We start from the raw sequence: 115343 nt of genomic DNA, 5'->3' as shown, positions 1-115343 counted from the left end.
AGAGGGGAGGTGTATTCCAAAAATAAATGCAATAATGATGAGTGTTTTCATAATATTTTTTTTGAATTAAAATTATATCTGAAAATTTGGTTTCAAAACAAATAGTAAGGCTTCTTTAGTATTACTTCCCCTTTTTGTTTTTTAATTTGTTTCTAACGCTGACTTTAAAAGTAATTTAATTATAAAATACTGATTGTTAATCGATTGCTTTAAATTTGTTAATTTGTAAAGGCCTTTTATTCAGATTGATACTTCTAAATTTTAATGATAAAGCTATATATCCCAGTTTTTTGCATTATTTTATTAAAGTAAGATTATTTGGGATTAAAAAAGGGTACTGAAATTCGCGAGACAGATTTTGTTTGAATCTTTTTTTTGGATTTACTATCTAGTTTAAGTCTTTATTATATCCAGTAGTCCGATAGTATTTATTCAAGAGCAGATGTAAAAAGTAACGGCACAAAAGAAGCGGTAAGACTCAAAAGTTTAACTTTTAAATTTCACCGCTTCTTTTGTGCCGCTTTGGCAAAAAAATTAATCAATCAGAATTTCTAATATTTGTATGGCAGCTTCACTGATTTTGGTTCCAGGTCCAAAAACTGCAACAGCACCTGCGTCAAATAAAAACTGGTAATCCTGAGCTGGGATTACTCCGCCAACGATGACCATAATATCTTCTCTGCCGTATTTTTTTAATTCTTCGATTACCTGTGGTACTAATGTTTTATGTCCTGCCGCCAGTGAAGATACTCCAAGAATATGCACATCGTTTTCAACGGCTTGTTTGGCGGCTTCGGCAGGAGTTTGAAATAGTGGACCAATATCGACATCAAAACCTACATCGGCATAGCCAGTTGCAACTACTTTGGCACCTCGATCATGACCGTCCTGCCCCATTTTGGCAATCATTATTCTTGGGCGGCGGCCTTCCTGCTTGGCAAAGCTGTCTGCCAGCTGTTTTGCTTTTTCAAAGCTTTTATCGTCTTTCATTTCTTTGCTGTATACACCTCTAAAAGATTTAATCTGCGCTTTATATCTTCCGAAAACAGTTTCCAAAGCATCACTGATTTCTCCCAATGTACAGCGGTTTCTGGCAGCTTCAATTGCAATTTCCAATAAATTTCCCTGACCAGTTTGTGCACAGCTGGTTAATTTTTGTAGTGAAGCTTGAACTTTGCTAGAATCCCTGCATGCTTTTATTCTGCTTAATTGTTCTATTTGCTGCAGGCGTACCATTTGATTGTCTACATCTAGAATCTGTAATGGGTCTTCCTTTTCTAATCGGTATTTGTTAACACCTACAATTATATCCTGCCCGCTGTCTATTCGGGCCTGTTTACGGGCTGCTGCTGCTTCAATCCGGATTTTAGGGATTCCAGTTTCAATAGCTTTGGTCATTCCGCCTAATTCTTCCACTTCTTCAATGAGTTTCCAGGCTTTTTCTACAATTTCATTAGTTAAGCTTTCAATATAGTAGCTTCCTGCCCAAGGGTCTACTGTTTTGGTGATTTTAGTTTCTTCCTGCAGATAGATTTGGGTATTTCGGGCTATTCGGGCTGAGAAGTCTGTAGGTAAAGCTATTGCTTCGTCCAGAGCATTGGTATGTAAAGACTGTGTTCCTCCAAAAACTGCTGCCGTTGCTTCTATACAGGTACGGGCTACATTATTAAACGGATCTTGTTCTGTTAAACTCCAGCCGGATGTTTGGCAATGGGTTCTTAGTGCTAATGATTTTTCATCTTTTGGATTAAACTGTTTTAGAAGTTTTGCCCAAATCATCCTTCCTGCTCTCATCTTGGCAATTTCCATGAAATGGTTCATCCCGATCGCCCAGAAAAAGGACAAGCGTGGAGCAAAATCATCTATTTTCATTCCTGCTGCCAATCCTGTTCTAATGTATTCTAATCCATCGGCGAGTGTGTAAGCCAATTCAATATCAGCAGTAGCTCCAGCTTCCTGCATATGATACCCGGAGATGGAAATAGAATTGAATTTTGGCATTTTATCGCTTGCAAATTCAAATATATCAGCAATGATTTTCATTGAAGGTGCTGGCGGGTAGATGTAAGTATTACGTACCATAAATTCTTTCAGGATATCATTTTGAATAGTTCCCGAAAGCTGTTCTGGCTTTACTCCCTGTTCTTCTGCAGCAACAATATAAAAAGCCATAATTGGCAGTACAGCACCATTCATCGTCATAGAAACAGACATCTCATGAAGCGGAATCTGATCAAATAATATTTTCATGTCTTCAACAGAGTCAATAGCTACTCCGGCTTTTCCAACATCGCCCACTACACGCTCATGATCAGAATCATATCCTCTATGTGTCGGCAGATCAAAAGCGATGGAAAGTCCTTTTTGTCCTGCGGCAAGATTTCTTCTGTAAAATGCATTGCTTTCCTGTGCCGTAGAAAATCCTGCATACTGACGGATTGTCCAAGGTTTTCGAACATACATTGAAGTATAAGGACCGCGCAGATATGGTGCAAAGCCTGCAGCAAAATCAAGATGCTCGAGAGTTTCTATGTCTTTTTCAGAATAAGTCTTTTTAAGCTCAATTCCTTCGGCCGTAAGAAAGCTTTCAGCTGGCAGTTTGTTTTCTGCGGGCTGAAAATCGTTTTGGAGTGATATATGCTGTAAATCTTTTCTTTTCATTTGTCTGGTCATTAATCTTTTTAGTTAATACCAAATTGATTCTGTCGTTTACTAAAGACTGAGTTACTGCAGTCTGATTACTCTTCCGAAAGCCTTTCCTGTTCCATTTTTTCTGCCAATCGTTTTTCAATGATAGGTGTAATCAATGTTTTTCGGGGTTTGATTTTTACAAAAGGAAACAATTCTAAATCGTGTTTCATTTTGTCATTCTTGTTAGGATATTTATTGGTTCCCAATAATGTTTCTTTGCCGGAATCAAAGAGAGCTTGTTCTGCATCAGCACTTTCTTGTATTTTTCTTTTGATTACACCTTCGTTCAATAGCTTTAGGAAACCGCCTTTAGTTTCAATATCTTTAAATAATAATAATGCTTTTTCTGCTAATTGATTCGTTAAACTTTCGATATAATAACTGCCCTCCGCAGGATTATCTACTTTGTCAAAATAACTTTCATTTTTTAAAAGCAGCAGTTGATTTCTTGCAATTCTGCCGCCAAATTCATTGTCTTTGTGATATAATGAATCATACGGCAGATTGGCAACTGCATCGGCTCCGCCAAGAATTGCACTCATGCATTCCGTCGTTGTACGAAGCATATTGACATTATAATCGTAAATGGTTTTATTGCGCTTAGATGGAGTGACAAGAATATGACAGTTTAATTTGTGCTCATATTCTTGAGCTATTTTTTTAAACAGTATTCGGAATGCCCGAAGTTTTGCAATTTCAAAGAAATAATTGCTTCCTACTGAAATTTGAAAAACAATAGGTTTGTTAATGGTATCTATTCTGTTAAAATATTCATTAGCATGGGCAAGGCTGTATGCAATCTGCTGTACAATATTGGCTCCTGCATTCTGATACAAACCACTGTTGATGCTGATAAGTGAAAGAGATGCAGTTTCTTTGGCAATTATATTTAGTGTTTCAAAATTATTTTTTTCTTGCGTTGCGTACCAATTTCCGTCTTTGGCTAATTGGCCAATCGGGTCTAAAAGACAATAGACAGCTGCTTTTTTTTCTTTTACAAAAGCATCAATCCTTTTGACGAAATCGATTGAAATAAATCGGAAACGAAAGTAAACAGCAATTTTTTCTAAAGGAAGTCTTTCCAATAGTTTTATGATGTTTATGTTTGAATCTGGAATTGTAAAACGAAGGCTTTCAGCTCCGCGGCTGATGGAGTCCAAAGCTTTTTCAATTGATTTATCAAGATCAAAAACAAAGATATTTTGGCAGATTTTGAATTGAGAGGCTTTTGTTGAAACCGAATATTTTTTTGCAGTATCTTCTTTATCATAAAATGGCTTAACCTTGATGTCTTCAGTAGAATTCCAGATTAAGGTTTGATTATAATCGGCTCCGTTGAGTTCAAACTGAATTTTCTGTTTCCAAAGTTTTGCTGAAACCGGACTGAAATCATCGAATAAATTCTTTGCCATTTTTGCTTGTAATTAGATTTAATACGCGGTAGGGTTATTTTTTTTTAACAGTATCACTATCAAATTGAATGATATAAATGTCTTCACTATCTTTTTTCATATAGTATTTTTCACGGGCATATTTCTCTATCTGCAAAGGATTTTTTAACTGTTTGATTTTTTCTTCATCTTTCTTGATTTCTCCCTCATAATAAGTTGCATTATCTTCGAGTTCATCAATTTGTTTATTTAAAAATCGATGTTCAAAATAAGAGTAATTATCTAGAAAAACCATCCAGACTAAAAATGATAACGAGACCCAAACGTATTTGTTGCTTAAAATTTTAAACCAATAGCTGTTTTTAAAAGGGTTTTTCATCGGGTTGTTTGCCTAATTTTAATAGAAAATTGAGATTTTGTTTTGCATCGCTTTGTTTTACAGGAAAGCAAAGATCTGTTGCGTTTTATATGCCTATAAAATTACAATAAAATTATAAAATACGCTGATTAATTACTGCGCGGACTACGTCGATTGCTACAGTATTAAATCTGTCATTTGGAATAATTATGTCAGCAAAAGCTTTTGTCGGTTCTATGAATTGCTCATGCATTGGTTTTAAGGTATGCTGGTAGCGGTTTAGAACTTCATTCATGTCTCTTCCGCGCTCGGCAATATCTCTTTTTAAACGTCGGATTAAGCGTTCATCCGAATCGGCATGTACATATATCTTAATGTCAAAAAGCTTTCTCAATTCAGGGTTTGTCAGAATTAGAATTCCTTCTACAATCATTACTTTTCGTGGGTGAGTAATTACAACATCATCAGTTCTGTTGTGCTGTACAAAAGAATAGACCGGCTGGTTTATGATGTTTCCTGCTTTTAATTCTTTGAGATGGGCTACTAATAATTCAAAATCAATAGCTCTTGGGTGATCAAAATTGATGTTAGAACGATCCTCATAACTTAAATCATGTGTCTCTTTATAGTAGGAGTCCTGAGATATAATCCCCACTTCAGCTTCTGGCAGTTCATTCATGATTTGATGTACTACTGTTGTTTTTCCTGACCCCGTTCCTCCTGCGATTCCTATAATGAGCATATTAATTTTTGTTTGTTTAGAATGCAAAAATAGAAATAATTCTGTTGATAAAATATAATTTTAATGAAGCTGCACGGCATTCGCTTTTAAAAGTTTCTGACACGAATTACACTAATTTGCATGAATTAAGATTGCTGTTTAATTACACAAAATATTCGAAACTGTAAAAAGTTATAAAATTTGATTTCAATTTTGATAAGAATTAGTGTTAATTGGTGAAATTCGTGTTTATTTTTTTTTAAATGCGAATGCCGTGATGAAGCTGGATTTTGGTTTTATCAGTAGTTAATAAGTTGTGTCCTGTCGTCATTATTAAACAGCTTTTTGTTGGATTCAGAGGCTTATAAATTAAAGGATTTTTGATGTTGTAATTTATTTAATTCAACTGATAAATATCATATTTTAATGTTTTATTGTCTTTTAATTTTACATCAGCAAATAAAGGACTTATTTGTCTTATTTTTCGATAGATTAGTAATTACTGCTAAAGTTAAATTCTGAAATAAAAAATATAGTTATGAAAACGTGGTTAGACAAATGGGAACCAGAAAACGATGAATTCTGGAAAAATACAGGAAGCAAAATTGCATGGAAAACATTGACAATTACAACTTTGTCATTGATATTTTCTTTCGCCTCATGGTTTATGATGAGCGTAATAGCGGTGAAATTACCAGGGCTGGGTTTTCCTTTTTCTAAAGATCAGCTTTTTTGGCTGGTGGCTATACCAGGTTTGGCTGCAGGTTTCCTAAGGATTATCCACACATTTATCTTGCCAATTTATGGAACAAGACACGTTGTGACCGTAGCTACTTTATTGAAACTCATCCCGGTAGTCGGTATCGGATTTGCGGTGATGGATACCAATACTCCGTTTTGGGTATTTGTTCTTTTGGCTATTACCAGTGGTTTTGGCGGCGGTGATTTTTCATCCTTTATGCCTAGTACCAGTTTGTTTTTTCCAAAAAGATTAAAAGGGACGGCTTTGGGAATCCAAGCGGGAATTGGGAATTTTGGAGTTAGTTTAGCACAGTTTATTACACCGATTATTTTGAGTGTTAGTATTTACGGAACTACTTCGGTATTTACAAGCATCGATGTTAAGGAAACAAAGAATGTTTTAAAAGATTCAACAGTTGAAAAACAAAATGAAGTTTTTGCAGCCTTGGATGACAAATCACAAAATAAAATTCTGGCTGCTGTAAAGAAACCAGTATTAGATTCGGTTACTGCGGTAACGAAATCAAATGAAAATTTCAAGATTTTTTCTGCATTGCCACTCAATGAGAAATCTAAAGCGATTGCCAATGCAAACCCTAAATTGGCCGAAAAAATATTAAACAAAATTAGTCCCGAAAATGAGGCGGTTACGCATAAGGAAATCTACATTCAATCGGCTGCATTCTGGTACATTGGTTTTCTTTTGGTTTTGGGCGTAATCAGCTGGTTCTTTTTGAAAAGCATTCCAATGCAGGCTTCCATAAAAGAACAGATGGATATTTTCAAAAACAAACACACTTGGTTCTGCACCATAACTTATGTGATGACTTTTGGAACATTCGCTGGTCTGTCTGCAGCTTTTCCATTGATGATTAAATTCTTGTATGGTGATTTTCCAAATGCACCAGATCCTTTGGTATATGCTTTTTATGGTCCGCTGATTGGTTCTGCGAGCAGGGTTTGTTTTGGTTTTGTGGCCGATAAAGTAGGAGGGGCTATATTGACAACTATAACCGGAATCGGAATTTTGACTGGTGCAGTTATTTTGGTCACACAAGGATTGGTTTCTCCAACGAGTATGGATCAGTTTCCAATGTTTGTCGCAGTGATACTAGCTATGTTTTTCTTTACAGGAGTTGGAAATGCAGGTACTTTTAGACAGTTTCCTATCATATTTTCAGAGAATCAGCGTCAAGCTGCTGGAGTGATTGGATGGACTGCTGCAATTGCCGCTTTTGGACCTTTTATTTTTTCAAAACTAATTGGAAACAACATTACAGCAAACGGAACTGTAAATCAGTTCTTTATTGGTCTGATTCTTTTCACTATCTTAGCTACTTCTGTAAATTGGTGGTTTTATAACCGCAAAGGATGTGAGAAACCAAGCTAAGCTTTTAGGAATTTATTTTTAATGGTATAAATAAAAGTCAGCGTAATATTAATTAAAGAATACTGCGTTGACTTTAGATATTGTAACATATTTTAATTGATTTGTGTTTTCAAAACTACTTAAGTATTTTTACTTAGTAATTCTTTTGCTAATTTTACAACAAAAATAAAACGGTCTTTTTTAACTGATTTTACGAAGTTTAAAACCGTATTAAATTTTAGATTTATGAAAAACAAAACCTATAACACCAAAGCTTTACTGATTGCAACCGGGCTCTCGATCTTTATGATTGCCCTAGTGTTTTATGGGTCAAGAAAACTGCAGAATTTTGACGCAGCATTGGTAACTTATTTATTTGGGACGGTGTTTGCTTTCTTTGGGATTGTATATCGCTATACTGTTTGGCTACAACGGCCACCGACTTGGATTTACTTTAAAAGAGGAATTACATATTTGGTGACCGGAAAAGTGTTTTCGCATTTTTGGTTTGCCACCAAAGAATCGGTGGAGAATATTGCGTTTCAGAAGTTTATTTATCCAAGGGGAAAATACCGCTGGGTGGCGCATTTTATGATTGCTGTGGGCTGTACTTCGGCATTTTTGATTACGATACCGCTTACTTTTGGGTGGATTAATTTTGCGATGGCCCCGAATTCCATTTCGGTGTATGAAGCGTATTTTTTCGGGTTTAAGGTGATGGATTTCAATTTGGATTCGATTACCGCTTTTTTGACCTTTCATGCGTTGAACTGGTCTTCGTATTTGGTTATTTTTGGATCATTATATTATTTAAGAAGACGTTTGACAAACCCTGGATTGATTGCCACTCAGTCTTTTGAAGGAGATTTGTTACCGCTTATTTTATTGATAGCCATTTCGGTTACGGGATTGGGATTGACGTATTCGTATCAGTTCATGAAAGGTTTTGCTTTTGATTTCCTGGCGGTTTTGCATGCGGTTACGGTGATAATGTTCTTGATTTGGATTCCGTTCGGGAAGTTTTTCCATATCATTCAGCGTCCGGCTCAAATCGGGGCTCATATTTACAAGAAACAGGGAATGAAAATGGGTATGGCGGTTTGTCCGCATACGGGCGAGGAGTTTGCCACTAAACTGCACATTCAGGATTTGAAAACGGTTACGGAAGAATTGGGTTTTGATTTTACCCACGAAGACGGAACATCGCATTTGGATTTGAGCCCTGAAGGGAAAAGATCCCGACTGGCAATGGCGCATTTGAAAGCAAGACAGCAGGGGGGGAATTTGTTTGGATAATGTTTGAGGTTAGAAAAAAGAGGTTAGAGGATAGAAGTTAGAAAAAATAGAATAGATTTAAGTAGGCAGGTTGTGAGAGGGAGAATGTGTTAAAAGAACGAAATGTTTTTGATTGAAAACCTGATGTTGATTTGCGACCGCGTGAGGGATAGAAGCTGGCTACCGAAGTAGCGCGGATAGCCCGACCGCAATAGAAAAAGGGGCGAATAAAGACCCTGTTAAATCAGCCCCTTTTTCTATTGTGGTCACGCCCAAAGGATGATGATTTTAGATTGCAGATTGCTTCGCCTGTTCGCCTTTCAGGCTCGGGTAACTATTTTTGATTTAAGATTTTAGAAAAAGAGAACATACATTTATAAAAATATAAAATGGCAAAATTACCTGTAGCAGAGGAGAATATAGTAAAGCATTTTGGGCCGACCCTGAATTATGCGCCAAAGGACGGATATGTGGGAAGGGACGAGCCGGATGAGGCCGTGAAAACGCATTGTTGTTTTTGCGGGATGCAGTGCGGGATTCAATTGTTGGTGAAAGATAATACGGTGGTGGGGTTTGAGCCTTGGATGGAATTTCCTTTTAATGAGGGAAGGCTTTGTCCAAAAGGGGTTCAGCGTTATCTGCAGAATAACCACCCTGACCGATTGATGTCTCCTTTGAAAAACGTTCCGGGACAGGGATTTGCGCCTATTTCCTGGGATGATGCGATGGATAAAACGGTTTCGGAAATTAAAAGGATTCAGGAGAAATACGGGAATGATGCGTTCTCGATGTTGTCTGGGGTTTCATTGACGAATGAGAAAAGTTATTTGGTTGGGAAGTTTGCACGTGTGGCCTTGAAAACTAAAAACCTTGATTATAACGGACGTTTGTGCATGGTGAGTGCAGGTGCGGGAAACAAAAAAGCGTTTGGACTGGACAGGGGCTCAAATAATTATTCGGACTTGGAATATGCCGAAGTGATTATTGTGGCTGGAGCGAATATCAGCGAGACTTTTCCAACGTTGACGCACTGGATTTGGAAAGCCCGTGACCGCGGTGCCAAAATTATTGTGGTGGATCCAAGGATGATTCCGCTGGCGCGAACTGCCGATATTCATTTGGACGTACGTCCTGGGACTGATTCAGCTTTGTATGGCGCGATTTTGAAATACCTAGTGGATCACGATATGCTGGATCATGATTTTATAGATAATTATACTTCAGGATTTCAGGAAACGATTGATGCCGTTAAGGATTACACCTTGGAATGGGCAGAGGAAGTGACCGGAATTGACAAAAATAAAATACGCGAAACAGCCGAATTATGGGGCAGAGCCAAAACGAGTTTCTTGCTTCACGCCCGCGGAATTGAGCACCACTCAAAAGGAGTGGACAATGTTTTGGGTTGTATCAATTTGGTATTGGCAACCGGAAGAATAGGAAAGCCGTATTGCGGTTACGCAACGATTACCGGCCAGGGAAATGGTCAGGGCGGTAGGGAACACGGTCATAAATGTGATCAGTTACCCGGAAACAGGGATATTGAAAATCCTGAACACCGTAAGTATATTTCGGAAGTTTGGGGAATCAACGAGAAAGATTTGCCGGGGAAAGGGCTTTCGGCCTACGAAATAATCGAAGCTATTCACCGTGGGGAAATTAAGGGATTGATTTCTATTTGTTTCAATCCGTTAGTGTCTTTACCGAACAGTAATTATGTTCGTGAGGCTTTGGAAAAACTGGAATATTATGTATGTATAGACTTTTTCCTGAATGAAACCGCACGCCATGCCGATATTGTATTGGCTGGTTCTTTGCAGGAAGAAGAGGAAGGTACCACCACATCGGCAGAGGGTCGAGTGATTCGAATTCGTCAGGCGGTAACGCCTCCGGGAATGGCAAGAACCGATACTTCGATTATTTTGGAATTGGCCAAGCGTTTGGGTGTGAAGGATAAATTTACATATGAAAATAGTGAAGCTATTTTCAACGAATTGCGCGTGGCTTCTAAAGGCGGAACGGCAGATTACTACGGAATCACCTATAAGCGAATTGAGGATAATATGGGAATGTTTTGGCCATGTCCAAGTGAAGACCATCCGGGAACGCCAAGGTTATGGGAAGACAGAAAGTTTAAGACTCCTGACGGGAAAGCACATTTTAATCCTGCGCCTTACAAGCTTCCGGGCGAAGTGACCGATGCGGATTATCCCGTGATTTTGACAACGGGCCGTGTCGTATCACAATATTTGAGCGGTACACAAACACGAAGAATAGGCAAGCTGGTTGACCAATATCCTGAACCGTTATTGGAAATTCACCCTAAACTGGCACAGCAATACGGAATCAAACAAAGAGAATTAATAAAGGTTTCCACCCGAAGAGGAGAAGGGATTTTTCCCGCGAATATTGTGGAAACCATTCGGGAGGATACCGTTTTTATACCGTACCACTGGTCGGGTAAAAAATCGGCCAATCAGTTAACGCCGGGAACATTGGATCCTATTTCCAAAATACCGGAGTTTAAAGTATGTGCCTGTCACTTGGAACCGCTTAAGGAAATTGCGCCTCCGTCTAAAGAATCAACGGCGTATGCAAGTATTTAATCTATAAAAAGGAAAAATGAATTATACGAGTTTCAATAAAAACGAGGAATTTTTTGTAGATATGCAGCGCTGCATTGGCTGTAAAGCCTGTGAAATGGCTTGCGCCGAATGTGAGACTAACGGTCAGGAATCTTTAATCAGCGTCAATTATGTAGATAGGGCTTCAACGGTGCAGACGACCGTTCAGGTGTGTATGCACTGCGACGATCCCGTATGTGCGAATGTATGTCCCGCCGATGCGATTTCCAAAGACGAGCACGGAATCGTGCATACCGCAAATACTGAAAGATGTATTGGTTGTTCGAATTGTGTCTTGGCCTGTCCTTTTGGTGTGCCAAAAAAAGAAGAGTCCTATGATTTGATGATGAAGTGTACAATGTGTTACGACAGAACCAGCATTGGCAAAAAACCAATGTGTGCAACGGTTTGTCCAAGTGGTGCCTTGTTTTTTGGTACAAGAACCGAAATCGAGGAAATGCGTCCTAACAGTACACCGGTTAATACTTTTATTTTTGGAAAAGAAATTGTCAATACCAAAGTCAACATCATGATGCCGAAAGGAAGCAATGAGTTAATTATATACTAGGAATTAAGAATGTCAAACATTAAACTCTTAAACCTTTAAACTTTTCACACCATATAAAAATGTCAAAAGAAGATAATTTAAATAAAAACTGGAAGAAAGATTTTCCAGTACTCAAACAACAGGCGACTAATGTAAGCCGTCGTGATTTTGCCAAGTTCCTGACTCTGGTTTCGGGCGGACTGATGGTAGGCAGCGGACTCGTTGCCGCCAAAGCCTATCTGCTTCCGAAAGAAGAAGTCGAGGGCGAGCATTTTGTATGCAGGAAAGATGAAGTTCCAGTAGGCGGAACCCGCGGTTTTGTGATCGAGGGAAGCACTATTCCTTATATTCTGATTCATCTGGAAAATGGCGACTTCAAGGCCTATGAGCAAAAATGTACACACTTATCATGTTCCGTATTTTACAAACCAGGCACTGGAATTATTCATTGTCCTTGTCATGAAGGCTCATTTGATGCTAAAACAGGAGATGTTTTGGGCGGGCCGCCACCAAGAGCATTGCCAAGCCTGGAAGTTTTTTTTAAAGAAAATGATATTTATGTAAAAGCTTCCCATCAGGAAGAACACGAAGTTTAAAAATTATGAACCATTAAGAAATTAAGAATCATTAAGCTAAAACTTAACTTTGCTTAATTCTTTAATGGTAAAAAAATAAAATGTTTTGCCAAAACCCAATAGCCATGAGTACTTTTAGAACAAGTCAGAATCAAGCGAACCCAAATAAACTGAACAACATACTTTCAACTTTGATATTCATATTAATTTTGAATGTCACAATCCAGATTTGGCTGTTGTATGCCTCGCTGAACAATGCTTTGGAAAATAATAAAGAAATTTTAATTCCGGCATTTGTTGCTTCTTTGGTGCTGTTTTTAATAGGCTTCAGCTGGCTGTATTATCTGCCTTCAGGAAATAAGCCACAGCAAAAATAGAGGAGTTAAAAGCTTTTATTTTATAACAATCCCGGTTGAACAGCTGGGATTTTTTATTATTATTTGTCTTGTTTTTTTGGTAACTATCAGGTTTTAAATTTTTCCACAAAAAAAGCCGAACATTGCTGTTCGGCTTTTTGTCGGGGTGGCAGGATTCGAACCTGCGGCCTCCTGCTCCCAAAGCAGGCGCGATAACCGGGCTACGCTACACCCCGTATTGCGAGTGCAAATATAGTGTTTATTTCTGCTTTTCAAAGCAAAATAGTAAAATAAATTTAAAATTTATTTTTAATAAAAAAGCTGCGTATATAAAAATCTTCAATGTAGCTTTTAAGGAGTGATATTTCAATGATTTAATTATTTATTTGTAATTAAATAGTGTATGTATATACTATTTTGAATTGAAATAATAATTTTAATTCAAAAAATAGTATATTTGTATTCTATATTTAAAATGGAAGTATGATTTTTGACTTTTGTTATTAAAACAATTTACTCCTGTGTTTTAATTACAGCTAATGCCAAATAGGAGTTATTTTGCAATTTAATTACATTATTTTTTATGAATTATAATTTACTCAAGGATGTTGTAGGGCTGGTACAGGAGTTTGAAGAGGCAAGTATTTCCAGTAATCTATATACTGATGACCTAAAAGGGTTTAAGGATTGGATTTGTCGAAGATGCGAAAATGATATAAAGAACCAGGAACCATACTGGGAAGGAAAAGAAAACGGAAGAAGTCCGGAAAGTGTCATCAATACCTTGATTGTGCATATGAACAGGTATGCAAAATCATATTCCAAGTCAGCGATTTATGGTTCTGAATTTTCGACTCAAGAAGATTTCATTTATCTAATTAATCTAAAAGCTTTTGGTTCGATGTCGAAAATGGAATTGATTAAAAAGAATATTCAAGACAAACCCACAGGCATGAAAGTGATAGACCGATTGATTCAGAAAGACTGGGTTGATCAGGTTGATTCTGAATTTGATAAAAGAAGTAAAGTGATAACCATTACAGATAATGGCAGGATGGCTTTGGAAAAGCAAATGGATAAAATCAGGCAGGCTACTAATGTTGTAACTGGAGATCTGAGCAGTATTGAAAAGCTGCAGTTAATTAGTCTGCTCCAAAAATTGGATCATTTTCATAAGCCTTTGTATCATAATAATTCGGATTCCTCCCAGCTATTGAATATCGCATACGATGCCTATTTAAAAGCAATTTAGCGATAAAAAACAGGTTATTAAGAATTAGAAAAGAAACTATGGATAAATCAAATGCAAAAAAAACTATTGCAGTAATTGGTGCTGGTTTTTCGGGTCTTTCGGCAGCGGCATATCTTGCCAAAGCTGGTCATAATGTTCATATTTTCGAAAAACATGACCAACCTGGAGGCAGAGCCAGACAATTTACTACCGATAATGGTTTTACTTTTGATATGGGACCGAGCTGGTATTGGATGCCGGATATTATAGAAAGTTTTTTTAACGATTTTGATTGCAAGGCTTCTGATTTTTTTGAATTGGTAGCCCTGAATCCTCAATTCGAAATGATTTTTTCAGATATGAAAATGGCTGTTCCCGAATCTTTTCAGGAGATGAAAGCTTTGTTTGAAAGTTTAGAAAAAGGGGCTGGCGGAAAATTGGAACGTTTTATGAATGCCGCACAGTATAAATACGAGGTTGGCATGAAGGATTTTGTTCAAAAGCCCTGTCACAACTGGATGGAATTTATATCTCCTAAAATTGCTTCGAGTGCATTAAAATTGGATTTGCTCACTAATTTTAGGTCGTATGTAGCTAAGAATTTTAAAAATCAAAAGCTGAGAACATTAATGGAATTTCCCGTAATATTTCTTGGGGCTTCGCCAAAGGATATTCCAGCTTTGTACAGTTTGATGAATTATGGAGGCTATAAACTAGGGACATGGTATCCGATGGGAGGTTTTTACCAATTGGTTTTGGCAATGCAGAAAGTTGCTGAGTCACAAGGTGCTTTTATTCATTTTAATCGGACGGTAGATAAGATTATTACCGAGAAAGGTAAAGTCAGCTCGCTGCTTATCAATGGCAAAAATTATGAATTTGATGCGGTAGTGGCTTCATCAGATTACCATCACACCGAAACATTACTTGAGGAAGACGAACGAAATTATTCTGAATCGTATTGGAAGAAAAGAACTTTTGCTCCTTCATGCTTGATTTATTATTTAGGGTTCAAAGATAAAATACCGAATCTAAGACATCATACATTGTTTTTTGAAAATGATCTGGATATCCATATTGATGCTATTTATGGAGATAAAAGATGGCCTGAAAAACCATTGTTTTATGCCTGCTGTCCATCAAAAACTGATCCAGATGTGGCACCGGCGGAAGGAGAAAACCTTTTTTTACTGATGCCTTTGGCTATCGGAATAGATGACGCCGAATCCAAGAGAGAAGAATATTTGGCAGCAATGATTCAGCGTGTCGAAAGCCTTACAGGAACTCAAAATCTGCAGTCTAAAATAGTGTACAAAAAAAGCTATTGCGTGTCTGATTTTGCCAGTGATTATAATGCATATGGAGGCAATGCGTATGGATTAGCCAATACGCTTTCACAAACCGCAGTTTTGAAGCCAAAAATTAAGAACAAAAAAATACAGAATTTATTTTATACGGGACAATTAACGGTGCCAGGACCTGGTGTTCCACCTTCTATTATATCTGGAAAAATCGTAGCAACAGAAGTAAATCAATTAAAAAGGCATAAAGATGAAAAAGTTATTTGATGAATTGTCCTATGAGGTAAGCAAAAAGACAACTAAAAAGTACAGCACCAGTTTTTCTCTCGGGATTTTGGCACTGAAACCGTCAATCAGGCCTGCGATTTATGCCATTTATGGTTTTGTCAGATTGGCAGATGAGATAGTGGATAGTTTTCATGATTTTGATAAGAAAACACTTTTGATGAGGTTCAAGAAAGAAACTCAGGTTGCTTTATATGAAAAAATATCGCTCAACCCAATTCTGCAGTCATTCCAGGACACTGTGCATAAATATCAGATAGATTACAGCCTGATCAATCAATTTTTGCATAGTATGGAAATGGATTTGGAAAAGATGGATTACAATTCCGATTTGTATAAAGAATATATTTATGGTTCTGCAGAAGTAGTAGGTTTGATGTGTCTTCAGGTTTTTACCAATGGAAATAAAGAGAAATATGAAGAACTGAAGCCATCTGCAATGAAACTGGGTTCTGCTTTTCAAAAGGTGAATTTTTTACGTGATCTGAACGAAGATTATAGGACTTTGGGGCGAACCTATTTTCCTAATATTGACATGAATGTTTTTGATAATAAAGTAAAAAAAGCAATCGAAAGTGAAATTGAAATCGAGTTCAAAGAAGCTCTGACAGGTATTAAAATGCTGCCTGCTACTTCAAAATTTGGCGTTTATTTAGCCTATCGTTATTATTTGTCTTTGTTTAAAAAAATAAAAAGAACCGCTGCCGAGAATATTCTGCAGGAGCGCATCCGTATTCCAAATTTTCAAAAAATGAACGTAATGATGCGCAGTTATGTTCGTTATAAAATTGAGTTTTTAGGATGAAAACGATAATGCTGTATAGTGTTTTTTTAATTTTTGCCATCAATAGTTTTGCCTTTTCTATGGATTTGGATTACATTAGAAATCATTATGGGCAGGCGGCATCTGATAAAAAAATATGCAGAGAGATGATAACGGAGTTAGAGAAAACACCCCTTACTAGTGTACATTTAGCTTATTTGGGGGCATTACAGACAATTTGGGCAAATCATGTTGTCAATCCGTTTTCCAAATTGAGTACTTTCAGTAAAGGAAAAGCAGCAATTGTAGATGCAGTTAAAAAAGACAGCAATAATTTTGAAATCCGATTGGTCCGATTATCGGTACAAAAAAATTGTCCTGCTTTTTTAGGATACAATAAAAACATTCAGGAGGATGAAGAATTTTTGAAGAAAAATAAAGAGCAGATTAATTCAACAGCTGTTTTAAATCTGTTAGATTCTGTTTTAAAATAAATACAAATGATATATCAATTATATAGAGAACAACAGCTTTGCTGCGATTTGTCTGAAGCTTGGACTTTTTTTTCCAATCCGGACAATCTTTCGGAGATTACACCAAAGAATATGGGATTTGTTGTGCTTACCAAAAATGCTGGTGATATTATTTACGAAGGAATGGAAATTGATTATACGGTTTCGCCATTATTAGGAATTCCGATGAAATGGAAAACTCATATTCTGCAGGTAGATTTTCAAAAAAGCTTTACCGATTTTCAGGCAAAAGGACCTTACAAGCTTTGGAATCATCACCATGAATTTATTCTTAATGCTGATGGGGTCTTGATGAAAGATACTGTCGACTATGAATTGCCTTTTGGTATTTTGGGCCAGATTGCTCATTATTTATTTGTCAAAAAAAAGCTTAACGAAATCTTTGATTATCGGTTTCAATATTTAAATAAAAAATTTAATCAAAATCAGGTGAAATGATAAATTTTCTAATCGTACTAGCAGTATTTATTAGCATGGAAGGCGCAACTTGGCTTATCCATAAGTACGTTATGCATGGTTTTTTATGGATTTTGCACAAGGATCATCATGATCACAGCAGCGAAAGCGCATTCGAGAAAAACGATTATTTCTTTGTCATTTTTGCATTGCCGGCGATTGCATTAATGTATTTTGGTTCACTCGCAGATTTTAATTATTTGTTTTATATTGGTTTCTCAATAACTTTTTACGGGATGGCCTATTTTTTTGTGCATGATATTTTTATTCATCAAAGGATAAAAGTATTGCGAAATACTAAAAACATGTATTTTTTGGCACTTCGCAGGGCACACAAACAGCATCATAAACATTTAGGCAAAATGGATGGTGAGTGTTTTGGATTTTTATATGTTCCTAAAAAATATTTCAAAACAAAATAGCAATGAAGCCGTATACTTATTTACTAATTCTTTTTTTTACAGTTTTTGTATGTTTTATTGCTTCTTTTGATAAAAGATTAGGATTCAATAAACATTTTGGAGCATTTCTAAAATCAGCGGTTATAGTTGGGATCCCTTTTATTTTATGGGATGTTTGGTTTACGGCTCATGGTGTTTGGTGGTTCAATTTTGATTACACTTGCGGGATTGTCATTACAGGTTTACCTCTTGAAGAATGGTTGTTTTTTATCTGTATTCCGTTTTCGTGTCTATTTACTTATTTCTGCATAAACAAGTTTTTTAAATTGGATTGGTTGGTAGGTTTTAATAATATGATTGTCTTTGTAAGCATCATTGTTTGCAGTCTTATTGCTTTGTTGCATTCAGACAAAGCTTATACTTTTGTAACAGCTATTGTTACTGTTTTTACATTAGTTTATCTCCATTTTTTTGTTCGTGCTCCTTGGATTTCTCAAGCTTCTATGGTGTATTTGATTCTAATGCTCGGTTTTTTTCCTGTAAACGGAATATTGACAGGTACAGGATTGGAATCTCCAATTGTGAATTATAATCCTAATGAATTCTTAGGTATTCGAATGCTCACTATTCCCATTGAAGATGCGGTTTATGGCTATAGTCAGTTTTTATGGATTGTTTATTTCTTTAAATAATTATTTTCGGATTATTTTGTTTAAAACGGGTTGTAAATTCTTTAGTAGAATTATTTTAGTGAGATAAATAAACTATAATTTAGCATCAAATTAATGCTTTTAAAAGCTAAGTAAGTTTTTATATAAATTGGTATTGATTGAAAAATATAAAAACTAAAAAAAATCTAATGAAAAAAACCTTGTTTGTTTACTTAATAGTTTGGAGTATAAATGTTTCCGCACAAGAGATGACTTGTGAAGAAAAAGCAAATAAATTTTTAATTGAAAAGATTAAAGGATTTCAGTCGAATGATTTAATTCCTTATTATTCTAAAAAAGAAGGTAAATGGGGCTATTTTCATCGAGTGACTAAAAGGAAAATCACCGAACCTGTAATGAAGGATGCTTTCTTTTTTCATCCTTATATAAATCTATATTATAGTTTAGAAACTGATGGGAAAGAAAATGGTTGTAACGGTAAAATTTTGGGTAGTAAAGAGAACTATCGTGTTGAGAATTTAGAATCTAGCGGTTATCAGATATTTGAGAGTTCAGGTTCTTGGGATAAAGAAACTAAAAAATCATATAAAAGTATGATTAAAGATGATTTACCTGGTTTTGAGGTTGATGCTGGAGGAAATTTAACTTATTTTAATTCCAAATACTACAATAATAGTAAAGAGGAACCCAATATTCTTGATGTTATTACTTTAAAAAATAAATATTATGCTATTGTTGCGAACCGATCAGCAGATAACTCATCCTCTACATATAGTGTTATTGATCAAAATGGAAAACCTTTTTCCAACTTTGAAAACCTTCCAAAGTACCCACATAGAAAACAAATATATTCTAGCGACGAAGATGTGTGGTTTCTTATGGAGACTGGTAAAGACCAATATGTTTTTAAATCATTATTGAAAGGTGAATACATAGAAGAAACTTTTGTTAGTTCTTCAAACTGGGAAAATGACGCACAGTCAATTGGATATGCTATAATGGATTGTGAAGGAAAAAAATCTGGAGTTTTTGATTTGGTTACAATGAAGTGGAAAATAAAACCAGCTGTTAAAAATGATTTTCTGTATTTGAATTATTCATCTTTAGAGCCACTTTTGTACAATTATAATAAAGGTGAAAATTCATATAACCCAGCTATTGAAGTTCCAGTTGATATGATAAACAAAAACAGAGAAATTACGAATATTTATATTCAAACTTCAAAAGACACATTTTATGATTTGGATTTAAAGTTATATAAACTCGGGAAATGATATATTATGTTTTATTTATCTATTTTAAGATAATAAATAGTGATAATTCTTATCTAGTTTTCCAATAATAAAAACTTATTTTTGTGCTGTTTTAAAAAAAGAAATATACTATGTCAGATACAATCGAAAAAATAAAATGTCTTATTATAGGTTCTGGACCTGCAGGTTATACTGCAGCAATTTATGCCGCCAGAGCCAATATGAATCCAGTATTATACCAAGGAATGCAGCCAGGTGGTCAATTGACTACAACTAACGAAGTAGAAAATTTTCCAGGTTATGTAGATGGTGTCACCGGTCCGGAAATGATGGTGCAGCTACAGCAGCAGGCACAGCGTTTTGGTGCAGATATCCGTGATGGATGGGCTACTAAAGTTGAATTTAACGCTGGTGGAGTTCACAAAGTTTGGATCAATGATAAAATAGAATTGCATTGTGAAACAGTAATTATTTCTACAGGAGCATCAGCTAAATATTTAGGATTAGATTCGGAACAGCATTATTTGAAAATGGGCGGCGGTGTTTCTGCTTGCGCTGTCTGCGACGGATTCTTTTACAGAAACCAAGAAGTAGTTATTGTTGGAGCAGGAGATTCAGCTTGTGAAGAAGCACATTATTTATCTAAATTATGTTCGAAAGTGACAATGCTTGTTCGCAGCGATAAATTTAGAGCATCAAAAATTATGGAAGAGCGTGTCCGCAAAACTGAAAACATTTCTATTTTGATGAACCACGATACAGTTGAAATTTTAGGTGATGGAAATGTGGTAACTGGCGTGAAAGCAAAAAACAAAACAACGGGAGATATTTTTGATATTCCTGCGACAGGTTTCTTTGCAGCTATTGGTCATAAACCCAATACGGATATTTTTAAAGAGTATCTTACCCTTGATGAAACAGGATATATTATTAATACTCCAGGAACTTCAAAAACGAATGTTGAAGGAGTTTTTGTGGCTGGAGATGCTGCAGACCATGTATACCGTCAGGCGATTACTGCTGCAGGAACAGGCTGTATGGCAGCTTTGGATGCTGAAAGATATTTAGCTGCAAAACATTAAGAAAATGTTTGAAAATATAAAAGTCCCAATTTTTTAAACTGGGACTTTTTTTATGCGGATAGGTTGAGTTTATTTCGCTTTTTTAATTAATTGGGCTTCGCCTAAAAACTTGCGCACTTCAATTCTTGGTGTACCCAATAAATATATTCTGGATGAACCATTTGCATCAACTATAAGACTTGTATCTGCTCTTAAATTACTCACTGCCGAAGCTTCCGTAGTAATATCAGCGTTGTGAACTGTAAAATTAACTCCAGTAAATACGCTGTTATTGTCTTGACGCAAAATTGCATTGGTACTTTCTCCCTCAATTATGGCTGTCGTTTTTTGATACATATCTAATGCAAGATCAGTCGAGTTAATTAATGCTTTAAGCTGAGCCGTTTTGCTCAATTGAATCTTGGATTTTTCCGCCTTTAAATTCAGTTCGACTTTTGATTTATCGTCAGAAATCAAACCGAAGATTTTAGAATTTACATTTAAATATAATTTGGCAAAATCTAATGATTTAAAAGTAATATCATCAAGCTGAACTGCTTCAAGCGCATTTATAATAGAAACATTTTTAGCGGTCACCGATTTTAAATCATTGGTGTATTTAATTCTTAATGAAAGTTTTTTAAAAGTGCTGATTTCTTTGGTTGTATAAATGCGAAGTGTTTTTTCCTTGATGTCAAATGAAATGACATCTTGAAGATTGTCATCTGCTTCAATCTTTATTTCGTTTTTGGCTCCCTTTTCCAAGAAAACAGTAAGGTTGTCTTCAATTTCCAAAGCGGTAAATTCGCTAATTTCTTTTGGTTTTTCAATGACTGTTTTAGAACCTTTTATTTTTTCTTTATTTTGACCAATAGCCAGAGTTGTTGTCAATAGAAAAAAAACAACAAGATGTGAATATTTCATTTTATACGTTTTGGGTTAGATGCAAATATAAAAAAATCACCCATTTTTGATGGATGATTTTTTAATTTTAATGCTGGAATATTATTCCTCATGTACGCTTCCTCCTGAGTTTTCTTCTTTTTGAATCGATTTTGGAGTTCTCTTGTAAGCGATGCTTCCGCCGCTTGATGCTTCTGCTTTTAAATTTACAATTGGCGAAACTGTTATTGATGAACCGCTCGAAGCACTGGCACTCACTTCATTTGCCAGTAACTCACCAGCATTTAGAACTGAACCGCTGGAAGAAGATGTTTCCAGATGGATTGCTTTTCCATTAATGTTTTGATTGCTGGCACTGCTGCTTGTTAATTGAACAGTTTCATATTCTACAGTTGCACTAATGGATCCTGCACTCGATGAGGTCAGACTTAAACTGTTTCCTTTTAATGTGCTGTTGGCATTTATTGTTGAAGCTGATGAAGCTTCAAGTCCTTCTATAACTGGCATTTTTACAGTTATTCTTTTGGAAGAGACATTTACAAAGCTGCCAATTTTACAGGAAATGATTAATACTCCATTTTCTATTTTTGTCGTAATTTCTTTTTGTAGATTATCATCGGCTTCGACAGTTATTTCTGTTTTGTCCGATTGTTCAATAACTAGATCCAAAGCATTGCTTACTTCTACATTTTTGAAATCTCCTGTCACAGGTCTTTTTTCGGTGGTAACATGACCGCTTCCTTTTATAGACCGCAGTTCGCTTATCTGATTGCAAGATCCAAAAAATAATGCTATTAATGTAATAACAATAAATTTGGTAATTAATGTGATGATTTTTAGCATGACTATTCGGTTTTAAATTAAATTAGAATGCTTTTAGTAATCTTATTCAGTTTTGATGATAATGCCATCTTTATTAATTTTCAATTCCTTGAAATTCTTTTTGGTTTTAACAACAGTGTCACTTTCAACTGTAACTCCATTTTCATTAATGGTTATGTTGCTTTCGTGGCTGTTTTCATTATCTGAGTCATCGTCTTCATTATCACGGTTAGGACAAGTAAGGCATTTTATTTTGTTTTCCCCAACTCTGTATATTCCATTGTCTTCTGGATACCAGTAAAAGAAATCATCATCAGTTTTGTCATAATGAGCCATAGAATCGTCTGGTTTTATTAGCGTGCCCACAGGCAGGAACAAAGTTATTTCGATTTCTTGGTCACGGAATTTATTTTTAGCATCAGTGATCAGATAATTATCAAAAATCAATTGGCTGCCTACAATTTTATAACTGTATCTTATGGCATCTGCTCTTTTTTTAGCTTCAGATAATGATGTTCCTTTAGCTTCTTTTTCAATCTGGATATAACCATATTTTTCATCTGATTTTTCTATTCGGATCCGAACTTCATTAGAGTAAATAATGTCGTTGTTTAATGAATCTTTGGTAATCATGAATTCGTGGCGGTCGTTTACATCTTTAGCAAAATAATCATTATGCTTGAATTTAACAGATATTGTATCAGTTGGTTTAAAACTGATTTTTTCTTTAAGAACCGTTCTGCCGTTTACAGCAAATGCAGTAGCTTGTTTAATACCAATTGAGATAGCAATTGAAACAGCAATTAACCAAAGTGCCAGTAAAGTATATTTTACAATATTCCCAACTGATTTCATATTAGGTGCTAATAATTTAAAACCTAATAATGTCATGAAAAAGAACGGAATTCCTACTGCAAAGAACATCAGTAATCCAAAAGACCATACAGGATAATCGGTAAAGTTACCAGCTTCCACAAAACTCTGCCAAGGGAAATCCATTGAAACGCTGGTTCCCAAAGTAAATACTCCAATTAAAAGAAGCACTAACATTGTTAAGCCTGCCATGATTAAAATGACTCCTAAAAATTTAGCAAAAATTTTGAAAACTGTCATTATGAAATCGCTGAAAGAGTTTCCCAATTTCTCAGCTCCTGTTTTTATCTGGTTGCCATATTTGTCGTAATCACCATTTTTGAATTTACCAGAAACATTTTCAAATTCCTCACGAACTTTTTTTTCGATGTTTGAAATGGTAACAGGTTCTCCGGTCATTTCAAGTTTTTCTGAAGTTGTTATCGCTTCAGGCATTACAATCCAAAGAATGATATAAGCTAAAACTCCCGTCCCCCATGCTAAAACTAATACCAAAAGAAAGATACGAAGCCAAACTTTGTCTATTCCAAAATAGTGTCCAAGTCCTGCCAAAACTCCTCCAATCATTCCGTTGTCTTTATCACGGTATAGTTTTCTGGTACTGCTGGGTGCTGTATAATTATTGTAATTATTATTGCTGTTATTAGTAGAATCTTCTTCAATGATGTAATCTTCTGGCTGTCCCATTACAGCAATAACTTCGTCAACTTCTCTAAGGGTAACTACGTGTTTTTCAGTTTTTTGTTTCTCAGTCAGTAATTCCGAAACTCTCATTTCGATGTCCTTGATGATTTCTTCCTGGCCAGATGATTTTGAAAGAGATCTCTTTATGGCGTCAAAATAACGGGTTAACTTTTGGTATGCATCTTCATCTATATGGAAGAACATTCCTCCTAAATTTATATTTACAGTTTTGTTCATGACTATTATTTTTGGTTGGTTATCAAATTTACGGCATTAGACAGTTCCGTCCATGTGCCATCCAGTTCTTTTAGAAAAGTTTGTCCTATCTCGGTCAAACCATAATATTTTCGTGGTGGTCCTGATGTGGATTCTTCCCAGCGGTAGTTGAGTAATCCGTCGTTTTTTAATCTGGTTAATAACGGATAAATGGTTCCCTCTACGACCAATAATTTAGCGTCTTTTAAAGTGTCCAATATTTCTGAGGTATAAGCGTCTTTCTCTTTTAGCACGGATAAGATACAAAACTCAAGAACACCTTTACGCATCTGTGCTTTTGTGTTTTCAATGTTCATAATTTTTAAATTTGAGTTGATTTGACTGGTTGATTAATTTGTCCATTTTTTGATTGATGATTGATGATTGATTGATTTTGAATGGTATTATTTTAAAAAAGGTATCGTCAGAGGATAAGTATATCTTTCTCCATTGGAAGCTTTTACCGAAGCATAAATGACTAAAAAGAATTCGGCAACTTTTATACAGGCAATTGCAAAAAGAGCCAAAGCGCCTATTGTCAATAACCCGATGCTGTTTCCGTAATCAAAATTCTTAATGATAATGTCTTCGTTGTTTATTAAATCATTAAAAGAAATGTTTTTCAGTACAGTGAATAAAAATACCGGAATAGCGATCATTGCTAAAACTAAAGAGTAAATTAAAATACTCAGCTGAAAGTTCAGCACTTGTTTGCCGTTATGATCTACAAACTCTGATTCGTCCTTTTTAGAAGTCCAAATGATTATCGGAAAAATATAATTTCCAAACGGAATGATATACTGGCTAAATGTACTCAAGTGTGTAAGTGCAGCAATTTTTTTTTCGGTTGAAGTTTCCATGATTTGATTTTCGTTTTTTGATTGATGATTGATTTAGAAATCAGCAAGTTGATTTGCCTAGTAATTTCTTATGCAAATATATGTTCAAAAGCGAGTATCTTGTATCGCATAGTAGTGTATATTAACAAAATATTAACAAAAATAACGATATTTGTACGGTAAAACTTATGTTATTGATTATGTATTTTAAAATTCTAAAACATTTTATATGTACGCATAGTATTTTTTGTATTTTAGTCAAAAAAAATATACTTATGGAATTGACGGTATCAAAATTGAATCGCTTTGTATTTTTTAAACTGCCATCAGCATTTATTTGTGGAATACGTGTGAAATCTATAGATAAAGAAAAGTGTGTGGTAACTGTAAAACACCGATGGATCAATCAGAATCCTTTTAATTCTATGTATTTTGCTGTGCAGGCGATGGCTGCTGAGCTGACAACTGGTGCGATGGTAATCGATAAAATTCAGCAAAGCGGAAAAAAAATATCAATGCTTGTGGCCAATAATAAATCCAATTTTTCCAAAAAGGCTACAGGTCGCATCACTTTTGTGTGCAAGGATGGTCATTTGATTGAAGAAGCTGTTCAAAAGACGATTGCCAATGGCGAAGGCCAGACATTTTGGATGAAATCTATTGGAACCAATGAGGAAGGAGTTCAGGTATCTGAAATGGATTTTGAATGGAGTATCCGCTTAAAATAAAATCTGTTTTATGAAATAAAAAAAAGCTTCGTTGTATTAAAACGAAGCTTTTTTGATATAAGGCATGGTGAATTAATAATTATAAACAGAAGACAACCTTAGATTCGAATTTTGTGAGTTGTATTCTTGGGGCTAGAATAGTATTCAGTTCCAAATTTAAGTAAACTATATCGTAATAGTCTTAAAATTATATTAATTTTTTGAAACAAAATCCATAAACTTTTTTAAATAATTTTTTTAACATGACTATTCGCAAAGCATACTAAATCTTTTTTTGCCACAGATTACAAAGTTTCTCATAGATTTTACATGCATTTTTTAGAAATCTGTGTTAATCTTTATAATCTGTGTCCAATTTTATCGATTTGGTATTAGTCACGGATAGTCATATAATTTTTTTATTGTTTAAAAAGAGTGACAATTTGACATTTTATAAGTTTTGGCAGTACTTTTGCAATCAAAAAATAACGAATAAAACTATGTTTAAGAATTTTTTTAAAAATAAAAGTAATATGACTACAGAAAATACAGAATTCGATCAAGAAATAGATGACGTGACATTAGAAAATAATGCAAATGGTGAGCAAATTATTATTGAAGAATTAAGTGTTGAAGAGCAATTAGCGCAAGACTTAGCAAAAGAAAAAGATAAGTTTCTGAGATTATTTGCTGAATTTGAAAATTACAAAAGACGTACTACTAAAGAAAGAATTGAATTGTTTAAAACAGCTAATCAGGAAGTTTTGCTTTCTATGCTGCCAGTTTTAGATGATTTTGACAGAGCGATAATTGAAATCAGTAAATCTGAAGATGAATTGCTGGCTAAAGGAGTGGAACTTATTCATGAAAAATTGAAAAGCACTTTAGTTACTAAAGGATTAGAGCTTGTTGATGTAAAAGCCGGCGACTCATTTAATGCTGATTTCGCTGAAGCAATTACTCAAATACCAGCACCTTCAGATGATATGAAAGGAAAAATTGTTGATGTTCTTGAGAAAGGTTACAAACTAGGAGACAAAATTATTCGTTTTCCAAAAGTGGTAATTGGCAGTTAAATTCCGGTTTATATTAGGAGTTTAAAGGTTTTTAATTTGGAATTACTTTAATTATGAAAAAAGATTTTTACGAAATATTAGGCATTTCAAAAGGTGCAGATGCAGCTGAAATTAAAAAAGCATACCGAAAAAGCGCTTTGAAATACCACCCTGACAAGAATCCTGGCGACAAAGAGGCAGAAGAAAAGTTCAAACTGGCGGCAGAAGCTTATGAAGTATTGAGTGATCCTGCCAAAAAAGCAAAATATGACCAATATGGACATCAGGCATTTGACGGTTCTGGCGGATTTGGCGGCGGCGGTCACGGCGGTATGAACATGGATGATATATTCAGTCAGTTTGGTGATATTTTCGGTGGTGGCTTCGGCGGATTTGGCGGAGGCGGAGGCGGGGGTTCCCGTCGTGTCAAAGGAAGCAATTTACGTATCAAAGTAAAACTGACTATTGAAGAGATCGCTAATGGTGTTGAGAAAAAAGTAAAAGTTAAGCGTAAAGTTCAGGCACCAGGAGTAACCTATAAAACTTGTTCTACCTGTAATGGTCAAGGTCAGGTAATGCGTGTGACTAATACTATTTTGGGCAGAATGCAATCGGCTTCAACTTGTCCGACATGCGGTGGATCTGGTCAGATTTTGGATAAAAAACCAAATAATGCTGATGCTCAAGGAATGGTTGCTGAAGATGAAACTGTTTCTATCAAAATTCCAGCTGGTGTTGTAGATGGAATGCAGTTAAAAGTTTCTGGTAAAGGTAACGACGCTCCGGGTAATAGTGTTGCAGGAGATTTGATCGTTGTTATCGAAGAAATTGAACATGAATTCTTGAAACGTGAAGGCGAAAATCTTCATTACGATTTATACATCAGTTTTGCCGAAGCGGTTCTTGGAATTTCCAAAGATATTGATGCTGTAAACGGTAAAGTAAGAATCAAACTGGAAGAAGGAATTCAATCGGGTAAAATTCTAAGATTAAAAGGGAAAGGTATTCCAAGTATCAACGGTTACGGCAGCGGAGATTTACTGGTTCATGTAAATGTCTGGACTCCAAAAACGTTAAACAAAGAACAAAAACAATTCTTTGAAAAAGCGTTGACGGATGATAACTTTACTCCAAATCCTGAAAAATCAGACAAATCATTTTTTGAAAAAGTAAAAGATATGTTTTCTTAAACTATTTTTTAAAAGGTTTAAAATATAAAATCCCCATTCTACATTTGGTTTTAGAGTGGGGATTTTTTTTAATGCTTTATTTTTTTTAATCGAAGATTATATGATTCGTGTGTTAAAGTTCTTTTAGTCATAAACAAAGTGTCTTTAATTATTTCTATAGAAAATGATTTTGAATCGTTTTCGATAATTAATTTTGAACAATCCTCCTCTAAACTATATTTAGTCATTTTACCATCTATTGAAAGTGTCTTATCGTCATTAAAAATCCATGTCTCAGATTTGTTTCCAGGATCAATTCCAAAAGGCTGCTGTATATAATACGTTTTCCATTCTCCATAAATTTCCAGGCAGTCGGCGGTCTTTTCTTGTGAATAAATAGGTAAACTGCTTAAAATCAAAAATAATATAATGTTAAATTTAAAATTTTTCATAAAGTATTTTGACTTAGTTTTAATGTAGGAATAAGTTGTTGTCAATTGTGATTTTAATTTTTGATTGTCTATTCAAGTTCAATATCCATTCTTCGCAATAAATTGTCTTCTATAACATAAATGTGTTTTACCATTCCGTCGAACAACAGATTTCCTTGTAAATCCTTCACAATCTGGTGAACTGTGACTTCGAATGTTTCGTTTGGTCTTTCATTAAATCCGATTGGTTCAACATTGGGATTTATTTCAGTCCATTGTCTTGTCCAATATTCTCTTATGGCATCATGTCCGGTAACATAACCGCCTTCAAAAGCTTTTGGCCACTGCACATCCAAGTGAAATGTAGAGAGTGCTGTGTCAATATCCCTTGAATTAAAAGCAGAATATGCTTTTTTTATTAAGCTTTGAAACAAATTGGTTTTGTTATTCATGATTGTTATTTTTTATACAATTCTTCAATTTTTTGATAGTTTCCTTCTACAAAATATTGAAGGTATTTTAATGCATCTTCAATATTTAATGACCAATAATCATCAACAATCAATTTTTCCGATTCGCCAAATAAACCAAATAGTACTTTAACCTTTTTTGGTCGATTATACCATATTGAGAATGCCAGTTTTTTTTGGTCATCATATATTGCAGTCAAACAAAAACTCTGTCCGTTTTCAATACAATTAAAATCTAAAGATGGACTGTAATAAACTTCATTGATAGAATCGGAAAGATTTAATTGCTGAATCCAAGGATAGTTTTCGGCTATTTTCAATACATCTTTGTCTGAAATTGGATTATTTCTGTATTCTATATCTTTTTTATCAGGATGGCAAATGGAATATTTAAATTGCATAGTTAATTTGAGTGTATAGAAAGTTAAAGATAAGTTTTCTGTTAAATAAAGTAAAAGTTATAATTCTAGTAAACTTAAAATGTTTGAAAATTCCTAAGCGGTGTGCATGTTTTTTTTTAATTATAACCAATTTGAATCGACACTAGAATTACTGTTTTCATTAACTTTATCTAAAAATAAAATATAATTACTGTTTGATAATGAATCGTTTGTTTTGATTTTGAAAACTATTGAGCATTGAAATAATCACACAAAATAAGGTTAACTTCATAATTTTAGTAGTTTTGGTCGGGCATCTCACATAACGTTACGCTACTCCACGAAGTTAATGATCAGAGCGAACTGAGTTCTCTCTGCCGAAGATAATATTTCTTCGTGAAACCGCAACTTTCGGCTATCGGAAACCCGGAAATTTCTTGGAACGCCAGTTAGTGGCCGTTTTGATTTGGGAGCATTTTCAAAATTTCAATCTCTAAATTATTTAATTTTTCATAATTGATTTTCAAATCGTCCCATAACTTACAGTAATTATTTAGAGCGGCGACAATTACTTTTACCGAATTAAATAACTCATTTGTCAATCTTTGTTGTTTTGAGTCATGATAAACGATGTTGACTAAGGCAAAACTTAATTCCCCGTAATGTTCAAGTTTAGAAAAAGAGTTATAAAGAATGTAAGCTGCTGAAATTAATTTATGTGATCTTTCATCGTTAGATTTTTCTAACATCGATTTTACTAAATTTTGAACTGAAGTACGCAGTGGGATAATTTTGTCTGTGCCATCTTCATTGAAATATTTTTCAAAGCTATTTTTTAAATCTCGAATTTCTTTTTGATATTCTGATTCAGTTAATTTCCTTGCTTCTTTTTCGACTTTTAATGTTGATATAATATGTTTTAAATGATCAAAATTTATTTGGTTAATAAGTTTGATTCGTTCTTCATCATTTTCTGGTTGAACAATCACATACTCAGCAATCAAAATATCATTTAAAATCGCTCTAATGAGAATGTATAGTGAAATCTGGAAATCTCTTGAACTATCAAAATTTCTAATAAATATGTTTGCAGTCTCAAATGTGTTAAGCGTTTTTAATACGATTGTAAAAAAAAACTTTTCATCTTCTTTGTTGAATCTATCATCGGAATAAATATGACCTAAAACTTCTGACCGATAATTAGCAATGAATGTTAGAATTCTTGAAGAAAATTCTTTAAAGTATTTTTCGGGATTAGCAAATTCGTTGTTCATTAAAGCTATGTTTAAAAAATGGTCACTAACTTGTCAATATGTCTGATAAAAGTAAAATCAAATGGGCTGAATCGGTTTAAAAAAATACAATAAATACCAAACTTTCTTTAATGCTAATATATAAACAATTTTTTACAAATCGTCAAAGAACAATTTTAAGCTAAAAGTTCTTAAAATTCCTAATGTTCTACTTAGCCCAGATGGGAGTGGCATCCTGTGTGCCTGGGGTTCAGGCACACAGATATAACGGACAGCTGGATTTAGCTCCTGAAAAATCATTTTATAATTTAATCTTTTGAAAGGCTTGAAAAGGAATGCTCTTTTTTCAGAGGTTTTTATCCGCTATGGCTGGCAAAAGGCTCAAATCATTGGTTTTTGTGTAATAATCCTGCCATAATCAGCACGAATTAACTATTTTTGCAATTCTAAAAAATTAGATGTGAGCAGTATTCTTGAAGTAAATAAAGTCATAAAGCAATATGGTGATTATGTTGCGCTTAACGAGGTATCATTAAATGTGCCGAAAGGAAGCATATACGGACTTTTGGGTCCAAATGGAGCTGGGAAAACTTCGCTGATCCGAATCATCAATCAGATTACGATGCCAGACAGCGGTGAAATCATCCTTGACGGTGAAAAACTGCTGCCAAAACACATTCAGCATATTGGTTATCTTCCCGAAGAGAGAGGTTTATACAGCACTATGAAAGTCGGGGAGCAGTGCCTGTATTTGGCACAAATGAAAGGATTGTCTAAGGCTGAGGCCAAAAAACAGCTTGAATATTGGTTTGACCGTCTTGGAATTCAGGGATGGTGGAACAAGAAAATTCAAGAACTTTCAAAAGGAATGGCGCAGAAAATTCAGTTTGTGGTCTGCGTTCTGCACAAACCTAAATTGTTGATTTTTGATGAGCCTTTTTCTGGTTTTGATCCAGTAAATGCCAATGTGATTAAAGACGAGATTTTAGCATTGAAAGAAGATGGAGCAACGATTATTTTTTCGACCCACAGAATGGAAAGCGTAGAGGAACTGTGCGATCATATTGCACTGATTCATAAATCGAACAAGCTGATTGAAGGCAAGCTGATTGATGTAAAAAGACAATTCAAAACCAATAGTTTTGAAGTAGGTATATTGTCAGACAATGTGGAAGGTCTGATGTTTGATATTACTCAGAAATTTAAGGTTGGGTCGGCAAATTTTAAATCATTAAACGATGAAATAAAATTAGAAATTCAAATTGGAAATGCTTCACCAAATGAGCTGCTGCATGTCTTGACACAACGCGGACAAGTAACCCATTTTGTCGAAAAAATCCCTAGTGTGAATGATATTTTTATCCAGACAGTTAGTAAATAATATACGAGGTAAGATATTTGATATAGGATATGGAATTGAGGATGTTTGATTTTTGAAATAGTATTTTGTTTAATCAAATATTAGAAAAATTAAAATCACGAATCATACTTCGTATTTCCAACATCGTAAATCGTATATGAGAATATCGTAATTCGTATACCATAAATCGTAAATCAAAAATGAGTATTATATCATTAATTATAAAAAGAGAGTTTATAGCCAAGGTACGCAATAAGTCGTTTATTGTGATGACATTTTTAAGTCCTTTGCTGTTTGTTGCAATTACTGCTTTTATTACGTATTTAAGTTCCATGAAGCCAGATACTAAACTTATTGCGATTCATGACGAATCGGGTTTGTTTGTTAATGAGTTTATGGCATTAAATAATAAAAATGGTGATTATAAATACTTGGATTTATCTAAAATAGACATCCAGTTTTTGAAAGACAGTATTGTTAAAGAAAATTTTGAAGCCTTGCTGTATGTTCCTAAAACGGTTAATAGCAAAGAGCTGGAAACTAAAATTCAGCTGGTTTCTAATGAAAGCCCAAGTATTGGCTTTATCGAAAGTACACAAGGAATTATTGCAGACAAGTTAACCAAGAATAATCTGGAATTAGCACATTTGGATACTTTAGCAATTAGAAAAGCCAAAGCTCAAGTGGTTTTTAAATTATCAAAAGCCTCTGGCGAAGAAAGTCTTAGAGGACTTAATGAAATTAAAATTGGAATAGGAGGGGCTTTTGGTTATCTTATTATGATGTTTATTATTATTTATGGGAATATGGTGATGCGGAGCGTGATCGAAGAGAAAACCAACCGTATTGTTGAAATTATAATATCTTCGGTTAAACCTTTCCAATTGATGATGGGAAAAATAATAGGAACTTCATTGGCTGGATTACTGCAGTTTTTGATTTGGACTGTAATTGGTTTGTCATTAATGTTTGCAGCTTCGGCTTTTTTTGGAGTAAATATTGGTCCCACATCTAGGGTTTCTCCAGAAATCATGCACGCAGCACAACAGGAATTGACCGGTACTGCCCAAATGTATATTAAAGAAATATGGAATCTTCCTATTGCCGGCATCCTGATTGGTTTTGTTGTGTATTTTATTGGAGGTTATTTTTTGTATAGTTCTTTTTACGCAGCGATTGGTGCCGCAGTTGATAATCAGACAGATTCACAGCAGTTCCTTTTACCGATTATAATGCCGTTGATGCTGAGTGTTTATATTGGTTTTTTTACAGTAATAAATAATCCTCACGGGACAGTTGCCGTGGTTTTTTCAATGATTCCTCTGACATCTCCTATAGTGATGCTGATGCGTATTCCTTTTGGTGTGCCATGGTGGCAGATTGCAATTTCCGTATCTTTGTTATTCGGTACATTTTTTGGCGTGGTTTGGTTTGCTGCCAAGATTTACCGTGTTGGAATTTTGATGTATGGCAAAAAACCAAGCTGGAAAGAGTTATATAAATGGCTTAAATATTAGAAGCTGCTAAGTTACTAAGTAGCTGAGTTGCTAAGTTTTTTAGTTTTATAGATTAATGGAAAGCTTAGAATTTGAGTGTATTTTTAAAAAAAAGTGGCTAAGTTGATAAGTTGCTAAGTTTTTGGGAAAAGCTTAGAAACTTAGAAGCTTAGAAACTCAGAAACTTAAAAAATATGAGTAAAATACTGATTATTGAAGACGAAGAAGCAATCAGGAGAGTGTTAGCCAAAATACTCTGTGAAGAAAATGAGTCTTATGAAGTTGATGTCGCCGAAGATGGTGTTATAGGGTTTGGAAAAATAAAAGAAAACGACTATGATTTGGTTTTATGCGACATAAAAATGCCAAAAATGGACGGCGTAGAATTGCTGGAAGCGGTAAAAAAGATTGATACTGAAGTTCCTATCGTAATGATTTCAGGTCATGGAGATATGGAAACGGCGATTAATACGATGCGCCTTGGGGCATTTGACTATATCTCAAAACCGCCGGATTTAAACCGCCTGCTGAATACAGTCCGAAATGCTTTGGACAGGAAAAAACTGGCTGTCGAAAATAAAATTTTAAAAAAGAAAGTCAGTAAAAAATACGAAATAATTGGAGACTGCGAACCTATCAATCTAGTAAAAATAATGATTGATAAAGTCGCTCCCACCGATGCAAGAGTTTTGATTACCGGACCAAATGGAACAGGAAAGGAATTAGTCGCTCATCAGCTGCACGATAAAAGTGAACGTTCTGCTGCTCCTATGGTCGAAGTGAATTGTGCTGCGATACCTAGTGAATTGATTGAAAGCGAATTGTTCGGGCATGTAAAAGGTGCTTTTACATCGGCAGTGAAAGATCGTGCTGGGAAATTTGAAGCAGCAAACAAAGGAACTATTTTCTTAGATGAAATTGGTGATATGAGTCTGTCGGCTCAGGCCAAAGTTCTGAGGGCTTTGCAGGAAGGAATCATTACACGCGTGGGAGCTGACAGCGATATAAAAATTGATGTCCGTGTGATTGCTGCCACCAATAAAGATTTAAAAGTTGAAATAGCAGAAGGCCGATTTAGAGAAGATTTATATCATCGTTTGGCAGTTATTCTCATTAAAGTGCCTTCCTTAAATGACAGAAGGGCTGATATTCCGGCACTGATAGAGCATTTTGCTTCCAAAATTGCCGGTGAACAGGGAAATGCAGTTAAACACTTCTCTGCCGATGCAGTCCGTCAGCTGCAGGAATACGACTGGACAGGTAATATTCGTGAATTAAGAAACGTGATTGAACGCTTGATAATCCTTGGAGGAAACGAAATTTCTGAAAGTGATGTTAACGCTTTCGCAAGCAAATAAATAGAAAGCTATAAGCTTTAGGCGTTATGCTCTAAGCAAAAGCTGAAAAAATACGAATAATCAATTTGCTTACGGCTTAATGCCTAAAGCTTATAGCATAAAAAAAATGAAATTAAAAAAAATAAACCAAGTATTGCAGGAAGCCTTAATCGATAGCGGGCTCACAGAAGCAAACGATATGCAGAAAGAAACTTTTTCAACTATAAAAAGCGGTGCAGATGCAATTATTGTTTCTTCAAAGGGTTCAGGAAAATCAACAACTATTGTATTGAATGTTATCCAGCAGCTGGTTTGTGAAGGTGAAGAGTCGCCTCGTGCTTTAATTATTGTAGAAGATAAAGCTAAGGTTCTCGCAATGGAAGAGCTTTTTGAAAATCTTGGAAAATTCACTAATTTGAGAGTTTATGGTGTTCATGAAAAAGGAGATATGGATTATGATAAAAACTATATTTCAGCAGGGATTGATGTGCTTATAGGAACTCCTGCTAAATTAAGTGATATGTTTTCTACTGCCGGTTATAATGTAAACCGATTAAGAATGTTTATACTTGATGATGCCGATTCTATTTTGAAACTCCGCCATGAACCAAAAATAATGCGGATATCAAATAGCATTGCCAAAACGCAGCGTATCATTTTTACCGATCAGTTAACGGAAAGAATTGAAATTTTGGCCGAAAAAATGCTGGTTGAGCCTTATGTTTTTGATTTTGAAGAGGAATATGACGAAGATGAAGATGATTTCGATGAGGAGGAATCTGTATTTCATGATATTGATGATTTTGAAGAAGAAGATGAGGAAATTGATGATAATGAAGAAGAATAGAGATTATCATTCAAGTTTTATATGTAAATAGTAAGGTCATAAGCTATTTAGGGCGGTAACTAAAATGGTATATGGAGATATTGAAAACGATTAGATTTGTATTGATAGTAACTTTTAGCGTGATTGCGGTAATTTATATCTTTTTTGTCTCTTATATTTATTTTAATCAGGAAGAAATAATTTTTGCTGGTTCTAAATTACCTGAAAATTATAAGTTCCAATACCAACAAGAATTTGAAGAAATAAATGTAAAATCTTTTGATGGTAAAAAGTTAAATGGATTATTATTTAAAGCAAAAGAATCTAAGGGAATTGTTTTTTATTTGCATGGAAATTCGGGGTCATTAGATACTTGGGGAGATATAGCATCTATTTACACAGATTTAGGATATGATATTTTTATCTTGGATTATAGAGGTTTTGGGAAGAGCGAAGGAAAAATAGAAAATGAACAACAAGTTCTGAAAGATCTTTCTTTTGCCTATAAAAACATTCTGGAACGGTATGAAGAAAAGGACGTAGTTATAATTGGATATTCAATTGGTACAGGTTTTGCTGCTTGGTTAGCTTCAAAGAATAAGCCTAAAATGTTAATTTTACAATCTCCGTATTACAATTTTTTAGAATTTTCAAATACAAGAATTCCATATATTCCTGATTTATTCAAGAAGTTTAAAATTGAAACTAATCTTTTTTTGGCAAATGTAAAAGTTCCTGTTTTTATATTTCATGGAAAACAGGATTATTTAATACCAATTGAGAATTCGGTAAGATTGAGCAAATTGTTACATAAAGAGAGTCATTTTTATCCATTGGAAAACCAGGATCATTTACTGATGAATCAGAATGCAGATTACAAAGATAAGCTCAAAATTTTGATGCAAAAATAGATTTAGATAACAATAATTAAAAAATAGAACATCATGGGATTAATGAAAGTATTTTCGGGAAGTGAAATTTTAGCATTGGCTCTGCAGGAGAAAATAGAAGCTGCTGGTGTTGAAACCACGGTTAAAAATAATATTCAGTCGGCTAGAATGTCAGGATTTCCAAATTCAGATTCAGCTGTTGAAGTATTTATTCAGGAAACTGATTTTGCAAAAGCAAATCCGGTTATCGAGGAATTTAGGTTGAGTATCTAGTTAAATTAAATTGATTTAATTTTTTTTGAAAGACCTTGGGACGTATTAGTATCAGGGTCTTTTTATAATATAATAATTTTATAATGAAAGAAGTACAATACAAAATGATTGTTGTGGATATGGATGATACGCTTTTAAACGACGATCATATCATATCTGATGAGAATAAAGAAATGATTTTTAAAGCCCAGGAGATGGGAGTTTATGTGGTTTTAGCTTCGGGCAGACCAACATCGGCTATGACAGAATATGCCAAAGAACTGAAAATGGATTATTATAATTCCTATATGATTTCGTTTAATGGTTCGACGATTACTGATTTGAAAGAGGATAAAGTGCTTTTTGAGCACGCTTTGACCAAAGAACAAATACATTCTCTTTACGATTTCAGCCAGCAGAACAATACTCATATTATTACTTATTTGGGCGAACAGATTATTAGTGAAAGACATTCAGAATATATTGATATTGAAAGTACTATCACTGGTATGGAACTTGTGATTGTTCCTAGTTTTAAAGATGCTGTAACAACTTCGGCTGTAAAATGTTTATTGCTGGAAGAGCCAAGTTATCTTAAAAGCGTTGAACCAGTATTGAAAAATGCTATGCCGGATTTGAGTGTGTGTATGTCAAAACCCTTTTTTCTGGAAGCTGCACCAAATGGAATTGATAAAGGAGCTGCAATTCAGATTTTGGCCGAAAAACTCAATATTCATCAAAGTGAAATCATAGCCGTTGGAAATGCAGGAAACGATTTGACGATGGTGCAGTATGCTGGACTGGGTGTTTGGGTTGATAATGTTGATGCAGAATTAAGAGAGTTTGGCGATGTTATTGTGGCATCCAATAATAATCATGGTGTTGCCGAGGTAATTCAGCGTTACATTTTAAAGTAATGAAATCTTGCTTAGAAACAGAAAGACTGATTTTAAGAGAATTATTGCCTTCTGATGATAAAGGAATGTTCGAATTGGACTCAAATCCTGAAGTGCATCGATTTGTAGGGAAGAAGCCTGTAAAAGATATTGAGGAGAGCAGGCTGATGATTGAAAAAATCAGACAGCAGTATATAGATAATGGAATTGGACGCTGGGCTGTTATTCTTAAAGAAACCAACGAGTTTATTGGCTGGTCTGGGATAAAATTAATTAAGGAGACAATCAATAATCATCAGAATTTTTATGAAATAGGATATCGGTTTATAGAAAAACATTGGGGAAAAGGCTATGCTGCCGAAGCTGGATTGGCTTTTACTGCATTTGCTTTTAATGAAATGAAAATCGAGAATCTTTATGCTTACGCAGATGCCGGAAATAAGGGCTCAAGGAATATTCTGGAAAAACTGGGAATGCATTATGTTAATTTCTTTGAATATGAAGGAGAAGAACATGTTTGGTATAGTGCTGAAAATCCAAATTTGTAATTTTTTCGCAAAATAAAAATCCGTCTCATTTTTTTGAAATGAAACGGATTTTTTTGTTGTGGATAGACATGCACTGCAGTGTATCTTTGTAACTAAAGAATTTAGTTTTCGTTATTTTTTTGCAACCGAAATAAAATAATTATTTCCGTCACCCATTGTTAGCTTTACCCTTTCGTCACATACATCGATAACAAATTTGTCATTGTTGTAACAGGTACAGGTTGTTTTTTTGTCTTTTGACATTTCATTATCGCATTTTCCAGTTTTATAACCAGCCAATTGCGGCGTGTAAAAAGAAACCAAATCGGTTGATGCTGTTACCAATGAAATAATGCTGGCTGAATTGTCATTTGCAATTCTGTAAACGATTCTGTCAGTATAGTTTATATTGTCAACTGAAACTTTTCTGATGTAAGTGTAAGAAGTAGAAGCTGTTTCTGCTGATTTTTCTTCAAATTTAAAACCAAGGCTTCTAATGTCAAGGTTGAATTTTTCCTGTGAATTATAGCTCGCCCAAGCAGTCAAAGTGCTGATTGTAGGAAATGGGTTTTTGGTTGCTATAGCTGGTGCATTTTGAGCTTGTGAACAAAGTGCGATAAATAGTAGGGAGATTGTGAGGCAGAATGATTTCATTTTATGTTATTATTTAATTTAATATTTGCCTACTCTTTATGGTTTTCGGCGATCCCATATTATTGTTATTAAAATATTTTTTTCCAAAGTCAAATTTTTGACATTTAAGAATATTGTAAAAAAAGTTATATTAATTGTCTTTATACTTTCTAAAACACAAAAAGTTAAATAATATTATCCGCTCTGTTTTATTTTTGTAATAATTTAGATTTTTACATAGCGATATGTTCCTATTTAGTACAATTTAGAGCTTATACGTTAGCTTGTTTTTGGAGTCGTGAAATTAATATTTAAATGAATAGGAACAAAGCCTTGAACGAAAAAATAAAGATTTTGATATGTAAGTTCTATAAGTTTAATGAACGCAAAGATAAAATTACATTTAATGACTCAAAAGCAGTTAAATATAAATAAACATCAGCTTTATAGTGTAGATTTTTGTTTGTAAATTTGCACACTTAAATTTTTTGACAACGATTTCATTGATTTAAGGTAATTATGGAGAATAGAAAAAAAGTGGCTTTTTACACGCTTGGCTGTAAATTGAATTTTTCGGAGACATCTACAATCGCTCGAAATTTAGAAGATGAAGGTTTTGATCGGGTAGATTTTGAAGAAGTGGCCGATATGTATGTAATCAACACCTGTTCGGTTACAGAGAATGCCGATAAGCAGTTTAAACAAGTAGTGCGTAAGGCGATGAAGTTAAACGACAAAGCTTTTGTCGCTGCAGTTGGATGCTATGCACAGCTAAAGCCCGAAGAATTAGCCGATGTTGATGGTGTAGATCTAGTCCTTGGAGCTACAGAAAAATTCAAATTAGCAGATTATATCAATGATTTATCCAAAAATGATTTTGGCGAAGTACACTCCTGTGAGATTGCCGAAGCCGATTTTTATGTTGGCAGTTATTCGATAGGAGATAGAACCCGAGCTTTCCTAAAAGTGCAGGATGGCTGTGATTATAAATGCACATATTGTACAATTCCTTTGGCACGCGGCATTTCTCGAAGTGATGAACTGGAAAATGTCTTGAAAAACGCCTACGAAATTTCGAAACAAAATATCAAAGAAATTGTTCTGACAGGAGTTAATATCGGAGATTATGGAAAAGGGGAATTTGGGAATAAAAAACACGAGCATACATTTTTGGAACTAGTTCAGGCTTTGGACAAAGTGGAAGGAATCGAAAGACTGCGTATTTCCTCTATTGAACCCAATTTGCTGAAGAATGAAACTATAGAATTTGTTTCTAAAAGCAGAACATTTGTACCGCATTTTCATATTCCGCTGCAATCGGGAAGCAATGCTATTTTAAAATTAATGAAGCGCCGTTATTTACGTGAAGTATATACCGAAAGAGTTAATAAAATTCGGGAAGTTATGCCGCACGCTTGTATTGGCGTTGATGTGATTGTTGGTTTTCCGGGCGAAACCGATGAGCATTTTCTGGAAACGTATCATTTTCTGAATGAAATGGATATTTCCTATTTACATGTTTTTACATATTCGGAAAGAGATAATACCGAAGCTGCCGAAATGGAAGGTGTTGTTCCTGCGAATGTCCGCGCTAAACGCAGTAAAATGCTTCGTGGTTTATCCGTAAAAAAACGCCGCGCGTTTTACGAAAGTCAGTTAGGAACAAACAGAACGGTACTTTTTGAAAGCGAAAATAAGGAAGGTTACATACATGGTTTTACAGAAAACTATGTAAAAGTAAAAACACCTTGGAATCCAGAATTAGTAAATACGCTGCACGAAATCAATCTGACAAAAATTGACGAAGACGGAAGCGTGAGAATGGAATTTTTAAATGTTGAAGTTTAAAGACGCTAACACGAATTTCACAAATTTTCACAAATTTTAAATTTAAAAAATACGAATTTCACGAATCGTACTTGAAATTATAAATTAATTCGTGCTCATTCGTGAAATTCGTGTTTAATAATTCTTAAGGATTCGTTGACCAAATACTGCTGTTTTTGATAAAAACGCGTCGGTTTAATTTTAGCTGAGCGATGATTAATTCAGCCATATCTTCAGATTGCATTACTTTTTCTGGATTGCCATCTGTGAGTTTTAAATCTTTTGCCATATCAGTCGCAACCGTACTTGGAGTCAAAGCTGTAACACGAATGTTGTGTTTGCGTACTTCCTGCATCAAAGAATCTGTCAATCCCAAAACTGCAAATTTAGAAGCACTATAAGCACTGGTTAAAGCATTTCCGTTCAATCCCGCTGTGGATGAAATGTTGATAATATCACCAGTTTGTCTTTCGATCATATTGGGTAAAATAGCGCGGGTAACATAATACGTTCCCATTAAATTCACCTGAATGATACGTTCCCATTCGGCAGGTTCCAATTCCAGAAACTTGCCAAAAGCAGCAATTCCTGCATTATTAATTAAAATATCAATCGATCCGAATTCAGATAAAGCTTTCTCCACGGCAGTATTTACCGAGTTGATATCGGCAACATCAGCAGTTATTGCTAAAGATTTCACTCTTAAGGAACGTGCCTTTGCAGCTACATTGTCGATTTCCTCTTGTGTTCTTGCTACTAAAATCACATTCACTCCTTCTTTGGCTAAAGCTAATGCGATTGCTTTTCCAATTCCTTTTCCAGCACCTGTAATCAGTGCATTCTTATTTTTTAAGTCGTTCATTTTTGTTTTCTATTTGTTCAGAAATCAAAGTTAAGGTATTTGTTTAGGCAGAAGAACATTAAATACAAAAAAGACCTAACAGGTTTCAAAAACCTGTTAGGTCTAAAACTATTTAACAGTTTCTACCAAACGGATAAATTCTGCTTTATAACCGTCTTCATCATTTGATAATCCTTCTTTTGCCAGGTTTTTAATTTCTTCTGAGGATTTATTCGGAACCAGATTTGAATCTCTTAATTTCAGTCCAAACCAAGCGACTGCAGTGCTGAATTTAAAATCATCCGATGAGTTTTTCAACGGAATTGATTTGTTTTCAATCACTTTTACCATTTCGATGCTTTTGTCTCCATCTGGTTTTTTATAACGGAATTTGATAGTTGCCAGTTCATCAGAATAATCATTTTCAGTTGAAGTTGTTTTGGTGTATTTTAAATCTGGCTGATTGTTTAAGAACTCACTCTTTACACCTATCGGAATCACTTCATACAAAGCCGTAACGGTATGTCCGCTTCCTAATTCGCCCGCATCAATAGCATCGTTGGTAAAATCTTCTGGGCGTAATTTTCTGTTTTCATAACCAATCAAGCGATAGGCCTGTACCTGTTTTGGATTGAATTCGATTTGGATTTTAACATCTTTGGCGATAGCAAACATAGAACCTTTGAATTCTTTTCCTAAAAAGCGATTCGCCTCCTGAATGTTGTCGATATAAGCATAATTTCCATTGCCTTTATCGGATAACGTTTCCATTTTGCTGTCTTTGTAATTCCCCATTCCGTAACCCAGACAAGTTAGAAACACACCCGATTTTCTTTTTTGTTCAATCAATGTCTGCATATCAGTATTGGATGTCGCGCCTACGTTAAAATCGCCATCGGTAGCTAGAATCACACGATTATTTCCTCCTCTGATGAAATTTTCTTCGGCTAATTTGTAAGCCAATTCTATTCCTGCTCCGCCAGCCGTACTTCCTCCGGCATTAAGTTTTTCTAAAGCATCGATTATGGTTTGTTTTTCGTCTCCACTTGTCGGAGGCAAAACCATTCCTGCGGCACCTGCATAAACAACAATGGCAACTTTGTCTTTTTTGCGAAGTTCGTTTACCAAAATTTTCATTGATTGTTTTAGCAATGGTAATTTGTTAGCATCACTCATAGAACCTGATACATCAATCAGAAAAACCAAATTAGAAGCGGGCAGATTATCTGTTGGAATATTTTTTCCCTGTAAACCAATTTTTAATAATTGGTGCTTTGGATTCCAAGGGCAACTACTGTATTCGGTATTGATAGAAAAAGGATGCTGATTTTGTGGCTGAGGATATTTGTATTTAAAGAAATTCATCATTTCTTCGAGTCTCACAGCGTCTTTCGGAACCGTTTGACCGTTGTTTAGAAATCGTCTTACATTGGTGTAGGAAGCATTATCAACATCAATAGAAAAAGTAGATAGCGGTGCTGCTTTTGGACTTTCAAATTGATTTTCTACAAAATTATCATAATCTTCAGTAGAAACTTCAATGGATTGTGGAGCTGGTTTTTGAACTTCAGATTCTTTGTTTTTATTTAGTTTTTTCAGTTTTCTTTCCAATTGTTTTTTAGAAAGGTTTTGATAGGTACCATTTTTAGTTGTTATTAAAATTACTCCGTTTGAAGCACGACTTCCGTATATTGCTGTTGAAGTAGCATCTTTAAGAACATTCATATTCTTAATGTCATTTGGATTTATTTCTGAAATATCATTTACAGGAATTCCATCTACCACATATAATGGTTCTCCTGTTTGTGAAATTGATGCATTTCCTCGAATTCTAATTTGTTCTGATTCTTCTTTTTTTGATTTATTGAGTGCTAGATATGCATTTCCAGTAGCTATTTTTGTACCAGGAATCAATTTTGTTTTATTTGTTGAGTAATAATATTCTGGACTTACATATCCTGCATTGTTTGAGATTTGAACTCCAGCAACTCTTCCTTGCAAAGTTTGAATATTATTAGATGATTTGCTTTTTTGTAAATCATCAGCAGTAACAGTAGTAACAGAACCCGTTACACTTGATTTTTTTTGAGTTCCATAACCAATAACCACTACTTCATTTAAAGCATTAGGACTTTCTTCAACTAGTATAGCTTCATTTCCAACCGAACTCACTTTTGTTTCATAAATGGTATCTAAAACAGCTAATGGATTTTGTTTTGAAAGCTGCTTTTTCAATATAGTTTCGGCATCGGATTTAATAGCTTCTGAAGGTTCTTGAGTCGCTTTAGTATCTTTTTTTTCTTCAATAACCACATTGTTTTCTCGAATTCCTTTTGGAATGCTAATTTCTGAATCTGTTTTGAAAAACTGATATCCCAATGAAAAAAACAACAGGAGTGAAGCTGCAATTGCCAGCTTTTTCCAAAGAACAATTGCTTTTTTATCTTCTTTTTTGTCGAGTTTTTCTTCTACACGCATCCATACCTTTTCGAAGGCAGGAAAGTCTTTTTCTTCTGCTTTTTGAGAAGCATTTTTTATTTTATTGAATATTTTATCTTGATTGTCCATGACTATTTCGCTTTTTGGTAATACAAATTGTTTACTAACTCTTTGAGCTTGGTTTTCGAAGCATTCAATTGTGATTTAGAAGTGCCTTCGGAAATGTTAAGCATAGCCGCAATTTCTTTGTGACTGAAACCTTCGATAACGAAAAGATTAAAAATGGTTTTGCAGCCGTCTGGAATATGATTTAGCAAATTGAGTAAATCTTCTTCCTCAAGTTCTGTTACTTCGTCTGTAAATGGCTGAGAAATAGTTTTGACATCATCGAGATATAAATTGAAATTGGTCTTTTTCTTAATCGTCGCCAAACAATGATTGACTGCGATTTTTCGAGACCAGGCTTCAAAAGCGCCAAACTCTTTCAGTTGATCGAGTTTGGTAAAAATAGTATAAAAAGCATCGGCCAAGGCTTCTTCTATTTCTTCTTCTTTCTTTAGGTAACGCTTGCAGGTGCGATACAATTTGGGAGCCATAAGCTCATACACCTGACGCTGGGCATCGCGGTGCATTTTTTTGCAGTCAGAAATTAAGTTTTCGTTTATCACAATTGTTATCTTTCTACTAAAGAGGATGAAAAAGAGAAAAAGGTTGGGAAGGAGTGGAAAAATTTTTTAAAAGTGATTTTTTATTTATGTTTTGGAATGGATAATTTATAAATAGTGGTTTCTAAAACTTCGGTGTCTTTGTCTTCGCAAAGCAAAAACTCAATTGAATTGCCGCTGTTTTGATAAACGGTAATTCCTTCGAATTTTTGGGTGTCACTGATTTTTTTGGTAAAGTCGATTTTCATTGTTTTGGTATCAATACAGCCAATGAAGCTTCCCAGGATTTCGCCATCGTGGTAAGTTGACTTAGTATCTTCGGCAGTTGCAAGGAAATAAATTTTGCCATCGAGCAGAACAGCATCTGTAAAACTGCTTCGTACTCCTTTTATTTTGGGTAATTTATAACTGTTAGAAAGAATTTTGAATTCGTTTACTAAGTTTTTGCCTTGAACGGTGAAAACTGTATTTTTTGCCGATTCGCCATTGCCTCGGTTGAATAAATACCATTCTTCGCCAGTGTAAATGGCGCCTTCAATATTAAAATCTTCGGGTTTGATTTCGCCGAAACTTTGCATTACCCCGTATAAATCGGTAAGATCGTTTGTTCGGATTTCTTTTTGCAGGGTATTAATTTCTACCATCGCGTTTCTTTTTTGGGTAGATCCTGAACCAAAAACATAAAGCGTGTCTCCAAAATGAGTAATAGCCTCAAAATCGGGTTTCTCGCTTTTTATAATATTTGCGGTTGCGTTTTCTATGATTTTATGCTGCTGCAAGGTTTGTGAGGGAATGGCGTATTCGTATAAAAATCCGCTATTGTCGCCAATGATAAATAAGCTGTTATCTTTGTAGATGAGTCCGGAGGCAGAACCAATTCCGATGATGTGAAAAAGAATTTCAAGTGTGAATTTTTCCATTAAATGTTGTTTTGAAAATGAATGCCCTAGCCCAGATGGAAGTGGAAATTATTACTTCACTAACTTTTATTTTCATAGGAGTTCAGTGAATTGCATTTGCAGTGAACAGCTGGATTAAGCTCCTTCAAAAATACAGTATATAAACTGTAATTTAATTTTTGAGCAAAAAAAATGTGCCGAAAAACTGCACATTTTTTATAGAAGCTGGATGATTTTATAAATCAAAACCATAAGCAGCGCAAATACCTGCCTAGCTAACACCTTTACCTGGATTTCTATTATTATTCTATCTTGGAAAATTATTATGTATAGAGTTATTTTGAGTTTTTATATAATTCGGAGCTGATCTGCATTAAGTTTTTTATGAATAAAATAATTTTGACAGAATCAGTTTGTTCTAATTACCTTTGCCGACTAAATAAAATCAAAATGAATTTTTCTAAATACACCCAAGAATTTGCATATAATATTAAGTTGGCTTACCCGGTAATTTTAGGAATGCTTGGACATACTCTTATAGGTATTGTTGATAATTATATGGTTGGAAATCTAGGCTCTACCGAACTGGCGGCAGTTTCCTTGGGGAATAGTTTTATCTTTTTGGCTATGGCCATCGGAATAGGATTTTCTACAGCAATTACACCTTTGGTGGCAGAAGCAGATGCCGAAAAAAATGATAAAAAGATCCGAACTACGTTTCATCATGGCCTGCTGTTATGTACTGTTTTGGGAATCTCATTGTTCATTATAACTGTGCTGTCAAAGCAGTTAATGTATTATATGAATCAGCCAGAAGCAGTGGTTTTACTAGCCGCTCCTTATGTTGACTGGGTTGCTTTTTCCTTGATTCCGGTTGTGATGTATCAGGGATATAAGCAATTTGCTGACGGTTTGTCTTTGACGAAATATTCGATGTATTCGATTATTCTGACCAATGTGGTTCACGTTTTTTTTAATTATGTACTGATTTATGGATTTTGGTTTTTTCCAAAATTAGGCGTGACGGGAGCAGCATTGGGAACGGTTATTTCCAGAATAATGATGGTCGTTTTTATGCATTATCTGATGAAGCACAATGCTGTGATGCATAAATATTTTAAAAATTTCACTTTCAAAGAAATCAAAAAATCAATAATCAAAAAAATTATTAACCTTGGAATCCCTTCTGCAATGCAGATGCTGTTTGAGGTGACTTTGTTTACGGCTGCAATATGGCTTTCGGGATCGCTGGGAAAAAACAGTCAGGCGGCGAATCAGATTGCGCTTATATTAGCATCGTCAACATTTATGGTAGCAATGGGTTTGAGTGTTACCGCGATGATTCGTGTGGGGCATTCCAGAGGTGTGGCAGACTATAAAAATTTGATTATTGTAGCCCGATCTATCTTTTTATTAGCAATAATTACCGAAGCTTTCTTTGCATTAATCTTTGTAGTTTTTCATAATTATCTGCCGCATTTGTTTCTGAATATGCACGATCCAGCACAAACTTTAGATAATAAAGAAATCATTATGATTACTTCAAAATTATTATTGATAGCCGCTATTTTTCAAATTTCAGATGGAATTCAGGTTGTAGTTCTTGGAGCTTTGAGAGGTCTGCAGGATGTAAAAGTTCCTATGTACATTACGTTTGTTGCCTATTGGATAGTTGGTTTTCCTATTTCTTTTTATTTGGGGAAATATACTGATTTGAAAGCCGTGGGGGTCTGGATCGGACTTTTGGCGGGACTGACGGCGGCGGCTTTATTTTTATATATTCGATTTGTACGCCTGACAAAAAAACTGGTTACACAGCATACTGATAAAGAAGTTTAGAAAGATAATTTGTTTTTCCAACAGCATTTCACCTGCTGTCCGTATATTCCCGATTAACAAAAACTACGGCAAAAAAGCCTTGTTTTTCTAAATCGGGAGATGTCTATTCCATAATGGCTGGGCGAAAGCTTCATTTTTTTAAAGAATATTTTTAAAAAGAGAATCTCAATAAAAAACGTACTTTTACGCCCTTACATTAAAAAATAGAAACACATGGAATTACCAAAATTCTTATTAGGAGACAATACCGATTTTCCAGATGATATATTTATTATTCATCTGGATTACCCAAGATTCATCATTAACCTGAAAGATGATGAAGTAGAATTCATGGAAGAGGCCGAGGATCTTGATGAAGCTGAGCTAAATGCCGAAATGGAAGGGCTTATCGTTCTTGCTAATGAATTTTACGACAGAGAAATCACCCGTTACGAAGAATAATTATTTCTTTGTAACGATATAATATATTCTTGTCAATCGGTCGTTATGTTTCTTTGATTCTTTTGGAACGTGATTTAGATCTATATACGAAGTCTCCTTTATAGTGTAACTGCTGAATTCTTTTTTGGCAGTAATACTGTCTTTTTTAAAAGCCAGTAAACCAAATTTATTCTCAACAGGTAAGTTTAGTTTATTGGTTTTTTCATTTAATAAAATAGGGATGCTATATCCGTAATCCCAAATTATTTCGGGAGTAAATGCTTTCAATTCATAGCTTTTAATGCCCAGTTTTTTTTCATTGTCTCTAATTGCTTTTGCGCTGGCGTAATCTGGATTTTTTAGAATGAGTTTGGTAAACGGTATTCCAAAAACAATTACTGCCGCTTGTACAGCTATTACGCTATAAAATACTTTTTTGAAATTTTGTTTTTTAAGATTGGTAAGCAATAAATAACCTATTGTAAACAATGAAAGAGTCAAGCCGATCAGCCAAAATTCGAATCCAGCTAAATCATTTTTTACTTTGATAAAAATCACAACAGGAATAGCAAAACAAATAAGTACAATAAGTCCAAAAGCAAAATAAACGATTCCTTTTTCTTTTTTTTGACTGATGTTTTTGAAATTCTGAATTAAATATTCAATATAAAATCCGGTATTCAGTGCCATCGGAATTAAAACGGGCAGTAAGTATCTCGATTTTTTTTCAGGCACTATCGAAAGCAATACCACCGATGCCAATGTCCATAACAGCGTAAACTGATACGCTTTAAGGTTAGTAACTCTGCTTTTTAAATATGGGTAAAGCAATGCAATAAAAGCAGGAACTGTCCAGATTCCGCTTTGGGTAAAAAAGCTCCAGTAATAATAAAAAGGTTTGGTGTTATAATTTCCCCATCGGCTGCTTTCTATTTTGGTGACCTGCAGATAGGTCGCAGGGTCTGCCCATTTTACATATAAAGGCCATGACAGACCAATAATCAAGCCGATTACAAAAATGATTATAAGATATATTTTTTTGTCTTTTAATTGAAATTTATAGGTAAATCCGTAGGCAATTAAAAAAGGCAGTAATAAAGCATAAACTGAAATTGGTCCTTTGCTCAAAAAGGAGAAACCAAAAAATAATCCTGCCAATACAGCATTAAGAAGCGGTTTATTAGGGGTATTCAATAAATTCCATAAAAAAAATATGCAGATTATCATGAAACTGTGAGTGTACATGTCCCATTGATTGTCTCTTCCAGCGAAATAAATATAAAAAGAGGTAATTAAAATCAGTCCGTTGTGAAAACTCTGCTGTTTGGACAAACCAATTTTTTCTGAAAGTCTAAAAGTGCCAAAAACAAGCAGTAATGTTATTAAAACTACAGGCAGACGCATGCCGTAAATAGTGTTAAAACCAAAAACAATTCCAGAAATTGCTGTAAGCCAGGTTGGTAACGGCGGTTTTTCATAACGTGGCAAATCGTTTAGTGTTGTCAGTATCCAATGGTTGCTGGTAACCATTTCTCTGGCTGTAATGAAGTTACGCGATTCCATGATGTTGGTTTCAATAACATCTAAATGGGGGAAAAGCATGAGGCAGGCTACAGCAAACAGCCAAAAAGCGTAGTTATCCGTTAATTTTGACATCCTTTTTTATGATTATTATATTTCTGGTATAAATGACTAAACCAATCGCGTGACCTGCCAGTAATACAGGATCTTTTCGAATTATTGCATAAATAAATATGATAAGAGATCCGATCAGGCTGATAATCCAAAAGCCTAAGGGTAAAACTGAATCTTTTTTCTTTTCAGAATAAATCCATTGATACACAAAACGCAATGTAAATAGTACTTGACCTATTATTCCTGTCCAAAGCAGCCATTGCGGAATTTTTTCGTTTTTAAACAGGAAATCTACATCTATTACATTGTTATTGTATCCGTATCCAATTATAAAAAAGGGAAAAAGAACTACAAACCATCTCAAAAGAATATGCAGTTTTTTCCAGTCGTTCTGCAATTGAATGTTTCGAATGTAAATGTAATAGGTAATTGTCTGTCCCAGCATAATCGAAAAATCATGTCTGAAATAACCGTAAACAAATAGCAAAAAGGAAGCAAATAAGCTGATTTCCCAAAATAAAACTGGCGTAAGTACCTTTTTGTTTTTTTCAGAAATAATCCATTGAAGTATCATTCTGCTCGAAAACAAAATCTGGGCAATAAAACCTATCGAATAGACGATGATGCTGTTCATTATCCTTGTTTAGCTATGCTGTAATTGATGTATTTTTTTTTCATCCATAAATAAGCAAAGCAGTCTTGTAACGGACCCAATAAACGGTTCCATAGATTGAATTTGGAAACACCTGCTATTCTTTGGAAATGTCTCACTGGAGTCTGTTTGATTTTGCCGTTCTGCAGCAGAATCATGGCGGGTAAAAAACGGTGCAGTCCATTGAACATTGGGATTCTTTTTGCCATATCGGTTCGGATAATTTTCAAAGGACAGCCAGTATCGTCCATGCCGTCATCGGTAAAAGTTCTTCGGATACCGTTGGCAATTTTAGAAGACATGTTCTTTGTAAAAGAATCTTTTCGGTTTGATCTTACTCCTGTAACCAAATCAAATTCTCCTGCATATTCCATCAGTATATTAAAATCCTCAGGAGCAGTCTGCAGATCGGCATCAATATAGCCAACCCAAGGAGTATCTGTGTAATCAAAACCAGCTTTTATAGCAGCGCTTAAACCTGCATTTTTTTCAAAAGAAATAAAGGTAAAGTCTTCGCTGTCTTTGCAGATTTTTTCAATTAAAATTTGACTGCCGTCTTTGGAACCATCATTGACAAACAGAATTTTTGTCTTTTTTTTGGAAATGCTCAAAAACTGTTTCATTTCCTGATGTACACGATTTAGGTTATCTTCTTCGTTATATACGGGTATAATGATTGTTAATTCAAAATTCATATTGATGGGATTTATACAAAAGTATTTTATTTTAAGAAGAACTAGATTAAGTTTTCATTAAAATTCTGGTTGTTATTTAAAGATAATAATGTTTATTCTTATTTTTATATGTAAAATTTTTAGTTATGAAAATATTGGTTACCGGTGCAGCAGGATATATTGGTTCACATGTCGCTGAAAGGCTGAAATCACTTGGAAATGAGGTGGTAGGTTTGGATAATTTTTCAGATTATTACGATGTGTCTTTAAAAAAGCTCAATGCAAAAGCTTTAGAAGAAAAAGGTATTAGGATTGAGAAAATAGATTTGCGTTACAGTGAGGAACTTCAAAACTTACCAGCAGATTTTAATTATATTTTTCATTTTGCGGCACAGCCAGGTATTTCTGCAGCTTCTAGTTTTGAAGATTATTTAGGGAATAATGTAATCGGTACCAAAAATTTACTTGATTTTGCATTTAAAAATAAAAATTTAAATCTTTTTGTAAATATTGCAACTTCTTCTATTTATGGAATTCATGCAGCTTTTGATGAATCAGTTCCTCCCACACCTGTTTCTCATTATGGAGTGACAAAGCTGGCAGCTGAGCAATTGGTTTTGGAAAGCAGCAGGCTTGGTGATATAAAAGCGTGTTCTTTGCGGCTGTATTCTGTTTATGGACCAAGGGAAAGACCTGAAAAGTTGTATACTAAACTGATTGCAAATGCTTTTAAAAACATTCCCTTTCCATTATATAAAGGAAGTGAGAATCACTTGAGGAGTTTTACGTATGTCCAAGATATAGTAGACGGTGTGGTTAGTGTTATTGGTTTGGAAGATATAGTGAATAATGAAATCATCAATTTGGGGACTGAAGAAGAAAATACAACACAGCATGGTATTGAAATTGTTGAGCAAATATTAAATAAAAAAATTGATCTGCAGATTGTAGAGGCTAGGAGCGGCGATCAGCTGCGGACAAAAGCAGTGATTGATAAAGCAAGGAAATTATTAGATTATAATCCCAAAACCAGTTTGTATGAAGGACTGAAAGTGCAGGTAGAATGGTATCAGAATAATTTTTTATAATTTAAATTTTGAAAAAATGCAAAAGGACTAAGAACTTTTGCATTTTTTTTTATAAGAATTGAGAAAGTAAAATTACTGTCTAATGAAATAGCTGTAACTTTAATGTTTTAATATTCAGTTTTTTGAGAAACAATATTGGTTTTAAAAGTAAAGCAGGGTAACAAAAAATGAATTTTGTTTATCTAGTAATAAATCATTAAAACTACAGCGATATGAAAAATTTTAAGACTTCAGTTTTTACAATGGCATTAGCATTGTGTTATTTGGTAAATGTAAAGGGACAAGATATCGAAACAGTAAAAGAAAAAACGATAAAATCAAGTTCCAGTTTGGAAACCACTTTAGACGGATCTGCTCAAAAAAGTAATATAAACGGCATAAACAATAGCGGGATGCCAAACAGGATCTCGATGAATGTTACAGTTGCAAAGCAGACGCAGGGAGCATCTTTTGGCGAAAAAGTAAATTCGGGAAAAATAAATGTAACACTGATCGATGGCGGATGCATTGTTTTGTTTCCTTCCAATGAGGGTTACAGAGTCAATACAGCAAACAATAGCATTAAGGAATTGACCAGCACTGAATGTGCAGCCTTTGGCGAAAAAGTGAATCAAGGCTTACATGCAGCAGGCAGTGTTTTGTCGCAGGGAGCTTCTTTATTAGGAGGTGCTATGCCGGGCGGAGCGATTATTTCAGCAGCGGTTTCAAGTATAAGCAGTTTAGCCGGCGGCGGAAGCGGTGCTGCATCGGCTTCGTATGCTGCAACGGGAAGAACTGCAAAACCGGATTCTGAAAAAAATGTTTTGAAAATCAATGATTCTGAAAAAAATACTGTAATTGATTTAACTGACGGTGAATATCAATTAGTATTTATTATAATCGAAAAAGCAACATCCGGTTTAAAAGATACCTTAAAAACACAAGTCCGAATAGGTTTTTCTGTTGAGAAAGGTGTTCTGAAAACAAAACACGATACAGCTAAAAATTCAGTAAGTAATATTCGTTAGAGAAATATTGTTGTCTAATCGTATTCCGTAGTTCATTTGCGATGTTTACCCATTAATAAAAAATGGATTCAAAATTTAATGAATTGATGCAAAAAACTATAATGTCAATATTTCTTCACTTTGATTTAAAACTTGGTTAAATCCTTTCACATTAATAAAGGTTCTAAAATTCCACAGGGTAACCTGATCTGAATGTTTCGGGCTTTAGCGTATGTTTATTATCTTGATTTTTCTTCAAAAAGCTTCATTATATGCAAGTATAACTCTAATTCGTTATCAAATAAACTGATATTTCTGTAAAATGCTGCAATACGGCTTAAAACAGGATAATATAGTATTAGCATGTGGTAATATTAGCATTTTTGGTAAATAACATTTAACATAATTTTACAAGTGTACAAATAACACTAACCAAAATGTTAAATTATGAGACTAAATATGTATTGTTTTAAAAGTAAAGAAAATCTTTTCTTTAGAAAAAAGATTTTTCATACTGTTGTTTTTCTGTTTGTATTTTGTGCATCATTTTCACAGCAGAAAATTAAAGGTATAATAAAGGATAATAATGGTATACCTCTATCCGGAGTGACAATTACAGAAAAGAATATGTCCAATTCTGTATTGTCCGATTTTGATGGAAAATTTGAGATTGTACTAAAAAAGGAAAATTCTAATTTGCTTTTTACTTATATAGGATTTAAAGATAAGGAAGTAGTAACTGCAAATAAAAGCCAAATTGAAGTATTTCTAGCAAGTAGTACGCAAGAATTGACCGAAGTAGTTGTAGTAGGATACGGTACTCAAAAAAAATCAAGAGTTACCAGTGCCATTGCCAGTATAAAAGAAAAAGATTTTACAAAAGGAGCAATTAATGATGCTTCTGATCTTATTAAAGGCAAAGTCGCAGGTCTAACCATTAGCAATGGTTCTGGAGATCCAGGATCTGGACCAAATATTTCATTGCGTGGAATTTCTACTTTAAAAGGAAGCACTGGCCCTTTGGTCTTAATTAATGGTGTTCCAGGTGGTATAGATACCGTTGCTCCAAATGAAATCGCTTCGATAGATGTGTTGAAAGATGCTTCGGCCGCAGCAATTTATGGAACAAGAGGAGCCAATGGAGTAATTCTCATTACCACAAAGACCGTTAATAAAGAAACAGCTCCAACCATTACCTATTCGACATTTGCTACAATATCTAACTTTTATAATAAAGCTAAATTTTTAGATGCTGGTCAGCAGAGAGCTTTGCGTTCTCAAGGATTGACAATACCTTTTGCTGATGGTGGAGCTGATACAGATTGGTTAGACGAAATATCAGGAAGCGGATTTGCTCAAAATCATAATTTAGCTTTAAAAGGTGGAAGTGCAAAAACGAATTATGTAGTAAACCTTAATTATGTAAATCAGTCTGGAGTTTTTGTTAACACCTTTAATAAAGAGTACCGATTTTCATTTGATGTGAATCATTCCATGTTCAAAGATAAGTTAAGAATTAATTTAAGCTTATTAAATGGTACACAAAACATGGGGCTTTCAGAAGGAACAGCTGCCTATGCTTATAGACAAGCTATGATTAGAAATCCTACTGCTCCTGTATATAATCCAGATGGGACATATAATGAAGATCTTAATAAGCTTCAGTATTATAACCCTGTTGCCATTATGAATGAAACAACACAAGATAGAAATAATACTTGGCAACGATTTACGGCTAATTTAACACTTGATTTATTGCCAGGCTGGGATGTAGGAGCACAGTTGTCAAAAAATAAAAATACAGGTTTAAATGGATATTCTGAAAGTAAAAAGCATTATTCAAATACTATAAATAAACGAAATGGAGTAGCTTCAAGAGATACAGGAACTTCAGATAATGATTATGTAGAAATAACATCTAAATACCATAAGATTTTTGACAAACATGAGTTTACGGTTTTAGGGGGGTATAGTTACCAATATTCATTAAATCAAGGATTTTCTGCCAATAATTATGATTTCCCTACAGATGCTTTTTCTTATAATAATTTAGGCGCTGGAAATGCTATATCAGATGGATATCAATATGCAATGGGAAGTTATAAAGGTGATAGTAAATTAATTGGTTTCTTTGGTAGAGCTAACTATAATTTTGACAGTAAATATGATTTATTGTTCAGTATTAGGCGAGAAGGTTCCTCTAAGTTTGGAGACAATCATAAATGGGGTAGTTTTCCAGCTGTTTCTGCAGGATGGAGTATAAATAAAGAATCATTTTTGAAAGATGTATCTTATGTTAATGCTTTAAAGTTAAGAGCTGGATATGGAGAAACAGGAGTAATTCCAGGAGGTTCTTATTTGTCTAAAACATTGTATAGATATGATGGTTATTTTTTCAGTGACGGAAAATGGGTTAAAGGATTAGTTCCTGATCAAAATCCTAATCCCGACTTACGCTGGGAGAAAACGGCAGAGGTAAACATTGGTCTTGACTTTGGATTTTTGAATAATAGAATTAGTGGAAGCTTTGATGTCTATAGCAAAAAAACAAGCGACATGCTTTGGGATTATAATGTGCCAACTCCTCCTAATTTGATTGGTAATATTACTGCAAATGTTGGTAAAATGGAGAACAAGGGATTTGAAATTCTTTTGAACACAATTCCAGTTAAAACAGATAATTTTTCATGGAATTCTTCAATGACTTTTTCTCATAATGAAAATAAGTTGACTAGTCTTTCTAATGATTTTTACTCAATAGAGAACGAATTTGTCAATACAGGGAATACTGGAGATCCAATCTCATTTGCAACTCATAGGCTGGAAGTAGGGCAATCAATAGGTAATTTTTGGGGATTAAAATCAGTGGATATTACACAAGGTATGTCTAAACCTGAAGATAATGGAAAATGGATTATTGAATTACCAGACGGTACAAGAAAAACACTAACAACAGAAATGTATAATGATGATAATAAACAATATTTAGGGAATGGTATTCCTAAATATTTGGCAGGCTGGACGAATACTTTTACCTACAAAAAATTCGATTTAAGTGTGGTTTTAACAGGGGCTTTCGATTTTCAAATACTAAATACACAACGTATGTTTTATGAAAACCCAACGATTGCTTACAATATGTTAGATAGTGCATTCGATAAAGTGTATGGCAAATCGGTGTTAAATTATAACCAAACGTATGTTAGTTATTATCTTGAAAAAGGTGATTATGTGAAAGTAGACAACATTACTTTATCTTATAATTTCGATGTCACCCCATTTAAGATTATAAATGCAATGCGATTGTATGTGTCTGGAAATAATTTAGCCACATTTACCAAATACAAAGGTTTAGATCCAGAGATACAAAGAGGTGATCCTTTGTCACAGGGGATGGACAATAGAGATAAATATCCAAGTACTACTGGTATAACTTTAGGTTTAAATGTAACTTTCTAAATTGAATTAAAATGAAAAATAAAAATATAGTTTTTAAAATCCTTATTTCAGGCTTGTTCCTTTTAGGTACAGGATGTACAGATTTGGATGAAACAGTTTATGATAAAATATCTGCCGAGAGTACGGTATTGACCTCCGAAGATTTAACAAGTATTATGGCACCTGCATATACTTCGTTTAGAGATATCTTTTGGGGCTGGGATGCGGCTTTCTGTCTTTATGAAGAATCATCCGATTTGATAGTAACACCACAACGAAATGGAATTGGCTGGGGAGATTATTATATAACGATGCATCAACACACATGGGGAACAGCATTGCCTCATGCAGAGGGTAACTGGTATTATTTGTACTCAGGAGTTACCAATGTTAACAGGGCTATTTATCAAATAGAGCAAATACAAGGCATTGATAAAAAAGAAAATGTAATTCAGGAACTAAAAGCCTTAAGAGCCATTTATTATTATTTGTTGCTAGATAATTTCAGAAATGTGCCAATCGTAACCAAATTTGATGTTCCTAAAGGCTATTTGCCTACACAAAATACAGGAAAAGAAGTATATGATTTTGTAGAAAGTGAATTAAAAACAGCTTTGCCATATTTAAGTGATAAAAATGATCCAACATCTTATGGTAAAGTTACAACCTGGGCTGTTAAAATGACTTTGGCAAAATTGTATTTGAATGCTGGTGTATATACTGGGACACCTAAATGGAATGAGGCTTTAGCTCAAGTTAATGATATTATAGATAGTGGGAAGTTTAGTCTGACAGCTAATTATTTGGATAACTTCAAGATTAAAAATGAGGGATCTTCAGAAGAAATATTATCCATCCCATTTGACCAAAAAAAGACGGGGGGAAATTATTGGCCTTTTAAAACTTTGGCAGGACCAAGTCAAGCAACATTTGACATGAGTGGAGGTCCTTGGAATGGCTCTGGAGGTATTCCTCAATTTATTGATACCTATGATCCAGATGATCAACGATTAAAGGATTCTTGGCTGGGTGGCAAACAGTTTACAAGTAAAGGAGAGCCAATAATGGTTGACGGTAAACAATTTGAATATATTAACTTTTTAACCGATGTTAATGGCTGTGAGCCTAACGAAGGTTTTAGAATGGTTAAATATGAAATTGGGCTTGGTGAAATTGGACAAGGAAGTAATGATGTTCCTTTTTATAGATTAACAGATGCTATGATGATTAAAGCCGAATGTTTATTAAGAACAGGAGATGCTGATGCAGCAGCAGCTATTGTAACTCAAATTAGACAAAGAGATTTCAAAAACACCAATCCAGCTAAAGCAACAGTTACAGGAGCAAAACTTTTAGGAGGAAGCGTTTATAAATATGGAACCTACAAAGCTGGAGTGATTACAAATTATGAAGGAGGTGCTGATATTAAATATGGCGGTTTCTTAGATGAATTGGCTTGGGAGTTTGTTGGAGAAGCACATAGAAAACAAGACTTAATACGATTTGGAGTGTATTCTACAAAATCTTGGTTTTCAAAGGTAAAAAATCCTGGTGCAGCTTTTAGAGCTATTCTTCCAATACCACAGTCGGAAATGGATAAGAATAGTAATTTAAAACAAAACCCAGGATACTAATAAGCAGAAAAGCTTATTGATTATTTTTTTAAACTGTTATAAAACGGTTTAAATGAGTTTTAATCTTAAAAAGCATGAAAATTTTGCAAGCTGGTTACTTGTAAGTGTATGGACAGCCATTCCTATAGTATTGGGAATGGCTTTCTTTTTTAGAATTTTAAAAAATATTTTGAATGGTACTTACCTGCTTACTTCTTATTAGGGTCTGCAGGTAAGTTGTTTTAAAAAGAAAGAGTTATGATGAAAAAATTAGATTTTAAGTTTAGATTTTTTGCATGTCTGCTGGCATTTTTATTCTTAAGTGTGAGTAAAGCGGAATCATTTGCCAATAAATCAATCATAATGAATTATACCGTTTCGATGGAAGAGCCAGAGTTGCATTATCTGGATATTCGTTTGGAATGCGAAGGACTGACAGATAATCAAACCAGTTTTATGCTTCCGGTGTGGTCGCCGGGTTATTACATGATTTTGGACACTCCGAGACATATCGTGGATTTTGATGTAATGGATAGCAGCGGGAATAAATTGTTTTGGCATAAAAAATCCAAAAACAACTGGGTGGTCGAAAACGGTAAGCATAGAAAGATTGTAATTACGTATCGTTTTTTTGCCAATCGAAAATCGGTTGCAGAATCGTATGCTGATGGTGAAAAAGCTTTCATAATGCCTAACAATGTCTTCATGCACATCGAAAATCAGATTAATAATCCTGTGCAGGTAACTTTTAATCCGTATAAAAAATGGAATAAAATTTCAACCGGACTGAAAAGGGTAAAAGAAGGAACAAATACTTTTTTTGCCAATAATTTTGACATATTGTATGACAGCCCGGTTTATATTGGAAATCAATTGACAGTAGATTTTGAGTACGAAGGAAAATCATATTCCTTAGGAATTGCGTCTCCGCAAGGATTAGACAAAGAAAAATTTACCTCGGATCTCAAAAAAATTATGACAGCCACAACGGCTGTTATGAAAAAAGTGCCCTATGATTATTATAGTTTTATCATGATGGAAGCTGGCGGAGGAGGTCTGGAACATTGGAATTCCCAAGCTATATTTACCAATGGAACTTTTGATTTTAAATCCAAAGAGGAGTATACGGATTTTTTGAATTTTGTAACCCATGAATATTTTCATCTTTACAATGTAAAAGCAATCCGCCCGATAGAATTAGGACCATTTGATTATAACAAAGAAAATTACACGTCGATGTTATGGGTTTCTGAGGGTTTTACTGTTTATTATGAATACATTATCATGATGAGAGCCGGCCTGCTTGAAAGTAAAGATGCCTATAAATATTTCACTGAATCCATAAAGAGGTATGAAAATATTGAAGGCAGTAAACACATGTCCTTATCCCGCTCCAGTTTTGATATTTGGCTGAACTTTTTCAACAACGAAAGCAATGCCAAGCAGACAACAATATCATATTACAACAAAGGACCGGTAATTGCGCTTTTATTAGATTTAGAAATCAGAAATAATACCCGAAACCAAAAATCTTTGGACGATGTAATGCGTTTTTTGTATAACGAATTTTATGAAAAAAAGGGAAGGGGTTTTACCGAAGCTGAGTTTTGGCAGGTTTCTGAACAAATTGCTGGAAAATCTTTGGACGAAATAAAAACCTATGTAAATACCGTAAAGGCTGTTGATTATCAGAGATATTTAAAGTATGCAGGACTTCAGATAGATTTAAGTCCGATGAAATCTGCCGCTGGAAATGATACTTTGATTGAAAGAAGTTTTGAAATAAAAGAATTATCAGAAACTTCCCCATTGCAGATGGAAATCAGAAAGTCTATTTTTAAATAAAGACAATAAGTAATAGGCTGACAGGACAGTTATATTCTGAAACTTGTGCTGCAGCTTATTGCATTTGTAAAAAATTAAAACTGCCCGCGATACTGCGAAGGCGAAATCCCTTTTAATTCTTTGAATTTTCTGTTGAAATTAGCAATATCCTGAAATCCGCAGAGTTCAGATATGGAAGCAATCGAAAGATCCTTTTTGTTATGGAGAAGTTTGCACGCATTTTCAATTCTGATTTCAATCAAAAACTGAAAAAAAGTTTTGTTAGTACGTTTTTTAAAATATCTGCAGAAAGCGTTTTTACTCATATTGGCTTTTTCTGCTACTTCTTCCAAAGTAATGTTCTGATGATAAAACTCTATAGCATATTCAAAAACGGCACTCATTCGTCTTCCTTCATCATCAGTATATTTTTTTCTATAGATAAATGATGAAAGAGGCGCTTTTTCTGAGTTTATGATAATGTTTATGATTTTTAGAAATGAGGCAATGCGCTGAATTTTATTCTGTTTTTTTAATTTTTCAAAATGATGGATGATTTTATTGTGGTTTGACAAAACTTTGATTCCGTACTCCGAGTTCTTAAAAAAATCATCAACACTGCTCATGTCATTAAGACTGAAAAAATCTTTGCCGAATGATGTTTTTGTAAAAAACAAAGTGAACATTATTGATTCCGGACAGGTTTCTGCATCACTTTTAAAAACATGGGGCACGTTCTCGCCAATCACTAAAATATCATTTTCTTTATAATCGTTTATGGAATCTCCCACTATCAATGTGCCGCATCCTTTCACGATATAGCTTATCTGAATCTCTTCATGCTGGTGAAGATGATTGTAAAAAACGCGTTCAATATCCTCTTGATAAATAAGCGCTTCTCTTTCGGTTTTAGGTATTTTAAAAGGAAGGATTTTCAATGGTTTGTTTTTTAAGTATGTAAATATTATCAAAAAAATGATATTGTGCAATAGATGGGGTAATATAGTCTTGATATAAGCTAATAATAACAAAGAGGCCACCCTGTATAAGTTTTATTTTTGATAAAAAAATAGGTTATGGAATAATACGCATAACTGCAGATTAGTATTAGGTACTAATAATGATATGCGGATTACATATAACAGATTAAAAACAATAAATTGCTATATATGAAAATAAAATGGGAAGGCGTAATGCCGGCTGTAACTACCAAGTTTACAGAAGAAGGTCAATTAGATCTTGTAATGTTCGAAAAAAATATTAAAGCTCAAATCGAAGCTGGTGTCAATGGAATTATACTGGGAGGAACTCTTGGAGAGGCCAGTACATTGACTAAGGCAGAAAAAGAAGTTCTAATTAATGAAACTTTAAAATTAGCAGAAGGGAAAATTCCGGTTATCTTGAACATAGCCGAGCAGTCTACCAGTGAGGCTGTTGCTTTGGCAAAAAGGGCAGAGGAATTAGGCGTAAATGGTTTGATGCTGCTGCCTCCGATGAGGTATAAAGCTACCGATTATGAAACCGTTGTCTATTTTAAGGAAATAGCAAAAAGTACTTCATTACCCATCATGATTTATAACAATCCTGTCGATTATAAAATCGAAGTGACATTAGACATGTTTGAAGAACTTTTAAAACTGGATAATATTCAGGCGGTAAAAGAATCAACAAGGGATATCAGTAATGTAATTCGAATCAGAAATCGTTTTGGTAATCGATTAAAAGTGCTTTGCGGTGTTGATACTTTGGCACTTGAAAGTTTGGTAACAGGTGCTGACGGATGGGTTGCAGGTTTGGTAGTGGCCTATCCGGAAGAAACCGTAGCGATTTATAAACTCGTAAAAGCAGGAAGAATAGAGGAAGCTGTAGAAATTTATAAATGGTTTATGCCACTGCTGGAATTGGATATTTCTCCGCAGCTGGTGCAGAATATCAAATTGGCAGAAGTAGCCACAGGACTTGGAACAGAAAATGTAAGAGCTCCAAGACTTCCGCTGCAGGGAATAGAAAGAGAACGTGTTCTGGCAATCATTGATGCTGCAATGAAAAACAGACCGATTCTGCCTGCTTACCAAGAAATTTAATTTAAGCTTAAAAAGAAGTCATGATAACAGGGAAAAATTATATTGGAGATACGCTTTCCGCAAAAGGGGAAACGACATATAGAACAATAAATCCAGAATTAAATCTGGAGAATGAAACTGTTTTTTATGAAGCCACAGAAGACGAAATTTCTCAGGCAGCTGCATTGGCAGAAACCGCTTTTAAAATATACGGAACTATTGAAGATATAAAAAAAGCTGCTTTTTTAGAAGCCATTGCCGAAGAAATAGAAGCTTTGGGAGAAGATTTATTAGTGACGTATGTTCAGGAATCGGGTCTTCCTGCCGGAAGGGCCAATGGTGAACGTGCCAGAACAACCGGACAATTGAGAGCATTTGCAGCTATGCTGAGAGAAGGTTCATGGGTGGAAGCAATTATCAATAAAACAGAAGGCAAACCAGACATTAGGAGAATGCAGATTCCAATTGGTCCTGTTGTAGTTTTTGGAGCCAGTAATTTCCCGCTTGCTTTTTCCACCGCTGGTGGCGATACGGCAAGTGCTTTGGCAGCAGGCTGTCCTGTTATTGTAAAATCACATCCGCTTCATGCCGGAACGGGAGAATTAGTTGCTTCAGCCATTATTAAAGCAGCTAAAAGAACAGGAATGCCAAATGGAGTTTTTTCCAATATTAACAGCAGCGGTATTGCTGTTGGAAAAGCGCTGGTAGAGCATTCGTCAATTAAAGCTGTTGGTTTTACAGGAAGTATCAACGGAGGTACAGCACTTTGTAAAATTGCAGCCAACAGATCCGTTCCGATTCCGGTTTATGCAGAGATGGGAAGTATTAATCCAGTATTGGTTCTGCCTTCAGCTTTAAAAACAGACTGCGAAAAATGGGCCAAAAATTATGCTGCATCAATTACGGCTGGAACAGGCCAATTTTGTACAAATCCAGGACTTATTTTAGGGATAAACAGCAAGGAATTGGAGGATTTTATTACTATTTTAGCTTTAGAGACAGATAAATTAGAGCCATCCTGCATGTTACATCCTAATATTAAAAGACAATACGAAAACCTAAAATCAGAAGTTCTTGAACAAGAAGGATATAAACAGCAGACCAATTTGAATAAAGAGATAAAACCAAATTATGCACTGCAGAATATAATATCGGTTGATGGCGGTACTTTTTTAAAAAATAAAACATTCCATAAGGAAGTTTTCGGGCCTTTTTCGGTTGTTGTCAAATGTGATGATGTGGATCAGCTGAATGAAATTATTCATGATTTGGAAGGACAGCTGACAGGAACGATAATAAATTCTGATTTAAAAGAATTGGATGAGTTCAGGGAAGTAATCGAAAACCTCAAAAATAAAGTAGGAAGGTTAGTTTTTAATAATGTTCCTACGGGAGTTGAGGTTTGTTCCGGAATGACACACGGCGGACCATTTCCTGCGAGTTCAGACAGTAAATTTACGTCAGTGGGATTAACTTCAGTAAAAAGATGGGTGCGCCCGGTAACTTATCAGGATTGGCCGGATGCATTGCTGCCAGCAGCTCTGCAGGATAAAAATCTGCGGAATATCACTAGAACCATAAATGATATACTAACAAAGAATCCAATATAATTTATGCCAAGAAAAACATTTTTTTGTGTAGATGCGCATACTTGCGGTAATCCAGTAAGAGTAGTTGCCGGCGGAGGCCCAAATCTTGTTGGAAACAACATGAGTGAAAAGCGGCAGCATTTTTTAAAAGAATACGATTGGATCCGTAAAGGATTAATGTTTGAACCGAGAGGTCACGACATGATGAGCGGCAGTATCTTGTATCCGCCGAGTAATTCGGAGAATGATATTGGAATTTTATTCATCGAGACTTCAGGATGTCTGCCTATGTGCGGTCACGGAACCATTGGAACTATAACCATTGCCGTCGAAGAAGGATTGATTACACCCAAAATCCCTGGGAAAATAAAAATGGAAGCTCCTGCCGGTCTGGTTCAGATTGAATACCAGCAGACAGGAAAAAAGGTGGATTGGGTTCGTTTGACAAATGTAAAATCATATCTGGCAGCCGAAGGTCTTACTGTTGATTGTCCTGAATTGGGAGAGATTGTTTTTGATGTGGCTTATGGCGGAAATTATTATGCTATTGTGGATCCGCAAAAGAATTTTTCAGGTATTCAGGATTTTACGGCTGGAAAAATTGTGCAGTACAGTCAGGAAGTGAGAAAACGGATTAATGAAAAATATCCAAATCTTTTTATTCATCCTGAAAATGACACGATTCGTGATGTAAGTCATATGCTATGGACAGGAGAACCGATAGATCCTGCGTCATCCGGCAGAAATGCTGTTTTTTACGGAGATAAAGCCATAGACCGTTCTCCCTGCGGTACAGGAACTTCGGCTAGAATAGCACAGCTTCATGCCAAAGGAAAATTGAAAAAGGGAGAAGATTATGTTCATGAAAGTTTTATCGGAAGCAAATTCATCGGAAGGGTTGAAGAAGAAACATCCATAGGAGATATTAGTGCTATTGTACCAAGCATTCAGGGCTGGGCAAAAGTATATGGTTACAATACGATTATTATCGATGAAGATGATGATCCGTATGCTTTTGGTTTTCAGGTGATTTAAGTAAATAGTAATGAAAAATAATTGGTTTGCGGATAAGTATCACTGCCAATGTTTTTTTAATTTATGTGAATAATGAAAAAAGTAAGTATAATAGGCGGAGGAATAATAGGCTTGTGTTCAGCTTATTATTTAGCCAAAGAAGGCTATGAAGTAGCTGTTTTTGATAAATCAGATATGACAGACGGCTGTTCTTACGGGAATGCAGGAATGATTGTGCCGTCCCATATAATTCCGCTTGCACAGCCAGGCATGATTGCCCAAGGGATAAAATGGATGTTTGATAGTCACAGTCCTTTCTATGTGAAACCCAGATTAAATCTGGATTTGATGAAATGGGGATTACAGTTTTATAAGCATGCCAATTTACAGCATGTGGAGAAAGCAATGCCGGCACTTTGTCATCTATCGCTTTTGAGCAAAGAATTGTATCAGGATTTTGCCAAAGAGAACCATTCTTTTTTCTATGAGGAAAAAGGACTTTTAATGCTTTATAAAACTGATAAAACTGCTGAAGACATGCATCACGAAGGAAAATTGGCTGAAGCATTAGGGCTGGAAGTTGATTTTCTTTCGAAAGAGGAAGTTTCAAAATTAGAAAATGGAACAGTAACAAGTGTGATTGGAGGTGTTCATTATAAAAGTGATGCACATATTTATCCGCAAAAATTCATGCAGTTTATAAAAGAAGAATTATACAGGCTGAATGTAAAGATTCATCTTCAGACAGCTGTGAATGATTTTGTTTTAAAGCAAAATGAAATTACCGAAATCGTAACGGACAAAGGAACTTTTGCAACTGATGAGGTTATTTTGGCATCAGGTTCATGGAGCCCTGAAATTGCTAAAAAACTGAATGTTAATATTTCAATTCTGCCGGGGAAAGGGTATAGTTTTACTCTAAAAGATCAAAGTCACAAACCTTCAATTCCATCTATTTTATGTGAAGGAAAAGTTGCCGTAACACCTATGAATAATGATATTCGGTTTGGAGGAACAATGGAAATTACTCATACTAATGATATCAAAATTAACAAGAACAGAGTACAGGGAATCGTAAATTCAATCAATGATTTTTATCCTGATTTAAAAATTGAAATGCCCAAGGCGGAAGAAACTTGGTTTGGATTCAGGCCCTGCACGCCTTCAGGGATGCCGATAATTGCCAGGGACAAAAAACTTAAAAATCTGACATTGGTAACAGGACATGCTATGATGGGGCTAAGTCTGGCTCCTGGAACCGGAAAAATAGTCACGGAAATTATTTCCGGAAAACGAACGTCTGTTGATACCGAAATGTTTCAACTCTAAAAATTCAGCTTCATTTTTGATTTAAAAGTGAAGCTAATTTTTTTGTAACTAATCACAGAGCAGTTACATTTTTTTAAAATAATGCTGTGCAGTTTTAAATTATTTTATTCAAACTAAATTCTAAATGCTGACCATATTTGGAATCTGAAACAGATTTTTAAAGTTTAACTAAACAAACCAACTACATAATGACAAAAGACAATCAAAAAGAATTTAAGAAAGAACTAGGACTTCTCGACGGAACCATGCTTGTGGTAGGATCAATGATTGGTTCGGGAATATTTATTGTGAGTGCCGATATTGCCAGGCAGGTAGGTTCTACAGGCTGGCTGATTTTAATATGGCTGATTTCCGGATTAATTACCATGATCGCGGCGGTAAGCTACGGAGAATTGAGCGCAATGTTTCCCAATGCCGGCGGACAGTATGTTTACTTAAAAGAAGCCTATAATAAATTAATTGCCTTTTTGTATGGCTGGAGCTTTTTTGCAGTGATCCAAACCGGAACCATTGCAGCAGTGGGAGTCGCTTTTTCAAAATTTGCTGCCTATCTGATTCCGGCTGTAAGTGACGAGAACATTCTTTATCAATTGGGCAGTTTTAAGCTCAATGTCGCGCAGATTGTTTCTATTGTAACCATTATTTTTCTCACTTATCTGAATACCTGCGGGGTAAAAAAAAGTAAAATGCTGCAGACTATTCTAACTATTATAAAAATACTTTCGATTTCAGGATTAATTATTTTTGGATTTGCATTGGCTGCCAAAGCATCAATTTGGAATTCCAATTGGAGCGATGCCTGGACACCGCGTTCTTTTAATTCAGATTCAGGTTCTTGGTCTCCAATTGGAGGAACGGCTTTGATTTCGGGAATTTCAGCAGCTATGGTAGGGGCTTTGTTTTCCAGTGATTCCTGGACTGGAGTTACTTTTATTGCAGGCGAAATTAAAAATCCAAAGCGTAATGTTGGGTTAAGCATGCTTTTGGGAACAGTTATCGTTACCATAATTTATGTTCTGACGAATTTAATGTATGTTGCTGTTATTCCGTTAAATGAAATTGCGACAGCTAAATCCGATAGGGTAGCGGTTGTGGCTTCGCAGTATATTTTTGGAGACATCGGGACATTAATAATTGCGCTGATGATTATGATTTCGACATTTGCCTGCAACAACGGATTGATTATGGCTGGAGCCAGAGTGTATTATACAATGGCAAATGATGGATTGTTTTTTAAAAAAGCGGCAAAACTTAACAATGCCAGTGTTCCTGCATGGGCACTTTGGGCACAGTGTTTATGGGCTTCGGTGTTGTGCCTTACTGGTAAATACAGTGATTTACTGGACTTTGTTATTATAATTGTGCTTATTTTCTATATTCTTACAATTTTAGGCATAATTATTCTCCGCAAAAAAATGCCGGATACAGTACGTCCTTATAAAGCTTTTGGGTATCCTTATTTACCATTGCTGTATATAATAATTGCTTCAGGGATATGTATATCATTATTATTTACAAAAATGTCAACTTGTGGCTGGGGTGTTTTGATTATGCTGATAGGAATCCCGATTTATTATCTGATAAAAGAAAAAGAGACTGTTTAGCTATTATTATGCTTTTATAGCAGAAAATAAGCTACAGGAAGAGATGTATTAATATTCCGTTTTCTTATTGTATTTGCGGTTTTAGAGGTAATATAATCATAGTATCTGTTAATATTGACCAACAAGGTTCAGTGAATTAAAACTATTTTTATTAATAATTTAATTATGGGAAAAACTAGTAAAATAATAAGTGTGATTTTAACACTTTCGTGCTGTTTAACTGCGCACAGTCAAGGAACATTGAAAGAATATAAACGTGCAAATGCGGTAGATTCTTTATTCAAAAATAAGGTGTTTAATACTCCCAAAGAATTCCATTGGCTGGAAGATGGTTATTTATGGTACAGTAATAACAATGGAAAAGAAAAGGAGTTTCTTTTGGTTGATGCTAAGGGAGAAAAACAATTTACAGCTTTTAACCCTAATCAGCTGGCAGCATCGTTATCAAAAAATATGGGTAAAGAAATAAATTTTAATGACCTTCCCATAGATAATTTAGAATTTGGTAAAAACCATGAAACATTACTGTTTACTATTGATACTATTAAATTTTCGTGTGATTTAAAAAACTATCAATTAAGCAGAATAAAAGGAGGGTATAAAAAGCCAGCGAAAAAGGATGAATACTGGGGAGATAATTTTGATGAGTTAGGAAATAAACCTGTCGGTTCACCAGATTCACTGAACATTGCTTTTATAAAAAACTATAATTTATATATCAGAAACAAAAAAACAAAGGCAGAAATTCAGTTGAGTTATGACGGCTCAAAAGGATTTTATTATTCCTCATACATGCAATGGTCACCAGACAGCCGAAAAATAATGGCTTATAAAGTAAGACCTGGTGAAGAACATAAAATCTATTTTGTAGAATCGAGTCCAAAAGATCAGTTGCAGCCAAAACTGCAGACGCGTGATTATTTAAAACCGGGAGATCAATTGCCTTTTAAAAGTCCGCAGGTATTTGATGTGGCTGCCAAAAAACAAATTTCAGTTACTACAGATTTATTTCAGCAGCAGTATGATATTTCAGGGATAGAATGGAATGATAACAGCAGCGGTTTTACTTTTGAATACAATCAGCGGGGGCATCAGGTTTACCGTGTTCTGGAAGTAAACGCGACAACAGGAAAAGTAAAGGTTATTATTGAAGAAACGAGTCCGACTTTTGTAGAATACAGCGGAAAAAGATACCGATATAATATTAAAAAAAATAACGAAATAATTTGGGCTTCAGAGCGTGACGGATGGAATCATTTGTATTTGTATGATGCCGTTACCGGAAAGGTCAAAAATCAGATTACAAAAGGAAACTGGCCTGTTAGAGGAATAATTAAAATAGACGAGGAAAAAAGACAAGTCTATTTTACAGCAAGCGGACTGGACAGTAATCAGGATCCGTATCTGCTGCACTATTGCCAAATTGATTTCGAAGGAAAAAACTTTAAAAGACTGACAACAGGAAACGGAAACCATAAAGTAACTTTTTCGCCGGATTATAAGTATTATGTCGATCAATACTCCAGAGTTGATTTGCCGCCTGTGACTCTTTTGAAAAGAACCGATACACAAAAGACAGTTTTAGAAATGCAGCAGGCTGATATTTCGGCATTGAAGCAGACTGGGTGGATTACCCCGGAAGTTTTTACGGCCAAAGGAAGGGATGGTAAAACAGATATTTGGGGAGTTATTGTACGTCCTACGACTTTTGATCCGGATCGTAAATATCCAATTATCGAATATATCTATGCAGGCCCGCAGGATTCATTTGTTCCAAAAAATTTTCAGCCTTACTATTGGGCAATGTCATCTTTGGCAGAATTAGGATTTATTGTAGTTCAGATTGACGGAATGGGAACTTCAAACCGTTCCAAAGCTTTTCAGGATGTATGCTGGAAAAATTTAAAGGACGGCGGTTTTCCTGATAGAAAATTGTGGATGAAAGCAGCGGCAGCCAAATATCCTTATATGAATATTGACAAAGTCGGCATTCACGGAACATCGGCAGGCGGACAAAATGCAGGAGCAGCCCTAGTTTTTAATTCTGATTTTTATGATGTAGCTGTAGCATCCTGCGGCTGTCACGATAACCGAATGGACAAAATGTGGTGGAATGAGCAATGGATGGGATATCCGATAGGACCAGAATATGAAGCTTGTTCAAATACTGCTAATGCTGCACAGTTAAAAGGAAATCTAATGTTAATTCTGGGAGAATTGGATGATAATGTTGATCCGGCTTCGACGATGCAGTTTGCAAATGCATTGATAAAAGCCAATAAGAATTTTGAATTGGTTACAGTTCCGGGAATGGGGCATTCAGCCGGAGGAGATTTTGGAGAACGAAAACGAAGAGATTATTTTGTACAGCATTTATTGGGAGTTACACCGCCTTCCTGGGATGAAATTTATAAAAAGTAACTATTAAAAGGATAGGAGAAAAACGTTTTTTTAATCAAGAAGAAAAGGAATTATGAATAGATATAACTTGCTTATTTGTATAGTATTAAGTTTTTTTGGATTAAACACAACAAAAGTACAGGCTCAAAACGGAGATCAGATTTTAGACGGAATTGGTGAAACGGAACTAATTGCCCGGTATTTATTTGATGGCAGTGCAAAGGACTGGTCGAGAAATAATCTGCATGGTAAAATTGAGGAATCTAAAGTCAAATTTGTTAATGACGAACAGTTTGGCAGAGTACTTTATCTGCTTCCCGATAATCAGGCTTTTGTTTCGATTCCGGCTGATGCATTGGCGGGAGAAGAATCACTTAGCATAACTGGATGGATTTTTATGCGTTCCACTGAAAAAGACCAGTGTTTTTTTGATTTTGGAAAAGATGACAAGTCCCATTTTTTTGCTGCGCCGATGGGTACCAAAACGGATCAGGGATTTCATACCGAAATCAGTAACGGATTGAATAAATACAAAACAGATTCTCCCGCTCTTGAGGCAGGCAAGTGGAATCATTTGGCAGTGGTTATTAATATACCTTCAAAATTAATAAGTACTTACGTAAACGGAGTTCTTGTAAGCGAAGCCAAGAATGTAGAATTGGATTTGAACCAATTGTTTAATAAAACTGCAGGTTCAGAGAATAAACTCTATATAGGTAAAGCATTGGGTTCTGGAAATGTATTTCTTAACGCCAAACTACATGATTTCAGAATCTACAGAGTGTCTTTGAGCGACAAGCAGATTGGCAGAATTTACAAGAATTCTTTAACAGCAGATCAGGAAGAGGAAACGGCAGAAGATCAGGCTGCAGGATTACCTTTGTTTTCAAAAAACACTCCACAGCTGTACAATCAGTTTCTGAAAAGCGTCGCTGATATTAAAGTGGAAACTGAAGTAGGGAATCTGCCAAGGATTCCGGCTTATGTAAAAGGTATTTATCGTGATGGCATTCAAGGGCCGGAAGTGCGCGTAATCTGGCCTTCGCCAAAAGAAAACAGCCAAGTGCTTAAAACTGGGCAGTACACGGTAACTGGAATTGTTCCCGGAACAGATTTGAAGCCAAAAGCCGTTGTTACCATAAAAGAAGCAAAAAAAGCTATCACACCGGAACGTAAGCTGGAAGCCTTCCATTTGGATCAGGTTTCATTAAATAACAATCTTGACGGAAACCATACAAAACTCATTGAGAATCGGGATAAGTTCCTTACAGCACTTTCGCAGACAGATCCGGATTCTTTTCTTTACATGTTCCGAAATGCTTTTGGACAAGAACAGCCAAAAGGGGCCGAACCGCTTGGTGTGTGGGATACTCAGGAAACAAAACTGCGCGGTCATGTCACAGGACATTACCTGACAGCAATTGCCCAAGCTTATGCAAGTACGGGCTATGATAAAGTTTTGCAGGCCAATTTTACTGATAAAATGCAGTATATGGTTAATACACTTTATCAATTGTCGCAGCTTTCCGGAAATCCGAAAGAAGCTGGAGGAAAGTTCGTTTCAGACCCAGCAGCAGTGCCTTTTGGACCAGATAAAACAGCTTATGAATCAGAATTGAGCAATGAAGGCATGCGCACCGATTACTGGAATTGGGGCAAAGGTTTTATAAGTGCCTATCCTCCGGATCAGTTTATTATGCTGGAAAACGGCGCAACATACGGCGGACAGAAAACACAAATTTGGGCGCCCTATTATACACTGCATAAAATTCTTGCCGGTTTAATGGATGTTTATGAAGTAAGCGGTAACGAAAAAGCGCTCGAAACAGCCAAAGGAATGGGAGACTGGGTGTATGCCCGTTTGAAAAAACTGCCTACAGAGACACTCATCAGTATGTGGAACAGATATATTGCAGGCGAGTTTGGAGGAATGAATGAAGCAATGGCCAGACTTTACCGAATAACCAAAAATCCCCATTATTTAGAAGCAGCACAGCTGTTTGACAATATAAAAGTATTCTATGGCGACGCACAGCATTCTCACGGACTGGCTAAAAATGTAGATACTTTCCGGGGATTGCACGCGAACCAGCACATTCCGCAGATTATGGGAGCGCTTGAAATGTACCGCGATTCCAATACACCTGACTATTACCGTGTGGCAGATAATTTTTGGCATAAAACTGTAAATGATTATATGTACAGCATCGGGGGAGTTGCGGGAGCACGAAATCCTGCCAATGCAGAATGCTTTATCAGTCAGCCAGCAACAATTTATGAAAACGGTTTTTCATCCGGAGGTCAAAATGAGACTTGCGCCACTTATAATATGTTAAAATTAACGGGAGATTTGTTCCTTTATGAGCAGCGCGGCGAACTGATGGATTATTACGAGCGCGGACTTTACAATCACATACTGGCTTCGGTGGCAAAGGATAGTCCTGCAAATACGTATCATGTTCCGTTGCGGCCAGGTTCAGTAAAACAGTTTGGTAATCCGCACATGATGGGTTTCACCTGCTGTAACGGAACGGCTATTGAGAGTAACACGAAATTTCAGAATTCAATTTATTTTAAAAGTGCAGACAACGGCGCACTTTATGTAAATCTGTATGTGCCTTCAACATTAAAATGGACCGAAAAGAATATAACCATAGAACAAACAACAGATTTTCCTAATGAAGATTTTACCCGATTGACTATTAAAGGAAGCGGAAATTTTGACATCAATGTCCGTGTGCCTCATTGGGCAGCAAAAGGATTTTTTGTAAAAATAAATGGTAAAGAAGAAAAAGTGAAAGCCACACCGGGAAGCTATCTTACTTTGAGCCGCAAATGGAAAGACGGAGACACAATCGAGCTTCGCATGCCGTTTGAGTTTCATTTGGAACCAGTTATGGATCAGCAGAATATTGCCAGTTTGTTTTATGGTCCTGTATTATTAGCCGCGCAGGAAACGGAACCTCGGAAAGATTGGCGAAAAGTGACTTTGGACGCTAAAGATATCAGTAAATCGATTCAGGGTGACCCAAAGAAACTAGAGTTTACCATTGACGGAGTTCTCTATAAACCATTTTATGATACTTATGGTCGTCACTCTGTTTATATGGATGTTACGCTTAAATAATTTGCTTAAAAGTATTTAAAACAATCAAAAAGGCAATGAAAAAATCAATTATAAGTATTCTTTTATTCTTATTTATGACGACAACAGCGTTTTCAAGTGAACTTGTGGATGTAGTGAACACTTTTCAGTCAGATAAAACGGCACTGCAAAATTTTTATTCAAACAATGAATCGGAAGAATATTATGTGCGTTTTTCCAAGTTCTATGATGATTGGGGCAAAACGGTAAAAAATATTGATTTTAAAAGTTTATCCAAAGACGGAAAGGTCGATTATCTATTATTGAAAAACCTGATAGTCAAAGGTGATTATTTCTTGCAGCTGGAGTATAAAGCTTTTAAGGAAATCGCGGCTGTTTTAGATTTTTCAGACGAGATGAATCTTTTTATTAAAGAAAGAAGAAGAGGCAAAAAACCGGTTTCAAGTCAGCTGGCCAAATCGTTTGATGTGGCTGTAATCAGTATTGACAAAAAAATCGAGCAGTTAAAAGGCAAACCTTTCAAAGATTGGTTTGCTGCTGACAAAGCTTCAAAATCGGTAACTGCTTTTGAAAAATCACTTAAAGAAGCTTATGATTTCTATTATAGTTATGATCCTGATTTTACCTGGTGGATGGAAAAGCCATATAAAAAGCTGTCAGAAAAGCTTAAAACATATGAGGATTTTTTAAAAACAAATTATCCCCAAACCAGTATAAAAGATGACGGAAGCGGTATCATTGGTAAACCAATAGGCAGAGAAGCTGTAATTAAAAGTCTGGCTTTTGAATACATTCCCTATTCACCAGAAGAATTAATTGCTACTGCTCAAAATCAATTTGAGTGGTGCAAGAAAGAAATGATCAAAGCTTCGGCTGAATTGGGTTATGGGAACAATTGGAAAGCAGCACTGGAACACGTTAAAGACACTTATGTGCCTGCAGGCGAACAGCCTCAAGCGATTACGGATTTATATAATCAATCGGTAAAATTTATAGAAGACAGGGATTTAATTACTTTCCCGGATTTGGCAAAAGAAACCTGGCAGATGATTATGATGACGCCCGAACGGCAAAAGGTGAATCCCTTTTTTACCGGAGGATGGGAAATCAGTATTTCGTATCCTACCGAGGACATGGATCAGAAAGACAAACTGATGAGTATGCGGGGAAATAATCCAAATTTTTCCCGTGCTACTGTTCAGCATGAATTGCTGCCGGGTCACAATCTGCAGTTTTTTATGAACAGCCGTTACAAATCGTATCGAGCTCCTTTTGATACTCCTTTCTGGATGGAAGGCTGGGCTTTGTATTGGGAAATCAATCTTTGGAACAAACAGTTTCCGCAGACACCTGAGCAAAAATTAGGAATGTTATTCTGGAGAATTCACCGCTGTGCCCGAATCATTTTTTCGTTAAAATACCATTTGGGAGAAATGACACCGCAGCAATGTATTGATTTACTGGTGAATGAAGTCGGGCATGAAAGGGCAAATGCAGAAGCAGAAGTCAGACGTTCTTTTGCAAGCGGAGATGCACCTCTGTATCAGGTAGCGTACATGACGGGAGGATTACAGTTTTATGCTTTAAGAAACGAATTGCTGGCCAAAGGATGGACAGAGAAACAGTTTCATGACCGGGTTTTGAAGGAAAATATAATGCCGGTGGAAATGCTTAGGATTTTGCTTGAAGATTTACCGGTTTCAGAAGATTATAAAACAAACTGGAAGTTCTCAACAGATTTTAAATAATTAAAAAGCGCTTCTTTAAAGCGATGATTATAGACTGATAAAAAAAACAATAAATACCGAGATATGAAAAAAATAAAAACAATAGCCTTGTCAATTTGCTGTTTAGTGGCTTCAAATAATTTGCAGGCACAAGAGTATTGGGACAGAATTAAAGCAAAAAAATCAACGCTTGAAATAGATAAGGGATTTATTAATTTGAATACAAAATCTTTTGAATTGAAATTGGTAAAATCTTCCCAGACAGTAGCTGCCTTATCTCCGGTCAGTGATAAAAGTTTCGATTTTACACCGGGAGACAGGCTGGCTATTCGTGATAAAGACGGGCTGTATCAATTGGGCGATATTAATCTACGGGTAAAAGCAGCAGACGGAAGCTGGAAAAGTTATTCGACAGCGGCCAAACGGTCAGCAGTTACCGCTTTGAATGTTTCCGGAAATGTTTTAGCTGGAGCAGATTTGTCCAATACCCTGCCTCAGGAAATTCCTTTAACCATAAAACGTTTTTATGAAGAAAAGGACGGGAGTCTGGTAATGCGTTTTGAAATTACAAACAAATCCAATACAGCTCAGGAAATTGGAGCTTTAGGTGTTCCAATGATTTTTAATAACATACTTGAAGGAAAAACACTGGATGAAACGCATGTTCAAAACGTGTTTTTTGATCCTTACATCGGTAAAGATGCCGGTTATCTTGAAGTGAAACGGCTGAGCGGTCACGGGCCGGCATTACTGCTGCTTCCTGAAGCGAATATGCCATTTGAGGCTTACCGCCCTTTATCGGATGATGAAACACCACGTAGCATTGTTTTTGAAGGTTTTCACGAATGGATGCCGTTAAGCAAAGCCTATGCTGAAAACGAATGGAAAACCGCCGATCAATGGAATACACCAACTTCACTGATGCTTCAGCCGGGAGAGGTTAAAAATTTTTCGCTGAAGTTTGTATCGGTTGATGAAATAAAAAATATTCAATCGGCTTTAATTCAAAATGAGCGTCCTGTAGCCGTAGGAATTCCGGGTTATGTTTTGCCTCAGGATGTAGACGGACAGCTTTTTTTGAATTATAAAAAAGCAGTGAAATCCTTTAAAATTGAGCCGGAAGGAGCTTTGACAGTTGAGGAAAAATCGAAAAACAAAAATGGATATTTCCAGTATGCCGTGCATGGTAAAAAATGGGGAAGAGCCAGATTGACAGTGATTTATGAAGATGGACTGCAGCAGACAATTAATTACAAGGTGATTAAATCTGAAAAAGAAGTTGTCGCCGATTTTGGGCATTTTTTGACAACGGCACAATGGTTTGATCAAAAGAACGATCCTTTTCACAGAAATCCTTCGGTGATATCGTATGATTATGAAACCAAAAAGCAAGTAGTTCAGGACAGCCGTGCCTGGATTTGTGGCTTAAGTGATGAAGGAGGTGCAGGCGGATGGCTTGGCGCGATGATGAAGCAGCTGATAGAACCGAATAAAGAAGAAATAAAAAAGCTGGAGCAGTTTGTGGATAAAACGTTATGGGGCGGTATTCAATACAATACAGCTGATACTCTTAAGTATGGGGTTAAGAAAAGTGTTTTTTATTATGAACCTGCAAAGATGCCTGAAGGAACGTACTGCAAAGACATTAATTTCAAGACTTGGGCCGCTTGGGACAAAAAAGGAGCTGATGATCCGGGACGTTCCTATAATTATCCGCACGTTGCCGCCGCACATTGGACAATGTACCGTCTGGCCAGATATTACAAAGGTTTGGTTACCAACCATTCTTGGGATTGGTATCTGAAGAGTGCTTACGAAACAAGTATTGCAATGACAAAATTGGCACCTTATTATGCGCAGTTTGGGCAAATGGAAGGAACTGTCTTTTTATTGATTTTAAAAGATTTAAAAACAGAAGGATATACAGAAATGGCCAATAATCTGGAAGCCAAGATGAAAGAAAGAGCTGATCATTGGAGAACACTTAATTATCCTTTTGGAAGCGAAATGCCTTGGGATTCCACAGGTCAGGAAGAGGTGTATATGTGGTCGGATTATTTTGGATATAATGATAAAGCGAAGGTTACTCTTGATGCTATTTTGGCTTATATGCCTACTATGCCGCACTGGGCTTATAATGGAAATGCCCGCAGATACTGGGATTTTTTATACGGAGGGAAACTTTCCAGAGTAGAGCGTCAGATTCATCATTATGGTTCGGCTTTGAATGCGATACCGGTTTTGGAGCAGTTCAAAAAAACACCTGATGATTTTCATCTGCTGAAAGTAGGTTACGGCGGATTATTAGGAGGAATTTCAAATATTACCGAAGATGGTTTTGGACCTGCGGCTTTCCATTCCTATCCTGAAACCCTGAAAATTGATTATTTATCCGGAGATTACGGTTCCGGTTTCTTTGGCTACGCCGTAAATACTGCGACCTTTATTACAAATGAAAAGGATTACGGCTGGGTTGCTTTTGGAGGTAATTTAAAAGAAAACGGCGATGAAGCTGAAGTAGAAATTACAACGGCTGCAAAATCTAAAATATTTCTTGCGCCTAAAAAAATGTGGCTGACTCTGGATGCGGGAACATTTAAAAGTATCAGTTACAATACAAAAACCGGTGCAGTAAAAATTACTTTGGATGCTAAAACGGAGTTTACGCCCGATGCTTATTTACGAATAGACAAAGATGTGAATCTGTCTTATGAGAAAGTTAGAGGAGCCTACAAAATTGCTTTGAAAAGTAAAGCCATTCAAATTAATTTATAATATTCGATGCTGAAAAAGAAACTAGTATACAGCCTTATTGCATTTGCATTTGCGGGAATAATTTTCGCCCAAAAGGACATTGAAATAAATGCCCCTGGAGCAAAAAATCCGATTTTACCAGGCTGGTTTGCCGATCCTACCATTAAAAAGTTTGGTGATATTTATTATATCTATGCCACTACAGATAATGAAATGCTGGCATCGGGGGCTCCCACAGTCTGGTACAGCAAAGACTTTAAAAACTGGTATAATTATGTAATGGAGATTCCTTCTTTTTCGGCAAAAGCGATTACTAATTTTTGGGCTCCCGACATAATTGAAGGGGAGGACGGTAAATATTATCTGTATTTTGGAAACTGTGAAATAGGCTGTAATATTTATGGATATGTTTCAGATACGCCTGTAGGGCCTTGGAAAAAATTAAGTGAAAATGACACACCCGTGATTTCAAATGGATTTCCAAGAGAAGGTTTTCCTTCGCTGGACGCACAGTTTTTTAAAGACACTGACGGCAAAATATACGGATATTGGGGGACCTGGGTGCATTACAATGGCGGGTATGCTGTGGGTGAATTAAATAAAAAGACAATGGGTGAAATGATGCATTCAGTTAATATACCATTGGAACAGACGCCGGCTCCGTTTGAAGCGGCTTATATGATGAAGAAAGGGTCGAAGTACATTTTGATGTATTCCGGTGCGTCCTGTCATGACGAGACCTACAATGTGCGGTATTCTTATTCGGATTCACCTTATGGGCCTTTTACTCCCGGAAAAAACAACCCGATTCTTAGCACCAATGAGGATAAGACAGTTCATGGCCCGGGACATCATTCGGTTTTGAAGGAGAATGATGATTACTACATTGTGTATCATAAGCACGATTACCCAATGACCAGAGGCGGGCTTGCGAGACAGGTCTGCATTGATAAAATGATTTTTGAAAATGATTCGACTATAAAAAAAGTGGTACCATCGAGTAAGGGAATAGGTGATTTGTTGAAATCTGATGTCCCTGATGATATTGCTTTTATGGCAAAAACAACAGCTTCGTCATTTTATCATTTGAAATCGCTTCAGTATGATTATGAGTACAAGCCTTCGTTTGCCACTGATGATAACAATGCAACGATGTGGAAAGCGGCTGATAATACCACTCCTCAGCATCTGACCATCGATTTGGGTACAGCCCAAAAAATAAAAAGGATAATGACCCAATTTGAATTTGCCAGTTATTATTATCAATACAAACTGGAATACTCAGCGGATGGAAACAAATGGAATATGTATGCGGATAAATCGAATAACCATACAGCCGGAAGCCCAATGATTGATGATAATGACGTAACTGCCCGTTATATTAAATTAACGGTTTTGACTACAGAAAAAGCAGGACTTTATGCTGCGGTTTGGAACATTAAAGTATACAGTTCATTGTTTGAGATTCCGCTGCAGCTGAAAAACAGAAAATCAGACAAAGATCCTGCAATAAAAAGCACAAAGAAATTATTGGTCGATCTTGATGCCAATAGAATTCAAGGAAATTCAATCGTTACAGGCATCGAAAATAAAGGGTCAATCGGAGGGATTTTCACCAAAAGCGGAGAGGTTTCTTTGGAAAAAAAAGATGGAATTAAGGTTTTTAATTTTACAAACGGTGCTTTGACTCTGGATAAACCAGTGCCTAAAAGTCTGGCCTGGAACGGTTCTTATACAGTGGCGGTCTGGGTTAAAAATCCCGTAGTGTCAAATGAAGGGGAAATTTTGGCTTCTTGGTGTGACAGAACCGAATTTGGTTTGGCAAATTCATACAATGCTTTGGCATACAACAGCGGAAATTATGGAGCTGGAGTGCATCTGGATGGGCATTTCGATATGAGATATAATAAAGTGCCACTGGCTGATAAATGGCATCATATCGTTTTGACTTTTGATGGTGTTGTGGAGAACGTTTATGTGGATGGTATTTTGGACAATTCGCAAAACATGCTTTTGTCATCAGCTATTGATAAAGCAAAAATCATAATTGGGGCATCAGATATTGGTGAAAATTTCTCTGGCTTTATGGTTTCGCTGCGTATGTATGATTATGCGCTTAATCAGGGAGATGTAATGAACCTCATGAAGAAAACGAAGCCTCAGATGAAATAAATTATTGATGCATCCATGATTAATAACTTTTAATTTTTAAGAAAATGACAATAGGTGTAGGCGGTTCATCAGTGGGCATTGAATTGGAAAAAATAGAAAACAGAATTCACAATGTGAAGTCTATTCAGCTGAATGAATATTCGGAACGGATTCAAAAAGCGGTGCGGTTAATGAAAGAGCATTCTGTGAAGGTTCTTTATCTAAACGCTGGGACCAATCTGTATTATTTTACGGGAACTCTTTGGAGTGCTTCGGAAAGAATGGTGGGCGCACTGTTGTTTGATGATGGTTCTCTGGAATATATAGTTCCAAAATTTGAAGAAGGCACTTTCAAAAAATACATGAAAGTTCAATCGACAATTAATTGCTGGGAAGAGCATGAATCTCCTTATTTATTGATTAGTAAATTATTGGAGGATAAAAATATTAGTGACGGCTCAATTGCCATTGATGAGTCGTCACCTTATTTTTTGGCTGATGGAATTTCAAAAGCAAATAGATCATTTGATTTTATTAATGCCCAGCAGGTTACTGCAGGCTGCAGAATGCAAAAATCCAAAAATGAGATTGCGATAATTCAAAAAGCAAAAGACATTACGATCGAGGTTCAAAAAGCTGCTGCCAGGATATTAAGACCCGGTATTACTGTTGGAGAAGTTGTGGATTTTGTTAATAAAGCACACATTAAAGCGGGAATAGTTTCCGGTTCTTATTTCTGTATTGTTTTGTTTGGCGATGACACCCAATATCCTCATGGGGTTTCAGTTCCTCAGCCGTTAAAAGAAAATGAAGCTGTTATCATTGATACCGGCTGTAAACTGGAAGGATATCTTTCGGATATTACCAGATCATATGCTTATGGCGAAGCTTCTGATGTATACAGAACCTTTTGGAATTTGGAAAAGAAAACGCAGCAGTCCGCTTTTGAAGCAGCACAGATTGGTTCTTTCTGCGGATCGGTAGATGATGCTGCCCGAAAAACATTGGCAGAAGCAGGGTTAAGTTCTGATTATAATTTACCCGGATTGCCTCACAGGGTTGGTCACGGAACCGGACTCGATATTCATGAATATCCGTATTTAGTCAGAGGAAGTGAAATAAAACTGCTTGAAGGAATGGTGATAAGCAATGAACCAATGATATGTGTCCCAGGAAAATTTGGAATCCGGCATGAAGACCATTTTTACATGACCGAAAACGGACCGAAGTGGTTTACCACTCCCATGCAGAGTGTGGACAATCCTTTTGGGTATTAATTGGTTTCTAATTTTATAAAGAACATTAACTCACTTTAGTTAATAAAACTAGCGATTATGCAGCAAAATAAAACTCTGATAAAAAATTTAACTTGCTTACTTTGTTTTGCATTTTTCGTCGGTTTTTCTAAAGAATTGAAGGAGAAAGAATTATATCTTCCTAAAAAAGTCTGGATGATTCCTGATGATAATGATTATAAAAATCCAAATAGTGACTATAATTTTAATTATATGGTCACTTCAGAAAACATTGCAATCTTTTGGCATAAAGATTATGGGAAGAATCCAATGTCCAATCCCGAAGAATCAGAGCGTTTCAACCCTGATCGAATGTTGATTGAATGCGAAAGGATTTACGATATCTATGTCAATAAGCTAAAACTGGTGGAATCAGGTAATTCACTTGTAAATAAATACAAGATTTTGGTCTATGTATTCAAAGGTGAGGAAAAGACGGCTTTCGGTGGAGGAGAGGAAGATAAAGTTGGAATTTTTTGGACACCTGCGGTTCGTGTGCACAAAGAACCTTACGGAGTTTTGGCGCATGAATTGGGACACAGTTTTCAGTATTTAAGCCACGCCGATACAGGAAAAGGCACCGATGGAGTTATACAGGAAATGTCTGCACAGTATATGCTTTGGCAGGTATATCCTGACTGGATGACTTTTGAAAATTATCATTTGACGGATTATTTAAAAGGAACTTATTATGGTTTTCTGCATCCATATAATATGTATCATTCTCCTTATGTAATTGAATATTGGTCAGAGAAACGGGGAAAAGACTTTTTCGGAAAACTGATGCGGAATACTCAGGAAGGAGAAGATCCCGTAATGACATACAAACGCTTGAATGCACTCACACAAGAACAGTTTAATGATGAAATATTTGATGCCAGCCGAAAATTTATAACTTGGGATTTAAAAAGAATTGATTCTGTTGCCAAGCCTTATGCTAACAAGCATTACACCAAAGTTGATAAAATGCAAAATGGCTGGTATAAGATTGATTCAATCAATTGTCCTCAAAACTATGGCTACAATGGAATTAAGCTGACTGTTCCGAAATTTGGAACTAAAATAAAATTGAATTTTGAGGGAATTGCAGGAGCAGATGGATTTTCAAAAGTGAAAGCTGAAAAAGCGGGCTGGCGTTATGGTTTTGTGGCTCAATTAAAAAATGGAGACCGGGTGTATAGTGAAATTTTCAAAAAGAGTGCTGGTAAAGCTTCTTTTACAGTCCCAAAAAACACCGAACATTTATGGCTAGTTGTTTCCGGTGCTCCCACCCAACATTGGCCTCGGCCTAACAGATGGGGCGACAATCCAGACAAAACACCGGACGAGCAATGGCCTTATCAGTTTCAGTTATTTGGTACGGTTCCTGAGATTAATTAGCAGGAAAGACGTTTAGTGTTTATTGAAAAAATACAGATTTATTTTAAAAATATAAAAGATGAAGCAATTATTATTCTCATTCTTAACTCTGCTGTGTTCCTCAATTCAGGCGCAAGAAATGATTCGCATTGAAACGGAAAGTTCAGCTCTTGTTTTAAAAATAGGTAAGAACAAAAAGCTTTATCAGACTTATTTTGGAACTAAGCTCAATAACGGTTCAGAGTATGAATTCATTTCGAAAGAAAACACCAAAAAGTTTGTCATAAACGACGGCAATCCTTTAATCGATCTGCGTCATCTGGCTTACCCGACTTTTGGCACAGATAATTTATTTGAACCCGCCATCCGTATAAAGCACAACGACGGAAATCCTTCATTGGAATTGGAATATCAAAATCATAATTCTGCAAAAATAGATGCCAATACTACGGAAACTGTCATTCGCTTAAAAGATCCTCAATATCCTGTATTTGTTGATCTTCACTATAAAGTTTTTTACAAGGAAAATGTAATCGAATCGTGGACAGAAATTCAGCATCAGGAGAAAAAACCGGTGATGCTTTATAATTATGCTTCTTCAGCATTGCATTTGGATGCCGATAAATACTGGCTGACCCAATTTTACAGCGATGTTGTCGAAGAGATGCGAATGGAAGAAAGCCAGCTTACCAGAGGCAGTAAAGTTATCGACTCCAAACTGGGAGTGCGGACCAATATGTTTGCTTCACCCAATTTTTTTCTTTCGCTTAATTCAAAATCAGGTGAAAATACAGGCGAAGTTATTGCTGGTACCATAGCTTGGTCGGGTAACTTTAAGCATAAGTTTGAGATTGATAATAATAATGAACTGCGAATCGTTTCAGGTATCAATGAATTTGCTTCAGAATACAATTTGGAACCCAAAGAAATATTCAAAACACCAGCTTTTATTTATACGTTTTCCAATAACGGAAAAGGGCAGGCTAGCCGAAATCTGCACAGTTGGGCAAGAAAATACGGTCTGAAAGACGGTGAAAAATCACGTCTTACTTTGCTGAATAATTGGGAGACAACTTTTTTTGATTTTGATCAAAATAAATTGGCTAATATGTTTACCGATGCCAAAACATTGGGAGTTGATATGTTTTTACTCGATGACGGCTGGTTTGGGAATAAATATCCAAGAAGCGGTTCTACTTCAGGTTTGGGAGATTGGCAGGCGACTAAAGCAAAACTTCCCGATGGGATTGGTTTTCTATTGGAACAAGCCAAAAAAACAGATGTGAAATTCGGAATTTGGATTGAACCTGAAATGATTAATGAAAAAACCGAATTGTATGAGAAGCACCCTGACTGGGTATTGAGTCTTCCAAATAGAGAAAAGAGTTTTTATAGAACACAATTGGTTCTTGATTTATGTAATCCAAAAGTGCAGGATTTTGTGTTTAAGGTGGTCGATGATATTATGCAGACACAGTCGGGTGTGGCTTTCTTTAAATGGGACTGTAATCGAATGATGACCAGTGCGTATTCGACTTATTTAAAAAATCAGCAATCCCATTTGTTTATTGATTACACCAAGGGATTGTACAAAGTTTTGGACCGAATAAAGTCGAAATACCCGAATCTGCCAATGATGCTCTGCGCCGGAGGAGGAGGCAGGTCGGATTATGGAATGCTGAATTATTTCACCGAGTTTTGGGCGAGCGATAATACCGATCCTTTTGACCGTATTTTTATTCAGTGGGGATATTCTAATTTTTATCCGGCATTGGCGGTTTGCAATCACGTTACTTCTATGGGGAATCAATCCATAAAGTTTAGAACCGATGTGACCATGATGGGTAAACTGGGTTTTGATATTCATGTTGGAGGCCTTAAGGACGACGAATTGAAATATTGTCAGGAGGCAGTTGCCAATTACAAACGATTAAGTCCAGCAATCTGGCAGGGAGAATTGTACCGATTGGTTTCGCCTTATGAGGACAGCAGGGCAGTATTGATGTATGTCAATGAAAATAAAACGAAGTCGGTGCTTTTTTCATATACCCTGCATCCACTGACAGATCCTAATTATGGTTTGGTCAGATTAGAGGGGCTTGATGCCAAAAAAATGTATAAAGTAGAAGAAATCAATGTAATGCCAAAAGGGAAAAAGACTTTTGAAGAATCAGGAACTGTATATTCGGGTGATTTCCTCATGAAAATCGGATTGAAAGTTTCTTCTTCCCGTCAGGAAAACAGTGTAGTGCTCGAAATTACCGCTGTGGAATAGGTGTGTATTACAGTATTGAAATTTAGAATCCAGTATCTCGAATCATTCTTTGTTTTTAAAATAATTATCCAATAAGATCTGAGCTGCAGCAAAAGGTGAAATTTCATTATTATCAACTGCTTTCTTTGTGGAATTTAATAGTTCAGTGATTCTTGGCTGATTGTGAAAATTATTTTTTAATTGTTCATCAATGGTTTCCATCATCCAGGAGATATTCTGCTCTTTTCTTTTTTCTTCAAAATAATGATTTGACTTCACTAATTCGAAATAATTCAAAATTGTCTGCCAGACTGTATCAATTCCTTCTCTGGTCAAAGCACTGCAGGTTGAAACCGTAGGAATCCATCCTGATTTTTTTGGAGAAAATAAATGAAGGGCTCGGTTGAATTCTAGTTTTGCCGCTTGCGCTTTCTTGATATTATCTCCATCTGCTTTATTGATTATAACTGCATCGGCCATTTCCATAATACCGCGTTTGATGCCTTGAAGTTCATCGCCGGCGCCGGCAATTTTTAATAGTAAAAAGAAATCGACCATACTGTGAACCGCTGTTTCGCTTTGTCCTACGCCTACAGTTTCGATTAAGATAACATCAAATCCAAAGGCTTCGCAAAGCGTAATCGTTTCTCTTGTTTTGCGGGCAACACCGCCAAGAGTTTCTCCTGATGCCGATGGGCGGATAAAAGCATTTTCGTCTTTTACCAATTCTTCCATTCGGGTTTTATCGCCGAGAATGCTCCCGTGCGAAATGGTACTGCTGGGGTCAACGGCAAGAACTGCAGCTTTTTTTCCTAAACTTGTCAAATGTTTTCCAAAAGCTTCAATGAAAGTGCTTTTGCCAACGCCCGGAACACCTGTGATGCCTATACGCAGGGAGTTATTAGTATGGGGAAGACAGCCTTGGATAATTTCATTTGCTTTGGCTAAATGATCGTTATTAGTGCTTTCAATCAAGGTGATGGCACGGCTCAGAGCTGTTATATTTTTGGATAAAATTCCTTCGATTAATTCTGATGCTGAAGGCTGTTTTTTTCTTGACTCTTTGATTTGGCGTATAGCATTCAAGCTGATTGTTTCTTGATGGGAAACACCGGATTTTAGTTTTAAAGTGCTTGAATTTGTTTTTTGGACTGACAAAATTTTTGTTTTTTTTGAAAGAAGTAAAAGTAATCAAAACAAAAACAGTTTCAAAAGCGGAAAAATGCTTTTGAAACTGTTTTTTGTGAATTAATAAGTCTTGTAAATTAATAAGCTGCAGTAAAACGAACCTGATGATGTTTTGGGTTTTCTGCTTCGTCAGCAATAACCACTGCTAAATCTTCGACTGAAAGTATGCTTCGCTGTTCTTCGTTAAAAACCGGATTTTCTAGACCCAATCTATATTTTCCTGTTCGTCCTGTTGTGATTCCCTGATGCATTTCGATAGCAGGACTGAAAAAAGCCCAGTCTAATTCTTTTTCTTCTTTAATGATGTTTAAATATTCTCTTGCGGCCGAAGCAGCTTCGTAATATTCTTTTGGAAATTCTGCAGTATCAACTAGCTGTACATCTGGTGCAATGTATAAACTTCCGGCACCGCCAATGGTGATGAATCTTTTTATCCCTGATTTTTTTACAGCTTCCTGAATAGCTTTGGATCCTGCAATAAATTCATCGTGGATATTTGGGTTCGTCCAGCCTGGATTGTATGCATTAACAATAATATCGTTTCCTTTTAAGGTTTCTGCCAAAGAATCTGTATTAAAGATATCGGCTGCTACCCATTTAGCATCAGAAGTATCTTTTGGGGTTCTTGCAATAGCAGTAATTTCATGGTTTCTGCCTGCTAATTCATTTAAAATTGCGGATCCTACAAATCCTGTAGCTCCAATAATAGCGATTTTCATAGTGTTATATATTTAAAAGTAATAAAAAATGTTACAGTTTTAGTCAAAAAAATAGAACTAAAATTTATTGGAAAAATCTTCCAGTGTGATTTCGCTCAGCTGTGAGCCGATTGTCTGGTTGATATCTTCATATAAATTCTCTAAATTTTTATTGATTTGTCTGCCAATAGGGCAATCTGGATTTGGTTCGTTTTTAGAAAAACCTAATGTTACGGTATCAAAAGTCATTTTGAAAATGTCATCCAAAGTGATTTTTGATGTCGATTTCAACAGGCGCGTACCACCGTTTTTGCCTTCTTTGCTTTCTACAATATTGTTTTTTTTCAGGTTTGCAATTTCTTTTCTGACCAAAACCGGGTGAACATTCATACTGCCCGCAATAAAATCTGATGATAGATAATCATCTGGAAATTTAGAAAGCAAAGTCAGAATGTGAATTGTTATGGCAAATTTACCTGAAATCATACTGTAATAAAATTTATTGCAAATATAAAACTAAAATTGATATCGGCAAGACTGTTAGTGAAAAAAATGATGGTCTTAAAAATTTAAAGTGGTATTTTTGCAGTCAATTCTGCATTATGTATAATATCATTTTAATCTTCGTTTGTTTATTAGCCGGTATTTTTTTACAAAAAGTAAAGCGTTTACCGATCAATTTATATAAGAAGCTGAATTATATTGTTATTTATTTTTGCCTTCCCTCATTAGCCTTATTTTACATTCCAAAAATTGTGCTGGATACAAAATTACTGTACCCGATTGGCGTTACCTGGATAGGGTTTACAACAGCAATTTTGTTTTTTAGTCTGTTGGGGGCGCGGTTAAAATGGTCCAGAAAACTGACAGGCTGCATGATTATGACTGCGGGTTTTAGTAATACGTCTTTTTTAGGATTTCCAATTATTCAGGCTCTGTACGGGAATGAAGGATTGAAAATGGCTATTCTGGTCGATCAGCCGGGGACATTTGTCGTGCTTTCCACTTTGGGAGTTTTTATCGCCACTTTATATTCTACCGGAAGCCCAAACGGACTGGAGATTATCAAAAAAATACTTTTTTTTCCGCCGTTTATTGCATTTCTGCTGGCCTGTTTTATGAATGTTTTTCATTTTGATTTTCATGAATATATTCAGTTTGGCCTGCAGAAGGCGGGGAGTGTAATGACGCCTTTAGCAATGCTTTCGGTAGGACTGCAGCTGCAGTTTGACAGAAAGAGCAAGCATTTCAAATTTTTGGGATTAGGACTTGTCTATAAATTAATCATGACTCCGGCTTTAATTTATCTGCTGTATGTTGTGATTATGAAGCAGCATTCGCAGATGATTCAGGTATCGGTTATGGAAGCAGCGATGGCTCCGATGATTTCGTCTAGTATTATTGCTTCTTCTTATGGTTTAAAGCCTCGATTGTGCAGTATGATGATCGGTTTTGGAATTCCTATTTCTTTTTTCACATTAGTGTTTTGGTATTTTGTTGCCAATTTCATTTTATGACTATCCGTGACTAATACCCAATCGATAAAATTGGCCACAGATTATAAAGATTAACACAGATTTCTAAAAAATGCATGTAAAATCTGTGAGAATCTGTGTAATCAGTGGCAAAAAAACATTTAGTATGATTTGCGGATAGTCATATTTCATTTTATAAAATTACACTCAGATAATACAGAATTTAATCTTTTGTATTTCGTCTGCTTTTTTAGGATACCAAATTATGGATTTTAGCATACTGCAGTAACATAATAGTTTTTGCATCTTTTATTTCGCCAGATTCTATCATGACATACGCTTGGTCAAAAGGAATCTCGAGGACCTCAATTTCTTCGTGTTCGTTTGCCAGTCCTCCGCCTTCATTTACTTTCATGCTGATGTCATATTCGCCTATGAAGTAATGCAGAATTTCGGTTACCGCTCCAGGCGACATATAGGCTTCAAAAACTTTTTTAACTTTTTGGATGCGGTAGCCCGTTTCTTCTTCCGTTTCACGGATAATGCAGGCTTCTGGGTTGTCTTCGTCCAAAAGTCCAGCACAGACTTCTATCATTAAACCGCTTTTGTTACCGTTCATATAGCTGGGCAGTCTAAACTGCCGTGTCAGAATAACAGTTTCTTTGTGTTTGTTGTACAGTAAAATTGCAGCTCCATTGCCTCTGTCATACACTTCACGTACCTGAGTGTCCCATGTTCCGTCTTTTTTTTGATAATCAACAGTTACTTTGTTCAGGATGTACCAGTTGTCCGAAAGTAATTCGGTTTTCTGTATTTTGTACTTAGGATTGTCCATGTTTTCATGTTTTTAATGCTAAAAAAAACGCCCCGATAATTCGGGACGTTTACTTATTATTTTAAAATTGTCTGTTTTCTGTCTGGTCCAACAGAAACAATTTTTATTGGAACTTCAACTTCTTTTTCAATGAATTCGATGTATTCTTTCAGTTCAACAGGTAATTCTTCGTAAGTTGTCATGCCTGTTAAATCTTGGTGCCATCCTTTGAATTCTTTGAATACCGGGGTTACATTTTCCGGTTCGATGTTGTAAGGGAAATGTGAAATATTTTTTCCTTTATAGTTGTATTCAGTACATACTTTTAAAGTTTCAAAACCAGAAAGAACATCACCTTTCATCATCATTAACTGAGTTACACCGTTGATTTGAACAGCATATTTCAATGCTACTAAATCTAACCATCCGCAGCGTCTTTGTCTTCCAGTAACTGAACCAAATTCGTTTCCAACTTTGGCCATTGTAGCACCGTCTTCGTCAAAAAGTTCTGTTGGGAAAGGACCGCTTCCTACGCGTGTTACGTAAGCTTTGAAAATTCCGTATACTTCTTTAATTTTATTAGGAGCAATCCCTAAACCTGTACAGGCTCCGGCAGCAGTTGTATTTGAGGAGGTTACAAATGGATATGTTCCAAAATCAACATCAAGCAATGAACCTTGAGCACCTTCGCAAAGGATTGATTTTCCAGCTTTTTGAGCTTGCGCTAAATATTCTTCACTGTCAATAAAATCTAATGTTTTTAAAACTTCGATTGATTCGAAGAATTCTTTTTCCATTTCGGCCAGATTGTACTGAATGTTGACATCGTAGAATTTAATCATTTCTTCGTGTTTGTCAGCCAAAGCTCTGTAACGGTCTTCAAAATCTTCTAATTCAGTATCTCCGACACGCAGACCGTTTCTTCCGGTTTTGTCCATGTAAGTTGGTCCGATTCCTTTAAGTGTAGAACCAATTTTTGCTTTACCTTTTGAAGCTTCAGATGCTGCATCCAATAAACGGTGTGTTGGTAAAATTAAGTGTGCTTTTCTGGAAATGATTAATTTGGATTTGATATCCATATTAAATTTTTCAAGACCTTCAATCTCTTTTTGAAATACTACTGGGTCAATTACTACTCCGTTTCCAATAATGTTTACGGCCGTTTTATGAAAAATTCCAGATGGAATAGTTCTTAGAACGTGTTTAATTCCGTCAAATTCTAAAGTGTGTCCTGCATTTGGCCCACCTTGAAAACGAGCAATTATGTCATAATTTGATGTGAGAACGTCAACAATTTTTCCTTTTCCTTCATCTCCCCATTGTAATCCTAATAATAAATCTACAGTCATTCTATGTTTTATTTGCAGTTAATTTTCTAATGTATTTTCTTCTGTTTTTGCTTGTTTCTTGTTTCCGTATAAGTATAGGGAATGATTGGTGATTTCGATATCAAAAATTTCTTCGATTGTTTTTTTGATAGTCTGAATCCGCGGATCGCAAAACTCAATTACTTCACCAGTATCAGTCATAATGATATGATCGTGCTGTTTGTCAAAATATGATTTTTCGTAATGTGCCTGATTTTGCCCAAATTGATGTTTGCGGACCAGGGCGCAGTCTAATAATAGTTCGATTGTATTGTAAAGGGTGGCCCTGCTGACACGGTAGTTTTTGTTTTTCATTTTGAGGTATAGATTTTCTATATCAAAATGTTCTTCACTTTCGTATATTTCCTGAAGGATAGCATAACGTTCTGGTGTTTTGCGATGTCCTTTATTTTCAAGATACATTGTAAAAACATTTTTTACAATCTCTTGATTTTTGTTGTTATCTGTAGAAATGAGTGTCATATCCTGCAAAGATAAATTATTATTTTAAAAGTTTAAAAAAATAGGGTTTTAATTCTGTTTCCTGAGTTTTATTTATAGGTGTTTAAGACTTTATTATTGAGGTGTTTCTCGATGATAAATCAGGTTCTGGATTACCGCGTTAGGGATAGAAGCAATCCGCCGCTGCGTAGCGTATAGCCCGACAGCATTAGGGAAAGAGACGGTGTATGTCATATTGTTAGCAGGTCTCTTTTCCTAATGTCGGCACGCCCAAATGTTTTTTGGAATTATCTGCTGCTGTTTTCTGGTTTTGAATATCACAATTTTTATTGTTAAAGTTTATTTTGTGATGTTTTAATTTTTATACACCCTTGTTACTTTGTCAATTCCGTCAATCTTTTTGATGTTGTCCATTAGTTTTTTCAAAATAGTGATGTTGGGTACGATTACAGATATCTGTCCTTTGAAAATACCCGCTTCTCCATTGAGTGAAATACTTTGTATATTCACGTTCATATTGTTTGAAATCACTTTTGTCAGTTCGTTTGTAAGTCCTAAACTGTCCATTCCCATAATGTTGATGGTGGCTTTGAAGTCCTGCTGGGTAGAGTCGATCCACTTGGCCTGCATGATTCGGTAAGCATAATTGGACTGTAAGGCAATGGCATTCGGGCAGTCTTTTTTGTGTATTTTGATGCCTTCGTTTATGGTGACAAAACCAAATACTTCGTCACCCGGAATGGGGTTGCAGCAGCTGGATAATTTATAATCGAGTTTGTCCTGCGTTTTTCCAAAAACCAGCATGTCATAATTACTGCTGATAACCTGTTTGTGGATATCCTCGTTGGGAGCATTGTTATTGCGCTTGATTTTATTTTTGAAAAAGTTAATTAAAGAATTGCTTTTCTGGCTGGCATAATCTTTTAGCTGCTGGTTGTCAATTGATCCGACGCCAACTCTGTAAAACAGATCCAGACTTGTTTTTAGTTTAAAAAAGTTAACTAACTCGTTAGTTGTCTGTTCGTTTAGCGTTACTTTGAGATGTTTCAGTTTACGTGTAAGCAGTTCTTTTCCGTCTTCGGCGATTTTTTTCGTGTTCTCATTGAGAACGTTTCTTATTTTATTTTTTGCTCTCGAAGTGGTTACAAAATCAAGCCAGTTGACAGTTGGTTTTTGATGGGGCGAAGTGATGATTTCAACTTGATCACCGCTTTTTAATTCATAATTCAGCGGAACTAATTTTCCGTTGACTCTGGTTCCTCTTGTTTTTATTCCGATTTCAGAATGAATGCTGAATGCAAAATCCAGCGATGTTGCCCCTTTTGGAAGAGATTTGATTTCTCCTTTTGGGGTGAAAATATAAATCTCTTTGGAGTACAGGTTCATTTTGAAATCCTCGACAAAATCGACGGCACTCGTCTCCGAATTTTCAAGCGCTTCTTTGAGCAGATTTAACCAGACATCGAGACCGTTTTCTTCGGTCGCTCCGTTTTTGTATTTGTAATGGGCAGCATATCCTTTTTCGGCTATTTCATCCATGCGTTCGCTTCGCACCTGTACTTCTACCCAGCGTCCTTTTGGTCCCATAACGGTAATGTGCAAGGCTTCGTAGCCAGTTGATTTTGGCGAAGATATCCAGTCACGCAATCGGCTAGGGCTGGGTCTGTAATGATCTGTTACGATGGAATATATTTTCCAGGCCAGGAATTTCTCATCATGTGGATTTGACTTGTAAACAATACGCAGAGCAAACTTGTCATAGACTTCATCAAAACTTACATTTTGTGCCAGCATTTTTCTATTTATCGAATAAATGGATTTTGGACGGCCTTTGATGATATAGTCGATGTTTTCTTCGTCTAAAGCTTTTTTGAGTACTTCGGATATGTCTTTGATGTAAAGATCCTGTTCTTCCTTAGTTTCTCTTATTCTGCTGACAATGTTATTGTATCTCTCTGGTTCTGTATATTTTAATCCTAAGTCTTCGAGTTTGTTTTTTATTTTATAAAGCCCCAATCGATGTGCCAATGGTGCATAGATATATAACGTCTCTGAAGCTAGTTTGACCTGTTTGTAATCTTCCATAGAGTCCATAGTAAGCATATTATGGAGTCTGTCTGCTATTTTTATGAGGATTACCCTAACATCATCATTGAGTGTCAAAAGCATTTTGCGGAAATTCTCTGCCTGCATGGATACATTAAGGTCTTTTTGTACCAATGATATCTTTGTCAAGCCTTCGACCAATTGAGCAATTTTTGGTCCAAACATCTTTTCGATGTCTTTGACTGTAATGGGAGTATCTTCGACAACGTCGTGCATTAAGGCTGCAGCAATAGAAGTTGCGCCCAAACCAATGTCTGAAGCTACAATTTTGGCAACAGCAATCGGATGGAATATATAGGCCTCTCCAGATTTTCTGCGCTGGTCTTTATGAGCGTCTACAGCAACATCAAACGCCTTGCGTATCACTTTCTTATCCTCTGTGGTTAAGGTTTGATAACTAATGCGAAGAAGCTCTTTGTATTCGTGAGCAATTGCTTTGTTTTCTTTTTCTATATCGATTTCTATCATAACGGCATGGTTCAATTCTTAAAAATAAGAAATTTTCAGGAGATTTGCAAAGGTTTTGTGGAGCAGAATTTAGATATGGGAATTAAGAGGCTATTTTTTTTAGATTAAAAAATCTTTTAAAAAATCTAATTTTAAAAACCTCTTTGTCTTTTCGCTTCAAATATCAAAATAGCGGCTGCTACCGAAACATTCATACTGTCAATTTCACCCTGCATTGGGATAATAATATTTTGAGCTGCCATATCTCGCCATTCCTGTGTAAGGCCTGTGGCTTCAGTTCCAACAACCAATGCTGTTGGCGATGTATAATCCTGGGTATGATAGGAAGTAGAATTTTGCAGCGTGGCACAATAAAAATTAATGTTCCGCTCTTTCAAAAAAGCAATAATTTCGGAAGTAGTTCCTGTTGCAATCTGGTTGGTAAACAAACAGCCAACGCTTGAACGAACAACATTAGGATTGTACAAATCACTTTTTGGATTGGCAATAATCACGGCGTCAAGATTTGCTGCATCAGCTGTGCGCAATAATGCACCAATATTCCCTGGTTTTTCTGGAGCTTCCGCAATAAGAATCAGCGGATTTTCGGATAACTGCAAGTCGGATAACTGCATTGATTTGGCTTTGGCTACTGCCAAAATTCCTTCGGTGGTATCTCTGTATGCCAGTTTTTGATAGACTTCTCTGCTGATTTCAATTAACTCGGCATTATCGGATAATTTTCGGGTTTCGGTTTCCGGGCATACTTCGGGTAAAAACAAAACCGTTTCTATTACGTATCCGCCTTTCAAAGCCAGCGAAATTTCTCTTTTCCCTTCAATCAAAAATGTTCCTGATTGTTTACGGGCTTTTGCTTTTTCCTGTAATAAGACCAAAGATTTAATAAACGGATTTTGTATGGAGGCGATTTGTTTCAATGGAAAAGAGGCTTAGTTATGAGGTGCTAAGGTACTACCATTTTTTAAATTCTAAAAACCTTCTAATTCACGGCATTCGCATTTAAAAAAAGATAAACACGAATTTCACCAATTACACTAATTTTTATCAAAATTGAAACTAAATTTTACAAATTTTTACAGCTTAGAAGATTTTGTGTAATTAAATAGCAATCTTAATTCGTGCAAATTAGTGTAATTAGTGTCAAAAATTTTTAAAAACGAATGCCGTGCTTCTAATTGAATCGTTATTGACTAGAAATATGTCAGAACTATTGTTATGTAATTTGTGTTGAAAATTTTGTTCTGTGTAAGCAGTTTTATTTTATGAATACTGATCTATCTGTAATCTAAAATCTAAAATCTGCAGTCTGAAATTTTTACAAAATCCCCCTTGCTTTGATTTCTAAATATTTATTAATGGTGTCCAAAGTCAGATTTTGCGGTTGGGTAAGGACAGAATAAATACCGTATTTCTTAAGTTCGTTGACGATTAATCTTTTTTCGAATGAAAATTTTTCGGCGATTACCTTGTCGTATACTTCTTGAATATTTTCGGCTTTTTTGATGATGATTTCGTTGAGTTCTGTGTTTTGGAAGAAAACTACAACCAATAAATGATTTTTTGCTATTCCTTTCAAATAAGGAAGCTGCCGATGCAGAGCGTCCATCGTTTCAAAATTGGTGTACAAAATAATCAGACTCCTTTGATTGATGTTTTTTTTGATGTCCGTGTACAAACGGCTGAAATCACTTTCAAAAAAATCAGTTTTGATGTTATATAAGGTTTCCAGAATTTTGTGCATTTGCGAAGCGCGCCTTTCGGCAAAAACCCGGTTTTCTACTTTTTTCGAAAAGGCAAACATTCCTGCTTTATCCTGTTTTTTCAAGATAACATTCGATAAAACCAAGGTGGCATTGATGGCATAATCCAGCAGACTTAGTCCATTAAATGGCATTTTCATTACACGGCCTTTGTCAATAATCATATAAACTGACTGCGATTTTTCGTCCTGAAACTGATTGACCATTAGTGCATTTTTCTTGGCCGTTGCTTTCCAGTTCAGCGTTCTTATATCATCTCCCTGATTGTATTCTTTGATTTGTTCAAATTCCATCGTGTGGCCGATCCTGCGGATTTTCTTGATACCGTATTGAAACAAATTGTTAGAAAAAGCCATTAAACTGTATTTTCGTAGCTGAATGTAGGATGGATATGTCGGAACTATTCTTCCGTTATCGAATTGAAACCGTCTCGAAATTAAAAATAAAGGAGAAGAAACATAGATATTCAAATTCCCGAACGAATATTCGCCACGCTCTGTGGGGCGCAGATAATACTGGATTTCGTTTTGTGAAGCCGCTTTTACTTTTCGTTTGATTTCAAAATTGCGGACTTGGAACTGGAAAGGGATTTCGTCAATTATTTTTATTGAAATAGGGAAGGTATAAAAGTTTTTAATACTGATTTTTATTTCATTATCATCACCATTGGAAAGTTTTTCAGACATAATCCGTGTCCCTTCAATACCGTCTTTGGCAAAAAACAGAATTATGATATCCAGAACTAAAAAAGTCAATAGAACCAACAGCACATACCAAGCGACATTGTACAAGGCTGGGAAAATAAAGGCCAAAATGAACAATCCCATAACGCCCAAAAGCGCATAGAAAAAGAAATTGTTGATGTATAAACTTTTTATTGGTTTCATAGTATATGCTTTGTATAGTGATTGATTACGACGATAAGGTATTCAATCTATTATCGATTTTAAACAAATTCCAGCATTAGTATGGTGTATTTTACCCAATAAATAATTGATTTGAAAAAAGCGAATGTGGAGCTGAAACTAAGTTAATGTCGAATTTTAATGATGGCTCAATTCGAGAACTTGCGTTATGAATCCTAAAAGAAATTTGCCAGCCTTCATTTAGAGTTACTAAAAGGGTTGTTTGAGAATTTTCTTGATAAACAACTTCGATCAATCTATTAGGCAATTTTAACCTTTGAATTTTAGCTTTTGGTTTGATATTTTCAAAGGATAAATTCAATGTGCCGTGTAAGTTGTAGGCTTGTATTTCAACTTTGTTTTTTCCTTTAATGACTTTGTAAAAATCTTGATTACCAATTAAATATTCAACTAGTCTTTCTGCCACGCTTCCAGGATTTTCTTTGTCTAATCTCAATAATTCAGTTTTAAAAGCATTCAAAATAGGAACATAGACAGATGTGTGATAATCTCCTAAAGTATCCCATTTTTGTGTTCCTTTACTTGCGGTTCTTAATTTCATCAAATTACTGAAAACAGGTTTGATTTGTTCAAAATATTCAATAGAACAAGGAATTCTTAGCCATTTTTGACCAAAATCAATATCATTTGACAAGCGTGAATGTTTAACTGCTCTATGATTATTTTTTGCTGAAATTCCAATCTCCCATTTTTGCAACGACCTAATGGCTAAAACATCACGAACATCACCTGTTTGACCTGCTTTATCTGCAACAATTTCTAATTGTAAAATGTCATTTTCGTCAATTCCATTTGCTAAACGTGGTTCTATATCAAGTAAAAAATTAACAGCAAAACTTGCAACTAATTTATAATTACCTTGTTCTTTTTCATCAAAACTCACAAAACATTTAAGAGCAGTTTTAAATGGTTCATTTTCGATAACTGTAACAGAGGTTGTAACTTTTAAACGTTCTAAGAATTCATTTAACAAAGCGTATTCAAATGCTTTACCATTTATTGTTTGAGTTGATACTTTTGCCATTATGCTGATACACTTTTAATTATTTCGTTCATTTTTTCAAGTACAATATTTCCATTTACTTCAGTTAGAATACTTTCTTGATTAATATTTTGATTAACATTTAGCCCATCCAAATCAGAATATATTTTTTGAGCTAAAACCTTTCCCATTCTAACAGGAACAGCGTTTCCAATCATTTTGTAACCAGCTACAACACTATTATATTCAAAAGAAAAGGTATCAGGGAAAGTTTGGATTCTTGCACATTCACGAACGCTTAATCTTCGATACAGATGTTCTTTTCCTTTTACAAATTCTCTAATATTTTGTTCAATAAAATTCATCTTTGGTGCTTGTGGATGTATCGGAGCGTGTCTACCACCAGCTTGAATCGTGAAAGAAACTTCATTCCAAGAACGAACTCTATTTCTTGACATAAACATAGAAGAGAAACCTCCAATCATATATTCGTGATTCAATACTTTGCAATCATTTCCATTAGTGTAATTTCCTGATTTTGCAGGTAATGCAGTATCTTTTAAATCTCCAATCGCTTTTTCAAGTGTAACTTTACTTTCAGGAGTAGTTGGTTTTGGAAAAGTAAACTTTATTCCTAAATCCTTTCTATACCCAATAAAGAAAACACGTTTTCTATCTTGTGGAATACCGAAGTCCGAAACATTCAATAATTGGAATGTCAAATTATAACCAATATCTGTAAACATTTGTTTTATATTTGCTAAAGCATCTTTGTGTGCAGGTAATAACATTCCAGATACATTTTCAGCTAAAAAAAACTTTGGTTTTTTATCTGCCAAAATCCTTATAAATTCATAAAACAGTTGGCCTCGTTTATCGGCGATTCCTCTTTTTGAACCTGCTTCCGACCAACTTTGACAAGGTGGACCACCAATTATTCCGTCACAATCAGGAACTTCATTTGAAGGGATATCAGCAATACTTCTCCTGTCTAAAATTGTTTTTTTATGATTTTTTTCATACGTAGCCCAAATTTCTTTGTCGTATTCATTTGCCCATATTACATCAAAACCAGCCTTTTCAAAGCCTAAATCAAGCCCTCCAGCTCCTGCAAAAAATGATACTACTTTCATCGAATTGAAACATTAGAGTTTAAAATACAAACCTACAATTTTTATAATTTGAAACCTACCTCGGAATCTCCACGCTCTCCAATATTTGCTTGACAATTTCGATGCTCGTAATTCCTTCCATTTCACGTTCAGGAGTTACTATGACACGGTGCTGTAAAACAGGAATTGCAGCTTCCTTAATATCTTCGGGAGTCACGAAGTCGCGTCCTCGTATTGCAGCAAAACCTTTGGCGGCGTTTAAAATCGCAATCGAAGCACGAGGCGAAGCACCAAGATATAAAAAGGCGTTTTCACGAGTGTTAACCACAATTTTAGCAATGTATTCCAGCAGGTTTTGTTCTACAATTATTTGTTTGACCAATGTTTGGTACTGCTTAATTTCTTCCGATGAAAGCAGGGTTTTAATATTGTCCAGTTTGCCTTGGTTCTGTAGTAAATGTTCTCTTTGGATTATGGCAATTTCTTCGTCTATTTTTGGATATTCGATAGAAATTTTGAATAAAAAACGGTCTAATTGTGCTTCTGGCAAGCGGTAGGTTCCTTCCTGTTCAATTGGATTTTGGGTTGCAATAACCAAGAAAGGCGTGTCAAGAGCATAGGTCACGCCATCAATGGTAATTTGGCGTTCTTCCATAACTTCAAAAAGGGCTGCCTGAGTTTTTGCAGGAGCACGATTTATTTCATCAATCAAAATCAAGTTGGAGAAAATAGGTCCTTTTTTGAATTCGAATTCTGATTTTTTCAGGTCAAAAACGGAAGTTCCTAATATATCAGAAGGCATTAAATCAGGTGTAAACTGAATCCGGCTGAAGCCAATGTTTAAAGTTTTGGACAAAAGTTTTGCCGTAATCGTTTTGGCAACGCCCGGAACACCTTCAAGCAAAACATGACCATTGGACAGGATAGCGACCAACAGCTGATCAATCATTTTGTTCTGCCCCACGATAACAGTTTCGAGTTCTTGTTTAATAGCATTGATACTGTTTAAAAGCGGTTCCAAGTTGATTCGGGATTGAAAATTTACGCTTTCGGTCATATTTTCAGTTGTGGTTATATCTTCCATATATTTCTTTAATTATGTTGCTTTTTTGGCAGAGCGGTTAATGATTTTGCGGTTTTTAGATTTTTGGGCAGGTTAATTTAATTCAGTATTTTTTCTATTGCTGCGTTAATATGAATTAAATCGGATTCAACACTCAGGTAATTGCTTTTTCGGTATAAATTAATCAAATACACCGCATTTTGAATGCTGGCTAAGTCTTTCCCTGATTTATGGTGCAGTTTTTTGATAAAATCATCATCCAGCTTATTAGTGTCAATTAAGTATTCGTTTCGGATTTTTTCTAGAAAATAAATGATTTTTTTGTCGATAATATTGTTGTGATCTCCTTCCTGATAATACAGATTTCCGATGGTTTTTGTGAAATCAACCGTGGTATTGGCCAGCGGTTTGATAATAGGAACAACTCTTTGTTTTCGTTTGGCATTGAAAAAAATAAAGACAATCATCCCAATCAGGAAAATATACCAAGCCCATCTGAGTGCTGGCTGGCTTAGGATATACCGCATAGGAGAGTTTGAAATTACTTCTCCATTTTGGTCTTTGATGCTCCAAAACACGTTTCCTTTTGGAATATAGGACAAGACTTTTTCTGCATATTCGTGATGATTTCCTTTTAATAAATGAAAATTTGTAAACGCAACAGGCTGTGTGTGCAGGTAAAAATCACCGTTTTTATACTTTACTTTTATAAAATTTACTCTGGCACTATCCCCATTTTGATAGCCTAAAACAGTAGTGTTCAGCGTGTCGATTTTTGAAAAATAATTATTGTTAACGCCTTCAATGATTTTATACTTTTGAGTCCCTAATTTTTTATTGGCAACCCAGTTATAAATGCTGTCAGAATATTTATACTCACTGTCCATTACTAGATTCAGGCTGTCCAACAAGGAATTCGGAATGGTTTCCGAACTGATAAAAGCGCTGTTGCCCTGTCTTACAAAAGAACAAATTGTGTTTATTGACTGGTCGTCCAAATTTGAAATTTTGGAAATGCTGACGAAAGTTCCTTTTTTCTTGTTGCTGGATATCAGTGTGTCAAGATAAGGATCGCTGTCAAAATACTCATAAGGGGTATTGCTGAATTTTTCTATACTTTGATTTTTCAAAAGTGAGCCAATTTCATTGTCAAAAACATACATTCCATAAGGGATTTTATCCTTTATGGAATAGGTAGGAGTCCAATCTATAGGTTTGGGACGATTAATATCAATGACAACAATAGCCACTAGAAGCACAGCTAAAAGGAAGATATATATTTTTAGTGTTTTACCCATTGCTGACTTTTTTTATAGATTTCTCGAAAGCACTTCGGGTTTTTTCAAAAGTGCTGTCGTCCAGTTCGAATTCGCCATACCAAATGTTGTTATATAAATATGACAAATAGGCAAAATCCTCTTTTTGGGCTTGGTTCTTTATTTCATAAAGATAATCTGAGTTTGTTTTTTCTATATCCCATTCGATGATTTGTCTGTCGGACATTTTTTTAAGCAGCCAAAGATAATAGTATCTTGCTGTCAATCTTTTTTCACCTGATTCTAAACTGCTTTGAATGAGTTTTTCGAAATCTGCTAGATGCAGGTTTTTCTCTATTTCATCATAATTAATTATTTTTTTATCTGAGTTTTTACCAAAAACCCATTGTCCTTCATTATTCATTATCGCTTTTACAATCATATAAATCACTGTAATAACAACGGCAATTGCGATTACTCTTATAAGTATATCTACTAAAAGCGAGGAAGTTTTATTGTCACTTATGCTAAATAATTTTTTTAAAAAATTGGAGAGCCATTCCTTGAAACGGTCCCAGGCATTTTTTTCTGGAGTTTTGAATTCATATATAAAATCAGTATCAGTATACTTTTTTTTGAAATTTTCAGGAAATGATTTTGCTGTGACAGAAGCAGTATCTATTACAATATCTTTTTCTGTGAAAATAATTTTTTCTTTTTTGGCTGCAGCCAATGAATCTTTTGCTCCAGCATTGAAGTAAAAGAAAAAGAAAATTAATAGAAAAAATTTATTCAACGTCTGTGCCAATTAAATCAATTTGGTTATTAGTGGTGTAGTTTTGAGTGTCTTCATGTAGACTATAATAAATAAGTCCCTGATTAATCACAATGAAATTATTAAATATATAACTTAATACTACCGAAAGTACCATTATAACCGTCATAAGAATTCCTAAAGTAGAAAAATTTTCAGCTTGTGAACCTGCGTTTTGTGACGAAACGAACATTGAACCCATCATAAACATATAGGGAACAATAGTGATTATTCCCTGAATAATCTGAACCAGCATCATCATTAAAAAAGTAGTACCTATAATAGTCCAGAATTTTAGTTTCAGCAGATAATATCCATTTGACAATGCTTTGAAAAAACCTACGTCATTTAGAATATAATCATGATACGAAAGCATTATCCATGAAGAAAAACCAATAATGGCAATGAAAACCAATGGAATTCCGATGAGGATAAAACAAAGCAGTATTAAGACACCAAAAATAATGAAAGCTAGAGGCACTATGACAAAAGCGGTTCCGAATAAAAAGGCAATCATTTTTCCAATATTTTTCTTCAATTCATTAATGATTTCCTGCGTAGAAAAATTGGTGTGATGCTCTTTTTCAAATAATTTCAAATAAACAATTGGGAAAGTAATATTGAGCATCGATAAAATAGCGATCAGTATAATAGCTGTTATAAAGCCTCCCAGTACAAGAAAAATATTCTCACTTATGAAATTGGAAAGATAGTTCGGATTATTAGCAAAATTATTTGCATTGGAAAAAAGTACTTCCGTGTATATTTTGGAAATAAAATACATCAAAACCATCAGTATCATTAAGAAGATTCCGTTTATGATAAAAAAGTTTTTGAAAAAATGTTTTCCAAACGTTTTGAAAAAAGTAATTGTGTCGGAGAGATTGTCGCTTAAATTGCGTTCTTTGTAAAGTTCAAACATGAGGCTTATTGGTTTTTTTGTGAATTATAAATGGATAAATCAAATAGTAAAAGGAAATAATAGATAAAGTAAACAAAATAATAAAACTGCTTAGCCAGTTGGGCATATCGATAGAATAACGGGTGATGAAACCTTCCAGAAATCCTGCAGCTATGGTAAAAGGAACAGTGCTCAGCAGTATTTTGAAACTGTTCTTGAAGCCAATTTTAAATGAATTCATTCTGGAATACGTTTTTGGAAATAAGATCGAAGCTCCCAGAATGTAACCTGCTGCAGTTTCAATTACAATTCCAAAAATTTCCATGGAGCCATGAATCCAGATACCGCGGACACTTTTCCAGAAAACGCCCTGCTGAAAGAAAAAGTACTGAAATGAACCCAGCATAATGGCATTCTGCAGTGAAATATAAAAAGTGCCAATACCGCCAAAGATTCCAAAAATGTAACACATCATTCCAACGCGCAGGTTATTGACGGTGATACCAATAAAACTGCCCCAATTGCTTCCCGATTTATAAATAGCAACCGGATTTCCAGCTTTGATATTTTCCAGGGTTTCATTGACGTAGCCATCTCCAAGAATTAATCGGACAAAATCAGCATCGTATCTGGCAGAAACTGCTCCAATAAAGACAGTCACAAAAAAAAGTACAAAAGCATATACTAAATACCTGCGGTATTCATAAATAATGAGTGGTACTTCGGTTTTGAAAAAATAAACCAGCCTATTGCTTTCAGTGCGCTTGGTCTTGTATATCTTTTGATAAATGCTGGACGCTAGGTAGTTTAAATAAACAACCGTTTTGCTTTTGCTGTAATAAGTCTGGGCATATGACAAATCATTCATTAATTGAATGTATAAATTTGCCATTTCATCAGGATTTTTTTTAGCTTTACCAAAAATAGCCTGCTCAAATTCAAGCCATTTGTTTTTGTTCGCTTTTATAAATGCAATTTCTCTCATCAAGTGCTAAAATAGGAATTATGTCAGAATTATCTATAAACACAACACAAAATGTTATAATAAATTTTAAGGCAGCTTCTGTTGGCGAGAGAATGCTGGCTAGTCTGCTGGATTTTGTTGTTAAAGCGGCCTATGTTATTGTTGTCGCATATGTCTTTTTTAATTTGCTGGGTATCTCACGAATCATGGACAGAATGGATTTTTGGTCTGGTTTTGCAATATTGATATTGTTTTTTTTTCCTGTAATGATCTATTCCGTGACACTGGAAAGTATTTTTGAAGGACAGACCATCGGTAAGAAAATAGTAAAGATAAAAGTCGTTAAAATTGACGGCTATCAGGCCAGTTTTGGAGATTATCTTATCCGTTGGCTTTTTAGAATTGTAGAAAACAACATGCTTGGCGGATTAATTGGATTAGTATCAATATGCATCAGTAACAAAACCCAGCGAATGGGCGATATGGCAGCAGGAACAGCTATTATAACACTGAAAAACAATATATCAATCAATAGTACAATATTAGAGGAAATAGGTGAAACCTATGTGCCTGTCTATCCATTAGTTATTAAGCTGTCAGATAATGATATGCGGATTATAAAGGAAACTTTTCTAACTGCCGAAAAAAATAATGATATGGAAACCGTTTTAAAATTGTCTCAAAAAATTCAGTCGGTTACAGGTATTAAAATGCAGACGAATAATCAAATTGAGTTTATAAGAACCATTTTGAAAGATTACAATTTTTATACTCAAAACATGTAGTCTTTAAAGTTTTAAAATTCAACCTCCAAATATGTTTCACTTACTCGACATCATAGGAACAATGGCATTTGCAATGTCTGGAGCATTAGCTGCTATGAGTAAAAAGCTGGATCCGTTTGGCGTTTTTATCATCGCATTTGTAACTGCTGTCGGGGGCGGGACCCTGCGTGATGTCATGATCGGGAGAACTCCAGTAGGATGGATGCAGGATCCGACATATGTATACGTAATTGTCTGGGGATTTATTTTGGCAATTATATTTAGAAAAAAATTAGATAGACTTCGGACCTCACTCGCTTTATTTGACACCATCGGATTAGGAGTTTTTACTTTAATTGGAATCCAAAAAGGAATTGATTATCATCTTCATCCCGTTATCTGCATTGCGCTAGGGACTATGACCGCCTGTTTTGGCGGTGTTACCCGTGACATTTTATGCGTCGAAATTCCGGTAATTTTCCGTAGAGAAGTCTATGCAACGATTTGTATTTTTGGCGGAATCGTATTTTTTGCCCTTCGAAAAATGAATGTAGAAAATGACGTGCTGTATCTCGCCACATCATCCATAATTATCATAATCCGTCTGCTGGCCGTAAAATACAAATGGCATCTGGCTCCTTTGGAACATAAATAATAAATTCAGATATTTAGTCTGAAATCGATATTCTGTTTTTGTCAATTAAAAATTGTATTAGGTTTTTCTCCATTACTATTTCGAATATTGCCCTAATTGTGTACTTTTCCAGTCTTTAATATTCAAAGGTGAAAAATTATAGCGTAAGGCAATATCAGGAAAGTGATTATGACGGCTGGAATACTTTAGTAAGTCAAGCAAAGAATGCCGCTTTTTTGTTTCACCGCGATTTTATGGAGTATCATAAAGACCGTTTTGAGGACTACTCTTTGATGATTTACAAAAACGAAAAGCTTGTGGCAGTTTTGCCAGCCAATAAATCAAGAGAGTTTGTTTATTCACATCAGGGCTTGACTTACGGAGGTTTGGTTTACAGAGAGAATTTAAAGTTAGCTTCGGTAATACTCATTTTCAAAGCGGTTTTATTCTATTTGAATGAAAATAAAATTGCCAAAATCCAGATAAAAACTATTCCGCATATCTATCATAAAAAGCCAGCCGAAGAATTAAATTATGCATTGTTTTTGGCCGAAGCTCAATTAATCAGAAGAGATACATTGGCAGTAATCGATTTGTCCAAACCCTATCAGTTTTCAAAAATAAGAAAGCGCTGCATTCAAAAAGGAAAAAATAATGGTTTAATCATAAAAGAAGAGATTGATTTTGAACCGTTTTGGAATCAGGTTTTAATCCCTAACTTAGAAGCACGTCACCAGGCAGAACCTGTTCACACTCTTACTGAAATTAAATTGCTGAAAAGTTTATTTGATAAAAATATACGACAGTTTAATGTGTATTATAATAATGAAATTGTAGCAGGAAGTACTATTTTTGAATCAGATAATGTGGCGCACTGCCAATACATTTCAAAATATGAAAAGCAGGAAAATCTCGGAAGTTTAGATTTTCTGTATAATCATTTAATAAACAATGTATTTGCCCATAAGCGTTTTTTTGATTTTGGAATATCCAATGAAAATCATGGAAAAATGCTCAATAATGGATTATCGTATTGGAAAGAAAGTTTTGGAGCAAATATGATTATTCATGATTTTTATGAAGTAGAAACGGTTCATTTTTCTAAACTTGAAAACGTATTAAAATGATCAGATTTCTAGATTTAAAAAAAATAAACGAACCCTATGAAACCGCTTTTCAGGAAAAACTGAAATCGGTATTGGACTCGGGCTGGTATATTTTAGGAAAAGAAGTTCAGGAGTTTGAAGCTAATTTTGCAAGCTATTGTGGCGCAAAATATTGCATTGGAGTTGGAAATGGTCTGGATGCTTTGGTTCTGATTTTTAAAGGGTATATCCAATTAGGAAAATTGCAGAAAGGTGACGAAGTAATCGTACCTGCCAACACTTATATTGCCAGTATACTTGCTATTCTTCAGGCTGATTTGGTACCTGTTTTGGTCGAACCCAAATTAGAAACTTACAATATCGATCCTGATTTAATTCAGGAAAAAATAACATCAAAAACCAAAGCCATTTTAGCTGTCCATTTATATGGTCAATTAGCAGAAATGAATGTTATAAACGAAATCGCAGAACAAAATAATTTAATTGTTGTAGAAGATGCTGCACAATCTGCGGGAGCAATCTGCAATCAAAAATCTGCAATCAAAAATCTGCAATCAAGCGCAGCGTATAGTTTTTATCCGAGTAAAAATTTAGGTTGTTTAGGAGATGGTGGAGCTGTTATTACTAATGATACGGATTTAGCGAAAGTCATTAGAGCTATGCGGAATTATGGTTCGGAAACTAAATATCAAAATGATTTTATTGGTGTTAATTCAAGACTGGACGAACTGCAGGCCTCTTTTTTAAATTTGAAATTACCCAATTTAGATGCAGATAATGAACGACGAATAATAATCGCAAAACGCTATTTGTCTGAAATTAAAAATGAAAAAATTATTCTGTCAGCCTTGTTATTGGGAGAAATAAAGAAATCCCATGTTTTTCATCTTTTTGTCATTAGGACCAAAAATAGAGATGATCTGCAAAATTATTTAACAGCAAATAATATTGAAACAATAATTCATTATCCAATTCCGCCACATCAGCAGAAGGCTTTTGAATCTTGGAATGATTTATCTTTTCCTATAACTGAAAAGATTCATCAGGAAGTGCTGAGTCTGCCCATAAGTCCTGTCTTAACAGCTGATGAAGTGAGTTTTATCATCAGGATTTTAAATCAATATCAATAAGTAGTGTCTGATAGTAAAACTTCATATCAGCAGATTCTAAAAACAGCTTCTCTTTTTGGAGGAGTACAATTTTTCACAATTATTTTTTCGGTGATAAGAACCAAATTAATAGCCATATTTATCGGTCCTGCCGGGATGGGAATTATTTCATTGTTAAATTCGACGCTATCGGTAATCAGCAGTTTTACCAGTTTAGGAATTGAAACCAGTTCTGTAAAGCATGTTTCCGAAAATTATATAAAAGCTGATATAGATTCTGCAGCACCGATAGTTACGGCTATAAAAAAACTGGCAGTAATTACTGGAATTTTTGGAACTGTAATTACTCTTGTTTTGTCAAAATGGTTAAGTATATTGACTTTCGGAAATTCTGATCATACCTTTTCATTTGTTTTTCTTTCGGTGACTTTACTGTTGAAACAGCTGGCGTCCGGAGAACTTGTAGTCCTGCAGGGATTGCGGAGAATGAAACTTTTGGCGCAGGCTAATTTCTACGGAAATTTATTTGGATTATTATTCTCTGTTCCTTTTTATTATTTTTTAGGAATAGATGCCATTCTTCCAACTATTATTATAACATCGTTATCAGCTTTATTCTTCGCTTTTTTGTATTCTAAAAAAATAAAATTTAAAAAGATTATTATACCAAATAAAGAATGGAAAGCTGAAGGAAAAAGCATTGTCCGGCTTGGAATAATGATGACGGTGAGCAGTCTGTTTACTTTGTTAGCGGCTTATTTAATTCAGGTTTACATCGGGAAACAGGGAGGTTTGGAGCAGGTGGGATATTATAATGCAGGTTTTACACTGCTGAATTCTTATGTAGGAGTTATTTTTACGGTAATGAGCACGGATTATTTTCCAAAATTAGCAGCTGTAAATGATGATAATGTAAAAGTTAGAAACAGCGTTGCTGAGCAGTCATTTGTATCCATTCTTATTATCACTCCAATAATAATTTTATTTTTGACATTTATTCCGCTTATTGTGAAAATTATTTACACGCCAAAATTTAATGCAGTAATACCAATGGTGTGTTTTGGGATATTGGGTATGTTGTTTAGAGCCGTTTCATGGTCTATGGGGTTTGTGCTGCTGGCTAAGGGAGATTCGAAAATGTTTATTAGAACTGCTGTTGGATTTAGTATTTTGTCTTTTGCTTTGACTGTTTTCGGTTATTACTTTTGTGGTCTTGAAGGTGCAGGATTTAGTTTCTTTGTTTACTATATTATTCATTTCATTGCACTTAAAATAATTACCAAAAAGAGATATAATTTTTATTTCGACTCCGATTTTTATCTCGTTTATTTTATCTGCTTCGTGATGTGTGCGGTTACTTTTTTGTTAAGATATTTGGGCGATCCAATTTTAAAGTATAGTCTGATGTCACTTATGGTTTTGATGTCGCTGATTTTTGTGTTATTTCAGATTAATAAAAAAGTAGAATTGAGAAATTTTTTAAATTCAATACTAAAAAGAAAAAATGACTGACAGTTTGAAATTTTATTATCGAAAATTTAAAAAAGTCTTTAAGAAACTGAAGCTTTATTATTCAGTAAACTGGACAAAAACACTGTATTTTAATTTTAAAAAATTTCCTTTCAGCATTGCAAAAAAACTGCCAATCTTTTTTTACGGAAGTGTAAAGCTTACTTGTATTAAAGGGAATTTTGAAATCCAGGGAAATATTAAAAGAGGTATGATTGGCTTTGGCCAGCCTTATGAAATGAATACACGGCATAAAGGAATAGCCGAAATTAATATCGAGGGGAAAGCTGTTTTTAAAGGGCATGTACAGTTTGGCAAGGATTATTTTATCTTCATCGGAGGTGATGGATATTGCGAATTTGGTCATATGTCATCATTAGGCTCAAATGCAAAATTAGTCTGTTTGGAGAAAGTAATTTTGGGGAATTACGCTCGTTTTGGATCTGAATCTCAAATAATAGACACTAACTTTCATCCAATGTTTGATACCGAAACAAAGGAAAAATTCGATATGAATGGTCCAATTTTGATTGGGAATTACAATTATGTCGGGAGCAGGGTTTCTGTTATGAAAGATACAGTAACACCCAATTATTGTACCATTGCATCGAATAGTCTGTGTAATAAAGATTATACTTTGTTTGGAAGCAGCATTCTCATTGGAGGTATTCCGGCAGGTTTGATTAGAAAGAATATTTCAAGAGATTGGGAAGGCGAAAGAGAACTTTTAGATCAATCCTTGATTGTTTAATTTATTGGTTTCAGCTTAGCTTTCCCATGTTTTTAAATATTTCTCCGCAATTCTTATATAATCATGCTCTTTTTCTATAAAAGCTCTGGCTCTTTTGCCAATTTTTACAATCTCTGATGGATTTTCGATTAAAAAAGACAGCTCTTTCACCAGATAATCGACATCAGGAATAGCATTTACACATACTCTTTCGATAATATTGTAATGTTCTGTAAATTCACTTTCGGCACCAGTAAAAACTACTTTTCCTTTTGCCATGGCTTCGAGTGCATTGTAGCCTTGGTCACAGCAGTATAATTGATCCAGCAGAATATGTGCTTTGTTGTAGAGTTCAATATAAACAGGATAGGGAATGGTATTGACAGTGATGATTTCTACTTTATCTTTAAATTTTTTCTTGATTATTTCTAATGCTTTTTCAAAGAACACTATGCCTTTCTGATGATAACTCCATTTGTTAATACCAAGAAAAATAATGACTTTATCTTCGATAATTAATTCTTTGAAAACTAATTTTTTTGTGTTTACTGGACACGGAATAAAGCCGGAATAATTAGTATTGACTTTATTGGCTTCAACATAATCAAAATCGGAAGCAATAATTCCGTTAAATTTTTCTTTTATAAAATGATGTATTTTGATATGATTTTTATCAAAATAATCAAAAAAAGGTTTGAATTCTTTATCTTGTTTTGGATTTTGAAAATAAGGCTGCAGGATTGATTTTTTTGATTTATTTTCGATATAAAATTTTAATGTAGAATAGTCAATTCCGGTGGAAACCATATAAAGTTTTTTGTTGGTTTCGTATATTTTATTCATTAAAAAAAGTTCAAACTTTTTGGGAGTTTTTATGGAAGCTTCGTTGATAAACTGTACGACATCAAAATCCTTTAATTTTGGAAGGAAAAAATAAAAGCGAATACCTGTTTCGATGCTTGCAAAATCAAAATTGAAAATACGGTAAATTGCTTTCCTGGGAATATTAAGTAATTTGATAGTGAGCCATTTGGCCTCGTAGTTGTGATCTGTTGCGTATTCTTTGAAACCATCTCTATTGGCAGCCAGAATAACTTCATGACCAAGCTCTATCAATCCTTCTTTCAAAGAATTGTGTAAAAGACTGTATTCGCCAATAAGTAGAATCCGCATTAGTGTTATATTTGAAACGAAAATAATAAAATGAAAATGATATTACCCGAAAAAAAATATAAAATAGCTTTAGTCGGGTATCGGTTGAGTGGAGGCGGAGGCGATAAAGTGATGGCGAATCTGTCTCTTTTTTTTGAAAAATCGGGTGTTGAAGTTCATAATATAATCGTTTTAGATTCTGTAGGTTACTGCTATTCCGGCAGGCTTATTAATTTAGGCCAGCTTAAAAATGATTCGAATGGATTTGGCAATAAATTGAAGCGGCTTCTTTTTTTGCGACAATATTTAAATGAAAATAAATTTGATTTCATCATTGATTTTCGTCCTAGAAAAAAGGTTTTTCAGGAATTAATTATAGCCCGGTTTATTTATAAAGCTAAAACTATTTTTACGATTCATAGTTTTTTAATTGATTACTATATTCCTAAAAATGTCTGGCTGGCGAAATTAATTTATAAAAAAAGTTATGCAGCAGTAACGATTGTAAATCAAGTTCAGGATTTGATTGAGAGTCAGTATCATTTGAAAAATGTTATAACAATTCCCAATCCAATTAATTTAGATGAAGTAAATGAGCGCAGTAATGAAATCATTGCTGTTGATTTTGAGTATATAATAGCTGTTGGGCAGTATGAAAATGCTATAAAACAGTTTGATAAATTGATTCAGAGTTATGCCAATTCTGTTTTACCACAAAAAGAAATTCATCTTATCATTTTAGGAAATGGAAATAGAGAAGAACTTGAAAAAACTGCAAAAAACAATACTGTTTATGAGTATGTGCATCTTTTTGGCTTTCAGGATAATCCATATAAATATTTAAAAAAGGCGCATTTTTTGGTTTTGAGCAGTCTCAACGAAGGATTCCCCAATGTGATTCTTGAAGCATTGGCCTGCGAAATTCCAGTTGTGGCTTTTGATTGTGAAACCGGACCTAGTGAAATGATTATTCATGAAAAAAATGGTATTTTGGTAGAAAATCAAAATTTTGAAAAACTTTCAGAAGCAATGAATTTATTAATAGAAGATAAAGATTTGTATCTTTTTTGTAAAAAAAATGCATTAGAGAGTATTCAGCATTTTTCTTTAGATAAGATTGGAAAACAATGGCTGGATTTAATGCAGATTAAAAAAAATGAAGGAAATGAGTAAAGAAATACAGTTGCTTAAAATCCCCGTTATTGAAGATATTCGAGGAAATTTAGGTGTTATAGAAAGCGGTTTCCTGCCATTTGAATTCAAGCGGGTTTATTATCTTTTTGATGTGCCCAGTACAGCTTTTAGAGGCGGGCATTCGCATATCGAGCAAATGGAGCTTCTTGTTGCTTTGAGCGGGAGTTTTGAAGTAACCATTCATGACGGCAGCAGTAAAAAAAGCTATTTGTTGAACAAACCCAATATTGGTTTGTTGATTCCTAATGGTTTTTGGAGAGAGCTTGAAAATTTTTCTTCAGGAGCAGTTTGTCTTGTTTTGGCATCAGATGTTTTTGATGAAGAGGATTATATTAGGGATTTTGATGAATTTTTGGCATCAAAAAAATGAAAATTTTATACATAACACCTGATATTACAGACTCTGGCGGGATTTCCCGTGTTATTTCTTTGAAGACAGATTATTTAGTGTCCAATTTGGAATATGAAGTTTGTATTCTTTCCGTAAATGATTCTTATCCCGATTGTTTTTACGATTTTAATCCTGCAATAAAATGGTTTAATATTAAAAAATCTAAAAATCTATTCTTTTTACAAAGTTATATTCGTTCAATAAAAAAGATAATTTCCACAGAAAAACCAGATGTCATAGTAATTTGTGACGCTGTTTTATGGCTGTTTATTCCGTGGTTTGTAAAAACGGACATTCCAATGGTTTTTGAAACCCATTTTTCAGTTTCTTTTGAAAAAGTAAAAAACAAAAGTTTATACACTAAGTTTCGGGCTGAATTGGTTCATTTCATTAAGCAGAAAACAATGGAGAAATTCACTTGTTTTGTGGCGGTAACCAATGAAGAAAGTAAAGAGTGGAATGCAAAAAAAAATATTATTATCTCTAATCCCGTGAGTTTTTCGGTTGCAGAAAAAGCGGATTTAGTTAATAAAAAAGCAATGTCCGTTTGCATGAATCCATATATTAAAGGTCTTGACAGATTGCTGTTGGTCTGGAGTAAAATAGTTGAAAAACATTCTGATTGGATCCTGGATATTTATGGAAAATGGGAACTTAATTCTGAATATCAAAAAATGGCTGATACTTTAAATATTTCGGATAATGTGAATTTTCTTTTGCCAACCAAAGATATCCAAAACAGCTACAATCAATTTTCTATTTTTTTAATGACTTCCAGATCCGAAGCCTTTCCTATGGTATTGCTCGAAGCAATGATTTCGGGTGTTCCTTGCATTGCTTATGATTGTCCTTCCGGTCCACGAGCAATTATTAAAAATGGAGAGAATGGTTTTTTAATAGAAGACGGAAATGTAAATTTTTTTGCAGAAAAACTGGAATTGCTTATTGAAGATGAGAATCTGCGGTTTCAGATGGGGAAAAGAGCCAAAGAAAGTGTTGCTGTTTATGATTTGGAAATAATTATGAAAGAATGGAAGAATCTTTTTGAAAGCCTGCGCTAATTCTTTTATTGATCTCAAATAGAGTTTAAAACTATGCACTTTCAGTGCATCTCGCTTTAGCTTCAAAAAAAGTTTTTGCCACAGATTCACAGATTTTAAAATCATTTTTTATCTATGAATCTGTGGCAAAATTTCATCAATTTTCGCAATCCATAGGAGACTTTCATTCTGCCTAACCAAATCTATGGATTTTCAGTCCATAGTGGTTTAGTGTTTGGTTTGTAGTCTGCAGAAATGCCCCAGTTTATACAGGTCAAATAGCAATAAAGAAGGTTTGTCTGAAATTAATTGGGCAGTAATTTTATCTTCAAATAAATTAAAGAAATATGCAGTAAAGTGTATCAGTTTTAGTTTTTTCAGTAAAGAATACACAGTAATGATTTTGCTGTCTTTTAAATCTATTTTTTTGAAATTAACAATATAAACTAAGTTTTCAAGAGCAGTTTTTGTTTTATTCAAAAACAGATTCGAGGTCTCTAAATTTAAATGAAAAACAGGATTTTCTATATGGGTTACTTTAATATTGTTTGCTTCCAATGTTGTCATAAAGCATAAATCTTCGTAGCCGTATTGTGTGATATTTTCATCAAAAGGATATTGTGAAAAAAGCTTTTTTTTCAGCAGTAGATTAGAAGATAATGCCCTGCTGTTAGGTTTTTTTTTTCTTTTTTCTACAGAAAGTGATTCTCTTTTATGACCATAAATCCAACGCAATAGATGGTCTTTTTTAGGTTTGTTTTGCTCGTAAAGTATTCCGCCAAAAATAATTGGATTGTTGCTTTTCTGAACTTCTAAAAGATAATTTTTTATAAAATCGGTACTTTGGGGAAAAGTATCGCAGTCTAAAATAAGCTGCCAGCTATACTTTGATTTTCGTGACATCTTGTTGATGTTTTTTCCTCTTCCTAAATTTGTTTCATTAGAAGAGAAATAACAGTTATCTAAGGAATTTATTTCGCTGTTTTCAGCTAAAAAAACATTGGAAGCATCATCCTGACAGATTATTTCATATTCCAAATTACATTCTGAACACTGCTTATGTAATTCCAAAACTAATGGTAAAGCATTGTAATTGTAAACCGGAATAAGAATAGAAATCATTATACCGTTCTTTGAACTACTTCAAAAATAGTTGCGTCCTCACATTTTAAGGTTTTGTATGGGTATTTCATCAGCAAAGCATAATCGTGAGTTGCCATGATGACTGTTTTGCCTAAGGCATTGATTTGTCTTAAAACTTCAAGGACTTCGATGCTGGTTTGCGGGTCAAGGTTCCCTGTTGGTTCATCGGCAAGAATAAATTCCGGATCATTTAATAAAGCTCTTGCAATGGCAACACGCTGCTGCTCACCGCCAGATAATTGATGCGGCATTTTATTTGCAAAATCTTTCATATTTACTTTTGCTAATACTTCTTCGATTTTAGCGTCCATTTCTGCTTTGTCAGTCCAGCCTGTTGCTTTCAAAACAAAAAGCATATTGTCTTGTACAGTACGGTCTGGCAGTAATTTGAAATCCTGAAAAACAATTCCAAACTTTCTCCTCAAAAACGGAATATCTTCTTCTTTTAAAGTTGCCAAATCAAATTCTACAATCTTGCCTTCGCCTTCAGTTAATGGCAGATCAGCATATAGTGTTTTTAATAAACTGCTTTTTCCAGAACCTGTTTTCCCGATGATGTAGATAAATTCGCCGTGAGTAACTTCTAAATTGACATCAGATAAAATAGTTTTTCCTTCTTGATATATGTTTACGTTTTTTAAAGACAGTACCGATTGAGCCATGATAGAATTTGTTTATTGGGTAAAAGTAAAAAATCAAATTTCAAAAAACAAAAATCAAATGACAAAACTCAAAACTCAAAAAAACAAATTTCAAAGAAAGTAAATTCAGATTTGCGTTTAGCTCCTCTCCCCTTTGGAGAGGGGTCGGGGGTGAGGAAAAATAATTTATAATAAAAACGTCTCGGCTTCCGTTATAAAATCAGAATTAAATATCTTTGATTGACTAAATAAAACAACAATGCGTATACCTATCAGGCTTTTTTCATTCCTTTTTTTTGTTCCAATAACCTCTCTGTTTTCTCAGCAATCGACCGTTTATACATACTCATTAAAAGACTTCGACAAAGCGGTTTCATTGTATGAAGATCAGCAGTATGCGTCGGCACAAATTATTTTTAAACAGGTAAAAGAGAAAGCTACGACCGAAGGATTACAGTCTGATTGTGCTTACTATATTGCCAATTGTGCCATTCGTACCGATCAGGATAATGCCGAAGAACTTATTAATCGTTTTGTCGAAGAATACCCGTCAAGCCGAAAACAAAATCAGGCTTTTATCGATGTTGCCTATTACTATTTCGACCATAAAGAATATAAAGAAGCGATGCACTGGTTTGAAAGAGTGGATGAAAGTGTTTTGAAGGACAGTGAAAAAAACAAATTCAATTTCCAAAAAGGATATACTTATTTTGATGCCAAAAATCCAAAAAAAGCAAAAAGTTATTTCAGCAGAGTAACCGATTCTGATGAATATGGCACACAAAGCAAATATTATATGGGTTTCATGGCGTATGAATCTGATGATTATGCCGAAGCTAACAAACAATTCGATCAGGTTTCTGGAAATGAAAAATATGCTGAGAAATTATCCTATTACAAATCAGATATGAGTTTCAAGGCTGGAGAGTTTCAAAAAGCTATTGATTTAGGTATTAAAGCAATGTCAAAATCAACTCCCGAGGAAAAATCAGAATTGAATAAAATTATCGGCGAAAGCTATTTTAACTTAAAACAATATGATAAGGCAATTCCTTATTTGGTGGGTTATAAAGGTAAAAATGGAAAATGGAACAACACCGATTTCTATCAGTTGGGATATGCGTATTATGTGCAGAAAGATTATGAAAATGCCGTTTCGCAATTCAATAAAATTATTGATGGGAATGATTTCATAGCGCAGAATGCTTATTATCATTTGGGTGAAAGTTATTTGGAATCTGGAAAAAAACAGCAGGCTTTGAATGCTTTCAAGAATGCCTCGGAAATGAATTTTAATCTGAAACTGCAAGAAGATGCGAGTTTTAATTACGCCAAATTAAGTTATGAAATTGGTAATTCGTACCAGACTGTTCCCGAAGTTTTGCTGGCTTTTATGACTAAATACCCAACGAATCCTAATAATAATCT

101 protein-coding genes and 1 tRNA gene (2 of these 102 cut by a window edge) are annotated in these 115343 nt (G+C 35.1%); 59 read left to right on the top strand and 43 right to left on the bottom strand.

Translation table 11 applies throughout. From position 1 onward, the window contains the following. From OZP07_RS16945 to udk, 5 genes are all read right to left on the bottom strand, one after another. A protein-coding gene (locus tag OZP07_RS16945) for a hypothetical protein (protein ID WP_281636036.1) crosses the window boundary here: on the bottom strand, positions 1–51 show its start. The gene continues 489 nt to the left of window position 1, outside the view; only the first 51 of its 540 coding nucleotides appear in the window; its start codon is at positions 49–51; its stop codon lies off the left edge, out of view. A 483-nt stretch (positions 52–534) separates the two neighbouring features. Continuing rightward, positions 535–2661 carry a methylmalonyl-CoA mutase gene (gene scpA / locus OZP07_RS16940; RefSeq protein ID WP_281636035.1) on the bottom strand — a complete coding sequence of 709 codons (2127 nt, stop codon included), beginning with the start codon at positions 2659–2661 and terminating at the stop codon, positions 535–537. A 77-nt stretch (positions 2662–2738) separates the two neighbouring features. Further along, positions 2739–4103, bottom strand: a complete 1365-nt coding sequence (locus OZP07_RS16935; RefSeq protein ID WP_281636034.1) for a methylmalonyl-CoA mutase subunit beta — start codon at positions 4101–4103, stop codon at positions 2739–2741. Between the two features lie 34 nt (positions 4104–4137). After that, a complete protein-coding gene (locus OZP07_RS16930) occupies positions 4138–4461 on the bottom strand; it encodes an FtsB family cell division protein (protein WP_281636033.1) in 324 nt (107 codons plus the stop codon). 112 nt (positions 4462–4573) lie between these two features. After that, a complete protein-coding gene (udk, locus tag OZP07_RS16925) occupies positions 4574–5182 on the bottom strand; it encodes a uridine kinase (RefSeq protein ID WP_281636032.1) in 609 nt (202 codons plus the stop codon). Between the two features lie 517 nt (positions 5183–5699). On the opposite strand from udk, the gene OZP07_RS16920 reads away from it, so the two are divergent. The 6 genes from OZP07_RS16920 (at position 5700) to OZP07_RS16895 (ending at position 12669) form a co-directional block, all read left to right on the top strand. Next, a complete protein-coding gene (locus OZP07_RS16920; protein ID WP_281636031.1) occupies positions 5700–7292 on the top strand; it encodes an MFS transporter in 1593 nt (530 codons plus the stop codon). 225 nt (positions 7293–7517) lie between these two features. Further along, positions 7518–8567 carry an MFS transporter gene (locus OZP07_RS16915; protein WP_281636030.1) on the top strand — a complete coding sequence of 350 codons (1050 nt, stop codon included), beginning with the start codon at positions 7518–7520 and terminating at the stop codon, positions 8565–8567. Positions 8568–8935: 368 nt separating this feature from the next. After that, positions 8936–11152 (top strand): molybdopterin oxidoreductase family protein, encoded by a 2217-nt coding sequence (locus OZP07_RS16910; RefSeq protein WP_281636029.1) that lies wholly within the window; start codon positions 8936–8938, stop codon positions 11150–11152. 16 nt (positions 11153–11168) lie between these two features. Then, positions 11169–11738 (top strand): 4Fe-4S dicluster domain-containing protein, encoded by a 570-nt coding sequence (locus OZP07_RS16905; RefSeq protein WP_281636028.1) that lies wholly within the window; start codon positions 11169–11171, stop codon positions 11736–11738. Between the two features lie 59 nt (positions 11739–11797). Next, positions 11798–12313 (top strand): Rieske (2Fe-2S) protein, encoded by a 516-nt coding sequence (locus OZP07_RS16900; RefSeq protein WP_281636027.1) that lies wholly within the window; start codon positions 11798–11800, stop codon positions 12311–12313. 104 nt (positions 12314–12417) lie between these two features. Further along, a complete protein-coding gene (locus tag OZP07_RS16895) occupies positions 12418–12669 on the top strand; it encodes a DUF6755 family protein (protein WP_281636026.1) in 252 nt (83 codons plus the stop codon). Between the two features lie 140 nt (positions 12670–12809). Here the strand turns inward: OZP07_RS16895 and OZP07_RS16890 are convergent. Further along, positions 12810–12884: transfer RNA gene (locus tag OZP07_RS16890), tRNA-Pro, on the bottom strand. Between the two features lie 347 nt (positions 12885–13231). On the opposite strand from OZP07_RS16890, the gene OZP07_RS16885 reads away from it, so the two are divergent. The 9 genes from OZP07_RS16885 (at position 13232) to trxB (ending at position 20624) form a co-directional block, all read left to right on the top strand. Beyond that, positions 13232–13900: a MarR family winged helix-turn-helix transcriptional regulator gene (locus OZP07_RS16885; RefSeq protein ID WP_281636025.1), complete on the top strand. Its 669-nt coding sequence runs from the start codon at positions 13232–13234 to the stop codon at positions 13898–13900. A 38-nt stretch (positions 13901–13938) separates the two neighbouring features. Then, positions 13939–15447: a phytoene desaturase family protein gene (locus tag OZP07_RS16880; protein WP_281636024.1), complete on the top strand. Its 1509-nt coding sequence runs from the start codon at positions 13939–13941 to the stop codon at positions 15445–15447. Beyond that, complete coding sequence (locus OZP07_RS16875) at positions 15431–16270, top strand: phytoene/squalene synthase family protein (RefSeq protein ID WP_281636023.1); 840 nt, start codon at positions 15431–15433, stop codon at positions 16268–16270. The genes OZP07_RS16880 and OZP07_RS16875 overlap by 17 nt, the downstream gene beginning before the upstream one ends. Next, entirely contained in the window at positions 16267–16722 is a 456-nt protein-coding gene (locus tag OZP07_RS16870; RefSeq protein WP_281636022.1) for a hypothetical protein, read from the top strand. Before OZP07_RS16875 ends, OZP07_RS16870 begins: the two co-directional genes overlap by 4 nt. Positions 16723–16728: 6 nt before the next feature. Beyond that, a complete protein-coding gene (locus tag OZP07_RS16865) occupies positions 16729–17199 on the top strand; it encodes an SRPBCC family protein (protein ID WP_194640816.1) in 471 nt (156 codons plus the stop codon). Further along, complete coding sequence (locus OZP07_RS16860) at positions 17196–17639, top strand: sterol desaturase family protein (protein ID WP_281636021.1); 444 nt, start codon at positions 17196–17198, stop codon at positions 17637–17639. The genes OZP07_RS16865 and OZP07_RS16860 overlap by 4 nt, the downstream gene beginning before the upstream one ends. A gap of 2 nt (positions 17640–17641) precedes the next feature. Further along, entirely contained in the window at positions 17642–18310 is a 669-nt protein-coding gene (locus OZP07_RS16855) for a lycopene cyclase domain-containing protein (protein ID WP_281636020.1), read from the top strand. Positions 18311–18447: 137 nt separating this feature from the next. Beyond that, positions 18448–19563, top strand: a complete 1116-nt coding sequence (locus OZP07_RS16850) for a hypothetical protein (protein ID WP_281636019.1) — start codon at positions 18448–18450, stop codon at positions 19561–19563. A gap of 110 nt (positions 19564–19673) precedes the next feature. Then, positions 19674–20624, top strand: a complete 951-nt coding sequence (gene trxB, locus OZP07_RS16845; RefSeq protein ID WP_194640820.1) for a thioredoxin-disulfide reductase — start codon at positions 19674–19676, stop codon at positions 20622–20624. Positions 20625–20693: 69 nt separating this feature from the next. On the opposite strand, the gene OZP07_RS16840 is transcribed toward trxB, so the two are convergent. From OZP07_RS16840 to OZP07_RS16820, 5 genes are all read right to left on the bottom strand, one after another. Next, positions 20694–21527, bottom strand: a complete 834-nt coding sequence (locus tag OZP07_RS16840) for a GIN domain-containing protein (RefSeq protein WP_281636018.1) — start codon at positions 21525–21527, stop codon at positions 20694–20696. An 81-nt stretch (positions 21528–21608) separates the two neighbouring features. Beyond that, complete coding sequence (locus tag OZP07_RS16835) at positions 21609–22349, bottom strand: head GIN domain-containing protein (RefSeq protein ID WP_281636017.1); 741 nt, start codon at positions 22347–22349, stop codon at positions 21609–21611. 42 nt (positions 22350–22391) lie between these two features. Beyond that, positions 22392–24122 carry a PspC domain-containing protein gene (locus tag OZP07_RS16830; protein ID WP_281636016.1) on the bottom strand — a complete coding sequence of 577 codons (1731 nt, stop codon included), beginning with the start codon at positions 24120–24122 and terminating at the stop codon, positions 22392–22394. A 5-nt stretch (positions 24123–24127) separates the two neighbouring features. After that, entirely contained in the window at positions 24128–24457 is a 330-nt protein-coding gene (locus OZP07_RS16825; RefSeq protein ID WP_194640824.1) for a PadR family transcriptional regulator, read from the bottom strand. Positions 24458–24544: 87 nt separating this feature from the next. Next, positions 24545–25000 carry a DUF4870 domain-containing protein gene (locus tag OZP07_RS16820; RefSeq protein ID WP_194640825.1) on the bottom strand — a complete coding sequence of 152 codons (456 nt, stop codon included), beginning with the start codon at positions 24998–25000 and terminating at the stop codon, positions 24545–24547. 254 nt (positions 25001–25254) lie between these two features. On the opposite strand from OZP07_RS16820, the gene OZP07_RS16815 reads away from it, so the two are divergent. The 3 genes from OZP07_RS16815 (at position 25255) to dnaJ (ending at position 27931) form a co-directional block, all read left to right on the top strand. Further along, entirely contained in the window at positions 25255–25707 is a 453-nt protein-coding gene (locus OZP07_RS16815) for a DUF4442 domain-containing protein (RefSeq protein ID WP_194640826.1), read from the top strand. 479 nt (positions 25708–26186) lie between these two features. Next, positions 26187–26762 carry a nucleotide exchange factor GrpE gene (locus OZP07_RS16810; RefSeq protein WP_194640827.1) on the top strand — a complete coding sequence of 192 codons (576 nt, stop codon included), beginning with the start codon at positions 26187–26189 and terminating at the stop codon, positions 26760–26762. 53 nt (positions 26763–26815) lie between these two features. Next, positions 26816–27931: a molecular chaperone DnaJ gene (dnaJ, locus tag OZP07_RS16805; protein WP_281636015.1), complete on the top strand. Its 1116-nt coding sequence runs from the start codon at positions 26816–26818 to the stop codon at positions 27929–27931. 68 nt (positions 27932–27999) lie between these two features. Here dnaJ and OZP07_RS16800 read toward each other — a convergent pair whose 3' ends face one another. The 4 genes from OZP07_RS16800 to OZP07_RS16785 all read right to left on the bottom strand — a co-directional run bounded on the left by OZP07_RS16800 (position 28000) and on the right by OZP07_RS16785 (position 30465). Next, on the bottom strand, positions 28000–28362 hold the full coding sequence (locus tag OZP07_RS16800; protein ID WP_281636014.1) for a hypothetical protein: 363 nt from the start codon (positions 28360–28362) through the stop codon (positions 28000–28002). A gap of 68 nt (positions 28363–28430) precedes the next feature. Beyond that, positions 28431–28793, bottom strand: coding sequence for a nuclear transport factor 2 family protein (locus OZP07_RS16795; protein WP_281636013.1), 363 nt, complete (start codon positions 28791–28793; stop codon positions 28431–28433). Between the two features lie 5 nt (positions 28794–28798). Beyond that, positions 28799–29212 carry a hypothetical protein gene (locus OZP07_RS16790; RefSeq protein ID WP_281636012.1) on the bottom strand — a complete coding sequence of 138 codons (414 nt, stop codon included), beginning with the start codon at positions 29210–29212 and terminating at the stop codon, positions 28799–28801. Positions 29213–29640: 428 nt separating this feature from the next. Then, positions 29641–30465 (bottom strand): hypothetical protein, encoded by an 825-nt coding sequence (locus tag OZP07_RS16785; RefSeq protein ID WP_281636011.1) that lies wholly within the window; start codon positions 30463–30465, stop codon positions 29641–29643. A 439-nt stretch (positions 30466–30904) separates the two neighbouring features. On the opposite strand from OZP07_RS16785, the gene OZP07_RS16780 reads away from it, so the two are divergent. From OZP07_RS16780 to OZP07_RS16745, 8 genes are all read left to right on the top strand, one after another. Beyond that, entirely contained in the window at positions 30905–31825 is a 921-nt protein-coding gene (locus OZP07_RS16780; RefSeq protein WP_281636010.1) for an ABC transporter ATP-binding protein, read from the top strand. Between the two features lie 179 nt (positions 31826–32004). Then, entirely contained in the window at positions 32005–33321 is a 1317-nt protein-coding gene (locus OZP07_RS16775) for an ABC transporter permease (protein WP_281636009.1), read from the top strand. Between the two features lie 173 nt (positions 33322–33494). After that, the gene (locus OZP07_RS16770; RefSeq protein WP_194640835.1) at positions 33495–34658 is read left to right on the top strand and encodes a sigma-54-dependent transcriptional regulator; all 1164 of its coding nucleotides are present in this window, start codon (positions 33495–33497) and stop codon (positions 34656–34658) included. A gap of 106 nt (positions 34659–34764) precedes the next feature. Next, positions 34765–35484, top strand: coding sequence for a DEAD/DEAH box helicase (locus OZP07_RS16765; protein ID WP_281636008.1), 720 nt, complete (start codon positions 34765–34767; stop codon positions 35482–35484). 71 nt (positions 35485–35555) lie between these two features. After that, the gene (locus tag OZP07_RS16760) at positions 35556–36374 is read left to right on the top strand and encodes an alpha/beta hydrolase (RefSeq protein ID WP_281636007.1); all 819 of its coding nucleotides are present in this window, start codon (positions 35556–35558) and stop codon (positions 36372–36374) included. A 33-nt stretch (positions 36375–36407) separates the two neighbouring features. Further along, on the top strand, positions 36408–36626 hold the full coding sequence (locus tag OZP07_RS16755) for a putative signal transducing protein (RefSeq protein WP_100431713.1): 219 nt from the start codon (positions 36408–36410) through the stop codon (positions 36624–36626). An 83-nt stretch (positions 36627–36709) separates the two neighbouring features. Continuing rightward, positions 36710–37522 (top strand): Cof-type HAD-IIB family hydrolase, encoded by an 813-nt coding sequence (locus OZP07_RS16750; protein WP_194640837.1) that lies wholly within the window; start codon positions 36710–36712, stop codon positions 37520–37522. Next, positions 37522–38049 carry a GNAT family N-acetyltransferase gene (locus OZP07_RS16745; protein ID WP_281636006.1) on the top strand — a complete coding sequence of 176 codons (528 nt, stop codon included), beginning with the start codon at positions 37522–37524 and terminating at the stop codon, positions 38047–38049. Before OZP07_RS16750 ends, OZP07_RS16745 begins: the two co-directional genes overlap by 1 nt. A gap of 111 nt (positions 38050–38160) precedes the next feature. On the opposite strand, the gene OZP07_RS16740 is transcribed toward OZP07_RS16745, so the two are convergent. Next, entirely contained in the window at positions 38161–38682 is a 522-nt protein-coding gene (locus OZP07_RS16740; RefSeq protein WP_194640839.1) for a hypothetical protein, read from the bottom strand. A 498-nt stretch (positions 38683–39180) separates the two neighbouring features. Here OZP07_RS16740 and mtaB point away from each other — a divergent pair, with 498 nt between their 5' ends. Then, the gene (gene mtaB, locus OZP07_RS16735) at positions 39181–40509 is read left to right on the top strand and encodes a tRNA (N(6)-L-threonylcarbamoyladenosine(37)-C(2))-methylthiotransferase MtaB (RefSeq protein ID WP_281636005.1); all 1329 of its coding nucleotides are present in this window, start codon (positions 39181–39183) and stop codon (positions 40507–40509) included. A gap of 124 nt (positions 40510–40633) precedes the next feature. On the opposite strand, the gene OZP07_RS16730 is transcribed toward mtaB, so the two are convergent. From OZP07_RS16730 to OZP07_RS16715, 4 genes are all read right to left on the bottom strand, one after another. After that, entirely contained in the window at positions 40634–41350 is a 717-nt protein-coding gene (locus OZP07_RS16730) for a 3-ketoacyl-ACP reductase (protein WP_281636004.1), read from the bottom strand. A 108-nt stretch (positions 41351–41458) separates the two neighbouring features. After that, positions 41459–43897, bottom strand: coding sequence for a vWA domain-containing protein (locus OZP07_RS16725; RefSeq protein ID WP_281636003.1), 2439 nt, complete (start codon positions 43895–43897; stop codon positions 41459–41461). A 2-nt stretch (positions 43898–43899) separates the two neighbouring features. Continuing rightward, the gene (locus tag OZP07_RS16720) at positions 43900–44400 is read right to left on the bottom strand and encodes an RNA polymerase sigma factor (RefSeq protein ID WP_281638485.1); all 501 of its coding nucleotides are present in this window, start codon (positions 44398–44400) and stop codon (positions 43900–43902) included. A gap of 116 nt (positions 44401–44516) precedes the next feature. Next, a complete protein-coding gene (locus OZP07_RS16715) occupies positions 44517–45353 on the bottom strand; it encodes a DUF6929 family protein (protein ID WP_281636002.1) in 837 nt (278 codons plus the stop codon). A gap of 429 nt (positions 45354–45782) precedes the next feature. Here OZP07_RS16715 and OZP07_RS16710 point away from each other — a divergent pair, with 429 nt between their 5' ends. Beyond that, entirely contained in the window at positions 45783–47171 is a 1389-nt protein-coding gene (locus OZP07_RS16710) for an MATE family efflux transporter (protein ID WP_194640843.1), read from the top strand. 213 nt (positions 47172–47384) lie between these two features. Continuing rightward, entirely contained in the window at positions 47385–47612 is a 228-nt protein-coding gene (locus OZP07_RS16705) for a DUF8828 family protein (RefSeq protein WP_056247475.1), read from the top strand. Here OZP07_RS16705 and OZP07_RS16700 read toward each other — a convergent pair whose 3' ends face one another. The 3 genes from OZP07_RS16700 to OZP07_RS16690 are packed head-to-tail and all read right to left on the bottom strand — an operon-like array spanning position 47613 to position 50573. Continuing rightward, on the bottom strand, positions 47613–49247 hold the full coding sequence (locus tag OZP07_RS16700) for an ArnT family glycosyltransferase (protein ID WP_281636001.1): 1635 nt from the start codon (positions 49245–49247) through the stop codon (positions 47613–47615). Beyond that, positions 49228–49860: a lipid-A-disaccharide synthase N-terminal domain-containing protein gene (locus OZP07_RS16695; protein ID WP_194640844.1), complete on the bottom strand. Its 633-nt coding sequence runs from the start codon at positions 49858–49860 to the stop codon at positions 49228–49230. Before OZP07_RS16695 ends, OZP07_RS16700 begins: the two co-directional genes overlap by 20 nt. Next, positions 49860–50573: a glycosyltransferase family 2 protein gene (locus tag OZP07_RS16690; protein WP_281636000.1), complete on the bottom strand. Its 714-nt coding sequence runs from the start codon at positions 50571–50573 to the stop codon at positions 49860–49862. Before OZP07_RS16690 ends, OZP07_RS16695 begins: the two co-directional genes overlap by 1 nt. A 125-nt stretch (positions 50574–50698) precedes the next feature. Between OZP07_RS16690 and OZP07_RS16685 the strand changes: the two genes are divergently transcribed. From OZP07_RS16685 to OZP07_RS16660, 6 genes are all read left to right on the top strand, one after another. Further along, positions 50699–51640 carry an NAD-dependent epimerase/dehydratase family protein gene (locus tag OZP07_RS16685; RefSeq protein WP_281635999.1) on the top strand — a complete coding sequence of 314 codons (942 nt, stop codon included), beginning with the start codon at positions 50699–50701 and terminating at the stop codon, positions 51638–51640. Positions 51641–51852: 212 nt separating this feature from the next. After that, positions 51853–52647: a hypothetical protein gene (locus OZP07_RS16680; protein WP_281635998.1), complete on the top strand. Its 795-nt coding sequence runs from the start codon at positions 51853–51855 to the stop codon at positions 52645–52647. 426 nt (positions 52648–53073) lie between these two features. Further along, a complete protein-coding gene (locus OZP07_RS16675; protein ID WP_281635997.1) occupies positions 53074–56085 on the top strand; it encodes a SusC/RagA family TonB-linked outer membrane protein in 3012 nt (1003 codons plus the stop codon). Positions 56086–56096: 11 nt separating this feature from the next. After that, positions 56097–57698 carry a RagB/SusD family nutrient uptake outer membrane protein gene (locus tag OZP07_RS16670; protein WP_281635996.1) on the top strand — a complete coding sequence of 534 codons (1602 nt, stop codon included), beginning with the start codon at positions 56097–56099 and terminating at the stop codon, positions 57696–57698. 52 nt (positions 57699–57750) lie between these two features. Further along, positions 57751–57900, top strand: a complete 150-nt coding sequence (locus OZP07_RS16665) for a hypothetical protein (protein WP_281635995.1) — start codon at positions 57751–57753, stop codon at positions 57898–57900. Between the two features lie 35 nt (positions 57901–57935). Then, the gene (locus tag OZP07_RS16660; RefSeq protein WP_281635994.1) at positions 57936–59522 is read left to right on the top strand and encodes a M61 family metallopeptidase; all 1587 of its coding nucleotides are present in this window, start codon (positions 57936–57938) and stop codon (positions 59520–59522) included. Between the two features lie 74 nt (positions 59523–59596). On the opposite strand, the gene OZP07_RS16655 is transcribed toward OZP07_RS16660, so the two are convergent. Further along, positions 59597–60439 (bottom strand): AraC family transcriptional regulator, encoded by an 843-nt coding sequence (locus tag OZP07_RS16655; protein ID WP_194640850.1) that lies wholly within the window; start codon positions 60437–60439, stop codon positions 59597–59599. Positions 60440–60670: 231 nt separating this feature from the next. Here OZP07_RS16655 and OZP07_RS16650 point away from each other — a divergent pair, with 231 nt between their 5' ends. The 13 genes from OZP07_RS16650 to OZP07_RS16590 all read left to right on the top strand — a co-directional run bounded on the left by OZP07_RS16650 (position 60671) and on the right by OZP07_RS16590 (position 84167). Further along, the gene (locus OZP07_RS16650; RefSeq protein ID WP_194640851.1) at positions 60671–61585 is read left to right on the top strand and encodes a dihydrodipicolinate synthase family protein; all 915 of its coding nucleotides are present in this window, start codon (positions 60671–60673) and stop codon (positions 61583–61585) included. A gap of 20 nt (positions 61586–61605) precedes the next feature. Continuing rightward, complete coding sequence (locus OZP07_RS16645; RefSeq protein ID WP_281635993.1) at positions 61606–63174, top strand: aldehyde dehydrogenase (NADP(+)); 1569 nt, start codon at positions 61606–61608, stop codon at positions 63172–63174. Between the two features lie 3 nt (positions 63175–63177). Beyond that, complete coding sequence (locus OZP07_RS16640; protein ID WP_194640853.1) at positions 63178–64188, top strand: 4-hydroxyproline epimerase; 1011 nt, start codon at positions 63178–63180, stop codon at positions 64186–64188. 72 nt (positions 64189–64260) lie between these two features. Next, positions 64261–65496: an NAD(P)/FAD-dependent oxidoreductase gene (locus OZP07_RS16635; RefSeq protein WP_281635992.1), complete on the top strand. Its 1236-nt coding sequence runs from the start codon at positions 64261–64263 to the stop codon at positions 65494–65496. 188 nt (positions 65497–65684) lie between these two features. Further along, positions 65685–67100 carry an APC family permease gene (locus OZP07_RS16630; RefSeq protein ID WP_281635991.1) on the top strand — a complete coding sequence of 472 codons (1416 nt, stop codon included), beginning with the start codon at positions 65685–65687 and terminating at the stop codon, positions 67098–67100. A 165-nt stretch (positions 67101–67265) separates the two neighbouring features. Next, on the top strand, positions 67266–69521 hold the full coding sequence (locus OZP07_RS16625) for a S9 family peptidase (RefSeq protein ID WP_281635990.1): 2256 nt from the start codon (positions 67266–67268) through the stop codon (positions 69519–69521). 52 nt (positions 69522–69573) lie between these two features. Then, entirely contained in the window at positions 69574–72627 is a 3054-nt protein-coding gene (locus OZP07_RS16620) for a beta-L-arabinofuranosidase domain-containing protein (RefSeq protein ID WP_281635989.1), read from the top strand. A 35-nt stretch (positions 72628–72662) separates the two neighbouring features. Continuing rightward, positions 72663–74354, top strand: a complete 1692-nt coding sequence (locus OZP07_RS16615) for a DUF885 family protein (RefSeq protein WP_281635988.1) — start codon at positions 72663–72665, stop codon at positions 74352–74354. A 63-nt stretch (positions 74355–74417) separates the two neighbouring features. After that, positions 74418–77108, top strand: a complete 2691-nt coding sequence (locus tag OZP07_RS16610) for a DUF5695 domain-containing protein (RefSeq protein WP_281635987.1) — start codon at positions 74418–74420, stop codon at positions 77106–77108. 6 nt (positions 77109–77114) lie between these two features. Continuing rightward, positions 77115–79259, top strand: coding sequence for a family 43 glycosylhydrolase (locus OZP07_RS16605; RefSeq protein ID WP_281635986.1), 2145 nt, complete (start codon positions 77115–77117; stop codon positions 79257–79259). Positions 79260–79303: 44 nt separating this feature from the next. After that, entirely contained in the window at positions 79304–80515 is a 1212-nt protein-coding gene (locus OZP07_RS16600) for a M24 family metallopeptidase (RefSeq protein ID WP_281635985.1), read from the top strand. A 57-nt stretch (positions 80516–80572) separates the two neighbouring features. After that, the gene (locus OZP07_RS16595; protein ID WP_281635984.1) at positions 80573–81913 is read left to right on the top strand and encodes a DUF6055 domain-containing protein; all 1341 of its coding nucleotides are present in this window, start codon (positions 80573–80575) and stop codon (positions 81911–81913) included. 58 nt (positions 81914–81971) lie between these two features. Then, the gene (locus tag OZP07_RS16590; protein ID WP_281635983.1) at positions 81972–84167 is read left to right on the top strand and encodes an alpha-galactosidase; all 2196 of its coding nucleotides are present in this window, start codon (positions 81972–81974) and stop codon (positions 84165–84167) included. A gap of 42 nt (positions 84168–84209) precedes the next feature. On the opposite strand, the gene meaB is transcribed toward OZP07_RS16590, so the two are convergent. From meaB to OZP07_RS16575, 3 genes are all read right to left on the bottom strand, one after another. Continuing rightward, on the bottom strand, positions 84210–85304 hold the full coding sequence (gene meaB / locus OZP07_RS16585) for a methylmalonyl Co-A mutase-associated GTPase MeaB (RefSeq protein WP_281635982.1): 1095 nt from the start codon (positions 85302–85304) through the stop codon (positions 84210–84212). Between the two features lie 107 nt (positions 85305–85411). Beyond that, on the bottom strand, positions 85412–86053 hold the full coding sequence (locus OZP07_RS16580; RefSeq protein WP_281635981.1) for an NAD(P)-dependent oxidoreductase: 642 nt from the start codon (positions 86051–86053) through the stop codon (positions 85412–85414). Between the two features lie 57 nt (positions 86054–86110). Then, positions 86111–86518 (bottom strand): RrF2 family transcriptional regulator, encoded by a 408-nt coding sequence (locus OZP07_RS16575; RefSeq protein WP_281635980.1) that lies wholly within the window; start codon positions 86516–86518, stop codon positions 86111–86113. 116 nt (positions 86519–86634) lie between these two features. On the opposite strand from OZP07_RS16575, the gene OZP07_RS16570 reads away from it, so the two are divergent. Then, entirely contained in the window at positions 86635–87549 is a 915-nt protein-coding gene (locus OZP07_RS16570; RefSeq protein ID WP_281635979.1) for an AEC family transporter, read from the top strand. Positions 87550–87757: 208 nt separating this feature from the next. Here OZP07_RS16570 and nudK read toward each other — a convergent pair whose 3' ends face one another. From nudK to OZP07_RS16505, 13 genes are all read right to left on the bottom strand, one after another. Beyond that, positions 87758–88342, bottom strand: coding sequence for a GDP-mannose pyrophosphatase NudK (gene nudK, locus OZP07_RS16565; RefSeq protein ID WP_281635978.1), 585 nt, complete (start codon positions 88340–88342; stop codon positions 87758–87760). A gap of 56 nt (positions 88343–88398) precedes the next feature. Further along, positions 88399–89670, bottom strand: coding sequence for an adenylosuccinate synthase (locus OZP07_RS16560; RefSeq protein WP_281635977.1), 1272 nt, complete (start codon positions 89668–89670; stop codon positions 88399–88401). A gap of 18 nt (positions 89671–89688) precedes the next feature. Next, positions 89689–90171: a Fur family transcriptional regulator gene (locus OZP07_RS16555; RefSeq protein WP_194640871.1), complete on the bottom strand. Its 483-nt coding sequence runs from the start codon at positions 90169–90171 to the stop codon at positions 89689–89691. Between the two features lie 333 nt (positions 90172–90504). Continuing rightward, positions 90505–92724, bottom strand: a complete 2220-nt coding sequence (locus tag OZP07_RS16550) for a RelA/SpoT family protein (RefSeq protein WP_194640872.1) — start codon at positions 92722–92724, stop codon at positions 90505–90507. 131 nt (positions 92725–92855) lie between these two features. Next, positions 92856–93641 carry a TrmH family RNA methyltransferase gene (locus OZP07_RS16545; RefSeq protein ID WP_281635976.1) on the bottom strand — a complete coding sequence of 262 codons (786 nt, stop codon included), beginning with the start codon at positions 93639–93641 and terminating at the stop codon, positions 92856–92858. 398 nt (positions 93642–94039) lie between these two features. Next, the gene (locus OZP07_RS16540; protein ID WP_281635975.1) at positions 94040–95371 is read right to left on the bottom strand and encodes a DUF58 domain-containing protein; all 1332 of its coding nucleotides are present in this window, start codon (positions 95369–95371) and stop codon (positions 94040–94042) included. Positions 95372–95462: 91 nt separating this feature from the next. Next, entirely contained in the window at positions 95463–96434 is a 972-nt protein-coding gene (locus OZP07_RS16535; protein WP_281635974.1) for a HaeIII family restriction endonuclease, read from the bottom strand. Further along, positions 96434–97525 (bottom strand): DNA cytosine methyltransferase, encoded by a 1092-nt coding sequence (locus OZP07_RS16530; protein WP_281635973.1) that lies wholly within the window; start codon positions 97523–97525, stop codon positions 96434–96436. The genes OZP07_RS16535 and OZP07_RS16530 overlap by 1 nt, the downstream gene beginning before the upstream one ends. Before the next feature lie 55 nt (positions 97526–97580). After that, a complete protein-coding gene (locus OZP07_RS16525) occupies positions 97581–98588 on the bottom strand; it encodes an AAA family ATPase (protein ID WP_194640876.1) in 1008 nt (335 codons plus the stop codon). A 77-nt stretch (positions 98589–98665) separates the two neighbouring features. Continuing rightward, positions 98666–99865, bottom strand: coding sequence for a DUF4350 domain-containing protein (locus tag OZP07_RS16520; RefSeq protein WP_281635972.1), 1200 nt, complete (start codon positions 99863–99865; stop codon positions 98666–98668). Then, the gene (locus OZP07_RS16515) at positions 99858–100619 is read right to left on the bottom strand and encodes a DUF4129 domain-containing protein (protein WP_194640878.1); all 762 of its coding nucleotides are present in this window, start codon (positions 100617–100619) and stop codon (positions 99858–99860) included. Before OZP07_RS16515 ends, OZP07_RS16520 begins: the two co-directional genes overlap by 8 nt. Beyond that, a complete protein-coding gene (locus tag OZP07_RS16510; RefSeq protein ID WP_281635971.1) occupies positions 100612–101559 on the bottom strand; it encodes a hypothetical protein in 948 nt (315 codons plus the stop codon). The genes OZP07_RS16515 and OZP07_RS16510 overlap by 8 nt, the downstream gene beginning before the upstream one ends. Beyond that, complete coding sequence (locus OZP07_RS16505; RefSeq protein WP_281635970.1) at positions 101552–102523, bottom strand: stage II sporulation protein M; 972 nt, start codon at positions 102521–102523, stop codon at positions 101552–101554. Before OZP07_RS16505 ends, OZP07_RS16510 begins: the two co-directional genes overlap by 8 nt. Positions 102524–102543: 20 nt before the next feature. Between OZP07_RS16505 and OZP07_RS16500 the strand changes: the two genes are divergently transcribed. From OZP07_RS16500 to OZP07_RS16475, 6 genes are all read left to right on the top strand, one after another. Further along, on the top strand, positions 102544–103287 hold the full coding sequence (locus OZP07_RS16500; RefSeq protein WP_281635969.1) for an RDD family protein: 744 nt from the start codon (positions 102544–102546) through the stop codon (positions 103285–103287). Positions 103288–103318: 31 nt separating this feature from the next. Then, positions 103319–103921, top strand: coding sequence for a trimeric intracellular cation channel family protein (locus OZP07_RS16495; protein WP_194640882.1), 603 nt, complete (start codon positions 103319–103321; stop codon positions 103919–103921). Positions 103922–104049: 128 nt separating this feature from the next. Next, positions 104050–105027 carry a GNAT family N-acetyltransferase gene (locus OZP07_RS16490; RefSeq protein WP_194640883.1) on the top strand — a complete coding sequence of 326 codons (978 nt, stop codon included), beginning with the start codon at positions 104050–104052 and terminating at the stop codon, positions 105025–105027. Then, positions 105024–106136, top strand: a complete 1113-nt coding sequence (locus OZP07_RS16485) for a DegT/DnrJ/EryC1/StrS family aminotransferase (RefSeq protein WP_281635968.1) — start codon at positions 105024–105026, stop codon at positions 106134–106136. Before OZP07_RS16490 ends, OZP07_RS16485 begins: the two co-directional genes overlap by 4 nt. Before the next feature lie 3 nt (positions 106137–106139). Beyond that, complete coding sequence (locus OZP07_RS16480; protein WP_194640885.1) at positions 106140–107627, top strand: O-antigen translocase; 1488 nt, start codon at positions 106140–106142, stop codon at positions 107625–107627. Continuing rightward, positions 107620–108375: an acyltransferase gene (locus tag OZP07_RS16475; protein ID WP_228520831.1), complete on the top strand. Its 756-nt coding sequence runs from the start codon at positions 107620–107622 to the stop codon at positions 108373–108375. Before OZP07_RS16480 ends, OZP07_RS16475 begins: the two co-directional genes overlap by 8 nt. A gap of 15 nt (positions 108376–108390) precedes the next feature. Here OZP07_RS16475 and OZP07_RS16470 read toward each other — a convergent pair whose 3' ends face one another. Further along, positions 108391–109527: a glycosyltransferase gene (locus OZP07_RS16470; protein WP_281635967.1), complete on the bottom strand. Its 1137-nt coding sequence runs from the start codon at positions 109525–109527 to the stop codon at positions 108391–108393. A gap of 30 nt (positions 109528–109557) precedes the next feature. On the opposite strand from OZP07_RS16470, the gene OZP07_RS16465 reads away from it, so the two are divergent. Genes OZP07_RS16465 through OZP07_RS16455 form a run of 3 tightly spaced genes read left to right on the top strand, consistent with a single transcriptional unit; the run spans position 109558 to position 112152 of the window. Further along, a complete protein-coding gene (locus tag OZP07_RS16465) occupies positions 109558–110679 on the top strand; it encodes a glycosyltransferase (RefSeq protein WP_281635966.1) in 1122 nt (373 codons plus the stop codon). Continuing rightward, positions 110663–111070, top strand: coding sequence for a sugar 3,4-ketoisomerase (locus tag OZP07_RS16460; protein WP_432419538.1), 408 nt, complete (start codon positions 110663–110665; stop codon positions 111068–111070). Before OZP07_RS16465 ends, OZP07_RS16460 begins: the two co-directional genes overlap by 17 nt. Further along, positions 111067–112152, top strand: a complete 1086-nt coding sequence (locus OZP07_RS16455) for a glycosyltransferase (RefSeq protein WP_281635964.1) — start codon at positions 111067–111069, stop codon at positions 112150–112152. Before OZP07_RS16460 ends, OZP07_RS16455 begins: the two co-directional genes overlap by 4 nt. A 207-nt stretch (positions 112153–112359) precedes the next feature. Here the strand turns inward: OZP07_RS16455 and OZP07_RS16450 are convergent, their stop codons facing one another. Together OZP07_RS16450 and OZP07_RS16445 are read right to left on the bottom strand one after the other, a co-directional pair. Then, a complete protein-coding gene (locus OZP07_RS16450) occupies positions 112360–113253 on the bottom strand; it encodes a glycosyltransferase (RefSeq protein WP_281635963.1) in 894 nt (297 codons plus the stop codon). Continuing rightward, positions 113253–113936, bottom strand: a complete 684-nt coding sequence (locus tag OZP07_RS16445) for a cell division ATP-binding protein FtsE (protein ID WP_194642958.1) — start codon at positions 113934–113936, stop codon at positions 113253–113255. Before OZP07_RS16445 ends, OZP07_RS16450 begins: the two co-directional genes overlap by 1 nt. A gap of 238 nt (positions 113937–114174) precedes the next feature. On the opposite strand from OZP07_RS16445, the gene OZP07_RS16440 reads away from it, so the two are divergent. Further along, positions 114175–115343, top strand: the 5' portion of a protein-coding gene (locus OZP07_RS16440) for a tetratricopeptide repeat protein (protein WP_281635962.1). Its footprint extends 1846 nt past the window's final position; the window shows 1169 of its 3015 coding nt (coding positions 1–1169); it begins with the start codon at positions 114175–114177; the stop codon falls past the right edge of the window.

Origin of the sequence: Flavobacterium marginilacus (genome assembly GCF_026870155.1) — a bacterium.
Taxonomy (GTDB): Bacteria; Bacteroidota; Bacteroidia; order Flavobacteriales; family Flavobacteriaceae; genus Flavobacterium; species Flavobacterium marginilacus.
Note: the sequence above shows the minus strand (reverse complement) of the source record. Positions and strands in the feature narration are given on the sequence as shown.

Bases quoted from the DNA above. Each gene is read 5' to 3' on its own strand.
- OZP07_RS16880 (WP_281636024.1), top strand. From the start codon at position 13,939: ATGGATAAATCAAATGCAAAAAAAACTATTGCAGTAATTGGTGCTGGT.
- OZP07_RS16570 (WP_281635979.1), top strand. From the start codon at position 86,635: ATGTATAATATCATTTTAATCTTCGTTTGTTTATTAGCCGGTATTTTT.
- OZP07_RS16685 (WP_281635999.1), top strand. From the start codon at position 50,699: ATGAAAATATTGGTTACCGGTGCAGCAGGATATATTGGTTCACATGTC.
- OZP07_RS16580 (WP_281635981.1), bottom strand. From the start codon at position 86,053: ATGAAAATCGCTATTATTGGAGCTACAGGATTTGTAGGATCCGCAATT.
- OZP07_RS16785 (WP_281636011.1), bottom strand. From the start codon at position 30,465: ATGAACAACGAATTTGCTAATCCCGAAAAATACTTTAAAGAATTTTCT.
- OZP07_RS16590 (WP_281635983.1), top strand. From the start codon at position 81,972: ATGAAGCAATTATTATTCTCATTCTTAACTCTGCTGTGTTCCTCAATT.
- OZP07_RS16835 (WP_281636017.1), bottom strand. From the start codon at position 22,349: ATGCTAAAAATCATCACATTAATTACCAAATTTATTGTTATTACATTA.
- OZP07_RS16540 (WP_281635975.1), bottom strand. From the start codon at position 95,371: ATGAAACCAATAAAAAGTTTATACATCAACAATTTCTTTTTCTATGCG.
- OZP07_RS16475 (WP_228520831.1), top strand. From the start codon at position 107,620: ATGACTGACAGTTTGAAATTTTATTATCGAAAATTTAAAAAAGTCTTT.
- OZP07_RS16725 (WP_281636003.1), bottom strand. From the start codon at position 43,897: ATGGACAATCAAGATAAAATATTCAATAAAATAAAAAATGCTTCTCAA.
- OZP07_RS16810 (WP_194640827.1), top strand. From the start codon at position 26,187: ATGTTTAAGAATTTTTTTAAAAATAAAAGTAATATGACTACAGAAAAT.
- OZP07_RS16660 (WP_281635994.1), top strand. From the start codon at position 57,936: ATGATGAAAAAATTAGATTTTAAGTTTAGATTTTTTGCATGTCTGCTG.
- OZP07_RS16520 (WP_281635972.1), bottom strand. From the start codon at position 99,865: ATGGGTAAAACACTAAAAATATATATCTTCCTTTTAGCTGTGCTTCTA.
- OZP07_RS16760 (WP_281636007.1), top strand. From the start codon at position 35,556: ATGGAGATATTGAAAACGATTAGATTTGTATTGATAGTAACTTTTAGC.
- OZP07_RS16530 (WP_281635973.1), bottom strand. From the start codon at position 97,525: ATGAAAGTAGTATCATTTTTTGCAGGAGCTGGAGGGCTTGATTTAGGC.
- trxB (WP_194640820.1), top strand. From the start codon at position 19,674: ATGTCAGATACAATCGAAAAAATAAAATGTCTTATTATAGGTTCTGGA.
- OZP07_RS16855 (WP_281636020.1), top strand. From the start codon at position 17,642: ATGAAGCCGTATACTTATTTACTAATTCTTTTTTTTACAGTTTTTGTA.
- OZP07_RS16720 (WP_281638485.1), bottom strand. From the start codon at position 44,400: ATGCACCGCGATGCCCAGCGTCAGGTGTATGAGCTTATGGCTCCCAAA.
- OZP07_RS16775 (WP_281636009.1), top strand. From the start codon at position 32,005: ATGAGTATTATATCATTAATTATAAAAAGAGAGTTTATAGCCAAGGTA.
- OZP07_RS16900 (WP_281636027.1), top strand. From the start codon at position 11,798: ATGTCAAAAGAAGATAATTTAAATAAAAACTGGAAGAAAGATTTTCCA.
- OZP07_RS16770 (WP_194640835.1), top strand. From the start codon at position 33,495: ATGAGTAAAATACTGATTATTGAAGACGAAGAAGCAATCAGGAGAGTG.
- OZP07_RS16470 (WP_281635967.1), bottom strand. From the start codon at position 109,527: ATGCGGATTCTACTTATTGGCGAATACAGTCTTTTACACAATTCTTTG.
- dnaJ (WP_281636015.1), top strand. From the start codon at position 26,816: ATGAAAAAAGATTTTTACGAAATATTAGGCATTTCAAAAGGTGCAGAT.
- OZP07_RS16665 (WP_281635995.1), top strand. From the start codon at position 57,751: ATGAGTTTTAATCTTAAAAAGCATGAAAATTTTGCAAGCTGGTTACTT.
- OZP07_RS16640 (WP_194640853.1), top strand. From the start codon at position 63,178: ATGCCAAGAAAAACATTTTTTTGTGTAGATGCGCATACTTGCGGTAAT.
- OZP07_RS16875 (WP_281636023.1), top strand. From the start codon at position 15,431: ATGAAAAAGTTATTTGATGAATTGTCCTATGAGGTAAGCAAAAAGACA.
- OZP07_RS16535 (WP_281635974.1), bottom strand. From the start codon at position 96,434: ATGGCAAAAGTATCAACTCAAACAATAAATGGTAAAGCATTTGAATAC.
- OZP07_RS16575 (WP_281635980.1), bottom strand. From the start codon at position 86,518: ATGATTTCAGGTAAATTTGCCATAACAATTCACATTCTGACTTTGCTT.
- OZP07_RS16465 (WP_281635966.1), top strand. From the start codon at position 109,558: ATGAAAATGATATTACCCGAAAAAAAATATAAAATAGCTTTAGTCGGG.
- OZP07_RS16830 (WP_281636016.1), bottom strand. From the start codon at position 24,122: ATGAACAAAACTGTAAATATAAATTTAGGAGGAATGTTCTTCCATATA.
- OZP07_RS16935 (WP_281636034.1), bottom strand. From the start codon at position 4,103: ATGGCAAAGAATTTATTCGATGATTTCAGTCCGGTTTCAGCAAAACTT.
- OZP07_RS16525 (WP_194640876.1), bottom strand. From the start codon at position 98,588: ATGGAAGATATAACCACAACTGAAAATATGACCGAAAGCGTAAATTTT.
- OZP07_RS16555 (WP_194640871.1), bottom strand. From the start codon at position 90,171: ATGACACTCATTTCTACAGATAACAACAAAAATCAAGAGATTGTAAAA.
- OZP07_RS16865 (WP_194640816.1), top strand. From the start codon at position 16,729: ATGATATATCAATTATATAGAGAACAACAGCTTTGCTGCGATTTGTCT.
- udk (WP_281636032.1), bottom strand. From the start codon at position 5,182: ATGCTCATTATAGGAATCGCAGGAGGAACGGGGTCAGGAAAAACAACA.
- OZP07_RS16715 (WP_281636002.1), bottom strand. From the start codon at position 45,353: ATGGAAAAATTCACACTTGAAATTCTTTTTCACATCATCGGAATTGGT.
- OZP07_RS16915 (WP_281636030.1), top strand. From the start codon at position 7,518: ATGAAAAACAAAACCTATAACACCAAAGCTTTACTGATTGCAACCGGG.
- OZP07_RS16670 (WP_281635996.1), top strand. From the start codon at position 56,097: ATGAAAAATAAAAATATAGTTTTTAAAATCCTTATTTCAGGCTTGTTC.
- OZP07_RS16690 (WP_281636000.1), bottom strand. From the start codon at position 50,573: ATGAATTTTGAATTAACAATCATTATACCCGTATATAACGAAGAAGAT.
- OZP07_RS16885 (WP_281636025.1), top strand. From the start codon at position 13,232: ATGAATTATAATTTACTCAAGGATGTTGTAGGGCTGGTACAGGAGTTT.
- OZP07_RS16455 (WP_281635964.1), top strand. From the start codon at position 111,067: ATGAAAATTTTATACATAACACCTGATATTACAGACTCTGGCGGGATT.
- OZP07_RS16860 (WP_281636021.1), top strand. From the start codon at position 17,196: ATGATAAATTTTCTAATCGTACTAGCAGTATTTATTAGCATGGAAGGC.
- OZP07_RS16920 (WP_281636031.1), top strand. From the start codon at position 5,700: ATGAAAACGTGGTTAGACAAATGGGAACCAGAAAACGATGAATTCTGG.
- OZP07_RS16550 (WP_194640872.1), bottom strand. From the start codon at position 92,724: ATGATAGAAATCGATATAGAAAAAGAAAACAAAGCAATTGCTCACGAA.
- OZP07_RS16815 (WP_194640826.1), top strand. From the start codon at position 25,255: ATGGAATTGACGGTATCAAAATTGAATCGCTTTGTATTTTTTAAACTG.
- OZP07_RS16910 (WP_281636029.1), top strand. From the start codon at position 8,936: ATGGCAAAATTACCTGTAGCAGAGGAGAATATAGTAAAGCATTTTGGG.
- OZP07_RS16710 (WP_194640843.1), top strand. From the start codon at position 45,783: ATGAATTTTTCTAAATACACCCAAGAATTTGCATATAATATTAAGTTG.
- OZP07_RS16745 (WP_281636006.1), top strand. From the start codon at position 37,522: ATGAAATCTTGCTTAGAAACAGAAAGACTGATTTTAAGAGAATTATTG.
- OZP07_RS16500 (WP_281635969.1), top strand. From the start codon at position 102,544: ATGTCAGAATTATCTATAAACACAACACAAAATGTTATAATAAATTTT.
- OZP07_RS16600 (WP_281635985.1), top strand. From the start codon at position 79,304: ATGACAATAGGTGTAGGCGGTTCATCAGTGGGCATTGAATTGGAAAAA.
- OZP07_RS16630 (WP_281635991.1), top strand. From the start codon at position 65,685: ATGACAAAAGACAATCAAAAAGAATTTAAGAAAGAACTAGGACTTCTC.
- OZP07_RS16930 (WP_281636033.1), bottom strand. From the start codon at position 4,461: ATGAAAAACCCTTTTAAAAACAGCTATTGGTTTAAAATTTTAAGCAAC.
- OZP07_RS16755 (WP_100431713.1), top strand. From the start codon at position 36,408: ATGGGATTAATGAAAGTATTTTCGGGAAGTGAAATTTTAGCATTGGCT.
- OZP07_RS16495 (WP_194640882.1), top strand. From the start codon at position 103,319: ATGTTTCACTTACTCGACATCATAGGAACAATGGCATTTGCAATGTCT.
- OZP07_RS16510 (WP_281635971.1), bottom strand. From the start codon at position 101,559: ATGTTTGAACTTTACAAAGAACGCAATTTAAGCGACAATCTCTCCGAC.
- OZP07_RS16650 (WP_194640851.1), top strand. From the start codon at position 60,671: ATGAAAATAAAATGGGAAGGCGTAATGCCGGCTGTAACTACCAAGTTT.
- OZP07_RS16445 (WP_194642958.1), bottom strand. From the start codon at position 113,936: ATGGCTCAATCGGTACTGTCTTTAAAAAACGTAAACATATATCAAGAA.
- OZP07_RS16905 (WP_281636028.1), top strand. From the start codon at position 11,169: ATGAATTATACGAGTTTCAATAAAAACGAGGAATTTTTTGTAGATATG.
- OZP07_RS16680 (WP_281635998.1), top strand. From the start codon at position 51,853: ATGAAAAATTTTAAGACTTCAGTTTTTACAATGGCATTAGCATTGTGT.
- nudK (WP_281635978.1), bottom strand. From the start codon at position 88,342: ATGGACAATCCTAAGTACAAAATACAGAAAACCGAATTACTTTCGGAC.
- OZP07_RS16485 (WP_281635968.1), top strand. From the start codon at position 105,024: ATGATCAGATTTCTAGATTTAAAAAAAATAAACGAACCCTATGAAACC.
- OZP07_RS16595 (WP_281635984.1), top strand. From the start codon at position 80,573: ATGCAGCAAAATAAAACTCTGATAAAAAATTTAACTTGCTTACTTTGT.
- OZP07_RS16795 (WP_281636013.1), bottom strand. From the start codon at position 28,793: ATGAATAACAAAACCAATTTGTTTCAAAGCTTAATAAAAAAAGCATAT.
- OZP07_RS16895 (WP_281636026.1), top strand. From the start codon at position 12,418: ATGAGTACTTTTAGAACAAGTCAGAATCAAGCGAACCCAAATAAACTG.
- OZP07_RS16765 (WP_281636008.1), top strand. From the start codon at position 34,765: ATGAAATTAAAAAAAATAAACCAAGTATTGCAGGAAGCCTTAATCGAT.
- OZP07_RS16615 (WP_281635988.1), top strand. From the start codon at position 72,663: ATGAAAAAATCAATTATAAGTATTCTTTTATTCTTATTTATGACGACA.
- OZP07_RS16635 (WP_281635992.1), top strand. From the start codon at position 64,261: ATGAAAAAAGTAAGTATAATAGGCGGAGGAATAATAGGCTTGTGTTCA.
- OZP07_RS16450 (WP_281635963.1), bottom strand. From the start codon at position 113,253: ATGATTTCTATTCTTATTCCGGTTTACAATTACAATGCTTTACCATTA.
- OZP07_RS16705 (WP_056247475.1), top strand. From the start codon at position 47,385: ATGGAATTACCAAAATTCTTATTAGGAGACAATACCGATTTTCCAGAT.
- scpA (WP_281636035.1), bottom strand. From the start codon at position 2,661: ATGAAAAGAAAAGATTTACAGCATATATCACTCCAAAACGATTTTCAG.
- OZP07_RS16645 (WP_281635993.1), top strand. From the start codon at position 61,606: ATGATAACAGGGAAAAATTATATTGGAGATACGCTTTCCGCAAAAGGG.
- mtaB (WP_281636005.1), top strand. From the start codon at position 39,181: ATGGAGAATAGAAAAAAAGTGGCTTTTTACACGCTTGGCTGTAAATTG.
- OZP07_RS16675 (WP_281635997.1), top strand. From the start codon at position 53,074: ATGAGACTAAATATGTATTGTTTTAAAAGTAAAGAAAATCTTTTCTTT.
- OZP07_RS16610 (WP_281635987.1), top strand. From the start codon at position 74,418: ATGAAAAAAATAAAAACAATAGCCTTGTCAATTTGCTGTTTAGTGGCT.
- OZP07_RS16790 (WP_281636012.1), bottom strand. From the start codon at position 29,212: ATGCAATTTAAATATTCCATTTGCCATCCTGATAAAAAAGATATAGAA.
- OZP07_RS16460 (WP_432419538.1), top strand. From the start codon at position 110,663: ATGAAGGAAATGAGTAAAGAAATACAGTTGCTTAAAATCCCCGTTATT.
- OZP07_RS16820 (WP_194640825.1), bottom strand. From the start codon at position 25,000: ATGGAAACTTCAACCGAAAAAAAAATTGCTGCACTTACACACTTGAGT.
- OZP07_RS16740 (WP_194640839.1), bottom strand. From the start codon at position 38,682: ATGAAATCATTCTGCCTCACAATCTCCCTACTATTTATCGCACTTTGT.
- OZP07_RS16560 (WP_281635977.1), bottom strand. From the start codon at position 89,670: ATGACTGTAGATTTATTATTAGGATTACAATGGGGAGATGAAGGAAAA.
- OZP07_RS16620 (WP_281635989.1), top strand. From the start codon at position 69,574: ATGAATAGATATAACTTGCTTATTTGTATAGTATTAAGTTTTTTTGGA.
- OZP07_RS16840 (WP_281636018.1), bottom strand. From the start codon at position 21,527: ATGAAATATTCACATCTTGTTGTTTTTTTTCTATTGACAACAACTCTG.
- OZP07_RS16625 (WP_281635990.1), top strand. From the start codon at position 67,266: ATGGGAAAAACTAGTAAAATAATAAGTGTGATTTTAACACTTTCGTGC.
- OZP07_RS16870 (WP_281636022.1), top strand. From the start codon at position 16,267: ATGAAAACGATAATGCTGTATAGTGTTTTTTTAATTTTTGCCATCAAT.
- OZP07_RS16825 (WP_194640824.1), bottom strand. From the start codon at position 24,457: ATGAACATTGAAAACACAAAAGCACAGATGCGTAAAGGTGTTCTTGAG.
- OZP07_RS16800 (WP_281636014.1), bottom strand. From the start codon at position 28,362: ATGAAAAATTTTAAATTTAACATTATATTATTTTTGATTTTAAGCAGT.
- OZP07_RS16730 (WP_281636004.1), bottom strand. From the start codon at position 41,350: ATGAACGACTTAAAAAATAAGAATGCACTGATTACAGGTGCTGGAAAA.
- OZP07_RS16605 (WP_281635986.1), top strand. From the start codon at position 77,115: ATGCTGAAAAAGAAACTAGTATACAGCCTTATTGCATTTGCATTTGCG.
- OZP07_RS16750 (WP_194640837.1), top strand. From the start codon at position 36,710: ATGAAAGAAGTACAATACAAAATGATTGTTGTGGATATGGATGATACG.
- OZP07_RS16505 (WP_281635970.1), bottom strand. From the start codon at position 102,523: ATGAGAGAAATTGCATTTATAAAAGCGAACAAAAACAAATGGCTTGAA.
- OZP07_RS16695 (WP_194640844.1), bottom strand. From the start codon at position 49,860: ATGAACAGCATCATCGTCTATTCGATAGGTTTTATTGCCCAGATTTTG.
- OZP07_RS16700 (WP_281636001.1), bottom strand. From the start codon at position 49,247: ATGTCAAAATTAACGGATAACTACGCTTTTTGGCTGTTTGCTGTAGCC.